77 protein-coding genes and 1 pseudogene are annotated in these 106,511 nt (G+C 61.0%); 43 read left to right on the forward strand and 35 right to left on the reverse strand.

The window, feature by feature from the left end:
• Positions 1-68: 68 nt before the first annotated feature.
• A complete protein-coding gene (locus V3W27_RS23860; protein WP_003227548.1) occupies positions 69-554 on the reverse strand; it encodes a YajQ family cyclic di-GMP-binding protein in 486 nt (161 codons plus the stop codon).
• Positions 555-694: 140 nt separating this feature from the next.
• Here V3W27_RS23860 and V3W27_RS23865 point away from each other — a divergent pair, with 140 nt between their 5' ends.
• The 3 genes from V3W27_RS23865 to V3W27_RS23875 are packed head-to-tail and all read left to right on the forward strand — an operon-like array spanning position 695 to position 4,282.
• On the forward strand, positions 695-1,612 hold the full coding sequence (locus V3W27_RS23865) for a putative 2-dehydropantoate 2-reductase (protein ID WP_330207695.1): 918 nt from the start codon (positions 695-697) through the stop codon (positions 1,610-1,612).
• Positions 1,613-1,657: 45 nt separating this feature from the next.
• A complete protein-coding gene (locus tag V3W27_RS23870; RefSeq protein ID WP_330207696.1) occupies positions 1,658-3,694 on the forward strand; it encodes a sensor histidine kinase in 2,037 nt (678 codons plus the stop codon).
• 3 nt (positions 3,695-3,697) lie between these two features.
• A complete protein-coding gene (locus V3W27_RS23875; protein ID WP_330207697.1) occupies positions 3,698-4,282 on the forward strand; it encodes a cob(I)yrinic acid a,c-diamide adenosyltransferase in 585 nt (194 codons plus the stop codon).
• 113 nt (positions 4,283-4,395) lie between these two features.
• On the opposite strand, the gene V3W27_RS23880 is transcribed toward V3W27_RS23875, so the two are convergent.
• The 4 genes from V3W27_RS23880 to secA form a co-directional block, all read right to left on the reverse strand.
• Entirely contained in the window at positions 4,396-5,343 is a 948-nt protein-coding gene (locus V3W27_RS23880; RefSeq protein WP_330207698.1) for a Nudix family hydrolase, read from the reverse strand.
• Positions 5,340-5,972 carry a glutathione S-transferase family protein gene (locus tag V3W27_RS23885; RefSeq protein ID WP_330207699.1) on the reverse strand — a complete coding sequence of 211 codons (633 nt, stop codon included), beginning with the start codon at positions 5,970-5,972 and terminating at the stop codon, positions 5,340-5,342. The genes V3W27_RS23880 and V3W27_RS23885 overlap by 4 nt, the downstream gene beginning before the upstream one ends.
• 286 nt (positions 5,973-6,258) lie before the next feature.
• Positions 6,259-7,476: a bifunctional glutamate N-acetyltransferase/amino-acid acetyltransferase ArgJ gene (gene argJ / locus V3W27_RS23890; protein WP_103367418.1), complete on the reverse strand. Its 1,218-nt coding sequence runs from the start codon at positions 7,474-7,476 to the stop codon at positions 6,259-6,261.
• A gap of 122 nt (positions 7,477-7,598) precedes the next feature.
• Positions 7,599-10,334, reverse strand: a complete 2,736-nt coding sequence (gene secA / locus V3W27_RS23895; RefSeq protein WP_027612522.1) for a preprotein translocase subunit SecA — start codon at positions 10,332-10,334, stop codon at positions 7,599-7,601.
• Between the two features lie 307 nt (positions 10,335-10,641).
• Between secA and V3W27_RS23900 the strand changes: the two genes are divergently transcribed.
• Positions 10,642-11,097 (forward strand): DUF721 domain-containing protein, encoded by a 456-nt coding sequence (locus V3W27_RS23900; protein ID WP_096795098.1) that lies wholly within the window; start codon positions 10,642-10,644, stop codon positions 11,095-11,097.
• A 127-nt stretch (positions 11,098-11,224) separates the two neighbouring features.
• On the opposite strand, the gene V3W27_RS23905 is transcribed toward V3W27_RS23900, so the two are convergent.
• Positions 11,225-12,712: a helicase HerA-like domain-containing protein gene (locus tag V3W27_RS23905; RefSeq protein WP_330207700.1), complete on the reverse strand. Its 1,488-nt coding sequence runs from the start codon at positions 12,710-12,712 to the stop codon at positions 11,225-11,227.
• 185 nt (positions 12,713-12,897) lie between these two features.
• Here V3W27_RS23905 and V3W27_RS28295 point away from each other — a divergent pair.
• From V3W27_RS28295 to V3W27_RS23925, 5 genes and pseudogenes are all read left to right on the forward strand, one after another.
• Positions 12,898-13,929, forward strand: a pseudogene (locus V3W27_RS28295) (HAMP domain-containing protein); the annotation flags it as partial.
• Positions 13,930-14,022: 93 nt separating this feature from the next.
• The gene (locus V3W27_RS28300; RefSeq protein ID WP_371917795.1) at positions 14,023-14,787 is read left to right on the forward strand and encodes a methyl-accepting chemotaxis protein; all 765 of its coding nucleotides are present in this window, start codon (positions 14,023-14,025) and stop codon (positions 14,785-14,787) included.
• Between the two features lie 360 nt (positions 14,788-15,147).
• On the forward strand, positions 15,148-16,239 hold the full coding sequence (locus tag V3W27_RS23915) for a glycosyltransferase family 4 protein (RefSeq protein ID WP_330207734.1): 1,092 nt from the start codon (positions 15,148-15,150) through the stop codon (positions 16,237-16,239).
• Positions 16,232-17,008, forward strand: coding sequence for a DUF2334 domain-containing protein (locus tag V3W27_RS23920; RefSeq protein ID WP_027612517.1), 777 nt, complete (start codon positions 16,232-16,234; stop codon positions 17,006-17,008). The genes V3W27_RS23915 and V3W27_RS23920 overlap by 8 nt, the downstream gene beginning before the upstream one ends.
• Entirely contained in the window at positions 17,005-18,024 is a 1,020-nt protein-coding gene (locus V3W27_RS23925; RefSeq protein WP_330207701.1) for a lysylphosphatidylglycerol synthase transmembrane domain-containing protein, read from the forward strand. The genes V3W27_RS23920 and V3W27_RS23925 overlap by 4 nt, the downstream gene beginning before the upstream one ends.
• On the opposite strand, the gene V3W27_RS23930 is transcribed toward V3W27_RS23925, so the two are convergent.
• Positions 17,987-18,163, reverse strand: a complete 177-nt coding sequence (locus V3W27_RS23930) for a hypothetical protein (protein WP_330207702.1) — start codon at positions 18,161-18,163, stop codon at positions 17,987-17,989. The two genes, V3W27_RS23925 and V3W27_RS23930, sit on opposite strands and share 38 nt — an antisense overlap.
• An 88-nt stretch (positions 18,164-18,251) precedes the next feature.
• Positions 18,252-19,100 (reverse strand): formyltetrahydrofolate deformylase, encoded by an 849-nt coding sequence (gene purU, locus V3W27_RS23935; RefSeq protein WP_003227580.1) that lies wholly within the window; start codon positions 19,098-19,100, stop codon positions 18,252-18,254.
• 338 nt (positions 19,101-19,438) lie between these two features.
• Here purU and mvaT point away from each other — a divergent pair, with 338 nt between their 5' ends.
• A complete protein-coding gene (gene mvaT, locus V3W27_RS23940; RefSeq protein WP_003227581.1) occupies positions 19,439-19,816 on the forward strand; it encodes a histone-like nucleoid-structuring protein MvaT in 378 nt (125 codons plus the stop codon).
• A 103-nt stretch (positions 19,817-19,919) separates the two neighbouring features.
• Here the strand turns inward: mvaT and sbcB are convergent, their stop codons facing one another.
• A complete protein-coding gene (gene sbcB, locus V3W27_RS23945) occupies positions 19,920-21,350 on the reverse strand; it encodes an exodeoxyribonuclease I (protein ID WP_139054318.1) in 1,431 nt (476 codons plus the stop codon).
• A gap of 181 nt (positions 21,351-21,531) precedes the next feature.
• On the opposite strand from sbcB, the gene V3W27_RS23950 reads away from it, so the two are divergent.
• The 6 genes from V3W27_RS23950 to V3W27_RS23975 are packed head-to-tail and all read left to right on the forward strand — an operon-like array spanning position 21,532 to position 28,248.
• Entirely contained in the window at positions 21,532-22,257 is a 726-nt protein-coding gene (locus V3W27_RS23950) for an RDD family protein (RefSeq protein WP_330207703.1), read from the forward strand.
• On the forward strand, positions 22,254-23,231 hold the full coding sequence (locus tag V3W27_RS23955; protein WP_330207704.1) for a stage II sporulation protein M: 978 nt from the start codon (positions 22,254-22,256) through the stop codon (positions 23,229-23,231). The genes V3W27_RS23950 and V3W27_RS23955 overlap by 4 nt, the downstream gene beginning before the upstream one ends.
• Entirely contained in the window at positions 23,218-24,762 is a 1,545-nt protein-coding gene (locus tag V3W27_RS23960) for a DUF4129 domain-containing protein (RefSeq protein WP_330207705.1), read from the forward strand. The genes V3W27_RS23955 and V3W27_RS23960 overlap by 14 nt, the downstream gene beginning before the upstream one ends.
• A complete protein-coding gene (locus V3W27_RS23965) occupies positions 24,759-25,922 on the forward strand; it encodes a DUF4350 domain-containing protein (RefSeq protein ID WP_330207706.1) in 1,164 nt (387 codons plus the stop codon). Before V3W27_RS23960 ends, V3W27_RS23965 begins: the two co-directional genes overlap by 4 nt.
• Positions 25,919-26,920 carry an AAA family ATPase gene (locus tag V3W27_RS23970; RefSeq protein ID WP_007965902.1) on the forward strand — a complete coding sequence of 334 codons (1,002 nt, stop codon included), beginning with the start codon at positions 25,919-25,921 and terminating at the stop codon, positions 26,918-26,920. Before V3W27_RS23965 ends, V3W27_RS23970 begins: the two co-directional genes overlap by 4 nt.
• Entirely contained in the window at positions 26,917-28,248 is a 1,332-nt protein-coding gene (locus V3W27_RS23975; RefSeq protein WP_330207707.1) for a DUF58 domain-containing protein, read from the forward strand. Before V3W27_RS23970 ends, V3W27_RS23975 begins: the two co-directional genes overlap by 4 nt.
• Positions 28,249-28,274: 26 nt before the next feature.
• Here the strand turns inward: V3W27_RS23975 and V3W27_RS23980 are convergent, their stop codons facing one another.
• From V3W27_RS23980 to V3W27_RS23995, 4 genes are read right to left on the reverse strand one after another with little or no spacing between them, the layout of a single operon-like run.
• Positions 28,275-32,549: a hypothetical protein gene (locus tag V3W27_RS23980; RefSeq protein WP_330207708.1), complete on the reverse strand. Its 4,275-nt coding sequence runs from the start codon at positions 32,547-32,549 to the stop codon at positions 28,275-28,277.
• Complete coding sequence (locus V3W27_RS23985) at positions 32,542-36,612, reverse strand: neuraminidase-like domain-containing protein (protein WP_330207709.1); 4,071 nt, start codon at positions 36,610-36,612, stop codon at positions 32,542-32,544. Before V3W27_RS23985 ends, V3W27_RS23980 begins: the two co-directional genes overlap by 8 nt.
• 46 nt (positions 36,613-36,658) lie before the next feature.
• Positions 36,659-40,291 carry a Tc toxin subunit A gene (locus V3W27_RS23990; protein ID WP_330207710.1) on the reverse strand — a complete coding sequence of 1,211 codons (3,633 nt, stop codon included), beginning with the start codon at positions 40,289-40,291 and terminating at the stop codon, positions 36,659-36,661.
• Positions 40,288-43,815, reverse strand: coding sequence for a hypothetical protein (locus V3W27_RS23995; protein ID WP_330207711.1), 3,528 nt, complete (start codon positions 43,813-43,815; stop codon positions 40,288-40,290). Before V3W27_RS23995 ends, V3W27_RS23990 begins: the two co-directional genes overlap by 4 nt.
• 492 nt (positions 43,816-44,307) lie before the next feature.
• Here V3W27_RS23995 and V3W27_RS24000 point away from each other — a divergent pair, with 492 nt between their 5' ends.
• Positions 44,308-44,682, forward strand: coding sequence for a DUF6124 family protein (locus tag V3W27_RS24000; protein WP_330207712.1), 375 nt, complete (start codon positions 44,308-44,310; stop codon positions 44,680-44,682).
• 147 nt (positions 44,683-44,829) lie between these two features.
• Here V3W27_RS24000 and V3W27_RS24005 read toward each other — a convergent pair whose 3' ends face one another.
• The 3 genes from V3W27_RS24005 to V3W27_RS24015 form a co-directional block, all read right to left on the reverse strand.
• Positions 44,830-45,189 carry a PilZ domain-containing protein gene (locus V3W27_RS24005; protein ID WP_095137007.1) on the reverse strand — a complete coding sequence of 120 codons (360 nt, stop codon included), beginning with the start codon at positions 45,187-45,189 and terminating at the stop codon, positions 44,830-44,832.
• A 228-nt stretch (positions 45,190-45,417) separates the two neighbouring features.
• Entirely contained in the window at positions 45,418-45,804 is a 387-nt protein-coding gene (locus V3W27_RS24010; protein WP_115989022.1) for a tetratricopeptide repeat protein, read from the reverse strand.
• A gap of 76 nt (positions 45,805-45,880) precedes the next feature.
• Entirely contained in the window at positions 45,881-46,231 is a 351-nt protein-coding gene (locus tag V3W27_RS24015) for a hypothetical protein (RefSeq protein ID WP_330207713.1), read from the reverse strand.
• Positions 46,232-46,465: 234 nt separating this feature from the next.
• On the opposite strand from V3W27_RS24015, the gene pyk reads away from it, so the two are divergent.
• Complete coding sequence (gene pyk, locus V3W27_RS24020; protein ID WP_003227610.1) at positions 46,466-47,917, forward strand: pyruvate kinase; 1,452 nt, start codon at positions 46,466-46,468, stop codon at positions 47,915-47,917.
• Between the two features lie 179 nt (positions 47,918-48,096).
• Here pyk and V3W27_RS24025 read toward each other — a convergent pair whose 3' ends face one another.
• The 3 genes from V3W27_RS24025 to V3W27_RS24035 all read right to left on the reverse strand — a co-directional run bounded on the left by V3W27_RS24025 (position 48,097) and on the right by V3W27_RS24035 (position 51,061).
• Positions 48,097-48,846: an enoyl-CoA hydratase-related protein gene (locus V3W27_RS24025; protein WP_330207714.1), complete on the reverse strand. Its 750-nt coding sequence runs from the start codon at positions 48,844-48,846 to the stop codon at positions 48,097-48,099.
• Positions 48,847-49,026: 180 nt separating this feature from the next.
• Positions 49,027-49,962: an iron-sulfur-binding ferredoxin reductase gene (locus tag V3W27_RS24030; protein ID WP_330207715.1), complete on the reverse strand. Its 936-nt coding sequence runs from the start codon at positions 49,960-49,962 to the stop codon at positions 49,027-49,029.
• Entirely contained in the window at positions 49,955-51,061 is a 1,107-nt protein-coding gene (locus tag V3W27_RS24035; RefSeq protein ID WP_330207716.1) for a GGDEF domain-containing protein, read from the reverse strand. The genes V3W27_RS24030 and V3W27_RS24035 overlap by 8 nt, the downstream gene beginning before the upstream one ends.
• Before the next feature lie 449 nt (positions 51,062-51,510).
• Between V3W27_RS24035 and V3W27_RS24040 the strand changes: the two genes are divergently transcribed.
• The 7 genes from V3W27_RS24040 to V3W27_RS24070 all read left to right on the forward strand — a co-directional run bounded on the left by V3W27_RS24040 (position 51,511) and on the right by V3W27_RS24070 (position 68,166).
• A complete protein-coding gene (locus V3W27_RS24040) occupies positions 51,511-53,034 on the forward strand; it encodes a fumarate hydratase (RefSeq protein WP_027612504.1) in 1,524 nt (507 codons plus the stop codon).
• 319 nt (positions 53,035-53,353) lie between these two features.
• A complete protein-coding gene (locus V3W27_RS24045; RefSeq protein WP_330207717.1) occupies positions 53,354-57,781 on the forward strand; it encodes a SpvB/TcaC N-terminal domain-containing protein in 4,428 nt (1,475 codons plus the stop codon).
• Positions 57,781-60,504 carry an RHS repeat-associated core domain-containing protein gene (locus tag V3W27_RS24050; protein ID WP_330207718.1) on the forward strand — a complete coding sequence of 908 codons (2,724 nt, stop codon included), beginning with the start codon at positions 57,781-57,783 and terminating at the stop codon, positions 60,502-60,504. Before V3W27_RS24045 ends, V3W27_RS24050 begins: the two co-directional genes overlap by 1 nt.
• Before the next feature lie 74 nt (positions 60,505-60,578).
• Positions 60,579-63,356: an RHS repeat domain-containing protein gene (locus V3W27_RS24055; protein ID WP_330207719.1), complete on the forward strand. Its 2,778-nt coding sequence runs from the start codon at positions 60,579-60,581 to the stop codon at positions 63,354-63,356.
• A gap of 77 nt (positions 63,357-63,433) precedes the next feature.
• Positions 63,434-65,194, forward strand: coding sequence for an ATP-binding protein (locus V3W27_RS24060; RefSeq protein ID WP_330207720.1), 1,761 nt, complete (start codon positions 63,434-63,436; stop codon positions 65,192-65,194).
• Positions 65,194-66,525, forward strand: coding sequence for a sigma-54-dependent transcriptional regulator (locus tag V3W27_RS24065; RefSeq protein ID WP_330207721.1), 1,332 nt, complete (start codon positions 65,194-65,196; stop codon positions 66,523-66,525). Before V3W27_RS24060 ends, V3W27_RS24065 begins: the two co-directional genes overlap by 1 nt.
• A 321-nt stretch (positions 66,526-66,846) precedes the next feature.
• On the forward strand, positions 66,847-68,166 hold the full coding sequence (locus V3W27_RS24070; protein ID WP_007965880.1) for an MFS transporter: 1,320 nt from the start codon (positions 66,847-66,849) through the stop codon (positions 68,164-68,166).
• Positions 68,167-68,296: 130 nt separating this feature from the next.
• Here the strand turns inward: V3W27_RS24070 and V3W27_RS24075 are convergent, their stop codons facing one another.
• Positions 68,297-69,052 (reverse strand): COG4705 family protein, encoded by a 756-nt coding sequence (locus V3W27_RS24075; RefSeq protein ID WP_247267996.1) that lies wholly within the window; start codon positions 69,050-69,052, stop codon positions 68,297-68,299.
• Positions 69,053-69,395: 343 nt separating this feature from the next.
• On the opposite strand from V3W27_RS24075, the gene V3W27_RS24080 reads away from it, so the two are divergent.
• Positions 69,396-69,629 carry a hypothetical protein gene (locus V3W27_RS24080; protein WP_247267997.1) on the forward strand — a complete coding sequence of 78 codons (234 nt, stop codon included), beginning with the start codon at positions 69,396-69,398 and terminating at the stop codon, positions 69,627-69,629.
• Positions 69,630-69,873: 244 nt separating this feature from the next.
• Positions 69,874-70,503 (forward strand): flavin reductase family protein, encoded by a 630-nt coding sequence (locus V3W27_RS24085; protein WP_330207722.1) that lies wholly within the window; start codon positions 69,874-69,876, stop codon positions 70,501-70,503.
• Between the two features lie 6 nt (positions 70,504-70,509).
• Here the strand turns inward: V3W27_RS24085 and V3W27_RS24090 are convergent, their stop codons facing one another.
• Positions 70,510-70,752, reverse strand: a complete 243-nt coding sequence (locus V3W27_RS24090; RefSeq protein ID WP_007965872.1) for a hypothetical protein — start codon at positions 70,750-70,752, stop codon at positions 70,510-70,512.
• A gap of 43 nt (positions 70,753-70,795) precedes the next feature.
• Complete coding sequence (locus V3W27_RS24095) at positions 70,796-71,149, reverse strand: antibiotic biosynthesis monooxygenase family protein (protein ID WP_095136993.1); 354 nt, start codon at positions 71,147-71,149, stop codon at positions 70,796-70,798.
• 338 nt (positions 71,150-71,487) lie between these two features.
• Between V3W27_RS24095 and V3W27_RS24100 the strand changes: the two genes are divergently transcribed.
• The gene (locus V3W27_RS24100; protein ID WP_027612494.1) at positions 71,488-72,417 is read left to right on the forward strand and encodes an AraC family transcriptional regulator; all 930 of its coding nucleotides are present in this window, start codon (positions 71,488-71,490) and stop codon (positions 72,415-72,417) included.
• 125 nt (positions 72,418-72,542) lie between these two features.
• Here V3W27_RS24100 and V3W27_RS24105 read toward each other — a convergent pair whose 3' ends face one another.
• From V3W27_RS24105 to V3W27_RS24130, 6 genes are all read right to left on the reverse strand, one after another.
• Complete coding sequence (locus V3W27_RS24105) at positions 72,543-73,598, reverse strand: ABC transporter ATP-binding protein (protein ID WP_330207723.1); 1,056 nt, start codon at positions 73,596-73,598, stop codon at positions 72,543-72,545.
• 13 nt (positions 73,599-73,611) lie between these two features.
• The gene (locus tag V3W27_RS24110; protein ID WP_095668437.1) at positions 73,612-74,460 is read right to left on the reverse strand and encodes an ABC transporter permease; all 849 of its coding nucleotides are present in this window, start codon (positions 74,458-74,460) and stop codon (positions 73,612-73,614) included.
• Positions 74,457-75,365, reverse strand: coding sequence for an ABC transporter permease (locus V3W27_RS24115; protein WP_025111659.1), 909 nt, complete (start codon positions 75,363-75,365; stop codon positions 74,457-74,459). Before V3W27_RS24115 ends, V3W27_RS24110 begins: the two co-directional genes overlap by 4 nt.
• A gap of 181 nt (positions 75,366-75,546) precedes the next feature.
• A complete protein-coding gene (locus V3W27_RS24120; protein ID WP_027612490.1) occupies positions 75,547-76,650 on the reverse strand; it encodes an ABC transporter substrate-binding protein in 1,104 nt (367 codons plus the stop codon).
• A gap of 217 nt (positions 76,651-76,867) precedes the next feature.
• Positions 76,868-78,319 (reverse strand): aldehyde dehydrogenase family protein, encoded by a 1,452-nt coding sequence (locus tag V3W27_RS24125; RefSeq protein WP_097086001.1) that lies wholly within the window; start codon positions 78,317-78,319, stop codon positions 76,868-76,870.
• Positions 78,316-79,953, reverse strand: a complete 1,638-nt coding sequence (locus V3W27_RS24130; RefSeq protein WP_330207724.1) for a 5-guanidino-2-oxopentanoate decarboxylase — start codon at positions 79,951-79,953, stop codon at positions 78,316-78,318. Before V3W27_RS24130 ends, V3W27_RS24125 begins: the two co-directional genes overlap by 4 nt.
• Before the next feature lie 228 nt (positions 79,954-80,181).
• Between V3W27_RS24130 and V3W27_RS24135 the strand changes: the two genes are divergently transcribed.
• The gene (locus V3W27_RS24135; protein ID WP_027612487.1) at positions 80,182-81,063 is read left to right on the forward strand and encodes a LysR substrate-binding domain-containing protein; all 882 of its coding nucleotides are present in this window, start codon (positions 80,182-80,184) and stop codon (positions 81,061-81,063) included.
• A gap of 123 nt (positions 81,064-81,186) precedes the next feature.
• On the opposite strand, the gene V3W27_RS24140 is transcribed toward V3W27_RS24135, so the two are convergent.
• Positions 81,187-81,801, reverse strand: a complete 615-nt coding sequence (locus V3W27_RS24140) for an NAD(P)-dependent oxidoreductase (protein ID WP_330207725.1) — start codon at positions 81,799-81,801, stop codon at positions 81,187-81,189.
• Positions 81,802-81,846: 45 nt separating this feature from the next.
• A complete protein-coding gene (locus tag V3W27_RS24145) occupies positions 81,847-82,725 on the reverse strand; it encodes an MBL fold metallo-hydrolase (protein ID WP_330207726.1) in 879 nt (292 codons plus the stop codon).
• A gap of 114 nt (positions 82,726-82,839) precedes the next feature.
• On the opposite strand from V3W27_RS24145, the gene V3W27_RS24150 reads away from it, so the two are divergent.
• A complete protein-coding gene (locus V3W27_RS24150; RefSeq protein ID WP_330207727.1) occupies positions 82,840-83,745 on the forward strand; it encodes a LysR family transcriptional regulator in 906 nt (301 codons plus the stop codon).
• Between the two features lie 201 nt (positions 83,746-83,946).
• Positions 83,947-84,123 carry a hypothetical protein gene (locus tag V3W27_RS24155; RefSeq protein WP_007964044.1) on the forward strand — a complete coding sequence of 59 codons (177 nt, stop codon included), beginning with the start codon at positions 83,947-83,949 and terminating at the stop codon, positions 84,121-84,123.
• 136 nt (positions 84,124-84,259) lie between these two features.
• On the opposite strand, the gene V3W27_RS24160 is transcribed toward V3W27_RS24155, so the two are convergent.
• Complete coding sequence (locus tag V3W27_RS24160; protein ID WP_247268006.1) at positions 84,260-85,144, reverse strand: helix-turn-helix domain-containing protein; 885 nt, start codon at positions 85,142-85,144, stop codon at positions 84,260-84,262.
• Positions 85,145-85,321: 177 nt separating this feature from the next.
• Between V3W27_RS24160 and pobA the strand changes: the two genes are divergently transcribed.
• Both pobA and V3W27_RS24170 read left to right on the forward strand, forming a co-directional pair.
• Positions 85,322-86,515, forward strand: coding sequence for a 4-hydroxybenzoate 3-monooxygenase (gene pobA / locus V3W27_RS24165; RefSeq protein ID WP_330207728.1), 1,194 nt, complete (start codon positions 85,322-85,324; stop codon positions 86,513-86,515).
• 79 nt (positions 86,516-86,594) lie between these two features.
• Positions 86,595-88,112: an MDR family MFS transporter gene (locus tag V3W27_RS24170; protein WP_330207729.1), complete on the forward strand. Its 1,518-nt coding sequence runs from the start codon at positions 86,595-86,597 to the stop codon at positions 88,110-88,112.
• Between the two features lie 125 nt (positions 88,113-88,237).
• Here V3W27_RS24170 and V3W27_RS24175 read toward each other — a convergent pair whose 3' ends face one another.
• The 4 genes from V3W27_RS24175 to V3W27_RS24190 form a co-directional block, all read right to left on the reverse strand.
• Positions 88,238-89,086: a cache domain-containing protein gene (locus V3W27_RS24175; protein WP_007964035.1), complete on the reverse strand. Its 849-nt coding sequence runs from the start codon at positions 89,084-89,086 to the stop codon at positions 88,238-88,240.
• A 234-nt stretch (positions 89,087-89,320) separates the two neighbouring features.
• Positions 89,321-90,175 carry an ATPase gene (locus V3W27_RS24180; RefSeq protein ID WP_330207730.1) on the reverse strand — a complete coding sequence of 285 codons (855 nt, stop codon included), beginning with the start codon at positions 90,173-90,175 and terminating at the stop codon, positions 89,321-89,323.
• A gap of 116 nt (positions 90,176-90,291) precedes the next feature.
• A complete protein-coding gene (locus V3W27_RS24185) occupies positions 90,292-91,284 on the reverse strand; it encodes an NAD-dependent epimerase/dehydratase family protein (protein WP_027612479.1) in 993 nt (330 codons plus the stop codon).
• Between the two features lie 53 nt (positions 91,285-91,337).
• On the reverse strand, positions 91,338-92,231 hold the full coding sequence (locus V3W27_RS24190; protein ID WP_095136979.1) for a LysR family transcriptional regulator ArgP: 894 nt from the start codon (positions 92,229-92,231) through the stop codon (positions 91,338-91,340).
• Positions 92,232-92,327: 96 nt separating this feature from the next.
• Between V3W27_RS24190 and V3W27_RS24195 the strand changes: the two genes are divergently transcribed.
• The 10 genes from V3W27_RS24195 (at position 92,328) to V3W27_RS24240 (ending at position 106,331) form a co-directional block, all read left to right on the forward strand.
• Complete coding sequence (locus V3W27_RS24195) at positions 92,328-92,729, forward strand: ACT domain-containing protein (protein WP_027612477.1); 402 nt, start codon at positions 92,328-92,330, stop codon at positions 92,727-92,729.
• A 5-nt stretch (positions 92,730-92,734) separates the two neighbouring features.
• Positions 92,735-93,337 (forward strand): LysE/ArgO family amino acid transporter, encoded by a 603-nt coding sequence (locus V3W27_RS24200; RefSeq protein WP_027612476.1) that lies wholly within the window; start codon positions 92,735-92,737, stop codon positions 93,335-93,337.
• A 176-nt stretch (positions 93,338-93,513) separates the two neighbouring features.
• Positions 93,514-94,110, forward strand: coding sequence for a superoxide dismutase (locus V3W27_RS24205; protein WP_003227660.1), 597 nt, complete (start codon positions 93,514-93,516; stop codon positions 94,108-94,110).
• A gap of 322 nt (positions 94,111-94,432) precedes the next feature.
• Positions 94,433-96,484 (forward strand): putative bifunctional diguanylate cyclase/phosphodiesterase, encoded by a 2,052-nt coding sequence (locus V3W27_RS24210; RefSeq protein ID WP_096795124.1) that lies wholly within the window; start codon positions 94,433-94,435, stop codon positions 96,482-96,484.
• A gap of 139 nt (positions 96,485-96,623) precedes the next feature.
• Positions 96,624-97,967, forward strand: coding sequence for an imelysin family protein (locus V3W27_RS24215; protein WP_134787216.1), 1,344 nt, complete (start codon positions 96,624-96,626; stop codon positions 97,965-97,967).
• 316 nt (positions 97,968-98,283) lie between these two features.
• Positions 98,284-99,711, forward strand: a complete 1,428-nt coding sequence (locus V3W27_RS24220; protein ID WP_330207731.1) for a di-heme oxidoreductase family protein — start codon at positions 98,284-98,286, stop codon at positions 99,709-99,711.
• A gap of 26 nt (positions 99,712-99,737) precedes the next feature.
• Positions 99,738-100,802 carry an imelysin family protein gene (locus V3W27_RS24225; RefSeq protein WP_096795126.1) on the forward strand — a complete coding sequence of 355 codons (1,065 nt, stop codon included), beginning with the start codon at positions 99,738-99,740 and terminating at the stop codon, positions 100,800-100,802.
• Positions 100,803-100,816: 14 nt separating this feature from the next.
• The gene (locus V3W27_RS24230) at positions 100,817-101,917 is read left to right on the forward strand and encodes a DUF1513 domain-containing protein (RefSeq protein ID WP_330207732.1); all 1,101 of its coding nucleotides are present in this window, start codon (positions 100,817-100,819) and stop codon (positions 101,915-101,917) included.
• 225 nt (positions 101,918-102,142) lie between these two features.
• On the forward strand, positions 102,143-103,291 hold the full coding sequence (locus V3W27_RS24235; protein WP_330207733.1) for an efflux RND transporter periplasmic adaptor subunit: 1,149 nt from the start codon (positions 102,143-102,145) through the stop codon (positions 103,289-103,291).
• Between the two features lie 13 nt (positions 103,292-103,304).
• On the forward strand, positions 103,305-106,331 hold the full coding sequence (locus V3W27_RS24240; RefSeq protein ID WP_135296456.1) for a multidrug efflux RND transporter permease subunit: 3,027 nt from the start codon (positions 103,305-103,307) through the stop codon (positions 106,329-106,331).
• Positions 106,332-106,511: the final 180 nt, after the last annotated feature.

The following is a 106,511-nucleotide window of genomic DNA, read 5'->3' on the forward strand; positions in this document are numbered from 1 at the left end:
TTCAACAATGAGTTGCCTGACACAGCGCTTTCGCGAGCAAGCCCGCTCCCACAGCCATCTGACCGGACTTAGTCGCGGAAGTTGTTGAACTGCAGTGGCATGCCGAATTCCTTGGCGCGCAGAGCCGCGATGGCTTCCTGCAGGTCATCGCGCTTCTTGCCGGTCACCCGCACCTGCTCGCCCTGAATGGCGGCCTGCACCTTGAGCTTGGCGTCCTTGATGTGCGCGACGATTTTCTTCGCCAACTCCTTGTCGATGCCTTCCTTGAGGATCGCGTCCTGCTTCATCAGCTTGCCCGAGGCGTAAGCGTCTTTTACTTCTAGGCACTGCACATCGATCTTGCGCTTGGTCAGGGCCAGCTTGAGGATCTCGATCATCGCTTCCAGCTGGAACCCGGCTTCAGCGGTCAGGTTGACGGTCAGGTCCTTTTCCTTGAACTCGAAGCTGCCTTTGCCTTTCAGGTCATAGCGACGATCAAGTTCCTTCACGGCGTTCTCGACCGCGTTGGTCAGCTCGTGTTTGTCCAGTTCGGATACCACGTCGAACGACGGCATGTAATCTCTCCAATAAAAAGGCGCGCTCGATCAGGAGGGAGCGCGCTTGGCTTGCGGTTAAAATCCGGCTCATTATAACGGGTCTTTTCCCACCGATACGGCGAGCCTTCCATGCCAGTACCTTACCGAGTGAAAAACTGATGTCCACCCCCTGGCACGTTCTTGGCGCCGGCAGCCTCGGCACCCTGTGGGCCACGCGCCTGGCGCGGGCCGGTCTGCCGGTGCGGCTGATCGTGCGGGATGCCGAGCGCTTGCGCAGCTATCAGGCGGCCGGTGGTCTGACGCTGGTCGAACACGGCGCAGCCACGACCTATGCCGTCCCTGCGCAAACGGCGGACGACCCGGAGCCGATCCGCCGCCTGCTGGTCGCCTGCAAAGCCTATGACGCCGAAAACGCCGTCGCCCGCCTCGCCCCGCGCCTGAGCGCAGATGCCGAGCTGATCCTGCTGCAAAACGGCCTCGGCAGTCAGGACGCGGTCGCAGCGGTGGTTCCGCAGGCACGCTGCATCAGCGCCTCCAGCACCGAAGGCGCGTTCCGCGACGGCGACTGGCGCGTGGTGTTTGCCGGCCACGGTTTCACCTGGCTGGGCGATGCCAGCCATCCGGTGGCGCCGATCTGGCTGGACGATCTTGATGCGGCGAAAATCCCCCACGAGTGGAGCACCGACATCCTCACCCGGCTGTGGCGCAAACTGGCGCTCAATTGCGCGATCAATCCGCTGACCGTGCTCCATGATTGCCGTAACGGCGGGCTGGAGCAGCATCAATGCGAAGTCGCCACGCTGTGCAGCGAGCTGGCCGAATTGCTGGAGCGTTGCGGTCAACCGGCCGCAGCGGTCAATCTGAAACAGGAAGTCGAACGGGTGATTCACGCCACGGCGGCCAATTACTCGTCGATGTATCAGGACGTGGCCAACCGCCGCCGCACCGAAATCAGCTACCTGCTGGGCCACGCCTGCAAAGTCGCCACCCGCCATCAACTGAACCTGCCGCACCTCACTCAGTTGCAGCAACGTCTGGTCGGCCATCTGCGCAGCCTTGGATTGCCCAGCGACTGAGCAGCGGCTACGCTGCCCACTTGTTCCTTTGCTGCGATAAACCTGATGCCATTGCGCCAGCGCCTTGAAAACCTGCCGGTCGGCCAGAAACTGCTGGCCGCCCTGCTGGTGTTGTTGACCACCGTCCTGCTGGTCGCCAACCTGACCTTTATCAGCGCCGCCTATTACATCTCTCAGGAAAGCATGGCGCCGCAAGCTTTGCAGACCATCGGCCGGCTGATCTCCAACCCGAGCCTGGTCGCACAAGCCCTCGAGTCGCCGCAGAGCGCCGAACGCCTGCTCAAGGAACTCGACAGCTATTCGCCACTGCGCGCCGCCGCGTTGTATGACGGTAAGGGTGACCGTCTCGCTCAGGTACAGCGTGGCGACAAGCTCAATCTGCCAGAACGCTATCGACACGTCGAAGCCTGGCAACTCACCGAGTTTCGCAGCAACCAGTTGATCACCCTGCCCCGCCCCGGCACCGCGCCCGGGCACTTGCTGCTGGTCGCCAGCAGTGAACTGCCGATGGCGTTCTACACCGGCACCCTGACTGCCAGTCTCGGCATCCTGATTTTCAGTGTGCTGCTGTGGCTGGTGATTGCGCGGCAGATCAAACGCCTGATCACTCGGCCGATCCATGAACTGGAAGAGCTCTCGCGTCAGGTCACCCGTGAAGAGAACTATGCCCTGCGCGCCTCACGCGGCAACCACGATGAAATCGGCAGCCTCGCCGAGGCGTTCAACACCATGCTCTCGCGCATCGAAGCCCGCGAGCAGCAACTCAAGCGCGCCCGCGATGACTCGCAGGCCGCCTACGATCAGGCCCAGGGCCTGGCCGAAGAAACCCGCCACACCAACCGAAAACTGGAGCTGGAAGTCCAGGTTCGGAGCAAGATCGAGAAGAAGCTCACCGGCTTCCAGAACTACCTCAACAGCATCATCGACTCCATGCCCTCGGCGCTGATCGCTCTCGACGAACAGCTCTACGTGACCCAGTGGAACCAGGAGGCCAGCGCCCTCTCCGGCACGCGCCTGGATGAAGCGCTGAACCAGCCGATCTTCCTCGCCTTCGAACCGCTCAAGCCGTTTCTGCCGCAACTCAAGCAGACCGTGGAAGAACACACCGTGGCGAAGATCGAGCGGGTGACCTGGTTCAAGGACGACGAGCCCAAGCACTACGCCCTGACCTTCTACCCACTGATGGGCGGTGCCGGGCGCGGTGTGGTGATCCGTATCGACGACATCACCCAGCGCCTGTCGCTGGAAGAAATGATGGTGCAGTCGGAAAAAATGCTTTCGGTCGGTGGTCTCGCCGCCGGCATGGCCCATGAGATCAACAACCCGCTGGGCGCGATCCTGCACAACGTGCAGAACATTCGCCGGCGGCTGTCGGTGGATCTGCCGAAGAACCTCGAAACCGCCGAACAGCTCGGCATCGAACTGGACACGGTCAACCGTTACCTGCAAAGCCGCGAAGTACCGAAATTGCTCGACGGCATCCAGCAGGCCGGCGCCCGCGCGGCAAAAATCGTCACGCACATGCTCAGTTTCAGCCGGCGCAGCACCCGGCAAATGGCCCCGTGCGATCTGCCCGCGCTGATCGATCAGGCTGTAGAAATTGCTGGCAACGACTTCGATCTGGCGATCGGTTTCGACTTCAAGGGCCAGGCAATCATCCGCCAGTTCGACCCGGCGCTCGGCCCGGTTCCGGGCACCGCCAACGAACTGGAACAAGTGTTGCTCAACCTGCTGAAAAACGCCGCGCAAGCCATTCACCAGCGCGAAGACGACAGCGAGCCGGGGCGGATCATCCTGCGCACCAAACTCAATCCGCCATGGGCCGAGATTCAGGTCGAGGACAATGGCATCGGCATGAGCGAAAACGTGCGCAAACGCACCTTCGAGCCGTTCTTCACCACCAAGGAAATCGGCCAGGGCACAGGGCTGGGGCTGTCGGTGTCGTACTTCATCATCACCAACAACCACAAAGGGCAGATGGAAGTGCAATCGGCGCCGGGCCAGGGCACCTGCTTCACGTTGCGCCTGCCACTGACCCAACCGGCGGCCATCGCCGCCGAAACCAATCAACTACCGAGGTAACCCATGGGCTTTCGCTTGTCGAAGATCTACACCCGCACCGGCGACACCGGCGAAACCGGCCTGGGCGATGGCCGCCGCGTCCCCAAGGATCACCCGCGGATCGAAGCGATTGGCGAAGTCGATACGCTGAACAGTCAGGTCGGCGTGCTGCTGGCCGGGCTGATCGCCGAGCGCGAGGCGTTCCCGGGGCTGAATGAGCTGATCGACGTGCTCGCGCCTTGCCAGCATCGTCTGTTTGACCTCGGCGGAGAGCTGGCGATGCCGGAATATCAGGCGCTGAACACGGCAGAAATCGAGCGCCTGGAAGCGGCGATTGATGTATGGAACGAGGAATTGGGGCCGCTGGAGAATTTCATTCTGCCCGGTGGGTCGATGCTGATTGCCCAGGCCCATGTGTGCCGCAGTCTGGCGCGCAGTACCGAGCGCCGTTGTCAGCATTTGAATGCAATTGAGCCATTGGCCGGCGTTGGTTTGGCGTATATCAATCGGTTGTCGGATCTGTTGTTCGTCGCCGCAAGGTTGATTGCGCGGCGGCAGGGGATTGCGGAGATTTTGTGGCAACCGGCGGCGAAACCTTCAGATATCTAGCGCCTGTAAGGACGCCTTCGCGAGCAAGCCCGCTCCCACAGTTGATTGCATTTCAACTGAGGGAACTCGATCAACTGTGGGAGCGGGCTTGCTCGCGAAGAGGCCAGCAGCCTCTACAGAGAATCGGGCCAGAATGCGCGAATCCCCGCCACACCTTGAGCGCCGACACCCCAAGCCTTTTCACGTTCCGCCGGGCCAACCCCGCCGAGCAAGAACACCGGTTTGCTGAAGCCCTCGATCAACGTCGAAGCCTGCTCCCAGCCCAACGGCTGCGCATCCGGGTGAGTCAGCGTCGGCTGCACCGGCGACAGAGTGACGAAATCCACGCCCATCTGCTCGGCCAGTGCCAGTTCTTCAGCGTTGTGGCACGAAGCCGCCAACCAGCGCTCTGCCGGCAGCGGCCGCCCTGCTGCGGCGTATTTGCGCAGTTGCGCGGACGTGATGTGCCAACCGGCCGACGGGAAATCGCCGAGCCATTCGAACGGCCCCTTGATCATCAACTGCGCCTTGCCGGCACACAGACCGGCTGCATCCACCGCCAGATCGCGGTATTTGGGGTCATAGCCGTTCGGCGCGCGCAGCTGGATCAGTTTGATCCCGCCGGCAATCGCCTTCTGAATGCCGCGCAGCAAGGCCGGAGCTTCCAGATCTTCCGGGGTGATCAGGTAGTCGCCGGGCAGGCGCGCCGCGGCCACGATCGGCTGATTGGCCGCCGGGAATTCGTAGTTCAGCAGATCCTTGGCGGTCACCCAGGCCAGTGGCTGACCTTCGGCACCGTGCGGCTCACCGCTGAAGCTCGACACTTCCCAGACATCCAGCAGTACCTGCTTGTCCGGGTAATCGTGGCGCACCTTGATCAGTGGACGAGCGGCGCCAACGACAATGCCAAGCTCTTCCTGCAGCTCGCGAGCCAAGGCGCTTTCGACCGATTCGTCAGCCTCGACCTTGCCGCCGGGAAATTCCCACAGGCCGCCCTGATGCTGAGTGTCGGCACGACGGGCGATGAGGATTTTGCCGCTGTCGTCACGAATGACGGCAGCCGCGACATGTACGCGTTTCACGGATTTAACTCCTCCAGTCCAGCCTTTTGCCACGCCTTGAAGGCGGGCCATTGGTAGACGGTTTCAACATAGGCTTCATCAACCGTCGGCAACTGCACCTGGTAAGTCCGCAGGCGCACGGCAATCGGGGCGAAGAACGCGTCAGCCAGGCTCACCCGGCCAAACAGATACGGCCCAGGCTCCGTGGCGGCAGCACGGCATTCAGCCCACAGCGCGAGCATGCGTTCGATATCGACCTTCACCTCTGGCGGCACCGGGTTGAGCGGTGCGTCGTGGCTCAGGTTGAACGGCATGTGATTGCGCATGGCGAAAAAGCCACTGTGCATCTGCGCGCAGGCGGATCGCGCCTGGGCACGGGCGAACAGGTCGGTTGGCCAGAGCTGTTCGGACGGGAACTGCTCGGCCAGGTATTCGGCGATCGCCAGAGAGTCGGCGATGGTGCCGCGAGAAGTTTGCAGCAGCGGCACCTTGGCGGTCGGCGAATGCTTGAGCAGCCGCTCGCGGGTGTCGGGCTTGCCGAGTTTGATCAGTTCTTCGCTGTAGGGAGCGCCGGTCAGCTCCAGCGCCAGAGCGGCGCGCAGGGACCAGGAGGAAAGCAGTTTGTCGCCGATGATCAGGTGCAGGGACATGGTGTGGCGCCTTTTCGTCAGTGGAAAGCTTCAAGACTTAGAGTGACTGGGCCGACGCTTTCGCGGGCAAGCCCGCTCCCACAGTAGTTTCGGTCGTGCACAAATCTCGTGTACACCACAGAACCCTGTGGGAGCGGGCTTGCCCGCGAAGAGGCCGGCACATTCAACATTGATGTTGCCTGACACAACGCCATCGCGAGCAGGCTCGCTCCCACATTGGATCGTGTTGTCACAAATCCCCCTGTGGGAGCGAGCCTGCTCGCGAAAGAAGCGACCCGGTCTTGGATCAGGTGCGGTACTCGGCGTTGATCTTCACGTATTCATGCGACAGGTCGGTGGTCCAGATGGTTTCGCTGCAGTCACCGCGACCCAGTTCGATACGGATGGTGATCTCTTCCTGCTGCATCACCGCCGAACCCTGCGCCTCAGTGTAGGTCGCTGCGCGTGCGCCACGGCTGGCGATGCACACGTCGCCGAGGAACACATCGATCTTGCTCACATCCAGATTCGGCACGCCGGCACGGCCGACAGCGGCCAGAATACGGCCCCAGTTCGGGTCGGAAGCAAACAGCGCGGTCTTGATCAGCGGCGAGTGGGCCACGGTGTAACCGACGTCGAGGCATTCCTGATGATTGCCGCCGCCATTGACTTCAACAGTGACGAACTTGGTCGCGCCTTCGCCGTCACGCACGATGGCCTGGGCCACATCCATGCACACTTCGAACACAGCCTGTTTCAGCTTGTTGAACAGCTCGCCTTCGGCGCGAGTGATTTCCGGCAGTGCAGCCTTGCCGGTGGCAATCAGCATGCAGCAGTCGTTGGTCGAAGTGTCGCCGTCGATGGTGATGCGGTTGAACGACTTGTTCGCGCCGTCGAGCATCAGGTTGTGCAGTACGTCGCGGGAAACTTTGGCATCGGTGGCGATGTAGCCGAGCATGGTCGCCATGTTCGGGCGAATCATGCCTGCACCTTTGCTGATGCCGGTGACGGTAATGGTCACGCCATCATGCTCGAACTGGCGGCTGGCACCCTTGGGCAGGGTGTCGGTGGTCATGATGCCAGTGGCGGCAGCTTCCCAGTTGTTTTCCGACAGATCATCCAGTGCGGCCTGCAGCGCGCCTTCGATTTTCTCGACCGGCAGCGGCTCACCGATCACGCCGGTGGAGTACGGCAGGATCTGGCTGGCATCGACACCGGTCAGCTCGGCCAGTTTGGCGGTGGTGCGCTCGGCAGCCGCCAGGCCCGGCTCACCGGTACCGGCGTTGGCATTGCCGGTGTTGGTCAGCAGGTAACGCACGTCGTTGTGCACACGTTTTTTCGCCAGGATCACCGGCGCGGCGCAAAAGGCGTTCAACGTGAACACACCGGCCACGGTCGAACCTTCGGCGCAGCGCATCACTACCACATCCTTGCGCCCGGGGCGCTTGATGCCGGCCGAGGCAATACCGAGTTCAAAACCGGCAACCGGGTGCAACGTTGGCAAAGGACCAAGACCAACAGCCATGAATGCGCTCCTTACTCAATGATGTCAGCACCGCTCACAGGGATGGCGGTGGTGTAAATGGCAAAACGCCGCGACGGCAGGAGCCGGTCGCGGCGCGGGTATTTCAGCGATTGAAACGGGGGTTACTGGATCTGCCCGTGGCAATGCTTGAATTTCTTGCCCGAACCGCAGTAGCACAGTTCGTTGCGACCCAGCTTCTGCTCGTTGCGCACCGGCGCGGTGGCGAGGGCGACATCGACCTCTTCACCCAATACTTCCGGCTGCTCCAGACCAGGGGCCTCGGCGTGTTCGAACTGCATGCGCGCGGCCAGTGCTTCGGCTTCCTCACGCAGGCGTTGCTCTTCGGCTTCCGGATCTTCGCGGCGCACCTGAACGTGCGACAGCACACGGATCGAGTCGCGTTTGATCGAATCCAGCAGCTCGGAGAACAGCGTGAACGACTCGCGCTTGTATTCCTGCTTCGGGTTCTTCTGGGCGTAGCCACGCAGGTGGATGCCGTGACGCAGGTGATCCATGGTCGAAAGGTGGTCTTTCCACAGGTCGTCGAGCACGCGCAGAACGATTTGTTTCTCGAACGAGCGCAGTGCTTCCGCACCGGCCTGATCTTCTTTCTCGTTGTACGCCGCCATCAGCTCGACCATCAGCTTCTCGCGCAGGGTCTCTTCGTACAGGTGATCGTCTTCGTCGAGCCATTGCTGGATCGGCAGTTTCACCCCGAAGTCGCTGGCAATCGACGCTTCCAGACCGGCCACGTCCCACTGCTCTGGCAGCGATTGCGGCGGAATGTGCGCGCTGACGGTGGCGTTGAGCACGTCCTGACGGAAATCGGCGATGGTTTCACCGATGTTGTCGGCGGCCAGCAACGTGTTACGCATGTGATAGATCACTTTACGCTGTTCGTTGTTGACGTCGTCGAACTCGAGCAGTTGTTTACGGATGTCGAAGTTGCGACCTTCCACCTTGCGCTGCGCCTTCTCGATCGCGTTGGTCACCATGCGGTGCTCGATCGCTTCGCCCGGCTGCATGCCCAGGGCTTTCATGAAGTTCTTCACCCGGTCAGAGGCGAAGATGCGCATCAGGCTGTCTTCCAGCGACAGGTAGAAGCGGCTGGAACCGGCATCGCCCTGACGGCCGGCACGGCCACGCAGCTGGTTGTCGATACGACGGGATTCGTGACGCTCGGAGGCAATCACCTGCAGACCGCCGGACTCCAGCACTTGCTGGTGACGCTTCTGCCAGTCAGCCTTGATCTGGGCGATCTGCTCGGGGCTCGGGTTTTCCAGCGCCGCGACTTCCACTTCCCAGTTACCGCCCAACAGGATGTCGGTACCACGACCGGCCATGTTGGTGGCGATGGTCAGGGCGCCCGGACGACCGGCTTGCGCGATGATCTCGGCTTCTTTTTCGTGGAACTTGGCGTTCAGCACCTTGTGTTCGATGCCTTCCTTGTTGAGCAGGTTGGACACATGCTCGGAAGTTTCGATGGTCGCGGTGCCCACCAGGATCGGACGGCCCTGGGCCATGCCTTCCTTGATGTCATTGATGATCGCCGCGTATTTCTCTTCGGCGGTCAGGAACACCAGGTCGTTGAAATCTTTACGCGCCAACGGCTTGTTCGGCGGAATCACCATGACCTGCAAGCCATAGATCTGGTGGAATTCGAACGCTTCGGTGTCGGCGGTACCGGTCATGCCGGACAGCTTGGTGTACAGACGGAAGTAGTTCTGGAACGTGGTCGAAGCCAGAGTCTGGCTCTCGGCCTGAATGTTCAGACCTTCCTTGGCTTCGATGGCCTGGTGCAGGCCTTCGGACAGACGACGACCCGGCATGGTACGACCGGTGTGTTCGTCGACCAGTACGACCTGACCGTCCTGCACGATGTATTCGACGTTGCGGTGGAACAGCTTGTGCGCACGCAGACCCGAATAGACGTGGGTCAGCAGGCCCAGGTTATGCGCCGAGTACAGGCTCTCGCCTTCAGCCAGCAGGCCGACGCCGGTGAGCATTTCTTCGATGTACTGGTGACCGGCTTCGTTGAGTTCGACCTGACGGGTCTTCTCGTCGATGGTGTAGTGACCGGCCTTGGTGACCTGGCCTTCGACTTCTTCGACGTGCAGTTCCAGCTGCGGGATCAGTTTGTTGATCTCCATGTACAGCTTGGAACTGTCCTCGGCCTGACCGGAAATGATCAGCGGGGTACGGGCTTCGTCGATGAGGATGGAGTCGACTTCGTCGATCACGGCAAAATTGAGTTCGCGCTGGAATTTCTCTTCCATGCTGAACGCCATGTTGTCGCGCAGGTAGTCGAACCCGAATTCGTTGTTGGTACCGTAGGTGATGTCGGCAGCGTAGGCGGCGCGCTTTTCTTCCGGCGGCTGGAACGGCGTCACGACGCCGACGGTCAGGCCGAGGAATTCATACAGCGGGCGCATCCAGTTGGCGTCACGGCGGGCCAGGTAGTCGTTCACGGTTACAACGTGCACGCCCTTGCCGGACAGCGCGTTGAGGTAAACGCCCAGGGTCGCTACGAGGGTTTTACCCTCACCGGTACGCATTTCGGCAATCATGCCTTCATGCAGGGTCATGCCGCCGATCAACTGGACGTCGAAGTGGCGCATGCCCATGACGCGCTTGCCGGCTTCACGGGCGACCGCGAAGGCTTCAGGCAACAGCTTGTCGAGGGATTCCCCTTTGGCGATACGGGCCTTGAACTCATTGGTCTTGGCGCGCAATTGATCGTCCGAAAGGGCCACCATTTGCTCTTCGAAGGCATTGACGAGCTGCACCGTCTTGAGCATGCGTTTGACTTCACGCTCGTTCTTGCTTCCAAAAAGTTTCTTTAACAAAGGCGCAAACATATCGGCAGGATCTTCCACACTAAAGGGATGGAGGGCGGCCCCGTGAGTCGCCCGTGCAGCCCTCATGGCCGCATGCGAACGAGCATTCTACCCGGAAACGGTGGTGAGGAAAGTGGCGATATTCCACGATGCTGGCACTGCGCTTTGACGGGGCTCACTTAAAATAAGGGCGTTTTGCTCAACTTCAACCCATCAAGGCAAGAAGTTAGTTGTTGATTTAATGGGTAAAGCAGGGACAAAAGCAATGGGCGAGTGGTTCCGTTGCTTTCTGCTAACATGGCGCTTCTGTTACTTCAGGTGTTCGATCATGGCATTTCGCCCCCTTACAGCCAGAGCGCCCGCCGTTCTGCTACGCGAAGCCAAGCCGCTCAAAGCCATTCTTGGTCATGCCCAACGCCTCGCTCATCTGCAACGCCTGCTTGAAAGCCAGCTGCAACCTGCCGCCCGCGCACATTGTCATGTGGCCAAGTGGCGTGAAGGCGAACTGTCGCTGGTGGTCACCGACGGCCATTGGGCGACACGCCTGCGCTACCAGCAAAAACGCCTGCAACGGCAATTGCAGCTGTTCGAAGAGTTCGCCAACCTGACGCGAATCAAATTCAGCGTGCGACCACCGATCGTCCAGCCTGGGGCTGTCGGGCACACGATGGACCTGTCGAGCAATGCGGCGGCGACCATTCAGTCCACGGCCGACGGGATCAGCGATCCCGCTCTGCGTGCGGCACTTGAGCGCCTGGCGGCACACGCCAAAGACAAATCCTGATCTCAATCCAGAAAACTGCCACTTATCTAATGTGGGAGCGGGCTTGCTCGCGAAGGCGTCCTTTCAGGCAACATTATTGTTGACTGGCAGACCGCTTTCGCGAGCAAGCCCGCTCCCACAGTTTGGATCAACGCCGTTTGCTGCCACCGAGCAACGACCCCATCAAGCCGCGCACCAGTTGTTTACCCAGATTGTTGGCCGCCTGACGCATGGCTGACTTCAACGCCTGCCCCGCCGCCGTGCCCAGAAACTCTCCGGCACGATCAGCCAGGCTCGGCTCTTCGGCTGCCGGCTTACCCGCTGGCGCATCCGCCTCCGGCGCCAGATCCTTGCGGCCCATCAGGATTTCATATGCCGACTCACGATCAATCGGCTTGTCATATCGGCCCTTGAACGGCGACCCGGCGATCAGCATCGTGCGTTCGGTTTCGCTCAACGGCCCGATCCGCGACTGTGGCGGCGCCACCAGCACCCGCTGGACCATCTCCGGCGTGCCTTTTTCCTGCAGCGTCCCGACCAGTGCTTCGCCGATGCCCAGCTCGGTCAGTACCGACAAGGTGTCGAATGCCGGATTTGGCCGGAAGCCATCGGCTACCGCCCGCAGAGATTTCTGTTCCTTGGCGGTGAACGCACGCAAGCCGTGCTGAATCCGCAGGCCAAGTTGCGCCAGCACGTCATCCGGCAGGTCGCCCGGCGACTGGGTGACGAAATACACGCCGACACCTTTCGAGCGGATCAGCCGCACCACCTGTTCCAGACGCTCCTGCAACGCCTTGGGCGTATCGCCGAACAGCAAATGCGCTTCATCAAAAAACAACGCCAGCAGCGGTTTGTCGGCATCCCCGCGCTCCGGCAATTGCTCGAACAGCTCGGCCAGCAGCCACAGCAGGAACGTCGCGTAGACCTTCGGTGCCTCATGCACCAGACGGCTGGCATCGAGCAAATGAATCCGCCCATGACCATCGGCGGCCGGTTGCAGAATGTCTTCGAGTTGCAGCGCCGGTTCGCCGAACAACGCTTCAGCGCCCTGCTGCTCCAGGGTCGCCAGCCGGCGCAACAGTGCCTGGCTGGAACCGGTGGTCATCAGCGCGGCGTCTTCGCCGAGCAACTGCGGGTTGTCCTTGAGGTGATTGAGCAGCGCCTTGAGGTCTTTCAGATCCAGCAGCAACAGACCTTCGCGGTCGGCCACTTTAAAGGCTGCGTACAGCGCCGACTGCTGGCTGTCGGTCAGCTCCAGCAGGCTGCCGATGAGCAGCGGGCCCATTTCACTCAAAGTCGTGCGCAACGGATGACCGGATTCACCGTGAATGTCCCACAGCGTCACCGGATAAGCCTGCGGCTTGTGGTCGAGCCAGGGCATCCCGGCGATGCGCTCGGCGACCTTGCCCTGCGGATTGCCGGCGGCACCGAGGCCGCACAGGTCGCCCTTGATGTCGGCGGCGAACACCGCGACCCCGGCGTCACTGAATGCTTCGGCAAGGCGTTGCAAAGTCACGGTCTTGCCGGTGCCGGTCGCACCGGCGATCAGCCCGTGGCGGTTAGCCAGGCGCATGGCCTGAGCAATCGGTTGCCCCGCCAGATCGGCGCCGATAACGAGTTGCGATGTGTCAGGCATTTTGTCACCTATGGTTAATCTTTAATCCGTTGTGGCCGATAGCTAAGGGCGAGAACCTGACTGAAAAGTCGGTCGGACATTTCCCTAAGGAGAGTCGGAAATATCAGTTGTTTCACCCTTGCCCATTTTGCGCGTCTTTATAAAAGCACGCCCAGGACATTAAGACCTTAGCGGAACCCCAAGCCATGAACAAAAACCTGCGCTTCAGCCATAAAATTTTGCTTGCCGCCGCCCTCATCGTCATCGCCGCTTTCGCCTCGTTTACGCTGTACAACGATTGGCTGCAACGCAACGCGATCCGCGATGACCTGAACAACTATCTCAACGAGATGGGCGAAGTCACCGCCGATAACATCCAGACCTGGCTCAACGGGCGCATTCTGCTGGTCGAGAACGCCGCGCAGAACATCGCCATCAACCCGGACCCGGCCAACGTCGCCAGCCTGCTGGAACAGAAATCCCTGACCTCGACGTTCATGGCCACTTACCTGGGCGATGCCACCGGTCACTTCACCATCCGTCCGGACGTGAAGATGCCGGACGGTTTCGATCCTCGGGTGCGCCCTTGGTATAAAGGGGCCGAGAGCAGCAGCGCGTCGACCCTGACCGAACCGTACATCGACGCCGCCACCGGCCAGTTGATCATCTCCATCGCCACCGCCTCGAAAAAGGCCGGTCAGAGCGTCGGCGTGGTGGGCGGCGACCTGAGCCTGCAAACTCTGGTCGACACCCTGACTGCGCGAGACTTCTCCGGCATGGGCTACGCCTTCCTGGTCAGCGCCGACGGCAAGATCCTGGTGCACCCGGACAAGGCACTGGTGATGAAATCACTGAAAGAAGCCTATCCGCAGGACACCCCGCGCATCAGCAGCGATTTCAGTGAAATCACCGTCGATGGCAAGACTCGCATCGTCAGCTTCGCGCCGATCAAAGGCCTGCCGTCGGTCAACTGGTACATCGGGCTGTCGGTGGACAAGGACAAAGCCTTCTCGATGCTCAGCGAGTTCCGCACCTCGGCGGTGATTGCCACGGTGATTGCGGTGGTGATCATCATCGCGTTGCTGGGCATGCTGATTCGCCTGCTGATCCAGCCGCTGCACGTCATGACCCGCGCCATGGAAGACATCGCCGACGGTGAGGGCGACCTGACCAAGCGCCTGACCATCGTCAATAACGATGAGTTTGGCGTGCTGGGTACCGCATTCAACCGTTTCGTCGAGCGTATTCACGGTTCGATCCGCGAAGTCTCGTCGGCCACCGGGCAAGTCAACGAGGTCGCGCTGCGCGTGGTCGCGGCGTCCAACTCGTCGATGTACAACTCCGACCAGCAAGCCTCGCGCACCAGCAGCGTCGCCGCCGCGATCAATCAACTGGGCGCCGCCGCTCAGGAAATCGCCCGCAACGCCGCGCAAGCCTCGAACCAGGCCAGTGACGCCCGTGGCCTCGCCGAAGACGGCCAGCAAGTGGTGGATCGCAGCATCAAGGCGATGAATCAACTGTCGAGCATGCTCAGCGCCTCCAGCAGCAACATCGAGTCGCTGAACAGCAAAACCGTGAACATCGGGCAGATCCTCGAAGTGATCACCAGCATCTCCCAGCAGACCAACCTGCTGGCGCTCAATGCCGCCATCGAAGCGGCGCGTGCCGGTGAAGCCGGACGCGGTTTTGCCGTGGTCGCCGACGAAGTGCGCAACCTGGCGCACCGCACTCAGGAATCGGCGCAACAGGTGCAGACCATGATCGAGGAGCTGCAGGTCGGCGCCCGTGAATCGGTGAGCACCATGAGCGACAGCCAGCGCCACAGCCAGGACAGCGTGGAAATCGCCAACCTCGCCGGCGAACGCCTCAACAGCGTGACCCAGCGTATCGGCGAAATCGACGGGATGAACCAGTCGGTGGCGACCGCGACCGAGGAACAGACGGCGGTGGTCGAGTCGATCAACGTCGACATCACCGAGATCAACACGTTGAACCAGGAAGGCGTCGAGAACCTGCAAGCGACCTTGCGCGCCTGTTCGGATCTGGAACAGCAGGCTGCGCGTCTGAAGCAGCTGGTCGGCAGTTTCCGCATCTAAGGCGCTGCCACGGGCCTCTTCGCGAGCAGGCTCGCTCCCACATGGGATCTGTGTCGTTTGCAGATCCCATGTGGGAGCGGGCTTGCTCGCGAAGGCGTCCTGTCAAACACCAAACACCTCCCTGACACTCCCACCGCGCAGATCGCCGACATCCCCCCCTGTGCTCCCACATTGGATCTGTGTCGTTCACAGATCCCTGTGGGAGCGGGCTTGCTCGCGAAGGCATCCTGACAAACACCACAACACCTCCCTGACACTCCCACCGCGCAATCCCGACCGAACATCTATTCTGGATAAAGGTCAACCAAGGGAGTGCAACGCAGCGGAGGGTTGATCACCGTGCATATCGCCGACATCACCATGTTCTACGCCCCGGCCAGCGGCGGCGTACGCACCTATCTGGATGCCAAGCATCGCCGGTTGGGGGGCAAAACGGGCATTCGTCATAGTCTGCTGATTCCCGGCGCACATTTCGGTGAAAACGACGGTATCTACACCGTGCCCGCACCCGCCCTACCCTTCGGCAAAGGCTATCGCTTCCCGCTGCGCCTCGCGCCGTGGCGCAATGTCCTGCAGGGTTTGCAGCCGGATCTGATCGAAGTCGGCGACCCGTACCTCACCGCGTGGGCGGCGCTGGACGCGCGACGGCAACTGGACGTGCCGGTGATCGGCTTTTATCACTCGGACCTGCCGCTGCTGGTCGGCAATCGCATGGGCCATTGGGTCACGCCGAACGTCGAGGCGTACGTCACCAAGCTCTATGGCAACTTCGATCGAGTGCTTGCGCCCAGCCAGGTGATGGCCGACAAGCTCACCGGTTTGGGGGTGCGCAATGTATTCGTGCAGCCATTGGGCGTGGATCTGCAAACCTTTCACCCTGACGCCCGCGACAACGGCCTGCGCGCCGAACTGGGAATTGCCGAAGACACGCGCCTGCTGATCTTTGCCGGGCGCGGTTCCAAAGAGAAGAACCTGCCGGTGCTGCTCAAATGCATGCAGCGCCTCGGCCCACGCTATCACCTGCTGCTGGTTGGCTCGTCGATGCCGGCCGTGGTCCCGGACAATGTCAGCGTGATCGACGGGTTCTGCCCGGCGCCCACCGTGGCCCGGTTGATGGCCAGCGCCGATGCCCTGATCCATGCCGGTGACCAGGAAACCTTTGGCCTGGTGATCCTCGAAGCCATGGCCTGCGGGATTCCGGTGGTCGCCGTGGCGGCCGGAGCGTTTGAAGAAATCGTCGCCGAAGACTGTGGCTTGCTCTGTGCGCCGAACAATCCGCAAGCCATGGCCAATGCCGTGCGCGAGCTGTTCAGTCGCGGCTGTGTGAAACTCGGCCAACAGGCGCGGCAACATGTCGAACGGCGTTATTCCTGGGACAGCGTGGTCGACAGCCTGCTCGGCCATTACCACGCGGTGCTCGGTCACTCGCTGCCAAGGGTGGCCAATGGCTGATTCCTTGAATGACCGCGCAGTGCTGCTGGTGCTGCACGACGTGGCACCGTCGACGTGGGCGGATTATCGGCCATTTGTCGAGGCGGTCGACGCAATGGGCGGCGTGCCGATGACCTGGCTGGTCGTTCCGGATTTCCATGGCCACGACGCGCTTGAGGATCATCCCGCGTTTTGCCGAATGCTCGGCGAGCGGCTGGCCCGTGGCGATGAACTGGCCTTGCACGGCTATTACCATGACGACCGCGAGCCAGCGCCAGCCACACCCCGCGACTGGTTCATGCGCCGAATCTACACCCACGAAGGGGAGTTTTATCGCCTATCCCGCGAAGCCGCCCTGGCGCGACTGCGCGACGGCATCGAACTGTTCCGGCGCAATGACTGGCCGTTGCACGGCTTCGTCGCCCCGGCCTGGTTGATGAGCGAGGGCACGCGCCAGGCCCTTCGCGAAACGCCATTGAGCTACACCAGCGACCCGCAACATCTTTATCAATTACCGGATTTCACCGCCATCAACGCCCCGGGTCTGGTGTGGAGTGCGCGCAGCGCCTGGCGCCGGGGTCTGTCAAAACTTGTCAGCGAGCAACGCGAACAGCAGTGGCGCGACGCCGCGGTGATTCGTCTAGGCTTGCACCCGGTAGACATGCGCCACGCTTTCGCGCGTGATTACTGGCTACGAACCCTTGAACGGCTGCTGGCAGAAGGACGCACGCCCATGACCAAAATCGACTGGCTCACCGAGCAACGCGAGCGAATGGAGCGCGCTGCATGAGTCGCGGCATTGTGTTGTTGATCGGCCTGCTCGCTGCTGTACTGATCCCGGTGTTGCTCGGCGGCGGCGAGATCGGTGCGCGCCTGCAAAATTTCCCCCTGCAATGGCTGCTGATCATGTTCGGCATGATTCTGCTCTGCTGGGGCATCAACACCCTGCGTCTGCGCCTGCTGCTAGGTGATCAGCGCGATCAGGTAACGCCGCTGAAAAGTCTCGGCGTGGTCATGGCCGCCGAGTTCGCCTACTGCGCCACTCCCGGCGGCAGTGGCGGACCGCTGACGATCATGGCGTTGCTGGCGCGCTCCGGCGTACGCCCGGCCCGTGGCAGCGCAGTGTTTGCCATGGATCAGTTGAGCGATCTGCTGTTCTTTCTCTGCGCCCTGAGCGGCATCCTGATTTACGCCTTGTTTCAGCATCTCAGTGACCGCCTGGAGTGGTTGCTGATGGTCAGCGCCGTGTCGCTGTTCGGTGGGCTGTTCAGTTGCGTGCTGCTGGCGCGCTACCACCGCCGCCTGATCCTTCTGAGTGGACGCCTGCTTGCCCGCCTCAACGTGCAACCGGCCACGCGTCGGCGCTGGGCGCGCAAGCTGCTGCATTTTCTCGACGCGTTTATCGACACCCTCAAGTTGCCGTGGCAAACCCTGGTCAAGGTGTTCGCCCTGACCTGCATGCACTGGCTGCTACGCTACAGCGTGCTGTACTTGGCCTTGCGCGGACTGGGCGCGGATCTGCAGTGGGCCTGGAGTTTTCTGGTGCAGATGCTATCGCTGGGGGCTGGTCAAATGAGCCTGTTGCCCGGTGGTGCGGGCGCCGCAGAGCTGACCTCGGCGGCGCTGCTGGCGCCGATGGTCGGCAAATCCACTGCGGCGGCAGCGATTCTGATCTGGCGGGTGGTGACGTTCTATTTCTATCTGGTGGTGGGCGGCCCGGTGTTTCTATTGATGCTCGGGCGGCCGCTGCTCAAGAAGCTGTTGAAGATCAGGCAGGCTTCTCAGATTCGTCCGCCTGCTCCTTGAGCTGCTGCCACAGCTCGGCGGCGCCGGGAAACTCGGTGCCGTCTTCCGGGCTCAGGTCATCCGGGTCGTAGCGGCTCAAACAGCCCTCCCCCAGGGTGGCCGGCGCTTTCGAAGTGGCTTTGTCCAATGGGTCGCTCACGGGCAGTTCCTCAAGGGCTGAAACGAAAAAAGGGCCTGGGACGATTGAACGCCCAGGCCCTTCTTTATTCAAGTACGCGCAGGTTCGATCAGAACACCACGGTCTTGTTGCCGTGCACCAGCACACGGTCTTCGAGGTGATAACGCAAGCCTCGGGCCAACACCATCTTCTCGACGTCACGGCCGAAACGCACCATGTCTTCGATGCTGTCGCTGTGGCTGACACGCACCACGTCCTGCTCGATGATCGGGCCGGCGTCCAGCTCTTCGGTCACGTAGTGGCAAGTCGCGCCGATCAGCTTCACGCCGCGCAGCGACGCCTGATGGTACGGCTTGGCGCCGACGAACGACGGCAGGAAGCTGTGGTGAATGTTGATCACCTTGTGCGCGTATTCGCGGCACAGGGCCGGCGGCAGGATCTGCATGTAGCGCGCCAGCACCACCACTTCGGCATCGTGCTGTTTGACCAGACGCGAGACTTCGGCGAACGCCGGCTCCTTGTCCTGCGGATTGACCGGGACATGGTAATAAGGAATGCCGTGCCACTCGACCATGCTGCGCAGGTCATTGTGGTTGGAAATCACGCAGGAGATTTCGCAATCGAGCTCGTCGCTGTGCCAGCGGTGCAGCAAGTCGGCCAGGCAGTGGGATTCGCGGCTGGCCATCAGCACCACGCGTTTCTTCTGCTCGGTGTCGGTGATGCGCCAGTCCATCGAGAACTCTTCGGCGATCGGCGCAAACTTCTCGCGCAGCACTTCAATACCGAACGGCAGCGAATCGGCGCGGATCTCGTGACGCATGAAGAACCAGCCGTTCTGATTATCCGAGTGGTGGCTCGCTTCGGTGATCCAGCCGTTGTGGGATGCCAGAAAGTTACTGACTTTGGCAACGATGCCAACGCGGTCAGGGCAGGAAATCACCAACCGAAAGGTGCGCATGGGGGGAAAACTCCAGAACTTCGCAAAGGCGGCCATTCTAGCGACTGTGCGCGGAAACTGCAGTATTGATGACCACATGTCCGCAGGCAGGCCCGATTAGCGACGCCTGACGCCACGCGCGGCGAAACGCTAGTCCTGCAGTGAAGCTGTTCGGCCAGATAATTGTGAATATTCGTGATGACTGCATCACATTATTTAAATGACCATTCAATTTACCGGTTATTCCTTGCAACTAATTCAAATAAAAAAACCGGTTAAATGTTTACTTGATGAAACAGCCTGACTATTATTGCGGCACTGTCCCCTGCCATTCAACACATCTGCATAAGGTAGTTACCATGTCCTTGATCAACGAATATCGCGCCACCGAAGAAGCAATCAAAGAGCTGCAAGCGCGTTTGAAGAACCTGTCGCAAGACGACAAACTGCAAGCCGAGCTGGAATTCGAAGGCAAACTGCGCACCCTCATGGGCGAATACTCCAAGTCCCTGCGCGACATCATCGCCCTGCTGGATCCGGAATCGAAAACCAAAGGCACCCGTGGCGCCGCAGTAAAAACTACCGGCACCAAGCGCGCGCGCAAAGTTAAACAATACAAAAACCCGCATAACGGCGAAGTCATCGAAACCAAAGGTGGCAACCACAAGACTCTGAAAGAGTGGAAAGCCAAGTGGGGCGGTGACGTGGTTGAAGGCTGGGCTACCCTGCTGGGCTAAGCCGCAACGCCTGTCGCAGACTGATTCTGCGGCCCATGAAAAACGCCAGCTTACGCTGGCGTTTTTTTATGCCCGGCATTTCATGGGCACACTATGTTCGATTTCAAAGATTCAAACGTTTGCGCAATGCCTGGACATAATTCTGCCACTCATTGAGCACTTGATTCTGTATCGGCGTAGCACTAAGCGCCCATTGCTGCGCGGCCTCGGCAAAAGATTGCAGGGTATTAGGCGCGCCCATTTGCGGCTCGGACAAACGCTGCTGACAGAATATTCTCCAGCGTTCTTGCTCCTCGAAATTCAACGTGTCGGGAAAGTTGCGTGCGCGATATCGAAAGAGTAATTCCGGCAGACGTTCATCATCGAACGGCCAGTGCTCTTGCGCTAATTGCGCCGGATCCGCCGTTCTCACTTGCTCGCATAGACGCCGATCGCGATCACCGATAAATCCATCGTACAACTGCTGTTCCGGATCTTCGCTGGGCGTGAAGTCTTCGCTGGCGTAAATCGCCGCGACTTTATCTTTCCAAACTTGTTGTGCGTCACTTAGCCGCAGTGCACGTGCCTGATACAGCGCCATGTCCAGGCCCAGACGCTGCTGATCGTCGGCACGCAACACCGACAACGGCGCCACCACCGGGCAGCGATTGATGTGAATCAGTTTCAGCGGCACCGGCAGTTCACCCTCGGCGAGGTCGTCGCGGCGGGTGTACAGGCGCCGGCGCAGGGTTTCGGCGTCCAGGTCCAGCAAGCCTTGCGGATCAAGGTGCAGGTCACAGACGATCAGCGCATTGCGATTGCGCGGATGCCAGGCCAATGGCAGCACCACACCGACATAGTGCCGCGCCGCCGAGAAGCGTCCGGAGATATGCACCAGCGGTTGCAGCAGGCGAATCTGATCCATGACCTTCTGTTTGCTGCGCAATTGAAACAGCCAGTCATACAACTTCGGCTGTTTCTCGCGGATCAACCGCGCCAGCGCAATGGTGGCGCGCACGTCCGAGAGCGCTTCGTGCGCATGCCCATGGTCGATGTGGTTGGCCGCCGTCAGGCGTTCGAGCTTGAGGGTGACCTTGCCTTCGTCGTCGGTCGGCCAGACCAAGCCATCCGGGCGCAACGCATACGCGGCGCGCACCACATCGATCAGGTCCCAGCGACTGTTGCCGCCTTGCCATTCACGGGCGTACGGGTCGAAAAAATTGCGGTACAGGCTGTAGCGGGTCATCTCGTCGTCGAAACGCAAGGTGTTGTAACCCGCACCGCAAGTGCCGGGCGCCGCCAGTTGCGCGTGCACGCGGGTCATGAAGTCGGCTTCGCTCAAACCCTGTTCGGCGAGACAACTCGGGGTGATACCGGTAATGGCGCACGCCGCCGGGTGCGGCAGGATGTCTTCGCTGGGCTGGCAGTAGAGGTTGACCGGTTCGTCGATTTCATTGAGGTCGTGGTCGGTGCGAATCCCGGCGACCTGCAGCGGACGGTCGTTGCGCGGATTGATGCCGGTGGTCTCGTAGTCGTACCAGAAGATTGAAGTCACGGGCGGTTCCTGAACTGAAGATCGGCAAAGTCTAGGCGTTGAACCGCCATCGCGGCCAGCGCTGTGTCATTCAACCCGCGTGCGCCACACGCGGTGCAATACATAGTTATGTCGTTTTCCCCCAAGAGGCTGCTAGCATCGAACGAACTTCGCATCCCGATCCGGCCCCATCAGGTAGCCCATGCTCGAGAACACAGCACTGCCACGGAAAGCACCGCTGACCCCGCCACTCGATACCCGCTATCAAGTGGAAACCCCTGAGGGCATCGACCTGCCTCTGCGCCCGGCCGGTCTGATGGTACGCAGCCTCGCTTTCGGCATCGACCTGGGCATTCGCGGGGCCATCCTCGGCGTGCTGTTTCTGGTGCTGGCGTTTCTCGGTCAGCTCGGTATGGGCCTGGGCTCGTTGCTGCTGTTTGCCGTCAGCTGGTGGTACATGGTGCTGTTCGAAGTGTTGCGTCAGGGCCGTTCGCCGGGCAAGCAATGGATGGGCCTGCGGGTGATCCACGATGACGGCACACCGATCGGCTGGTCGGCCTCGCTGCTGCGTAACCTGCTGCGTTTTGTCGATCTGCTGCCGTTCGGCTATTTCCTCGGCGCCATCAGTTGCCTGCAACACCCGACCTTCAAACGCCTGGGCGACATCGCAGCCGGCACGCTGGTGGTCTACAGCGAACGCGCCCTGCTCCGCCCGCAGTTACCTGACGCCCAGCCACGCAGCTCGCCCGTGCCGCTCAACCTCGGCGAACAACGCGCCTTGCTCGCCTTCGCCGAACGTCAGGCTGAACTGTCGCCGGCGCGGGTCAATGAGCTGGCCGCGCTGCTCGCCCAACCGCTGCACATCTCGGCGCCCAAAGCGGTCAGCGAACTCAATGGCATCGCCCGCGGCTTGTTGGGTCCGACATGAAGCAGAGTCTTTTCGAAGCTCGTCACAAGGCCGAATGGGAGCGCTTCACCCTGGCCCTCGAACGCCTCGAACATGGCAAGGACACCTCGCAGGCAGCCAGTTTCCCCAAGGCTTATCGACGCCTCTGCCAGCATCTGGCGCTGGCGCAGGAGCGCGGTTACAGCAGTTTTCTGATCGACTCGCTGCAACAACTGGTGTTGCGCGGCCACCAGCAGCTGTATCGGCACCGCAGTCGTTTCGGCGCCAACCTGCTGGGTTTCATCCTCGCTGACTTCCCGCGACTGGTGCGCGCCGAATGGCCGTTTGTGCTGGCCGCTGGTCTGATGTTTTTCGGCAGCCTGATCGGCTTTGCCTTGCTGGTGTATGCCCTTCCCGAACTGATCTACAACCTGATCCCCGCCGAACAGGTGCGCGACATGCAGAGCATGTACGACCCGGTGGCCGGGCACCTCGGGCGCTCGGCCGAACGGGCGGCCAGCGAAGACTGGGTGATGTTCGGCTATTACGTGATGCACAACATTGGCATCGCCTTTCAGACTTTCGCCAGCGGTTTGCTGATGGGCGTCGGTAGCGCGTTCTTCCTGTTCTATAACGGCTTGATCATCGGCGCGGTGGCCGGGCACCTGACCGAAATCGGTTTTGGCCAGACGTTCTGGTCGTTCGTGATCGGCCACGGCGCCTTCGAGCTGAGCGCCATTGCCCTGGCGGGCGCGGCGGGGCTAAAGCTCGGCTGGGCAGTGATTGCACCGGGGCGGCTGACCCGTGGTGAAGCACTGGTGGAGGCGGCGCGCAAAAGCGTGCTGCTGGTGTGTGGGGTCATGCTGTTCCTGCTGATCGCAGCGTTCATCGAAGCGTATTGGTCGTCGAAGACCGGGGTCACACCGCCGATCAAATATGCGGTCGGTGCCGCATTGTGGCTCGCAGTAGCGGCCTATCTGCTGTTCGCCGGAAGGACACGCCATGCGCCTGAGTGATGCCACCGTGGCGATCCGTCCGCGCAGCACCTGGGAAGCCATGGACCTTGGCGTGCTCATGAGCCAGCAGCATCGACGCCTGCTGATGACCAGTTGGGCCATCGTCACCCTGCCGCTGTTCGCGGTGCTGACGTTGTTGCTATGGGATTCGCCGTCGCTGGCGGTATTCATTTTCTGGTGGCTGAAACCGGCGTACGAACGCCTGCCGCTGTACATCCTGTCCAAAGCCCTGTTCGGCGAAACACCGACACTGAAACAGGCTCTGCGCGAATTTCCTCGACTGCTCAAACCACAATGGCTGGCCAGCCTGACCTGGCGCCGGCTGAGCCTGAGTCGCAGCTTCCTGCTGCCGGTGGTGCAACTCGAAGGTCTCGACGGCACCGCTCGCCAGCAACGCTTGCAGGTGTTGCTGCAACGCAATGCCGGCGCCGCGCAATGGCTGACGATCATCGGCATGCATCTGGAGACCGCACTGTGGATCGGCCTGATGGTGCTGTTCTATATGCTGCTGCCACAGCAGATCGAAACCGACTGGGACTGGCAATCGCTGATCCTCGACGCCGATCACCACTGGCGTTGGCTGGAGCACCTGACCAACGCCTTCTACGCCTTGGTGCTGGTGGTCTGGGAACCGATTTATGTCGCCTGCGGTTTCAGCCTGTATTTGAACCGGCGCACCGCACTGGAGGCGTGGGACATCGAGCTGGTGTTCCGCCGTTTGCGCCAGCGCCTGAACAGCAGCGCTCTGGGTTTGCTGTTGGCGGTCTGTCTGTGGCTGCCGGCGGTGCCACCCGTATGGGCGGATGCCCCAGCCAACGCCCCGGAGGCGCCCCGCCTGCTGCACCAACCGCTGACCAGTCAGGCTTCGCACGACAGCATCAAGGCGCTGCTCGAACAACCGCCATTCAAGAACAAGGAAAGCGTGACCCGCTACCGCTTTGGCGACGACCCTGCCACCCCGGCCGAGGGCAAACCCGGCGAGGCACCGCAATGGCTGAAAACCCTGCTCGGCTGGCTGGACAGTCAGCGCTTCAATGCGCTGGCCGGCCTGATTGAAGTGTTGTTGTGGGGAGCGTTGATCGCCGCTGTGGGCTGGCTGGTCTGGCGCTACCGGGAATTCCTGAGCACCTTCGTCAGTCGCCGGCCGAAGCTGCCCGCCCGCATCAGGCCACCTGCACCGCAGCAAGCATTTGGCCTGGACCTGAGCCCGCAAACCCTGCCTGACGACATCGCCGCCAGCGCCGAACAACTCTGGCAGACCCAGCCGCGCGCGGCGCTGGGCTTGCTCTATCGCGGGTTGCTCAGCCGTCTGCTGCACGATTTTGCCCTGACCTTGAAACCCGCCGACACCGAGCATCAAGTGCTATTGCGGGTCGAGCAACTGCAGCGCCCTGAACTGCTGGCGTTCAGTCGCAGCCTGACACAGCACTGGCAGAACATGGCCTACGGGCACCGCGTACCGGCGGCACATCTGCAACAGGAACTGTGTGACGGCTGGCGCGCCCTGTTCGGCTCGGGAGCGCGCGCTTGAACCGGCGCAACGCGTGGCTGCTCGGCGGGCTGATCGTCGCCCTGCTCGCGGCGTTGAGCGTTTATCTGTACCTCAAGGCGCGGCCCTATCAGGAAGTAATCGATCACGGCCCTTCGCCCCAGGCGCAGGCCAATCCTTATCTGGCGGCAGAACTGTTTTTGCGCGAGCGCGGCCTCAACGTCAGCCACGCCGAAACGCTGGCGATGCTGCCCGAGATCGATCCGCGTCGGCACACTCTGCTGTTGTTCGGCGAGCGCTCGCGCATGACCCCGCGGCAGGTCGATCAGGTGTTGAACTGGGCCCGCGCCGGTGGGCGCCTGGTGTTCGTGGCCGAAGCGCTGTGGGACAAGCAGGCCAGACAAAGCGATGATCTGTTGCTGGATCGGGTGCAGTTGCACCAGTCACTGAGCAAGGACCTCAAGGAGCCGCCGGCGGAGCTGGCGGATGATCCGTACCCGAATCTGACCAAGCTCTACCTGGAAGACGAGGACGCGCCGGCCTACGCCGGTTTCGACACCGCGTTTCATCTGGAAGACCCGAAAAATCTCGCCCAGGCCTGGGCCAACAGCGCCAAGGCCACGCACATGATGCAACTGCCGTACGGCCTCGGTTCGATCACCGTGGTCACCGATGCCGAACTGTGGAAGACCCCGGCCATCAGCAAGCATGACAACGCCTGGCTGCTCTGGTACCTGAGCGCCGACACCGACGTCACGCTGATTTTCAACACGGCGCACGATGGTCTGCTGACCTTGCTCTGGCGTTACTTCCCCCATGCCATCATCGCCTTGCTGGCGCTGATCGGCGTCGGCCTGTGGCACGTTGCTGTGCGCCATGGGCCACTGCAGGCTCCCGCCCCGAGTGGCCGCCGGCAGTTGCAAGAGCACCTGCGCGCCAGTGCCGATTTCATCCTGCGCCACAACGGTCAGCACACGCTGTTGCAAGCCCTGCAGCAGGACGTGCTGCGCCGCGCCCGAAGACGCCACCCCGGCTTCGACCAATTGAACGTGGCCGAACAATGGCTGGTGCTGTCGCGCCTGACCCGCCAGCCGACCCGCGCCATCAGCCAGGCCCTGAGCCCGGTGCCAAAACAGCGCATGAGCAGCGCTGATTTCAGTCGCCAGGTGGCCCACCTGCAAACCTTGAGGAACACGCTATGAGTGAACAGATCGAGCCCGGCAGCGCCAGCCACGCCGCCCAGCAACGCCAGCGTGCCAGCCAGTTGGCGCAAGCGCTGCGCGGCGAATTGCAGAAGGCCCTGATCGGCCAGAACAGCGTGATCGACGATGTGCTGACCGCGCTGATCGCCGGCGGTCACGTGCTGCTTGAGGGCGTTCCGGGGCTGGGCAAGACCTTGCTGGTGCGGGCGCTGGCGCGCTGCTTCGGCGGCGAGTTCGCGCGCATCCAGTTCACCCCGGACCTGATGCCCAGCGACGTCACCGGCCACGCGGTGTACGACCTGCACACCGAGCAGTTCAAGCTGCGCAAGGGGCCGCTGTTCACCAACCTGCTGCTGGCCGACGAGATCAACCGCGCACCGGCGAAAACCCAGGCGGCGTTGCTCGAAGCGATGCAGGAGCGCCAGGTCACCCTCGAAGGTCGGGCGCTGCCGATCGCCCAGCCGTTCATGGTGCTCGCCACCCAGAATCCGATCGAGCAGGAAGGCACTTATCCACTGCCGGAGGCCGAACTTGACCGCTTCATGCTCAAAGTGCGCATGGACTACCCGGAGGCCGAGCAAGAGCTGAACATGGTGCGTCAGGTCAGCCGCTCGACCCGCGCCGACATGCTCGACGTGCAGCCGTTGCGCACGGTCCTGCAAGCCAAGGACGTGCAGGCCTTGCAACGCATCGCCAGTGACCTGCCGATCGACGATCAGGTGCTCGATTACGCGGTGCGACTGGCGCGCAGCACCCGCTCCTGGCCCGGCCTGACCCTCGGCGCCGGGCCGCGTGCCTCGATTGCGCTGGTGCGCTGCGCCCGCGCCCGTGCCTTGCTGCGCGGCGGCGAGTTCGTGATTCCCGATGACATCAAGGGTTGCGCGCTCTCGGTGCTGCGCCATCGGGTGCGAGTGGCGCCGGAGCTGGACATCGAAGGTCTGCAGGTCGATCAGGTGCTGCAACAATTGCTCGACCAAGTGCCGGCGCCGCGCCTGTGAAACCGTCACGCCTGCTGCTGATCTGGCTCGCGATTCTGCTGGCCGTCGGCACGCTGCTGGGCACGCTGCAAGCCCTCGACATCGACGTGCCCGCCACGCTGTTGTCGATCAACTGGGGCTTGCTCCTGGCCCTGCTGGTGCTGGCGATCATCGATGCACTGCGCCTGAACAACCTGCCCTCGCCGCGCATCCAGCGGCAGATGCCCGGCAGCCTGGCACTCGGCCGTTGGAGCGAGGTGCGGCTGCAGCTCAGCCATGACTTCAATGAGCCGGTCGCGGTGGAGCTTTTCGACCACGTGCCACAGGGCCTGAGCTTCGAAAACCTGCCGCTGGCGATTGAACTGCAACCCGGGCAATTCAGCGCGGTCGGCTATCGCCTGCGCCCGCTCAAGCGCGGGCACTTCAGCTTCGAGCATTGCGAAATCAACCTGCCCAGCCCGTTCGGTCTGTGGACAGGCAAACGCCTGCTCGCCGTGAGCGGCGAGATCCGCGTCTACCCGGACTTCGCAAAGCTCTACGGTGGGCAGTTGCTGGCGGTGGACAACTGGCTCAGCCAGCTCGGCGTGCGCCAGCGCCAGCGTCGCGGGCAGGGTCAGGAGTTTCATCAGTTGCGCGAATTTCGCGAAGGCGACAGCCTGCGCCAGATCGACTGGAAAGCCACCGCCCGTCAGCGCACGCCGATTGTCCGCGAGTATGAAGACGAGCGTGATCAACAGATCATGTTCATGCTCGATTGCGGGCGGCAAATGCGCAGCCAGGATGGCGAGCTGTCGCATTTCGACCATGCGCTTAATGCGTGTCTGCTGCTGAGCCATGTCGCGCTGCGTCAGGGCGATGCCGTGGGGCTGAGCACATTCGCCGTCGCGCAACCGCGTTTTCTCGCGCCGATCAAGGGTGCCAGTCAGCTCAAGGTCCTGCTCAACGCCGTTTATGATCTGGACAGCAGTCAGCGTCCTGCCGACTATTCGACCGCGACCAATCAGCTGTTGGCCCGGCAGAAGCGCCGGGCGCTGATCGTGCTGCTGACCAACTTGCGTGACGAGGACAGCGAAGACCTGCTCGCCAGCGTCAAACGTCTGAGCCAGCAACATCAAGTACTGGTGGTCAGCCTGCGCGAGGAAGCCCTCGACCGCGTGCGCAATGCCCCGGTACAAACACTGCCCGAAGCACTGACCTATTGCGGTACGGTGGATTACCTCAATGCCCGGGCCGAGCTGCATGAGCAGTTGAATGCTCATGCAGTTCAGGTGCTGGATGTGCGCCCTGACGAATTGAGCACAGGGCTGGTTAACCGCTACCTCAACTGGAAGCGCGCTGGGGTCATGTAACAATCCGTACATCGCACTCTGTCGGCTTAGAGGTCGATGCCCCTTTCGTAAAGTCGACTGCTCATACCAATTTCGATCCCCACATAAACTCTGCGACCGCTGACAAAATTGAACACTTTTATGGTTTTGCCATCCGGCCCGGTGATTGTCGGTTCGTATGCAGTATCGTCGAGGCGCCAGAAAACGGTTTTTCGCTCAAGCGGCACCTGCCGGCCATCAGTGATGAACACTTCAAAAAGATCTGGCCGGGGTCTCACGAAATTGCTGATTCGCGGTGCTTCTGGCCCTACGACTTCGATATTGACCGAGCTTGATGGCGGATAACCGGCGACCGAGCACGTTACAGGGAATAATCCCGATTCATGCACACGTATGTTATTCAAAGTGGCCACACCCGCAGGGCTGGTAACAGTCGATCTGATTTCGCCGTTGACATTCCAATCGACGGTCAACCCGCCCCAACCTTGACCGTCGCTCGAACTGACAATTGTCACTTGGCCTGAAACATATTCATTGGGATAAACCACTGCCGGGCCAACTGCAAATCTGTCAATGACCGGCCCGATCTCGACATCCAACGCGAGCAACGCGCTGTCCCATCCACCCAAGCCACCGCGTACCACAGCGGACAAAATCAGCTCGCCTGACCTGGCGAGGTCGAACCGCACAGTCGCCTTGCCCATTGCATCGGTAACCGCCGATGGAAGTGCCACAGCATCAAGGTCCCACATGACTTCGACGCCGCCAAGCGGGTGCCGGTCAATTGCCGACACGACCGTCACTTGGGCTTCCACTTCTGCGCCCGGATAATTGGCAGAGCGAATCATGATCAGTTCAATAATTTCCCGAGGCTCTTGCAAGGTAAACGGCAACTCGACTGACTCCAGATACGCGGCGCCCTCCAACGTAGCCGTGACCACCGCCGCACCCGGGGTCTGGGGTTTGAACCGTACACGGGCCACACCATAAAAGTCGGTCTGGCTGGTAACTGTACCCAAGTCGTTGTTGCGCCAAGTGACGACCACCCCCGAGATGCCCTTACCGGTGATGGACGAAACCACGGTGACCTGCTCGACCAGTTCCTGCCCCCACTCCAGCACATGCTGGAGGCTGCTATTGGCAGCAAATTTCAATACCTGCACACCCTCCCCCAGCGACATCGCGTTGGCCGGTGACAAGCTGGCAAGGCGCTCGGCTCCCAGGCGCAACGCGAAGCCACCGTCTGTCAGGTCGGCGCAACGCAGGAAATAACGCAAACCGATTGCCGAGGGCCGGCGCGATGCGCCGAGCGCAGGTTCGAAACTCAGCCCCAGTTCCGCAGGGCCGGTGCCGGTCAAGCCCAGGGTCAGTTCCTGGTCGAGCAACGGGCTGCCCTCCGGGAGCAGCACTTCGATGGCATGTGAGCCATTGCGTCGCGGAAAGTAGGTGTGACGGCCCCATGGATGTTCATCATGCCCATCGAAACGCACCCGCACCTCTTCCCAAGGGTCACGGGCAAGCGCCGTAAAGGACAGGGCACGCTGCTCTTCGTATCCATCGAACGGGCTGTGCACAATGGCCACGACGTTCTGCTGACCGGGACTGCTCGGCACCAGGCCAAACCCGGACCAGCCCAGTTCGTCGCTGACGACGCTGTCTGAACTGTCAGCGGATTTCCACTGCACCGTCACCTGCGCCACCGCTTGCCCGGTGAATGCCGAAACCACCCTGACCCAGCTCCAGGCTTTATCCTTGCCGATGACGGGGTCAACCGCTGACTCACGCCAGTCTGCGATTCGCAGCTTGTTGTGAGCGAGCTGCATCGGATGGGTGCTCATGGAGCGATCCAGGGCAGACAAGAAAAGCCCGACACTAAAGGCACCGGAGACTTCGCTGGCGGTGAAATCCAGCCACCAGCCAACACCACCGTCACTGATTATTTGAGCTTGATCGAGGGGCGGTTCAATGCTCGCTTCCAGATCATCAGCCGGGGTGCCTTGCCACACCAGCGTTGCCTGCAAACCCACCAGCGGGCTCAAGGCATTGGGCAGATAGCGCAAGGTGTGCCTGGCGCCAATGCACGGGAACAGAGTCTGACTCGCAGCAGTGGCGGTCACTTGATCCAGCATCAGCGTCAATTCATCCGTCAGTTGCGTGGAAATCAACCGACCAAACAATTCCCGGGGCGAAGCAAGCACCGGAGTGCTCAAGGCCAGACTGAACAGGCTGCTGGTGCTCGACGCGATCTGCGAACTGAAGCGCCATTCCAGCCCCAATGGCCCAAGCCTCAACGGCGTGTCGATATCCGAGACGGTCAAGCCGATCCCCGGCGGCTCGCCACGCCATTGCAGCGTGACCATCTCTCCATTCAGCGGACTGCCGGGCGTGATTTCTATCCGCAAGGTGTGCGGCTCACCGCGCCAGCACAGCAAGCCCAATTCGGCCAGGTCAACCTCATTGCCGTCGAACAGAATCTTGATCTTGCCTTTCCAGGGACTGCTCTGCAGCGCCCTTACTGCAAACGGGCGCTCCACCGGCACCGCTTCGTCATGCGCCCGCACGCGGGCGGTCACCACCAGCTCACCGGCGCGGCTCGGTTGATACAACACGCTGGCCCAGCCACCGATCCCCGATCGGGTGGCGATCGTACCTTCGGGCGTCTGCCAGTCAACCCGTGCATTGTTGACCGGATCGCCGTCACCGCTGGCGACCATATGCACCACTTGCACACGCAACAGCACGCTCTCGCCTTCGTCCACCACGGGAAACTTGTTGGCCTCCTGAACATCGCCAATGCGCACCAGATTGCGTGCCAGTGACATCGGTTTTCTGCTGGAGGGCAACAGCAGCTTCGAACACAGCAACTGCAAGTGGAAGCGACCGTCGAGTTTGTCCTGGCAGATCAACTCCCAGTTCAGGTCTGTTGTGCCTACAGGTATCGAGGCTTCCAGCTCCGGGCGCAGTTGCACGCCCAACTGTGCGGCGCTGTCGCCGTCCCAATGCAGTGCCATCGTGGAGCCGCGTAACACGTCAGGCACCCGCGCGCTCAGTTGATAGGTCGAGCCACGATTGGGATAACCGGTCTTCTGCGCCCAGGGCAAGGCGTTGCTTTCTACCACCGCCAGAACGTCCTTCCATGGATCGGTCGCCAGCACACGAACGTCCAGCGTCGTGGTCTCGACCCCGCTGGCGTAGTAAGGGCTCGCCACCGAGGCCTGGATAACCCTGTCGCCTGCAGCATTGGGCAAGTAATCGAAATATGCCCAGCCCTCGGCGTCGGTCGGTGTCGTGCTCAGCAGCCCCAGCCCTTCGGTGGTCCAGGTTACCGTGCGCCCGGCCAGAAACTGACCGGTGTACCAGGAGGCCACTCGCACCCCCAGACGCACCGATTGCGTCAACTCCAGCACCGGGAAATACGCGGCCTCCAGCACCTCACGGAACACCAGCCGGTGATGCCCCAGCGAGACCTGCATCGAATACGGCTCGGCGGTGTACTGGTTCACCAGTTGCACCGTGAACAGGTAAGGATCCTGAGCACCGATCAGCGGGCACTGCAACATCCACGGTGAGTCCAGCGGTTGATCGACGCCCCAGTCAGGCGTTGCGATAACCGCGCCTTGTGGATTGTCATCGCTCACCAATGCAGCTTTGGTGTGCAGCCAGGGGCTGTCGGGGTCGGGTACAAACGCAAGCTGGTGCTGGAAGCTCCCGTCCGCGCCCAGGCAGAGGTGAACCAGCTTGCCGGATGACGATTGCTCCGCGTCTACCTTCACCGTCTGCATTCGCGCGGGCTCAAGTTGCAAGTCCAGGCGAATCCGAGTGATCAAAACCTGAGAGTTATAGTCCTCGGGATCATTACCCGGAGCGACCACTGTGACGCGAATCTTGTCCTGGCGCTGCAACGGTAGATCGAGCTCGGCGTTGTACTTGAGCGGTCTGAATTCCAGCGGCTGCCGACGAGTGACCCGTACCTGGTTCTTTGCAAGGTTACGAGGGCTGCCGGGCGGCAACGGGATTTCTCTAAGGGTGGCTCCACTTTCATCAGTGAATATCATGCGGCCCGCTTCGGTATGCCGCGTTTCATACAGGAAACTCAGCACATACCTGGCTCCGGCGCTCGGCGTTACAGGTACGGTCATGTCCTGAAAGGCAGAGGCAAGGTTTGCTACTGAAAGCATCCTGATCTGTATGCCTTCGTACGGCTCGCCCACGACCGTAACCCAGCGGCTGTTAACCGGCCCCTTTTCCCAATGGCTCAAGGCCTCACGGAAATCACCATTGAGCACCAGACTGTCATTAGCCTGAATGACGGGTTCAACCATGATGGCCTGCTCCTTTGATATTGCCTGACTGGCGGGACGTGATCGCCCGGGTGACCAGGTCTTTGACGGCGAGGGTAAACGTCGGCTCACCGGCCTTGGCCGTGTACCGGACGCGCAGAATGATGTCGGTGAGTGATTTGAGCATCGGCGCCTGCCGCTCGCTCTGGGGCCAGGGAAAGTGCAATTGCCAGCGCGAGATCGCGCCGGTGTTCTCGAACGGGTTGAGCAAGCCTTCATCCGGTTTGCCGGCGTTCATGCCGGTGTCGGCGATCCCCACGGATAAACCGATCTGCTGGCCACTGCGCAGATTGAACAGCACCTCGACCGGCGCCACCTTGCCCGCCGGCTGATGCAGGTACTCGACCGAGCGCGCCGAGGCCTGGGTAGCGGTCATGCTGCCGACCTGCAGCAGCGTCGCCTGTACATCCTGATAAGGTCCGAGCAGTACGGGCAGGTCGACCTCGACCAGATTGAGCAGCCGGCAATACTCGCCCGGGTGATCGCGATCGAATGACAACTGCGTCAGCTGGAACTCCAGCACGCCCTTGTCGATCAATTCGTCCCGAGCCTGGGTCCAGTCGGAGAATCCCGTCTGCGGATCAATCTGGTCATCGAACAGCCGTCGCAACGAGACGGTCTTGACCCGCTCCAGACGGCGCTCATGGCTTTGCAGGTACAGGCGATCCATGCGCAGCAGGTACTCGCGCAAGTGTTCACCGGCGGTCAGCCCGTGACGGTTGTCCAGCCAGACCTGCGGCAAGGCCTCAGCGGTTTCGTAATCACCGGTTTCAGCACTCAACGACGACCGGGCACTCAGGCACAGACTGACCACCGCATCGTAAGCCTGATAGTGCAGGGCCTTGAGCTGGCCCAGCAGCCAGCCGAACAATTCTGCATTGGTCGCGCGTTTTTTCAGGTAGTTGTAGAGCGCCAGCGCCTGACTGTTGGCCCGCAGGGTTTGCTCCAGACTCGTCCTGGCCGCCTCGAGGGCAAATGTCTGCGCGGTGATCTGCTCGGCGATCGCCCCGACTTCGGCCAGTGCCTGATCGCGTTGCAACTCCCACTCTCTGCGGCGCAGGCGGTAGCTTTCGGTGATGGCTTGTTTATCGGCGTCGATCTGCAACAGCATCGCGCCGATTTCCAGACCGAAAACCACGGCATCCGAAATTTTTTCCAAACGATGTCCACCGACGGCCGTGCCGGCAATGTTCGGCGCAGCTGCCACTCCAGCGCCTACAGTCTTGATCGCGTGCAGCCCGGTGTTGATCCCTTTGACCATCGCCAGTTTGTCCATGATCTGGTATTCGGCATCGCTGATGTGTTCGTCGTACCAGGCTTTGTATCGATCGGCCCGTTGCTGGGCCATGGCCTGACTCTGGCCGAGGGCCGTGAGGCTGGCTTCAAGCTGGGCAATGGATTGCTCTTGAACCGTGCGGGCGTAGTCGCCCAGCTCCTTGAGGTGCTCTTGCTGCAGTTCTTCCTGTTCCGCCCGGTCGCGCTGTTCCAGCAGACGCAATACCTGGCTGCCGTACTCCTGCAGTGTCTGCACGGCGCGCAACGCCGCCTCGTAGGTGACGCGCCAGCGAAAGGCGCCCACCACCAGACGCCCGCCCATCGGCCGCGGCAGACCAACCCCACCAGCGGCCAGATCGCGCAACAACTGGTTGGGATCGGTGGGCGGGCTGAACAGCGGAACGTCCAGTGGTTTGCCGTCCAGGGTCAGGTTGTTGCGCAAGTTGTTCAGGCGCTGCCCCGGCCAGTCGAACAGCTCAAGCAACTGCTCATTGATCGGCGGCTTGAACGGTTCATTCGCCAGCAGGCCCATCAACGGTGCCGCTTCGGCGGCCGGAGGAATGTCCGCCAGGGAAAACCGCAGCTCCTGCTCGAAACGCTCGAGCGCCGGGCGGCTCGCGCTCTGGCTCAACAGGGCACCTACCGTCTGCGCTTGCCAGCGGGTGACTGCCCGGGCGGAAGGCGGCTTGCCCATCAGAAACTGCGCCTGCACGTAACACAGTTTTGCCGCCACCAGCGCATCGCGGGTGAGCTGGCGGTAGTACCAGTCGCCCCACGCGACCAGGTTCTTCACGTACTCGGTGAACACCAGAATCTGGTAGTGCTGGGGTGCGGCATAGGCAATCGCATCCGGATCGGTGGGCAGCAAGGCTTCGACGCCCACATTCCCCACACCGGCCAAAGGCCGGCAACGCCAGTATTCAGGCCTCGGTGGCGCATTCCCTGGTTTTTCCGGGTCTCGCGAATCTTGCGGATCGAACACGTAATGCATCCAGTTCTGCGCTTCCAGGTAGCGATCCTCGGCCCGCAGACGGGCCGCCACCAGATGTGGCAGATGGAAAAACAGCTCCCAGAAATACAGACCGTTGGCCCCGTCGAACGCCCCGTTCGGCTCGGCGATCGGGCCCGCGGCTGGAGGCGGTTCCGTCAGGAACTGGGTCTCCCAGTCGAGTACGGCATCCACGGAAATATTGCTCAGTTGCACCAGCACCGGACCGAACAGCGAGTTCAAGCGCGCGCGCTGCAACATGTCGGGCTGCCTGAAACCGATGAATTGCGCCGCATCCAGCGCGTTTTTTTCCAGCGTCGGCGGTACAAAACGGGGGATATTGAGCAGCGAGACTGTAAAGGTCTTGCTGCCTTGGCCCGTGCCGCTCAAGGTAAATTCGGCCAGCCCGGTAAATCCGCCTTTCACGCGTTGCAGTTTCATCCAGTCAGTAGCCCAACCACCCGCGACGAACTGCGGGCTCTTGGTTTCTTTTGGGTCATCTCCGGCCGGATTGTTCAGCTTCAAGGTAAAATCGACCTTCGCACCTCCAACCGGAGACCGCGCCCGGCACAGGCCTCTAACCCACAGAAAGTCGTCTGTTCCTACCTCCGAAAACACCGCCTGCAGCCCGTAATAAGCCGTCAAGTCTCCCGAGGTCTCACTCTTGATCGCGACCACCGGTTGATTTTTCGGCGTCAGTGGATGTTGCAAGGTCAGGATATCGGTGAAGCGATGAGTGGCCAGGTGATCGAGCCAGCTGCCGTCGTCCTCGGCCAACGGACGGAAGAACACATCACGGGTGGTGCTCACCCTCAGACCCGCCGGGCTGATAAGCAATACACCCAGCCGTCCCTTGGGGTGAATGAGGTCATCGGCCAACGTCGTCGCGAGCAACCGGGCACCCGCGCTGTTGTCGCTGTCCTGATCAGCGCTATACAAGCTCAGCGGTGCCGACCATTCTGCGTTCTGGCTCATGAACGCCAGATTGATATCCAGTCTGGGGGCCAAATAGCCCTCGCTCCCCTTGATACCCACCGGGTCGCGCCACTCAGCCCACACCAGACACAAACGCCCGCCCCAAAACAGCGGCCGCATATCCAGAACCCTATTCCCCACCGGAATGTCGACAGGTTGCCATTCACTCCATGCCGCCGGGTTGACCGGATTGCCGGAAGCGGTGAGCTCGATATCGGCCTTGCGCCAGAAATACTGAAACGGCTGCACCCGCTGCCGGCCGACAAAATAGTAAGTGGCTCGGCTTGCCGAATCGCCGTCCAGACAGGCGCTGATGACATCCAGGTTGCAGGTCTGCTCGAATGCCTTGAGGTATTGCTGCAACGCACGCTGCACCGAGTCGCCATTCAGCCGCGTTTGATTCAAGTCATTTTCCAGTGCCTTGAACAGACGGGTCTTGCGCTGCCGCACAAAGGGGTTGATGAAGTTTTCTGGATAGACCGCGATCAACGCCAGCGCCGCCCAGTCGGGGTAATTGCTGTAGAGCTCCCAGAGTTTCAGATGCTCTGTCGGGAAAACAGTGTTTTTGTAACCCGGCTCAAGCTTGCGATAGGCCGCATGAATGAATTGCTGCGCGCAACTGGTCGCCTCGGCGACCCACGAACTTTGCACCGGATAGTTGTCCAGCGGGTCCATGCGCAACAGCTCGAACAGATCCTGCGGCGTTTTCACGAAGGAGTAGTGGGTCCTGGCAGCCTGACCGATGCAGTAATCGACCAGTGCTGCGCGGCGTTTTTCCAACAATGGAGCCAGATTGCGTTGAGTCATGGTCTTGTCCTGCATCCTGAGGTGAACGCTGCGTCAACCAACACGGTCATTGGTGAGTCAGTGCTTCGGTGAAGGTGATAGGGTCAAAAAATGTTTCGCTGTCATTGGCATCGCAACGCACGCTGAAAATGAACTCGCCGCCCGACGGAATCGAAACGTACACCCGTGTAACCCCCTCGAAGTCGGCATGATTCTGCTCGGGACGAATCACCGGCGAGCCGCTGCTGCCACTCACGGGTTCGGCAAACCAGCGCACTAGTCGGTTGCGCCCGGGGTTTTGATAGACGTCGCGCAGCGTGGCGTACAGCTCGACTTCCTGCCCCGCCGGAACCGGCTGCAGCGGCACTTGGGCAGTTAATGGTCCAGGGAAGGACAGCGTCACCGCGTCATCGGAGATATGGATGGTCGGGGCCTGTTGCGCGTCGATCAGGTCAAGCCAGAACAATGGCGTTTCCTGCCCCATGACCTTGCCCGGCAGATACTCGACCGTCACCGTTCCATCGAATTCAGTGGCCTTGGCCACAATCGTACCGAGGCTCACTTGCCAGTACACATTGACGCCACTTAATGGCTGGTCGTCGGCGTCCTTGAGGGTCACGGTCAACAGGACTTTCTCGCCGGTTTTGCCGGCCACCACCTCGGTCTTGTCCACAACACAGGTCATGGTGACCAGCGGTTGCGTCACCTCATCAGCGAAGGTAACCACCGCCTCGCGGGTATCTGAAAGGCTGAGCAGCGCGCGCTCGGCGGCGGTTCGATAAGCGGCCTTGTCAACGTCCTCCGGCAGATTTCCCACGAGAAAAATCGTCAGGGCGTCCATGCCGCTGTGCCGGGCCAACACGCGGATGCGCATCAGCAAATCGAGCTGGGGCAGAGTCTTGAGGATCTTCAGCGCAGGGTCGATGCGGCTGACGCACTCGCGTACCTCCTGCACACTCCAGTCGAAAAACGCCGCCAGCCGCAACGCTGCCGCGTCCTGTGCCAGCCGCAGCGCATGGGATGACAGGGGCGTGGGCAATGCGTTGACCTGACGCAGGTAGTCGAGCAGTTTGCCGGCCGGTTGCTCGCTCAACGCGAAGGCCCGTCCCAGCGCGCTCAGGTAATACAGGGTGCGGATCGACAGCAGGTGCCGATCGTCCTGAGCCATCCAGGCCTTGTGGCCATATCGCAGAAAGTCTTCGAGCAACACCGCAGACAGTTCCAGCTTGCTCGCCACTGCACTGCGACGTCGCACATCAGCCAGCAAGTTCAGCAGCGGGTCGGCTTGCTCTGCGGCGCGTGCAGCGGGACTGGGTGTCTCAGTTGCATCACGATCGGCACGCGCGCTGACCTGCGACAACAACTGATAAACCGTGGACTGCGCCCAGGTCAGCATGAGCAACCCGCGTTCGGTATCAAGGCCGGTGTACACCGCCAGACACTCCCGGGCGACCGAGACCTGCGCCTCCCGCGCCTGCAACAGCACGCCGAGCATGCGCTCGACAAGAACGCCCCGCACACTGGCGTCGTTCTCGCCCAGCCCTTCCCTGATTGCCTGGTCGAACCTTACCCGGGCACGGCTCAGGTAGTCGGTCTCGGGTAACTGCAGGTCGATGACCAGACCCGTCGGGTCGACCAGTTCGGTCAACAATCGCAGCCAGTCCAGCCCTTCCAGTGAGGGAACGCCAGCCATTGACAGCCCTGCATTGTTGAACAGCGCGGCAGGCAGCAGGTTGCGGATCTGCTCGAACAATTGCTGCTCAGCCTGCGTGGCAACCGCCAGGGCCTGCAGCGGTGCCACTTGCTGTAGCATCCACAGCACGGGAATCTCGCGATCCTTGCACCAGGACACGCAGGAGTGCAGTGCATAAACCAGATTGAGCACGTCCGGTGTGGTTTCGCTATTGAGCCGTGCATGTACCTGCGGCAAGCCTGCCAGGCCGTCAACCCAGCTCTCGCCGCCCAACAGCGTCAGCATCAGCACGCCTTCGACCGGGGTAATCCCCAGCAGCCGTGGCAACTTCACCAACCGGTAGAAACTCGATATGACTGCCGTGGTGCGCTCAAGCGTGCCGCTGAACCCGTGCGCCCGTTCGATTGCGACCGCAAGGTAAGCATAAGTCTGCAGATCGATGCCCAATCCGCTGCACAACTGGCTGATCGTCAGCTCCGCGACACCCTGCACCGGCAGCGTCGCAAACGTTGCGCCGTCCAGCAGCAGGGGCTGGCGATAATTGCCCTGGCTGTTGAAAGTGCGATCGAACAGTGACAACACATTGGCACGACCGTAAATCGAGATTTCATCGATAAATGCCGCGAAATCCTCTGCCGAACAGCCATAGCGTTCACGCAGTGACTGAAACAGGCCCAGCGCATGCACCTGATGGGTGGAAATCCACCACGGATTTGCCGGTATCGCATGACGGGCCTCTGCCCTGATCGCCGCCGTCAACAACGCATCCACCTGCTCGCTCGGTAACTCCAGCCATCGATCCAGGCGCAACTTGCGATTCATTCGTTCGTAGCGGTCAATAATTTCCGGGGCTTGCGTAAAACGGTGCAGGAACTCTTTGCCAACCTCCCTGTAATCAATGCTCAGGGCCGGGATGGTCGCGGCGTTTAGATAGACCGAGCCGGATCGCTGGCTCTCGTCAGCGCCCGGTTGCTCGCTGTCATACACGCTGACGTTGGCCGAACGCGTCGGGGCAAATTCGCGAATCGACAGCAACGCCTCGATCTCCCGGGTGTCCAGCCCCGTTCGCTCGCCAAAGAATTTCACCTGATTGAGATTTAGCCAATCGGTCCCAGGCGTTCCAAAGTTGCGTTCGTAGTAGGCATCCCTTGCGTCTGTATCGTCAGGTTCTATCGGAACCTCCGTCAGCAATTCACGCTGATAAGGCCCCAGCCGCGACGCATGGGTAAAGGCGCGCCCGGCATCGTTGTCCCATGCCTCGGGCTGCAGGAAATAGGGATAGGCCAGATCCACCATGTGAGCGATATTGCCCACCGACAGGCCATGTTCACGGGCGACAAAATCAAGCGTGACCCAATGCTGGTAGTACGGCAGGCCGTTGGGGTAACGGGTCTGGATCAATGCCTCTTCGAGGTCTTGCTCACTATCGTTTTCTTCGATAAACGTTTCGAGCACCGGGACGATGATGTCCAGCGCCGACACTGCCTGATGCACGGCATTGAAGTCGACCAACAGCCTTTTCAGGTCCTGACGGCGCACATGCAAATCGAGTTTTTCCTCGCCGCCAATGACGTGGATTTTCTCCTCGATCCAGCGCAATAACTCGATCAGGTAAGCCACCGGAGATGCGATTGACTCCAGGGCCTGCGGTGGGCACAACCCATCGAAATTGGTCGAGAACAAACTCTCGTAGCTCGGCCCCGCGACCATCGACAACAGACCGCTGTCGGGGCGCGTGACCCGGGTCTGCGAACCGCGCAACGAATGTTCAATGAACTGGCGCCGGACAAACACCGCCAGGCTGTTGGCCCTGCGTAAAAAGGCCCGCGCGTCGTCGGGTTTCATCCGGTAATGGCTGACCAGCCCCTGAACGCCTTGCTCGACCAGCGGAAAAATCGAACCGCCGTTTTCGAGGTAATTGCAAAAATCGGTATAGGTTTCGCGCTGTTCATCGCTGAACACTTGCCTCAGCAACTGCTGCACTGGACGGATCACAGGCTCGGTCATGGTCTTGCTCCCGGTGGAATCGAAGTCACCTCGGAACGCTCGCTTTCAACCCAGTCGGAAAGGGTCGAGCCATCCGCAGCGTCGGTGATGGTCTGCTGGAATCGGCACCAGTGGCCGCCAGGGTGCAAGGGGTGCGTCGCCTGGGCGCTCCAAAATCCGGAGCTGACGGCAATGTTTGCGCTCAGAGATATTTCAGGGTTGAACCAGAGCACCACGCGCCCCACGCCCGTGCGGCCCTTACCGACGAAGCGCAGCGGATTTTCGACCCAGCGTCCCGGCGCCGGCTCATCAATCTCGGGCAGGTAAGTGCCGAGTTCCACTGGATGTGCAGCCGAGGGGGCAGACTCGAAGCCATCACACGAGGACACCGCCACCAGCTGCGCAGTGCCACCCGACTGCCCCGTTTCAAGCGTCAGCGACCAGGTACGATCCTCGAGCACCGGAGTGCTTGCGCGCACCGCCCCCTTGCTGCCCGTCAGCGTCACCTGAACCAGGTCGCCCCAAACGCCGAAGCCGGACACAACAACCCGACGACCGACGTGCACACCTCGCCCGGGGCTTTCGATAACCGGCGCGGCAGGCACCACCTTGAAACTGCGCACAAGGCTTTCCTTCGACTCATGATTGTCAAAGAATTGCCGGGCCTTCACCTTGTAGTTGCCGACCGGCAACGTTACGTCGGCAAACCAATCACCCTTGGCGTCTATCGAGACTTTCTCGCGCAGGATTTCGCTCGGACTTTCACGCCAGATCGTCACCTGCCCAAGAGGTTCGCCAGTGCCACGAAGCGTCGAGGTGCGCGCCAGCGATTGATGCTCCTCCGGCACCGTGATGACCGGCGGCACCAGCACCACATAAAAACTGCGCACAGCGCTGGGCAGAGAGGGTCTGCCGGCGATGGTTTGCACGGCATCGATCTGGTATTTGCGGAACTCGAGTTTTTTCAGCTCGATGAACCAGTCGCCATGAGCGGTCAGCCGTTTCGGCTCACCCAGACTCCAGCCGAATTGCGCGTCCCGCAGTTCCAATGTGGCACCGCTATAGCCGTTGATACCACGCACGGTCATGTCGTAGTGGGTGTCTGCGTTTTCCTCCGGGGCGGTGATATCCGGTTTCTCCGGGCTGACCGAGAACGTTTGCGAGGCTGGCGGCGACGGACGCCCGGCGACGGTCTGGATCACCGTCACGGTGTGCTGCTCGTCCGGAGCAAACCCGGCGTCGCGCTTGAAGGTCCATGTGCCACTGCTTCCATCAGGTTTGTGCTCGGTCGCACTGTCGCTGTACTTCAGGCTCAGTGTCGCGCCGGGCCAGCAGGTGCCGGAGATTTGCGGCGAGAGTCCATCGTCTTCAATGGCGGTGATGACAGGAGCCAGCAGCGGCACGGTGATGGTCATTTCCACCGGATCGGAGGCGAAAGCGTCTTTGGACTGCACCACCAAGACGATTCTGGTGGTATTCGGCTCCCAAAGTGTCGCTGCCTCTGCCGTCCAGCCCTGGCCCGTCACGGGCGCGGGTGGTGCAATGGCGGCACCGGTCTGCTTGTCCGTCACTTGCACTGTGGCACCGGCTATCCCTCTGCCAGTGATACGCGGCTTGTAGTCGACCACGGTATAAGTCAGCTCGGTCGGCGGTGGGAACCGGTCAATATTGATGACCAGCTCAACAGCGTCCGACACCGCCGCACCAAGCTTCTGCACCACACGCACGGTGCGGGTCGAACCCGGTGCCCACGCCTCGAAGGCACGGGTCGACCAGCCCTGATTCGTGACCTGCGTCGATGGAGCGAGCGCAGCGCCGGTCGCCTTGTCGGTGACCTCGACAGTTGCCTCTGCAATACCTTCGCCGATGAAGGTCGGAGTGTAGAGGTCGTTGGTGTATCTCACTGCAGAGGGCGGTGGAAGCTTTGATGAGGCCTTGAACAGGTATTCCTGCGAGGGAATCCAGCCGCCGGCGTTATCGGAAACCTTCTGCACGACCTTCAGATCGTAGTCGCCGATGGGCCAGTTCTGTGAAGTCGTTCTCCAACTGCCTGCGGTCACGACAACGGCAGGTGGCGGCGTAGCTCCTGCCGGCCCTCGGACGATCGTGATCTCGACCGTGGCGCCGGTAAAACCTGCGCCGGAAAACTCGACGGTAGTGAGGGTTGGATAGGTGACGCTGACTGCGGTCAGAGTTGGAGGGCGGACTTTGAACGACCGGGCCACACTCACTTCCGAAGTGCCGCCAGATACCGTTTGCCGCGCCACAATCGTAAAGCTGCCCGGCGGCATGTCGCGCGTGAACGTTGTAACTCTCCATCCTCCGTTGGCATCAGCAATGCCCTGGCCGACCTTGAATGAATGTTCGAAATCCTTGAGGACTTCGACGGTCGCACCTGAAACAGCTCTCCTCCCTTCTATCGGACCTCTCGGATCGGTCACCGCTGATTCGGATGGCGTCGTGATTGTCGGCTGCAGAAGCAAGGTGAAGAATTGCGGAGTGGTCCAATCATTCATGTCTCTGTGGCCAGCCGTGATATCGACGCGACCGCCGTCAGGGTAGTTGGACTGGTTGAATGATGCTTCCCACGTATCGTCGGGCTTGACGGTTGTCGTGGCGTGTAACACAGCCCCCCCAGGGGTCATCACGTCGATGACTTTGCCTGGCGTGCCCCGGCCTTTGATCAGCAATCCGCTGGCAGACTTGAACACCGTGCCGTTTGCCGGAGAGTCGATACGTGGTGCCACGTACCTTGGCTTGAGAGTAACGGTATTGGACTTACCGGAGTTCTGGTTGCCAATGATTTGTACGGCGTAGAAATCCAAAACGCCGGGCGGCAACACGATGGAGGTATTCCACCCCCCGTTGTTCCGGACAGTCGCAGTCCCCAATGTAATTTCAGCGTTGTTAGACTGCCGCCTCAAATGAATTGTGCCGGGGACAAGCCCGTTGCTACCGGATACAGTGAACGGCTTCTCGACATCGATCTCGGTTCCGGAAGTGGGAACCTCGATAATCGGTTTCTGTGCTGGATAGATATCAAGGCCCCACCCTTCGTGGGGCTGAACATCGTTGTTGGTTCCGTCGTAGTTAACCCGGATTGCCAGCGACACGCCGAAATCAGGAGGACCGAGCGGGGAGTCGAGAAAAATTTCGTAATCGTGCCATTGGGTGTCCTGAAGCATGGAGTCAGGGGAGTCCTTGCGAACCCAGTTACGAGCTTGAAGACCCACATCTATATTGGCGCGATTCCAGTTCCCGGAGCGCGTGGTCATCTTGTAACGCAAGGTCTTCACATAGATGCGGCCTGATTCGAACTTGTACCGGCACACCATTTGAGTTTGCAGCTGCGGCACTCTGGGGTGTGTCTGGTAAAGCGATGTTTCGACCGCATCCGCCCAGAACACCTCGGAAAACTGCGCTCCGTCGCCCAGTTCCTTGAGTGATCCGTCTGCCAGTTTCGTGACCTGAGCGACAGTGGTCTGAACCTTTTCGGTATCAAGCCAGGCTCGTCCTTTCTCGTCGTCCTCGACGGTTTCGTTCATGTCGGCAATGCTCCGGGCAATGGGTCGCTCACGTTGTGGGATCAACATACGTGTGCTCATTGCACGCGACCACTGTCAGAAATGACAGTCCAAAAGATCCAATTCATCTAAAAAAACATTGCTTGATTACCAGAACAGCTAAGTCGTTCCATGCCCTACTTCGACACGCGCAGCAAACTACAACGCCTTGCGCCTTTGCCTACAGATCCGCCAGAATCCGCCGGCTTGTGCGCTTTGCCGATGCTCCGTAACGTGGTCCGTGCCGCTGCCAATCAGTGGTCGGGTTTAGTCGTCCGGGGGTTTCACCAATGTGCATAAGCGTCATCAAGTCGGGTATTCCCTATCCCCGCACTCGATGGTGGCTGTTCGCAGGGCGCCTTCGGGCGCGCCGGTTTTTGGTGATGGTTTCCCCCGGTCGACTAACCTGCGTTCAGCCGCCACCCTCTCGTTTAGTCGCGAGATCGTGCTGGCATCACTTAAGGGAAAATCACCATGTTCAAACCAACTCCGAATCCACCCGAAACAAATCCTGCCGATACCTCGCCCTACGAATCCCCTGATTCACGAAAGCTCCACGAAGCCGCCGAGCGTGCCCTCGACCACTACCTCAAACCCGATGCGCCCTCGCGCAATTCCGTGGATCGTGGCATGCAGATGTTCCGGGTCGCGCCCGACATCAACCCCGAAGCGATCGCTATCCAGACCTACGAAACCTTTTCGTCGGTGAGCATTCTGCTGCTGGATCTGGCGGACAGCCTGGAAGACAAACCACGGCATCTGGCGATGGCGATTTATCAGTTGAGCGAGATGGGATTATTGCTGGCGGAGAAGACGCTGGACAGTGAGCGGGCGATTGCTGTGGGTTAGCCTTTGGAGAAGCGTTGTCCGGGCTGATGCCTTCGCGGGCAAGCCCGCTCCCACAGGGATTTGTGGTGTGCACAAATGCTTTGATCAACTCCGGACACTGTGGGAGCGGGCTTGCCCGCGATAGCAATCATGCGAGCGCCGCCGAAGTCAGGCAGAGGCCGGCAATGGCTGGAAGCTGAAGTACTGACGCAACGCCTCGACCAGTTGCGCATACTCCGGGGGCGGGCGCTGCAGGCTGAACCCGGCGTCGTAATGCAGGGGCGTCGCGTCTTCGTGGCACCACAGGCAGCACGCCGTGAGGTCGATGACCTGCTGACAGCCGTCGCTGAATGGCAGTTTGAGACGCAGACTGAAATCGACGCCGATCATCATCGGCAACTGGCTGATGAGCATCAGCCCGTCCTCGGACACGTTGCCCAGAAAACCGATGGGTTTGTCGGTGACGCTGTTGTACACCCGCAGGAAGTACGGCAACTGGTGCCGTTCAATTCGACGATCGGTAAACATGCGCAGTACGCCATGCAAGGCTCCATCACAGAGCCGCACCTTTGCTTCGGAACGTGCCTGCCCTGCAGACGCGCTCTCCCCGCTTCCGGTGTGACGGTCGCCAATACGCCATCACCTCAACCTCTACCAGTCGCAGGTGTTGCCCCGGCCCAAAATCAGGCTCTGAACCGGATCACTGGACTATAGCTCAGCTTGTACAGTCGGCCAGCGTTTGTATGACAACCAGCATCAGAAACGTTGCGGACTTGGTGCTGCCGCTGCGCTGCGAGTCGGGTAATGTCCCAGGCTCTGCAGGGTTTCCAGGCGGGCGCGCGCACGGAAGGCGTATTCGCTGTTGGGGTACGAGGCGATGATGAACTGGTAGGTCTGCGCCGCGTCGATGTACATTTTTTGCCGTTCCAGGCACTGGCCACGCATCATCGACACTTCCGGCCACACATACGGACGGGCCCGGCTGGCGCGTTCGACCTTGGACAGTTCGAGCATCACCTGCTCGCAATTGCCCCGGTCGTAGGCGCTGTAGGCGTTGTTCAAATGATGGTTCATCGACCAACGGGTGCAGCCCGTGACGGCGAGGACGCTGAGGGCAAGGGCGGCAATGGGCAACAATCGCATGGTGAGGTTCTCCTGTCTTGAGCTCTGTATCGACCTTGCGCGAAAAATCTTCAATGCCGCCCTCGTCAGCGTGGTATCAGTGCGGGGCGTCCTCGGGCGGGTTGGCATCGCCCTTCGGTGCAGATGGGGTTGACTCCAGATGGATCGTCACTACTGGTGACCTTGGCGAAACCGCGCCGTCCGGGGTTCTTTCAACGACATAAAAACCGAATTTGCTCAGATCCAGGAACGTATTCCATCTCCCGTTGCTACTGATCAATTGGCCAAACAGCGGATTCAATGAATCCCTGGTGCTGTAGGCGATCGAGAAATTTCCGGGTGTTCCTGTTCCCTCCACTCGAAAACGGACACCTGGCTTGTCGCCATCTTTTGGGCTTTCAATCACTGGCGGTTCCAGCGCCTGGTGTGTTTCTTTTTCAGCTGTCATGTTGTAAGCCTCGCAGCCCCGCCACCATTGGCGGGATTCAATCTGTATATCGATCGAAAAACCGCGTGCCACCTGTAAGAAATACCAGTACCGACCAGCGGTAGCGGTTACCGGTCACAGTCGTTGAAAAAAAAACACGTTCAATAAAGAAAACAATAAGTAGTGCAAACGAACAATGACTACACCCCAAGAGCATAGTAGCCTCTGCTAGCGCTTGAACTCAGGAGTCTTTGCATGTCCGTCCGTCGTACCAAAATCGTCGCTACCCTTGGCCCGGCCAGTAACTCGCCGGAAGTTCTCGAACAGCTGATTCTGGCTGGTCTGGACGTCGCCCGTCTGAACTTCTCCCACGGCACCCCCGACGAGCACAAGGCTCGCGCGAAGCTGGTGCGTGACCTCGCCGCCAAGCACGGCCGTTTCGTCGCCCTGCTGGGTGACCTGCAAGGCCCGAAAATCCGTATCGCCAAATTCGCCAACAAGCGCATTGAGCTGAAGATCGGTGACAAGTTCACCTTTTCCACCAGCCATCCGCTGACCGAAGGCAACCAGCAAGTGGTCGGCATCGACTACCCGGATCTGGTGAAAGACTGCGGCGTAGGCGACGAGCTGCTGCTCGACGACGGCCGCGTAGTGATGCGCGTCGAAACCGCCACCGCTACCGAGCTGCACTGCGTCGTGACCATCGGCGGCCCGCTGTCCGACCACAAAGGCATCAACCGTCGCGGTGGCGGCCTGACCGCACCAGCCCTGACCGAAAAAGACAAGGCCGACATCAAGCTCGCCGCCGAAATGGAAGTCGACTACCTCGCGGTGTCCTTCCCGCGTGACGCGGCTGACATGAACTACGCCCGTCAACTGCGCGACGAAGCCGGCGGCACTGCCTGGCTGGTGGCGAAAATCGAACGCGCCGAAGCCGTGGCCGACGACGAAACCCTCGACGGTCTGATCAAGGCGTCTGACGCAGTGATGGTTGCCCGTGGCGACCTCGGTGTGGAAATCGGCGACGCCGAGCTGGTGGGCATTCAGAAGAAGATCATTCTGCACGCACGCCGCCACAACAAAGCGGTGATCGTTGCGACCCAGATGATGGAGTCGATGATCCAGAACCCGATGCCCACCCGCGCCGAAGTGTCCGACGTGGCCAACGCCGTGCTCGACTACACCGACGCCGTGATGCTCTCGGCCGAATCCGCTGCCGGTCTGTACCCGCTGGAAGCCGTGCAGGCGATGGCGCGCATCTGCGTCGGCGCTGAAAAGCACCCGACCAGCAAGACGTCCAGCCACCGTATCGGCAAGGAATTCGAGCGCTGCGACGAAAGCATCGCCCTGGCAACCATGTACACCGCCAACCACTTCCCGGGCGTGAAAGCGATCATCGCTCTGACCGAGAGTGGCTACACCCCGCTGATCATGTCGCGTATCCGTTCCTCGGTGCCGATCTACGCCTTCACCCCGCACCGCGAAGCCCAGGCCCGCGCGGCGATGTTCCGTGGCGTGTACACCGTTCCGTTCGACCCGGCTTCGCTGGCCCCGAACGAAGTCAGCCAGAAAGCGATCGACGAGCTGGTCAAGCGCGGCGTTGTGGAAAAAGGCGACTGGGTCATCCTGACCAAGGGCGACAGCTACCACACCACCGGTGGCACCAACGGCATGAAGATCCTGCACGTGGGTGACCCGCAGGTCTGAGTGATTCGCTGAAAAAACAAAGCCCCGGCATGTGAGTGCCGGGGCTTTTTGTATTCTGATCCTGAAGATGTGTTGGCTGATCCAATGCTATCGCGAGCAGGCTCACTCCTACATTTGAAGTGCGTTCCCCTGTAGGAGTGAGCCTGCTCGCGATGAGGGCAGTACAGCCACCCGAAGACTCAATGCCGTTTGATAAACCCGGTCAACGCCGTCAACGCCTCCGGCGAGCGCAGTCGCTGAGTGAACAACGCGCCCTCCTCCTCGATTACTTTACGGATCAGCTCGCGATCCGGCGCCTTCATCAATTGCTTGCTGATGCGCACTGCATCTACTGGCAGTTCATCGAAACGCAACGCCATCTCCCGCGCCTTGTTCAGCGCCGCTTCGCCACTGCCCAACGCCTCAGTGGCAATGCCCCACTGCGCCGCCTGCTCACCGCTGAATCCTTCGCCGAGCAGCAACAGCTCCGCCGCTTTCGCGTGTCCGAGCAAACGCGGCAGGATCAGGCTGGAACCGAACTCCGGGCACAGCCCGAGGTTGACGAACGGCATGCGCAACCGGGCATCGCGGCTGACGTAGACCAGATCGCAATGCAGCAACAACGTGGTACCGATGCCCACCGCTGCGCCGGCCACAGCGGCGATCACCGGTTTGCGGCATTCGAGCAGGTTGAGCATGAAGTGGAACACCGGGCTGTCGAGGTCGCTCGGCGGTTGCTGGATGAAGTCGGCGATGTCGTTGCCGGCGGTGAAGCACTCGGCGCTGCCGGTGATCAGCACAGCATTGATCTCAGGATCGTTGTCGGCCTGCTTCAGGGCCTCGGCGAGGCGGCTGTACATCGCGCGGGTCAGGGCGTTTTTCTTGTCCGGACGGTTGAGCCGCAGGGTGAGCAAACCGCGTTCGCGTTCGAGCAGGATGGCTTCGGTCATCAGCGTTACTCAACATTTAAAAGGGCTGACAAAGTTCTTTTGGTGAGGCAAAACTTCTGTGGTGAGGGGATTTATCCCCGATTGAGTGCGCAGCACTCACAAAATCCCGGGGCCGCTGCGCAGCCCATCGGGGATAAATCCCCTCGCCACAGGAGTTCACCTTCACACGAGATTCAGCGCTTAACTGCGGGACAGAAACACATCGGCCAGCAGTTGATTGCGCGGCAGTCCGGCCAGGTACAGACGCTTGGCAAACGCATCGACGCTGGCGCTTGAGCCGCAGACTAAGGCCAGGGTTTGCCGGGAAACAAGGCGCAGTTGCGCCAAAGCGGCGGCTGACTCGGCCGCCGTCCACAGCTCGACGCTGAGGTTTTCGCGTTGTGCGGCAAGCGCCGCCAGGGGTTTGGCCAGATAGTGCTCGCGCGCGTCATGGGCCAGGTGAATGACGCGGATGGCGCCCTGATGATCCTGGCGCAAGGCTTCGCGCAGCACGCCGAACAATGGGCCCTGCCCGGTGCCGGACGCCAGCAGCCACAGCGGGCGCGAGTGCCAGTCCGGATCGTAATGCAGCGCGCCGCCACGCAGTTCGCCGAGGCGGATCGGGTCGCCGATCTGCAGGCGCCGCGCCGCATCGCTGAATTCGCCGGGCTGGCGACAATCGAGGTGAAATTCGAGAAAACGGTCTTCCTGCGGCAGGCTCGCCAGCGAATACGGCCGGGCGATATGGTTGATCCACAGCACCAGATGCTGCCCGGCGCTGTAGCGCAGCGGTCGCTGCGGGGTCAGGCGCAAACGCAGGACGTTATCGCTGAGCCAGTCCAGCGCCTCGACCACCGCCGGGCGCCCGTCGGTGACGGGGTCGAAGGTGTGTACCTGCAAATCTTCGATCACCTGACACTGACAAGCCAGCCGCCAGCCTTGCTGGCGCTGTTCGGCGCTCAAGGCATCCGGGCGACTGTCTACGGGCGAACCCTGAACACACTGCACCAGACAGGCATGGCAACTGCCGGCGCGGCAGCTGTAAGGCACCGCGACGCCGTGCTGATTCAGCGCGTCGAGCAAATTGCTGCCCGCCGCCACCGACCATTGCCGATCACCGACGCGAAGTTCAGGCATCCACATTCTCCCATGCCGCTGCACAACGATTGCGCCCGTCGCGCTTGGCCCGGTACAGCGCCTGATCGGCACGCTGCAAGGCGTCGTCGAGATCATCACCCAGTTCCAGCAGGGTCATGCCTGCCGACAGGCTCAGGCTGCGCACATTCAGGCCCACCAGTTCGACGTCGGTGAACGCGATGCGCAGACGTTCACAACAGGCGGTCAGGCGTTCGGCATCGCAGTCGGGCAGCAACACTACGAATTCCTCGCCACCGTATCGCGCCAGCACGTCGCCGTCACGCAGGCAGGCACCCGCCACGCCGGCGAACGCCTGCAACACTTGATCGCCGGCGGCATGGCCATGCAGGTCGTTGATGCGCTTGAAGTGGTCGAGGTCGATCAGCGCCAGACCATGCACCACGCCCGGCTCCATCTCCGCCAGTTCCCGTGAGGCCAGGCGCAGAAAATGCCGGCGATTGAACAGTCCGGTCAGTTCATCGGTGGCCACCAGATCTTCGAGTTGGCGCATCATCCCGCGCAGGGTGTCCTGATGCGCCTGCAAGGCAAACCGGCGCTGGCGCATGCGCTGCCGTGAAACCTGGACGAAGCGTGCGTAAATCACCAGCCACGCCAGCACCATCGCCAGAATGCACACCTGCAACGCCGCCAGCGCCGGATCCGGCAGACGGAAGTGGTAGCCGTCCCAGAGGGTGATCGCACAGAAACTGAAGAACACCAGCAGCGCGCAACGAATGAACGCACGCCGGGTTAAATGAAACAGGCCGAACAGCAGGATCAGCACGTAGAACACCAGAAACGCGCCACGTGCTTCATCCAGATGAGCGATCAGCCAGGTCTGCCAGCCGAGCCCGAGCAGCACTTGCGCTTCGGTCAGGCTGGGGTCGGCAAAGCGCTGGTTGCGCCCGGACCAGAACAGCGTAAACAACGTGGCCTGGCAGATCACCACCAGCGCGCTGCCGATGGCCACGCCGTTCAATGATTGCGGGTAATGCCCGGTGAAAAACGCCAGCCACAGCAGCAGCAAAGCCAATCCATAGGTGGCTGCGGCGAGGGCAAAGCGCTTGAGCAAAAGACGTTGAATGGCGTTATGGGTCAATCGTTGACTCACCGTGCGATAGGAGGCTGACCGAGTGTCCTACTCTACAGACCGGATGCCACTTTAGAGGGGCGGTCGATAAATGACCACCGATTTTCGGCGCCAAAAATTGACGTCAAATGCATGACCCATCAATGCCCCATGAAGACCTGTGGTGAGGGGATTTATCCCCGATGGGGCGCGAAGCGGCGCCCTGCAATCCTTCAGACAAACCGGGTGCACGGGCTTTACGGCTGCTGCGCAGCCGATCGGGGATAAATCCCCTCGCCACAATGTTTATCCGACCAAAAGCCAATGTGTGCCCACCACCGAGGCGCGGTATACTGCCGCGCCTTTTTAGCGTCGCGCCAGCAGCCCCGGCGTGCCTTGAAAGGTGCTTGCGACCGACCGATGCACCCAAGCCGCAGGCACCTTATTGAATGTTCCCGTCTTTTAGAGGAGCGCGACTCATGACCGTGATCAAGCAAGACGACCTGATTCAGAGCGTTGCCGACGCCCTGCAGTTCATTTCCTATTACCACCCCGTGGATTTCATCCAGGCGATGCACGAAGCCTACCTGCGCGAAGAATCGCCAGCGGCCCGTGATTCGATCGCGCAGATCCTGATCAACTCGCGCATGTGCGCCACTGGCCACCGGCCGATCTGCCAGGACACCGGCATCGTCACCGTGTTCGTGCGTGTGGGCATGGACGTACGTTGGGATGGCGCGACCATGAGCCTGGACGACATGATCAACGAAGGCGTGCGCCGCGCCTACAACCTGCCGGAAAACGTCCTGCGTGCCTCGATCCTCGCCGACCCGGCGGGCGCTCGTAAAAACACCAAGGACAACACCCCGGCAGTCATCCACTACTCCATCGTTCCGGGTAACACCGTGGAAGTGGACGTAGCGGCCAAGGGCGGCGGTTCCGAGAACAAGTCGAAAATGGCCATGCTCAACCCGTCCGACTCGATCGTTGACTGGGTGCTCAAGACCGTTCCGACCATGGGCGCCGGCTGGTGCCCACCGGGCATGCTGGGCATCGGCATCGGCGGCACCGCCGAGAAAGCCGCGGTCATGGCCAAGGAAGTGTTGATGGAATCCATCGACATCCATGAGCTGAAAGCCCGTGGCCCACAGAACCGTATCGAAGAGATCCGTCTGGAGCTGTTCGAGAAGGTCAACCAACTGGGCATCGGCGCCCAGGGCCTCGGTGGCCTGACCACCGTGCTCGACGTGAAGATCATGGACTACCCGACCCACGCCGCCTCGCTGCCGGTGTGCATGATCCCGAACTGCGCCGCCACCCGTCACGCGCACTTCGTGCTCGACGGTTCTGGCCCGGCCTCGCTGGAAGCGCCATCGCTGGATGCCTACCCGGAAATCGTCTGGGAAGCCGGCCCGTCGGCCCGTCGCGTCAACCTCGACACCCTGACCCCGGAAGAAGTGCAGAGCTGGAAGCCGGGCGAAACCGTCCTGCTCAACGGCAAGATGCTCACCGGTCGCGACGCGGCGCACAAGCGCATGGTCGAGATGCTGAACAAGGGTGAAACCCTGCCGGTGGATCTGAAAGGCCGCTTTATCTACTACGTCGGCCCGGTTGATCCGGTCGGTGACGAAGTGGTTGGCCCGGCTGGCCCGACCACCGCGACGCGGATGGACAAGTTCACCCGTCAGATCCTTGAGCAGACCGGCCTGCTGGGCATGATCGGCAAGTCCGAACGTGGCCCGACCGCGATCGAAGCGATCAAGGACAACAAGGCCGTGTACCTGATGGCCGTGGGCGGCGCCGCTTACCTGGTGGCCCAGGCCATCAAGAAGTCCAAGGTGCTGGCCTTTGCCGAGCTGGGCATGGAAGCGATCTACGAGTTCGAGGTCAAGGACATGCCGGTCACCGTCGCGGTGGACAGCAACGGTGAGTCGGTACACATCACCGGCCCGGCGATCTGGCAACAGAAGATCGCCGAAAGCCTGGCGGTAGAAGTGCAGTAAGCGTTTCGCCTGCTGAAAAAGGCCGGGCCATCGCAAGATGACCCGGCCTTTTTTTGTCTGCTCATTTGCTCTTCGCAATAAAAACCATCGTCAGCAATCTTTTTTGATCTAAAAAATCGAGCATACCTGTCAGATCTGACAGGTCATCTGCGGCCCGCTACTTGGTAGCGTTACTCAACCCTCACCTGTGCGGAACGGATGGACCGATGGCCGATAAAGAACTGAATGTTCCCACCCCCTCTATTGCCACGCACTCTTCGTTCACGATGACTGGCCAGGGTTCAACAACGTGGGGCCCACGGGTGGAGCATCGTTTCAATTGCCAATCCCCGTTTCCGGCGGCCGCGGTGCCGATCCGAAGTTGGCACTGACTTACAACAGCCAGTCGGGCAACGGTCCGCTCGGTCTGGGCTGGAGCATGGGCCACGGCCAAATCAGCCGTCGAACCAACAAAGGCACGCCGCGCTACGACGACGATGACGAAATCATCGGTCACGACCAACAGATCTGTACCAAGGAGCGCAATGTCGATGGCTCGTTGAAAAGCCGAATCGAAACGACGTTCAACGGCAAGGAAATCGGCCGACACACCGTGGTGCGCTACACGCCCGAGGTCGAAAGCGATTTCAGCCTCAGAGAACGCTGGGAGCCGATGCACCCGACAGATCCGACAATAAAACTGCCGACCTTCTGGTTGGTCTCTGGCCCCGATGGCTCTTTGCACATGTACGGCAAAACCGCTGATTCACGCGTGGCGGACCCGCAAAACCCGCTTCGCGTGGCGACGTGGTTGCTCTGTGAAACCATGACTGCCCATGGCGAACACATCTATTACCAATACAAACTCGACGACAAAGATCCGGACAACTTCCGCGATTACCGGTCACAGCGCTATTTGCACCGGTTGCTTTACGGCAATTTCAGCGCCAGTCAGGATCTGTACTGCTGGACCCTGGAAAACCCCGGCGAGCTGGACTGGCACTTTCATCTGCTGTTTGACTATGGCGAACGCAGCACATCATTGAGCGTGAAACCGGACTATGAGGTCCCAGGCACGCAGCCTTGGCCGGTTCGCCCCGATGCCAGCTCGGCGTTTGGCCACGGCTTCGAAATCGCCACACGCAGACGCTGCGAACAAGTGTTGATGTTTCACTATTTCCCCACCGAAACGGGTGACGACCCGGTGCTGGTCCGGCGCTTGCTGCTCAAGTACAACGAGCACATAGCCGATTGGAGCTACAGCCTGCTCACCTCGGCTTACTACCAGGCCTGGGGGCCCGGTGGCGATGACGATGTGGAACTCTCCCCCCCCGTACAGTTCGAGTACGCGCCGCTGGAACTCGATCAAACGCCAACGTCCTTGTTTGTCGAGGAGAACATGCCGGGCATTGATGGGGGCCAGCATTATCACTGCGTTGATCTGTATGGCGAGGGCGTACCGGGTTTTCTCTGCCGCTATGACCAGGCCTGGTATTACCGCGAGCCGGTTCGTGGAAAATCGGGGCCCGATGACATCGCCTACGGACCATGGTCGGTGCTGGACAACCTCCCGGTAATCAACAGTAAAAAACCGGTGATGCAGATACTCACCACCCTGTCGGGCAGCGGACGCTTTGACTGGCTCACGGCGCAACCCGGATTTGCGGGGATACGCTCAATGAACCCGGATCGAACCTGGTCCGAATTCAAGGAATTCGATCAAACCCCCACAGAACTGTTCGGCGCATTCGCACAGTTCGGCGACCTGGCCAACGAAGGCCTGATGTCGGTCGCCTTGATCGGGCCTCGCTCCGTGCGTTTTTATCGCAGCAATGTTGAGGAGGGCTTTGCGCAAGCGGAAGAAGTCCTGCATGACCCCGACGATGATCGCCTGCCGTTGTTCAGCGATGTCCGCAGCGAGCTGGTGCTGTTCGGCAATCTGCTTGCCAGCGATACCACCGAGCTGTGTCGCATCCGCCACGACGAAATCAAATGCTGGCCGAATCTGGGCTTGGGCAAGTTCGGCAAGGGTCGCGTGCTCAGCGGTCCGGTCTTCGACTACCACACCTTTGACGCCTCGCGAATACGCATTGCCGACCTTGGCGGTTCCGGTGCGCCGGCGCTGATTTACCTGAATGCCAAAACCTTCGATATCTACCTCAATCATGGCGGCAGCAGTCTGGCAACCGTTCCGATCCGCGTACCGTGGCCTGAGGGTGTGCAGTTTGAACGAACCTGCGAGGTGACATTTGCCGACTTGCAAGGCTTGGGCTGTTCCAGCCTGATCCTGAGCGTGCCGCACATGAAACCGTGCCACTGGCGTTACGATTTTGTTGCGGCCAAACCCTACCTGATGAGGTCGAGCAACAACAACACGGGCTGCAGCGCCAGCATCGTCTATCGCAGTTCCGCGCAGGAATGGCTGGACGAAAAGCAGCAATGGCTTGCCGCCAATCCCGAGGGTGTACCGTCATGCTATTTGCCGCTCAATGTTCAGGTGGTGAAGCAACAGTTCCAGCTGGACGAAATCACCGGCAATTGCCTGAGCCAGAGTTTCAGCTACCGCGAGGGTTACTACGACCCCTTGGCTCGCGAATACCGGGGTTTCGGTTACCTGGAACAAACCGACAGCGAGAGCCTGTCGGGGACCGAGGACACCAGCTTCACCGCGCCGATTCGTGCCTGCAGTTGGTACATCATCGGCCAGTACATGAACCGGCCCCGGGACGGTTATTTCGCCAGCGACCGCGAAGCCGTGCCGCTGGGCGCGACCGTCATCACGCGATATGACGCGGAGCTGGAGCGCGATATTCCTTTCACCCCGAAGCCGGACAGCGCTCTACCGTATGAAATCGCACGGGGCATGTCCGGCACGCTCATGCGCACCGAAATCTACAACGCCGAAGATCCTCCACTGACGGCAAAACCTTACACTGTCGAGGAATATCGCTACCTGGTGCGCGAGGTTCGGCCCAAGGGGGATTACTATCCCGACGCAATTATCCTGCCCCTGTCACTGGAAAAAATCAGCTACCAATATGAGCAGTTCATCGACGATCCCTTGTGCAGGCATGAACTCAATCTGCGCTGGAGCGCATACGGCGCGCCCACCCATTCGCTGCTCGTCAGCTACGCACGCCGCCGGACCGCTGCGGACACCCCGCCCTTCGAGGACGAGGATGAACAGCGCTGGTGGATCGACGCTCACGACGAAGCTCAGAAGCCGTATCACATAAGCGAGAGTCGGGCGCGATTCATCGACCTGGATAGCGATGCACAACATCGCCAACTGGGGCTGGCGTGGCAGGCGCGCAGCGATGCCCTGGTCTTGCCCAAAGGCACTCTTCCGAACGGGCTCAACCCTGGCGAGGTGTCTTTCGAGCAATTGACCCCGCACCTGGATTCAACTCAATGGAATGCGCTGCGCGTGCTGACGCAACAGTCTGAACAGCGCTATCTGAAAACCCTGGATCAGTCCTTGCTGGACAGTGGCAAGGCCGAATACGAAGCGCTGGCCGGCCCCATGGAAATCGCGCAGATTGACAAGACCGCCCTGCAAGCTTACGACGTGCTGCCACCACCCTTTGACATTCGTGCAACGTTGCGCGAAATCGGTTATTTGCCGATGAAGTTCTTTTTCGAAACATCGCTGCCCAGCGAAGAAGAAAACCTGTGGTCAAGCACCTACAACTTCGCCAGATACGCCGACCTCGCCGGTTTTTTCAAAGTGCGGGAGTACAACGAAACGCCCAGCCACGGCGTGACAAAAACCCAGTACGACGATTACCGACTCAGGGTCCGGAGTGTCGAATTGCCGGACGGCTGCACGACCTCGGTCACGTACGACTACCACACGCTATTGCCCTCCAGCATCCTCGATGCTAACGAAAATATCCAAGAGGTCATGTATGACGCTGCAGGCCAGCCGCTTGCGCTGAGCTTTCACGGCACCGAAAACGGTGTTGCCGCCGGTTTCCATGCGCTGAGCGATTTCGTACGGCCCGACAATCTTCTGCCAGGGCCCGCCATTGAAGATCCGGTCGGGGCTGTGCAAGGTGCCGCCAGCACCCTGCGCAAGGATCTGTTCAGCTGGATGGGGTCGTTACCTGCGGACATCAGCGCCGAATTGCTCGCCACCTGGATTGCCAGCGGCGATGTACTGCCCAGCGGCCACATCTGCGCCAGTGCCCGTCAACGCCTGCGGCAACGAGGGGCGCTGACTGCTGCGGATCAAGCCCTGAGCGAAGTGATTGCCAGTGTCCCGAGAGAGCCACCGCACAGCGTTGTCCTCAGCGCTGACCGCTACCCCGGCGACAAGATTGCAGCGCAGATACATATCAGCAAAACCTGCGTCGATGGTTTTGGCCGCACGCTGCAAACGCAGCAATTGGTCGAACCCGGCATCGCCTATGCGGTGGGTGATGACGGCGCACTGATCGTCGATCGCGGACAGCTGCGCGAGGAGCATGCCGAGTCGCGCTGGCGGGTCAGTGCACGGGTCGAGTACAACAACAAAGGGCTGGCGGTGCGGCAGTTCCGGCCGTTTTTTGCCGACACCCATGGCTACGTCGATGATCAATCCCTGCGGCGGTACGGCTATTTCGATCAACTGTTCTATGACCCGCTCGGGCGTCCGGTCAAGCTGATCAACGCCAAGGGCTATTTTTCCCGCGAGACCTATCATCCGTGGTATCAGGCCAGCGAAGACTTCAACGACACCGATGAATCCGCTGAGCAGGAATCGACATCACCACGGACGCTGCACTGATGAGCGCCAACCTTCATCGGCGCACACCGTCGCTCGTCGTGACCGACAGTCGCGGCCTGCCGCTGCGTCAGGTCGCCTATCTGCGCGTGCTGGCCAATGAGGCTGCCGAGGCCTTGGTGACTCGCCAACAGCACGACATTGCCGGGCGTCTGGTGGCGCAGTTCGATCCGCGCCTGAGCGCTCCGAGCGTTATCAGCATTCATGACCTCAATGGCCAGCCACTCAAGGTCAGCAGCGTCGATGCCGGCTGGCGCCTGAGCCTGCCGGGGCTGGCCGGGCAAACCTTGCAGCGCTGGGACGCGCGCGGCGTGCACTGGAGCAGCCGCTACGATGAGCTGCTGCGCCTGGTGGCGATCAGCAACAGCGTCGACCCGCTCAGCGACACCTTCACCTATGCCGATGCCAGTGCCCCGCCCGATCACAACCAGCGCGGTCAATTACTGGAACAGTTCGACCCGTCCGGCAGCCTGCACCTGGACAGCTACAGCCTGGCCGGGCAGCCACTGCGCGAAAGCCGCACCTTCGCCGACGCCCGGGTGTTTGTCAGCCAGCGCATTTTCAGCCCGTTGGGCGCGATGCTGGAGCAGACCGACGCCGGCGGCCACCGCCAGCAATCGCGCTACGACGTCGCCGGTCAGCTCAAGCAGTTGCAACTGCTGCTGGCCGGCGACCACGACTGGCAGGACGTGTTGCTCGACACGCACTTCAACGCCGTCGGACAAATCATCGAACAACAGACCGGCAATGGCATTGCCAGCTACTGGGACTACGAACCAACCACTGGGCGCCTGCAGCGGCAGTGGGCGCAAAAAGGTGCGCAGCCGCCCCTGCAGGACATCAGCTATGAATACGATCCGGTCGGCAACCCGACACGCATCCTCGACAACACGTTCACGCCCAGCCACTTCGCCAACCAGCGGGTCGACGGCGAACGTGCGTTTCGTTACGACTCGCTGTATCGGCTGATCAGCGCCAGCGGTTACGACGACGCGGCCCCCAGCGACCTCCCCGGACGACCGCAGCCGAGCGACCCCAACGACCGACGCAATTACCTGCAGACCTACCGCTACGATCACGGCGGCAACCTGACGCAACTGTGCCATGTGCGCGACGGCGCCTGTCAGACCCGCCAGATGCGTATCGACCCTGCAAGCAATCGCGGTGTGCGCTGGAAACAAGGTGATCCCGCACCGGATTTCGATCAGCTATTCGACCGCCACGGCAACCTGATGGCCCTGCAACCGGGACAGGCACTGCGCTGGGACGCCCGCGATCAACTGGCCTCGGTGACTCTGGTTCAACGCGAAAACGGCCTGGATGACGCCGAGTGCTATCACTACAGCCAGGGCGCGCGCGTCTACAAACGCCATGACACCTACAGCGGTTCCAACCGGCATTTCCACGAGGTGCGCTACCTGCCCGGACTGGAGATCCGCAGCAAGGACAACGGTGAGGAGCTGCACGTCATCAGCCTCGCCGCCGGCGCAGGCCATGTCAGTTGCCTGCATTGGCTCAGCGGCAAACCGGCGGGCATTGCCGACAACCAGTTGCGTTACACCCTCGATGACCACCTGGGTTCATGCGTGATGGAACTGGACCAGCAGGCACGCCTGATCAGTCACGAAGGCTATTACCCGTTCGGCGCGACCGCGTGGATGAGCGCCGACTCGGCTGTCGAGGTTGACTACAAGACGCTGCGTTATTCAGGCAAGGAAATGGATGTCAGCGGTTTGTATTACTACGGTGCTCGGTATTACGCGCCATGGTTGCAACGCTGGGTCAGTGCGGATCCGGCGTGGGATGTGGACGGGCTGAATCTGTATGGGTTTGTGGGAAACAGCCCACTGAGCTATTTCGATGACAGCGGAGAACAACGAACACCTGCCGAATTGAGAGCGGTCATCCATGAGTACTCAAACCTGCTGAATAGCGTCGATGCCGTAATGAACAAGCAGATGTACCAGTTCTACAACATGACCCGTACAAGGGACATCAACAAAGTAGGCTTTAAAAAGCTCCTGTTCACAATTACCAAGGTTTCTGCCTCAGCGACCATGGCGGCGGCGGCAGGTATGGGTGGGGCGCTTGTCGGCTCCGTGGCCGGGCCCGCCGGCGCGGCAATACTCGGGCCTGTAGCAGGAATCGTAGCGGCAGATATCACAGGAAACGAGATGGACAAGATCGCGAAGAAGTCTTCTTTCGGGTATGCGTTCGTACCAGAGACCGACGATCTCGATCTGGCCAGCATCATTGACGACGCGAACCCCAAACCTTTTAGCGTACGCAAGGAAATGAAAAACCTTGCAGCCAAATACGACCCGAGAACCGACGCGGGTATGAAAGAATCGGCGTTGGCGACAGGAGTCGCCTTTGCCGATAGTGCCACGTTGTACGGTTCCCATCTGGAGAAAGTCGTCGAATTCTATCGTTTGGGCAAAGTGTGGCTCGATGCATTGAGTGGCAGCTTTGGGCAGGAAGACCTGGACTGGATAGACGAACAATTCGAAGTTCTGAGTGACTACCTGAATACTCAGAAAGATCGGACTGATGAAGCCTTGAAGGAACTTGAGAACTCTGCGCCCGCCCCCGGGTTTAAAGGAGAAGTCGCGGGAACACGCGTGCGCCTAGGTAAAGCGGAAAGGGTCGTGAAAGCAAAAATGGAACATACGATGGACCTGAAATACCGTGTATCTCAATACTATCGGGAAAAAAATGCGGCCTGAAACCACCGCTCAATCCTATGAACAGCTCTATTTCTCGCCGAACGCCAGATCTTTCTGTCAACGACAATCGGGGCTTGCCTGTCAGGCAGGTGGCGTACTGGCGCAAGAAAGCTGGCGATGAGGCCCAAGCGCTGATTACCCGTCAGAACCATGACTCTGCCGGACGTCTCATCGAACAGTGGGATCCTCAATTGTTCGGTACTGCGCCCATACCCAATCTTGCTACGGTCTACACCCTGAGCGGCAAACCACTGAAAATCGACAGCGTCGATTCCGGCTGGCGCGTAAACCTGCCCGGTCTGGCCGGTGAGGTGTTGCAACGCCACGACCAACGCGGCAAGCAATGGCGCAATCGCTACGATCCGATGATGCGGTTGATCGCGGTCACTGAAAATGCGCAAGTCGATGTCGAGCGTTATCTCTATGCCGACCACAATGCCGACCCCGGGCATAACCTGCGCGGTGAGCTGAGCGAAAGCGCCGACCCGGGCGCCACGGTGGTGGTCGACGGCTACAGCCTGCAGGGCAAGGCAGTGAGTGAAGCCCTTACGCTGTCTGGCGAGACGGCGGCTTTCATCACTCGTACGGATTTCGACGCGCACGGCAATGTGGTGCAAGTCACCGACGCCGGTGGTCACCGGCGACGGTCTAGCTACGATGTCGCCGGCCAGTTACGTCAGGTATCGCTGTGGATAGCCGGGGCTGACGCGGCACAACCGGTGGTCGACGCTGCCACGTACAACGCCTCCGGCCAATTGCTCGAACAACGGGCCGGCAATGGTGTGCGCAGCCGCCGCGTGTACGATCCCGCTGACGGTCGCCTGCTGAATCTGCTGGCCTGCAAGGATCAGGAAAAACCGCTACAGGATTTGCACTACACCTACGACCCGGTCGGCAATGTTCTACGTATCGAGGACCGCACTCTGGCCACGGTGTATTTCGCCAATCAGCGCGTCGATGGTGATCGTCACTTTGTCTACGACTCGCTGTATCGGCTGAGCGAAAGTCGCGGCTTCGAGGGCCAGATCCCGCAGCAGTCACCAGGTTTGCCGCAACCGATCGAACCCATCGACCCGGGGCGGCGTTTCAACTACAGCGAGCAATATCACTACGACGCGGGAAATAACCTCGTCGAACTGGTGCATGTGCGCAAGGGCCATAACTTCACGCAACAGATGAAAATTGCCCCTGACAGCAATCGGGGGCTGCGCTGCCAACCCGCTGACCCCGAACCGGTGTTCGGCGACTACTTTGACCGCCACGGCAACCAGCTGAAACTGCAGCACGGCGGCCTGCCACTGGAGTGGGACAGTTACGATCAACTGGCCCGCGTCACCCTGCTGCAACACAGCAACGGCCTGCCCGACGACGATGAGATCTATCGCTACAGCCAGGGTCAGCGCGTGTACAAATGCACGCTGAGGCATACGCCGTCGATCACCCATCGCCGCGAGGTGCGTTACCTGCCAGGTCTGGAAATCCACAGCCGCAGCGATGGCCAGCAACTGCATGTCATCGTGCTGCCCGGCGCCCGTTGCCTGCATTGGCTCAGTGGCCGACCGCCCGGCATCGAAGCCGACCAACTGCGCTACAGCCTTGATGACCATCTCGGATCTTGCGCACTGGAGCTGGATCGGCATGCTGGCGTGATCAGCCTGGAGCATTACTACGCGTTCGGTGGAACAGCCTGGCTGGCGACTCGTTCGGCGCTGGAAGTCAGCTACAAAACCATCCGCTACTCAGGCCGGGAAATGGACAGCAGCGGCCTTTATTACTACGGCGCACGCTATTACGCAGCGTGGTTGCAGCGCTGGATCTGCGCTGACCCGGCAATGGATATCGACGGGTTGAATCTGTACGCGTTTGTCGCCAACAATCCGATTGGCCACATCGACACTGACGGCCAGAGCTGGGACAGCTTTCTCGAAACACCCGCTCAGCGCGATCAGAGAAAGGCACAGAGCGCAGAGAAAGAGCGACGTTACCGGGCTCGGGATAACCTGTCACAACAGGTCGGACGTCACCTGAACATTCTGGCGCTGTCGCTGCGCCGTGGTCTGGATGCCCAGCAACAGGTACTCAATCAGCGCTCGCCAGCGCAATTGACAGGTGCCGCCCTGCGCCGCACCGGTGTGCATGTGACAGGACAAATTGTGGCCTACGGTGGCGGCATTCTGGTCGGCATGGGCGCTCAGGCGCTGGGCGCCGTCGCTCCCGGCGCAGGCAACGTCGTTGGGGTCGCGATGGGTATTGGCGCGAAGAAACTGATCAGTGGATTGTGGGATTACGCCGCCGAGCGCACCGGCGCCAGTGCCTCTATCAAATTCAAGGCCAGCCGCCTGTCCAAGGAAAAAATTGTCGGGAAAGCCGAATATAAAACCATGGCACCGATCGATTACCTGCAGCAAAAGTACGCAAAGATGATCCCCGATACGCAGAAGGGAGCGCTCAAGGCCTCCAAGGAAGCGACGTCCACCCTGATCAGTGTCGGTGCCAAGGAAATACTGCCGCAAGCCGCCGCCGAAATCAGCGCCACGGCAAGTGCACTTTTGGGTGCAGTTGAAATAGCCCATGAATTCGCCGGAGCCAGCCAAGAGCTAAGTGCTGAAAAAACTGCCAAGGGCATCGCCAATGTGAGTGGGTTGATCGATTATTTGTCCGCCAACATGCTCGACATTGAAAACGCCTTCGAAGCCGGTGGCTTCACGGCAATAAATACCTATGGGCTATTGGGCCGAAACGAAGGCGATACACCGCAAAATCTATGGCATGCCACGGCGGCCGTGATCAACGAGCTGGAATACACGCGAACCATGCTGCGTTCCAGATCCAGTCAGTTCACTGCAGTCTGATCCTGAGGCGTGAAGCGAACAGCATCGCCGGCCTCCATGCTATCGTGCCCGCCCGTCCCCTTATCCATTAGCCCAGCATGCTGCCGACTTCCCGTAACCTGCGTTTGTCGTTGTACACCCTGCTGATCATTGCCGGTGCCGCCATCGCCGCGACCCTTGCCATCCGCCACGCCGAACGTCAGGCGCTGGAGGAAGACGCCACTCGCGCCAGCCAGCAATTGGCGCTGTATGCCAACTCGTTGCACACCCTGATCGACCGCTATCGCGCCCTGCCCGCCGTGCTGGCGCTGGACCCGCAATTGCGCAGCGCGCTGGCCGGGCCGGTGGGCGCGGAACAACAGAACGCGCTGAATCTGAAGCTGGAGCAGATCAACGGTGCGGCGCAGTCCTCGACCCTTGAACTGCTCGATCACACTGGCCTCGCGGTGGCCGCCAGCAACTGGCGCCTGCCGAGCAGTTACGTCGGCCACAACTACGGATTCCGGCCGTACTTCAGCCAGACCCGCACGCAGGGCAGCGGACGCTTTTATGCGGTGGGCGTGACCAGCGGCATTCCCGGTTATTTTCTGTCCAGCGCAGTGCTGGGTGACAACGCCGAGTTTCTTGGGGCGATGGTGGTGAAGCTGGAGTTTCCCGAACTTGAGCGCGAATGGAGCCAGGGCAGCGACACGCTGCTGGTCAGCGATGCACGCGGGATCATCTTCATCGCCAACCAAGCAGGCTGGCGCTATCGCTCGTTGCGGCCACTGGACAGCCGCGACATGGACGAGATCAAGCGCACGCGCCAGTACGACAAACAATCGCTGATCCCGCTGACGCATTTGTCCCTGCGTCACTTCGACGACAACAGCGACCTGCGCCGGGTCGAAGGCCCGGACGGAACGGCGGACTACTTGTGGGAATCGCTGCCGCTGGCCACCGAAGGCTGGACCCTGCACCTGCTGCGCCGCCCGCAAGTAGCCTTCGAAGACTTGCGCAACGCCGGGCTGGCCGCTGCGGGTGTATGGCTGGCGTTGGTGTTTTTGCTGCTGTTCCTCAATCAGCGCTGGCGCCTGTCGAAAGTCCGTCAGCGCAACCGCGAAGAACTCGAACAACTGGTCGAAGAACGCACCCGCGATCTGCGCACCGCGCAGGACGGTCTGGTGCAATCGGCCAAGCTCGCGGCGCTGGGGCAGATGTCCGCCGCACTGGCCCACGAGATCAATCAGCCGCTGACCGCGCAACGCATGCAGTTGGCGACGCTGCGCCTGCTGCTCGAACATGGCCGCGTCGATGATGCGTACAAGGCGCTCAAACCGGTGGACGACATGCTCACGCGCATGGCATCGCTCACCGGTCACCTGAAAACCTTCGCCCGCAAAAGCCCCAGCGGCCTGCGCGAACGGCTGGACCTGGCGACCGTGGTCGATCAGTCGCTGCAACTGCTCGATGCGCGCCTACGCGACGAACAGGTCAGTCTGGTGCTGCACCTGACGCGTCCGGCCTGGGTGCGTGGTGATGCAATACGCCTCGAACAGGTGCTGATCAATCTGCTGCGCAATGCCCTCGATGCAATGCAAGGCAAACCGTGCAAGCGCCTGGAAATTCGCCTGGAAGTGGACGAACAACTGTGGCGCCTGAGCGTGATCGACAATGGCGGCGGGATTGCCGAACAGCACTTGAACCAGGTGTTTGACCCGTTCTTCACCACCAAACCGGTGGGCGACGGTCTGGGCCTGGGGCTGGCGGTATCCTTTGCCATCGTGCATGAATCCGGCGGGCGTCTGAGCGTGGAAAATGGCGAGGCCGGCGCGGTGTTCAGCCTGACCCTGCCGATCGATCTGGAGGCACACATCTGATGCTCAACTCGGTGATGGTGGTCGATGACGAAAGCAGCATTCGCAGCGCTGTGGAGCAATGGCTGAGCCTGTCGGGGTTCGAGGTGCAGCTGTTCAGCCGCGCCGAGGATTGCCTGGCTGCACTGCCCGCGCACTTCCCCGGGGTGATCCTCAGCGATGTGCGCATGCCCGGGCTCAGTGGTTTGCAGTTGTTGGCCGAAGTGCAGCGCCGTGACAGCGATTTGCCGGTGATACTGCTGACCGGTCACGGCGATGTGCCGATGGCGGTCGAAGCCATGCGTGACGGCGCCTACGACTTTCTGGAAAAGCCGTTCAGCCCGGAAACCCTGCTCGGCAGCCTGCGCCGGGCACTCGACAAGCGGCGACTGGTATTGGAAAACCGTGCCCTGCACGAGCAAGCCGACCACCGCGCCAGACTCGATGCGACGCTGCTCGGCGTGTCCCGTGGCATTCAGACCTTGCGTCGACAGGTGCTGGATCTGGCGGCGCTGCCGGTCAACGTGTTGATCCGTGGCGAAACCGGCAGCGGCAAGGAACTGATCGCCCGCTGCCTGCATGATTTCGGCCCGCGCGCCGCCAAGCCCTTCGTGGCGCTGAACTGCGCGGCGATCCCCGAGCAGTTGTTCGAAGCCGAGCTGTTCGGTCATGAAAGTGGCGCGTTCACCGGCGCTTCCGGCAAGCGCATCGGCAAACTGGAATATGCCGATGGCGGCACGTTGTTCCTCGATGAAATCGAAAGTATGCCGCTGGCGCAGCAAGTGAAATTGCTGCGGGTGTTGCAGGAGCAGAAGCTGGAGCGGCTGGGATCGAACCAGAGCATTCGCGTCGATCTGCGGATCGTCGCCGCGACCAAGCCTGATCTGCTGGATGAGGCCCGGGCCGGACGTTTTCGCGAAGACCTGGCGTATCGCCTGAACGTCGCCGAGCTGCGCCTGCCGCCGCTGCGCGATCGCCGCGAAGACATTCCGCTGCTGTTCGAATCGTTCGTCTTCAGCGCCGCCCAGCGTCTGGGCCGCACTTTCCCGCCGTTGAGCGGAGCGCAATTGAGTCACCTGCTCAGCCACGACTGGCCGGGCAACGTGCGGGAACTGGCGAACGTCGCCGAGCGGCAGGTACTGGGGCTGGATGAGCCGGTGCAGGGCATCGATCCGGGCCAGTCCCTCGCGGCGCAGCAGGAAGCCTTTGAGGCGCAGTGCCTGCGCGCGGCGCTGACCCGGCACAAGGGCGATGTGAAAGCGGTGCTGGAAGAGTTGCAACTGCCGCGCCGGACCTTCAATGAAAAGCTGCAGCGGCATGGGTTGAGTCGGGAGATGTTTGTTCCGGGCAGCTGAGTTTTGCAGTGTTTGATCGGGCCTCTTCGCGAGCAAGCCCGCTCCCACAGGGTTTTGTGCTGAACACAGAATGTGTGAACACCACCGACCACTGTGGGAGCGGGCTTGCCCGCGAAGAGGCCCGCAAAGGCAACATTTATCCATCAGCCTGAATGAGCAATTTTCCGCTCACCACAATCCAGCCATAAGCGGATTTCCGCTCATTCAATCTTTCCGCCCCCTCTAAACCGGCCCTCCCCCCGTTGGCACAGCTCCTGCTATAGCCCCAGCAGGCTGCGTTCCAACGCGCTCCACAAAAACAATTAAACGAAGGATCCTTCAATGGATAACTCCAACGCCCTGCCCCTTGGGTCGGCTGCCGCGCCCGCCAAAGAAAGAACCACCGCCAGCCGGATCAAATCGATCTTCAGCGGCTCGGTCGGCAACATGGTCGAGTGGTACGACTGGTACGTCTACGCCGCTTTCTCGCTGTACTTCGCCAAGACCTTCTTCCCCGCCGGTTCCACCACCGCGCAACTGATGAACACCGCCGCGATCTTCGCCGTGGGCTTCCTGATGCGTCCGATCGGTGGCTGGCTGATGGGCCTGTACGCCGACAAGGTCGGTCGCAAGAAAGCCCTGATGGCCTCGGTCTACCTGATGTGTTTCGGCTCCTTGCTGATCGCTCTCAGCCCCAACTACGAAACCATCGGCATCGGCGCGCCGATCCTGCTGGTCTTCGCGCGCTTGCTGCAAGGCCTGTCAGTCGGCGGCGAGTACGGCACCTCGGCCACCTACCTGTCGGAGATGGCGACCAGGGAGCGTCGCGGCTTCTTCTCCAGCTTCCAGTACGTGACCCTGATCTCCGGCCAGCTGATCGCGCTGGGCGTGCTGATCGTGCTGCAGAACATGCTGACCACCGAACAGCTGTACGCGTGGGGCTGGCGTATTCCGTTCGCCATCGGCGCACTGTGCGCGATCGTTGCCTTGTACCTGCGTCGCGGCATGGAAGAAACCGAATCGTTCACCAAGAAAGAGAAGTCCAAGGAAAGCGCGATGCGCACCTTGATGCGCCACCCGAAAGAACTGCTGACCGTGGTCGGCCTGACCATGGGCGGTACGCTGGCGTTCTACACCTACACCACCTACATGCAGAAATACCTGGTGAATACCGTCGGCATGAGCATCTCCGACTCGACCACCATTTCTGCCGCCACGCTGTTCCTGTTCATGTGCCTGCAACCGATCATCGGTGGTTTGTCCGATAAAATCGGTCGTCGTCCGATCCTGATCGCTTTCGGCGTACTCGGGACGATCTTCACCGTGCCGATCCTGATGACCCTGCACACCATCCAGACCTGGTGGGGCGCGTTCTTCCTGATCATGGCGGCACTGATCATCGTCAGCGGCTACACCTCGATCAACGCCGTGGTGAAAGCCGAACTGTTCCCGACCGAAATCCGCGCGCTGGGCGTCGGCCTGCCGTACGCCTTGACCGTGTCGATCTTCGGCGGTACCGCCGAATACATCGCACTGTGGTTCAAGAGCATCGGCATGGAAACCGGTTACTACTGGTACGTGACCGCGTGCATCGCGGTGTCGCTGCTGGTGTACATCACCATGAAAGACACGCAGAAACACTCGCGGATCGTGACTGACTGAGGAATGAGACAGTTCAGCCATTGTGATGGTGGCTGTTATGGCCTCATCGCGAGCAGGCTCACTCCTACATTGATTGGTGTACGCCGCCCTTTGTAGGAGTGAGCCTGCTCGCGATTGGGGCGACTCGGTATCAGCTCAACTCGGCAACCGGCGGCTTGCCATAACGCTTCTGCGCATACGACGCGCCGACAATCATCACCAGCAGAATCCCCGCCAGCACCGCCGACGAGCCGATGGTGCCGAAGTCCAGACCGCCCTTTTCATGGGGCTTGGTCATCAAATCGCCCAGGGTCGCACCGAACGGCCGGGTCAGCACGAACGCCACCCAGAACAACAGCACCGACGAAATCTTCGTGAAGTATTTGAGCGCCACGACCACGGCAATGGTCGAGCCGATCAGCAGCGCGCCACCGGCAAAACCCAGGCCCGAATCATCGGCCAGGTAGTCACCGAGCGCCGTGCCCAGGGTGTTGGAAAACAGAATCGCCATCCAGTAGAACATCTCGCCACGGAAGGTCTGCACCTTGCTGACGTTCAACGAGTCGCCGCTCAGGCGCCAGGCGGTAAAGATCGCCAACAGAATCGCAATCAGGATCATCGACCCGGTGGCGTAGCCCAGTTCAAGGGTGCGGTCCATGAAGTCGGACATGGTGGTGCCGGCGGTGCTGGTCGACAGAATCACGATCCAGTACAGCAGCGGCTTGTAGGTCTTGGCCATCAGTTGGCTGATCAGGGTCAGCACGAATACGCTGATCAGGATCAGCGAGCTGAGGGCGTACCCGACGTTGAGGGTCATCGACAGCAAGTCCCCCGCGGTTTCCCCCAGGGTCGTCGCGCAGATTTTCATGACCCAGAACGCCAGGGTGATTTGAGGCAGTTTGTTCATCGCAAGCAAAGCTCCAGTGTGGGACGGCCGGTTCTTGGTTTTCTGGCCGTGGGCAGACTGGCGTCGCACCGGTGAAAAACCGGTCGGCAACAGATGAAAAATCCGTCATATCGCGAAAATCAGCGATTAATCCCCCATTAATGCTGCCCCGGCATCCTGCCACTACCTGATCGATGACCCGCGCGGCGTTCGCTCCCGACAGTGGAAGCCCATTCAATGCGCCGCCCTTAATATCAAGTTAATCGATTGTTTTTAGCATTTATTTGCGCTTTTTTATCAATTTAGTTGGCGTAGCATTAAACCCATGCAAGACACACCCGCCAACGAATCTGGAGTCACTCACATGAAAACCAAACTGATCCTCGCCCTGACCCTGTCCGTACTGGCCGCCAACACCTTCGCTGCCGATGGCTCGGACAAAACCAAATCGGCCGACTTCATCTCCGGCGGCACCGCTGCCATCGAAAACAGCCACTCGGGCACTTACGCCGCTGACGGTTTCGATAAAACCAACATCGGCAAAACCGTGGCCGCCGATGGTTTCGACAAGACCGGTACTGCTGCAGCCATCAGCTGATTATCAGCAGCGCTTCCACAGCCCGGCTCCGGCCGGGCTTAGTCATTTCTGAAATCCACACAATTCCCCTGTAGGAGCTGCCACAGGCTGCGATCTTTTGATCTTGATCTTGATCTTGAAAAACAGAATCAAAAGATCGCAGCCTGCGGCAGCTCCTACAGAGGAATCAGCGTCTGGCTGGAAATATGCGGGGCGTCCTTGCACTATGGCTGCAACCAAACGCAGCCTCAGGAACTCATTCACCATGTCCGACGACATCCACTTCTACGAACCCGCCCACGGCCACGGCCTGCCCCACGATCCGTTCAACGCCATCGTCGGCCCGCGTCCCATCGGCTGGATTTCTTCGCAGGATGCCGACGGCCAGCTGAATCTTGCGCCTTACAGTTTCTTCAACGCGTTCAACTACATTCCGCCGATCATTGGTTTTTCCAGCATCGGGCGCAAAGACAGCCTGAACAACATCGAGCAGACCGGCGAGTTCGCCTGGAACCTCGCCACTCGCCCGTTGGCCGAGCAGATGAACCAGAGCTGCGCGATGGTCGCGCCTGAGGTCAACGAGTTTGAATTGGCCGGGCTGACGCCGGTGGCGTCGAAGGTGATTGCGGTACCACGGGTAGCCGAAAGCCCGGTGTCCTTCGAGTGCAAGGTCACGCAGATCATCCAGTTGCAGCGCGCCGATGGCGAAACCGTGCCGAGCTGGCTAGTGCTGGGCGAAGTTGTCGCGGTGCATATCGCCAAATGGCTGTTGAAGGACGGGATCTACGACACCGCCGCGGCAGAACCGATTCTGCGCGGCGGCGGGCCGGCGGATTATTTCCAGTTGGGGCCTGAAGCCCTGTTCAAGATGTGGCGCCCGGGGGCGGGCAAGTAAGCGCAGTTACCAGATCAGCTCGGCGTCATCAGTGACGCCCTTGAGGCGGTCCAGCTCATTGATGGCAGCCTCATCGGCAGCGATGGCGCCGGGGAACACCTGATCACCCAGCAGTTTGTGGAAGCGTGGCGCACCGCCATCGACCAGGGCCTTGACCGCGATTGCCGCGTGGTAACCCTTGTTGCCGCCCAACTCGACGGGGACGACTGCAGAGACTGCTTCGAAGTGTTCAAACTCTTTACGTGCCATGGCACACATCCTGGCTCAGATGAATAAGCCGGACATTAAACCCTCAACCGGCGAGTTTGTGTATCGGTGCCGGGCATTGTCCGAGCGCCTGCGCCGCCGACACTTCTTTGAAGGTGTGGAAATCCAGGCTGTTGACCACCAGATCCTGAACCAATTCGGCAAAGATCTGCATCGACGGGCTGTTGAAATACGCGGTCATTGCCTGTTGATGGCTCCAGAAACCGGAGACCAGCCACAGGTCCGGATCGCATTGCGAATGCTGCAGGGCGAAGTTCAGGCAACCGGGGGCGTTGCGTGACGGTTCGATCAAGGCACTGAGGCGTACACCCAGTTCGGCGGAGCGTCCGGCGCGCGCTCGAACGAAGGCCATATGACTGACGGGAATCTGCTTGGACATGTTCAACCCTCCCAGGGAGTCGCGTGGCAGCCGGGGGACGGGCTGCGACAGGATCAAAGGTTAAGGGCCGGGCGCAAGGTGCCGTTAGTCGATTCCTGCCGCTGCCTTGCACAATCCTGCGAGACTGCACACAAAGCTCGTAACAACCTGCAAAACAGCGTCACACCACTGTCATACGGCGTTTCAAGCAAGTTTTCCGCCCTGCATCCTGCTATGACTGGGCACGCCGGCAATGCAATGCAGAATCAGGCAAGCATTTGACAGGATGTGTCTACCGCTGGCGCTTGCACAAACATATGCTCTGCCCCATTCCAGATTCCTTGCCGAGGATGCCGTGCATGACGTCATTCGATCGTTTCCAGTCTCCGCCCGATGCCGACATGGAAAAACAGCGTGCAGAACTCGCGGCGATCATCCGCCGCAATACCACCGACGACGGCAGTTATCAGACCGCCATCGGCTCGCTGTTCATGTCGCGCCATACCCAGTCCCATGACTTCGCCCCGGTACTTGCGCAACCGGCGCTATGCATCATGGCCCAGGGCCGCAAAGAGGTGCGCCTGGCGGATGAGTTCTTCAATTACGACCCGCTGAATTACCTGGTGGTCTCGGTCTCGATGCCGCTCAGCGGGCGGGTAGTGAATGTCTCGCCGGAGGATCCGATTCTCGCCGTGCGCCTGGACATCGACCCGGCGGAAATCACCGCACTGATCGCCGACGCGGGGCCGATGGGCGTGCCGACCCGACCGACCGGGCGCGGCCTGTATGTGGAAAAGATCGACAGCGCGATGCTCGACGCGGTGTTGCGTCTGGCGCGACTGCTGGATGCGCCGAAAGACATCGCCATGCTCGCGCCACTGATTCGCCGGGAGATTCTCTATCGCCTGCTGCGCAGTCCGCAGGGCCATCGCTTGTATGAAATCGCGATTGCCAACAGCCAGAGCCATCGCATCAGCCAGGCGATCAAATGGCTCAACGGCAACTTCGAACAGCCGCTGCGCATCGATGATCTGGCGAAAGAGGTGAACCTCAGCGTCTCGACCTTGCATCACCGTTTCAAGGCGATGACCGCGATGAGTCCGCTGCAATATCAGAAGCAATTGCGCCTGCAGGAAGCGCGGCGCCTGATGCTGGCCGAAGGGCTGGAAGCGTCGGCGGCGGGCTATCGCGTGGGCTATGAAAGCCCGTCGCAGTTCAGCCGCGAGTACAGCCGCTTGTTTGGTGCGCCGCCGTTAAGGGATCTGGCGCGGTTGCGGCAGTCGGTCTGATCCGGCATCTGCGGTGAGGCTTATGGCCCTATCGCGAGCAGGCTCACTCCTACAGTTGGAATGCGTTCACCTGTAGGAGTGAGCCTGCTCGCGATGGCATCGGCAAGATCACCATCAAATCCTGATCAAGCCCCCAACACCCGACACGCCTCACTCGGCAACGTCACCGACACCGGATGCCCGATCCCCAAACCGATCCCCTGACACGGCGTACTCAACGCGGTGAACGTCACCCCGGAACACTCCACCGTGGTCTCGATGGTCGCGCCGATATCGCGCACGAACGTCACCTTGCCGAGCAAGCGATTGCCCGCCGTGGCTTGTGGCGCGGACAGTTGGAGGTCCTCCGGGCGAATCAGCATCTTCACCTTCTGCCCCGCTTCGATGCTGCTGCAGATCGGCACTTGCAGCGCATCACCGCCCGGCAAACTGACCTTGCCGTCACCCAGCGCCGTGGCCGGAAAAATGTTGCCCGAACCGATGAAGTCGGCGACGAACTCGTTGGCCGGGTGCCGGTAGATTTCGATCGGCGTGCCCACCTGCTGCACCTTGTGCTCGCCCAGCACCACGACGATGTCGGCCATGGTCATGGCTTCGCGCTGATCGTGGGTGACCATGATCGTGGTGATGTTCAAGCGCTGTTGCAACTGGCGGATTTCCACCTGCATCGACTCGCGGAGCTTGGCGTCCAGCGCCGACAGCGGTTCGTCGAGCAGGAGGATTTTCGGCCGCGAGGCGATGGCCCGGGCAATCGCCACCCGCTGCCGTTGCCCGCCGGAGAGTTTCGCCACCGGCCGGTCGATCATCGCCTGCAACTGGATCAACTCCAGCAATTCCACCACCCGCGCCAGTTGCTCGGCCTTGCTCACGCCGCGCAGTTTCAGCGGGTAGGCGATGTTCTCGCCGACAGTCATGTGCGGGAACAGCGCCAGCGACTGGAACACCATGCCGAAGTTGCGCAGGTGCGCCGGGGTGTGGCCGATGTTCTCGCCATCCAGGCGAATCTCGCCGCCGGTGAGAGTTTCCAGCCCGGCGATCATCCGCAGCAAGGTGGTTTTGCCGCAGCCCGAGGGGCCGAGAAAACACACCAGTTTGCCTTCCGGCAAATGCAGATTGACCTCCTGTACCGCGCAAGCCGAGCCGTAGAATTTCTCGACGTTTTCCAGAATCAGACCAGTCATGTTGCACCTCAAATCAAAAGGAAACGCCGCCCTCGCCCACCAGCTTCTCCAGCGCCCAGATCAGGACGAAGTCGATCAGCACGATCAGCACGGCAAACGAGAACACGGTAGGGTCGAGCGATGACACGGTGCGGCTGTACATCCAGATCGGCACGGTCATGACGTCGATGGTGTAGAGGAAATAGGTCACGGTGAATTCGTTGAACGAGACGATGAACGCCAGCAGCATCCCCGCCAGAATCCCCGACTTCATCAGCGGCACCACCACGTCGACAATCGCCCGCAGCGGTGAGGCGCCGAGCATCCGCGCCGCCTCTTCGACTTCACTGCCGATGGAGAGCATGGCGGCGGTGCAGTTTTTCACCACGAACGGCAGCGCCAGAATCACGTGGGCAATCACTAGCCGCGAAGTGGTCAGGTGGAACGGCAGGCTGTCGAACACCAGCAGCAAGGCCAGGCCCAACACCACCATCGGGAACACCAGCGGCAGCGACATCAGTTGCAGCGCCACGGCTTTGCCACGGAACTCGCAGCGGGTCAGCGCATAGGCGGCGGGCACCGCGATCAGCGTGGCAAAAACCATGGTCAGGCACGACACCAGCAGGCTGGTGGCCATCGCCTGGCCGAGGCTCAGCACGTCGCTGGCGTCCGGCGAGACGAAGGTGTGCCAGGCCGCCTTGTACCACTGCAGGCTGTAGCTGCTCGGCGGGAAGTCGAGGTTCGACGCACCGCTGAACGACATGACGATCATGGTCAGGATCGGCAACACCGCCAGCAGCAGAATGAACCCGGAGAGGATCCCGGCGAACTTGCCGGTGTCGCCGGGCAGCAGCGCCATGCGCTTGTTGATCAGGGTACTCATTGCGATGCCTCCAGCAGACGCCGACGACGGCCGGTGATGTATTCAGACAGGGTCATGATCGCCAGCGTGGTGACGATCAGCACCACCCCGGCAGCGGACGCGGCAGGCCAGTTCATCAGCGGCGCGATCTGGTCATGCACCATCACCGCGAGCATCGGCACACGGCGGCCACCGAGCAGCAACGGCACGACAAAACTGCTGGCGTTGTAGGCGAACACCAGCGTCGCCCCGGTGATGATCCCCGGCAGACTCATCGGCAACACCACCTGACGGAACACCTGAAAACGACTGGCGCCCAGTGTCGCCGCCGCCTCTTCGTAGGTACGCGCAACACCACGCATGGCGCTGGCAATCGGCAGCACGGCCAAAGGAAACGCGGTCTGCACCAGGCCCATCAGCACGCCGTTCTGGTTGTACAGCAGCATGATCGGACGCTTGATCAGGCCCAGGCCCATCAGCGTCTGGTTGAGCATCCCGCCCGGGCCAAGAATCACCAGCCAGCCGTAGCTTTGCAGCAGGAGGTTGACCAGCAGCGGCAGCAACACTGCGGCAAGGAAGATCCGCCGCACGAACGGCGAGGTCAGCCGTGACATGGTGTACGCCACCGGGATCGCCAGCAGCACCGCGATCACTGCACTGATCAGCGCCAGACGCAGGGTCAGCAGCAGGGACTTGAGATAATAGGGTTCGAGCAATTGCGCGTAGCTGGCGAGGCTGAACCCGCTCCATTCCGCGCCCTTAGTGCCGACGCTCATGCGCAGCACCAGCAGGCTGGCGGCGATCAGCACGCCGAGAAACAGCATCGACGGCGTGAGGAAAAACCACGCCCGGGCGGTCGGCGATATACCACGCGCCGGGCGCACGTCAGCGGCGCCGACCGGTTGGGTCAGGGATTGATGTTCCATAGCAATGATCTCGTCAATGGAAAGCTAATCTCGCAAATACCTCAATCTCCTGTGGGAGCGGGCTTGCTCGCGAAAGCGGTGGTTCAGTCAGCAACAATGTCGACTGACAGATTGCATTCGCGAGCAAGCCCGCTCCCACATTTGATTTGTGGCACTCTCAGGGCCTGTGCTCGGCTCTCGGTCAGGAAGAAAAAATTTCCGTATAGCGACGAATCCATTGGTCATGCACGGTCGCCAGGAAGGCGTTGTCGTGCATGATCGCCTTCTCGGCAATCTGCTCCGGCGTAAGGATGTACGGGCTCTTGCGCGCTTCCGCGGAGATGATCGCCTTGGCGTTGACCGGGCCGTTGAAGATGTCTTCGGCCATCTTGCCCTGCACCAGCGGGTCGAGAGAGTGGTCGATGAAGGCGTAGGCCAGGTCGGTGTCGCCCGGACGGTTCTTCGGCATCACCGAGAGCATCAGGTCAGTGTAGAAACCTTCCTTCATGCCGAACGTGGCACCGAGACCGTAGTTCGGATCGCGGATCTGCTTGGGGAAGAATGCCGGGGCGTACAAGCCGCCCATGTCCAGGGAACCGGTGCGGAACAGCTCGGCGATCTGGTTCGGGTTTTCGCCGAGGGTCACCACGCGATCCTTCAGCTCGGCGAGTTTCTTGAAGCCCGGTTCGATGTTGTGTTCGTCACCGCCGGCCAGTTTCGCGGCGATGATGATCAGGTCCATGGCCTCGGTCCAGTTCGGCGGCGGTAGGAAAATGTTCGGCGCCAGATCGGCGTCCCACAGCGCGGCATAACTGTCCGGTGCCTGTTTGAGGGTGCGGGTGCTGTAGACCAGACTGTTGCACCACAGCAGGTAACCGATGCCGTGCCCGTTGGCGCCGGTGCGGTATTTTTCCGGTACGTCGATCAGGTTGGGAATCCGGTTGAGGTCGGGCTTTTCCAGCAGTCCGGCGGCGGCCAGACCTTCGGCGCCGACCCCGGCCAGGGTGATGATGTCGTACTGCGGACGGTCACCGCCGGCCTTGAGCTTGGCGACCATTTCCGAGGTGCTGCCGGTGCGGTCGGCGATGACCTTGGCGCCGGTCTTGGCCTCGAAGGTGGCGGCAATGTTGCGCAGTGCGGCGAGGCCGGTGTCATCCGACCAGGTCAGCAAACGCAGAGTCTTGCCGGCGAACCGAGTGTCGCTGGCGCTGGCCCGGATGAAGGGCATGCTCAGGGCCGCCGCCGCTACCGAAGCGACGCCCACGGTTTTAATGAATTGACGCCTGTTCAGATCATGCTCGCCCATGAAGGACTCCCTTTGTTCTTTTAAGTATGAGGTTGGTCGCAACCGTTGCATCCGCGCGGCCGGATCCGCTGCAGGCCTTGTATTAAAAGGCCTGCAGCGCTGCCGACGGGTTCATCCTGAGGTCGTGCAATACACCTGACTATCGATAAAAACTCATCGAAGCCATGACACCGACGCATGCCTCGTTGCGAGGCATGCACTCACCATTTTCGGGCGTTCAGAGCGCCCGGATCACGTGTTTGATTTCTTGAAACGCAGCCAGGCCCCACGGCCCCAATTCACGACCGATGCTGCTCTGCTTGTAGCCGCCCCACGCCGTCTGCGGGAAGATCACTTGCGGCGCGTTGAGCCATACAAGCCCCGCCTGCAGGGCGTTGGCGACGCGGTCGGCGGTCTCGGCGTTACGCGTCACCACACTGGCGACCAGCCCGAACTGGCTGTCGTTGGCCAGGGCAATCGCCTCGGCTTCGCTGCTGAAACTGCGCACGCAGAGCACCGGGCCGAAAATCTCTTCACACCACAACGCACTGTCGAGGGGCACGTCGGTGAACACCGTCGGCTGCAAAAAATAGCCGCGCGGCAGATGCGCCGGACGATTGCCGCCGCACACCAGCTTCGCCCCGGCACTCAAACCGCGGTCGATGTGGCCGAGCACGCGCTGGTATTGCGCCTGATTGACCAGCGCGCCCATCTCCACGTCCGGGTCGAACGGGTCGGCCACGCGAATCGCTTGCGCGCGTTTTTGCAAACGCTCAAGAAATTCATCGGCCAGCTCATCGGCAACCAGCACCCGACTGGTGGCCGAACACATTTGCCCGGCATTGAAGAAACCGCCGCCGCAGGCCAGTTCCACCGCCAGTTCCAAATCGGCATCTTCAAGCACCAGCAGCGAAGATTTGCCGCCCAATTCCAGGCTCACGCCCTTCACCGTTTCGGCGGCGCGCTGCATCACCTGCACGCCGACGGCATTGCTGCCGGTGAAGGAAATCTTGGCGATGCGCGGGTCCGCCGACAGCGGTGCACCGACCGCCAGACCGGTGCCGCAAACCAGGTTGAACACACCGTCGGGCAAGCCGGACTCGGCAATGATCGCCGCCAGTTCCAGCTCCGGCAGCGGCGTGACTTCCGACGGTTTGAGCACCACGCAGCAACCGGCGGCCAAGGCCGGGGCGAGCTTCCACGCGGTGGTGACCATCGGGAAATTCCACGGCACGATCAGCCCGACCACACCGCACGGTTCACGACGCAGACGCGCGCTGAAGTCATCGCTGGGCAGCGCCACGTTGCTGTCGAGTTGTGCGTCGAGGCCTTCGGCCAATTCGGCGTAATACTCGAAAGTGGCGATCACATCATCGACATCGATCGCCGCTTCGAATTGCGGTTTGCCGTTGTTGCTCGACTGCAACTTCATCAAGTGGTCACGACCGTTGCGCACGCCGTTGGCGATGTTGCGCAGAATCGCGCCACGCTCGGCCCCAGTGGTTTTCGACCAGCGCTTGAACGCTTCAGTGGCGGCGCTGACGGCCAGATCAACCGCGCGTTCATCGCCGCCATTGACCGTGGTCAGCAGCGCTTCGGTGGCCGGGTTGATCACCCGCAGATGCTCACGTCCGGCCGACCATTGACCGTTGATGTACAGACCATCGAGTGTGGTTGGGAAATTGATCATTGGGCCACCGCCTGCATCCACTGGGTCTGGTCGATTTCGATCAGGGTCGGGCCCTGACGATCGGTGGCGGCACGCAGCGCGCCGCGCAGCTGTTCAACCGAACTGATCGCTTCGGCGGCGCAGCCCAGGGCCTTGGCGACGCCGATGAAATCCGGGGTGTAGATATCGACGCCGACCGGTTCGATGGCGCGGTTGACCATGTATTTTTTGATCTCTTCGTAGCCCTGGTTATTCCACAGCAGGATGATCACCAGCGTACGCGCTTCAACCGCGCTGGCCAGTTCCGGCAGGGTGAACTGCAAGCCACCGTCGCCGATCAGGCACACCACTGGCGGACGAGCACCGTCCTCGACGCTACCGCCGAGCCACGCGCCAATCGCCGCCGGCAGGGCGTAACCGAGGGTGCCGTAACCGGTGGACGAGTTGAACCAGCGCCGTGGACGTTCCGGGTTGAACGTGAGGTTGCCGGTGTACACCGGTTGCGTGGAGTCGCCGACGAATACTGCGTCCGGCAACTCGTGCAGCACGGTTTCCAGAAAACGGGTCTGGGCCAGGGTTGGCGCATCCCAGATCGCGGCCAGCTCATCGCGCAGACGTGCTGCCCGCACCTGACCCCAATCATTGCGCCGCTCGGCCAGCGCCTGCTGCGACAGTGCGCCGAGCAGCCCTTGTGCGGCGTTGCGCGAGTCGGCGACCAAGGCCACGTGCGGCGGATAGTTGCGCACGGTCTGATCGGCGTCGATGTCGATGCGCAGCAACTTGCCGGGGATTTCAAAGCCGCCGGCGAAGGTCACGTCGTAATCGGTTTCGGCCAGTTCGGTACCGATCGCCAGCACCACGTCGGCATCGGCCACCAGTGCGCGAGTGGCGACCAGGCTTTGCGTCGAGCCGATCAGCAGCGGATGGCTGGAGGGCAACATGCCTTTGGCGTTGATGGTCAGCGCCACCGGGGCGTCGAGCAGCTCGGCCAGCTCAGTCAGTTCGGCGGCGGCATCAATGGCACCGCCACCGGCGAGAATCAGCGGACGCCGAGCGCCGGCCAGCAACTCAGCCATGCGCCGTACTGCAGCCGGTGCAGCCCCGGCGCGGTCGATGTGCACCGGAACGCTGGCGAGCAGCTCATCAGCCTCTTCTACCAAAACATCCAGCGGAATCTCGATGTGCACCGGACGCGGACGCCCGGCCTGAAACAGTGCGAAAGCACGGGCCAGCACGCCGGGCAATTCCGCCGCCGACATCAGGGTGTGGGAGAACGCAGCGACGCCACCGACCAGCGCGCTCTGGTTCGGCAACTCATGGAGTTTGCCGCGACCGCCACCCAACTGGCTGCGGGTCTGCACGCTGGAGATCACCAGCATCGGGATCGAGTCGGCGTAGGCCTGGCCCATCGCGGTGGTGATGTTGGTCATGCCTGGGCCGGTAATAATGAAGCACACACCCGGTTTGCCGCTGGTGCGCGCATAGCCGTCAGCCATGAATCCGGCGCCCTGCTCGTGCCGTGGAGTGACGTGGTTGATGCTCGAACGGGCCAGCCCGCGATACAGTTCCACGGTGTGCACCCCGGGAATGCCGAACACCTGCTCGACCCCGTAATCCTCGAGTAACTTGACCAGTACTTCGCCACACGTCGCCATGTCGATTGCCCTTCTTGTTCGTTTGAGACACCGAGCTCCTGGTGGGAGCGGGCTTGCTCGCGAAGGCGGTGTGTCAGCCAACATCAATGGGGATGACACACCGCATTCGCGAGCAAGCCCGCTCCCACAAGAGACCGTGGAATGGGCTCATTGAACGGGCGGCAGGTAGCGGCAACAATCGATTAAAAGTCATACTAGCCATGTCCTCACGTCATACCTTGGATCCACATGAAACGACTGCCTCCCCTGCCCGCCCTGCACACGTTTCTGATTACTGCGCAGTGCTGCAACTTCACCCGGGCGGCCGAGCAGTTGCACATCACTCAGGGCGCGGTGAGCCGGCAGATTGCCGGGCTGGAAGCTCATCTGGGGTATGAGTTGTTCATCCGTCTGGCCCGAGGCCTGGAGCTGACCGCCGAAGGACGTGAATGGCTGCCACGGGTGGAAAAGATCTTCGGCCTGATCAGCGAGGCCACCGAGCAGATCGGTCGCAAGCGGCAAACCCTGCAACTCAAGGCGCCCAGCTGCGTGATGCGCTGGCTGGTGCCGCGCCTGCTGCAATGGCAAAAGGAACGCCCGGACGTGCCGGTCAAACTGACCACTACACTGGCCCATGGCGTCGACTTTCAGCGCGAGCAATTCGATGCGGCGGTGATCTACGGCACGCCGCCGGACAACTCCTCGACCGCGCTGCATCTGTTTGATGAACAGCTGACACCGGTCTGCTCGCCAGCTTTATTGAAAGGCCCACCGGCGCTGAGCGAACCGGCCGACCTGCAACAGCATCTGCTGCTGCACCCGACCCGCGATACCCAGGACTGGACGGTGTGGCTGACCGCCGCCGAATTGCAGTTGAGCAACGTCAACATGGGGCAGCATTTCGAGACGCTGGATCAGGCGATGTCGATGGCGTCGCATGGGACGGGGGTGGCGATTGGCGACTGGTCGCTGATCGGCGATGACCTGCGCGCGGGGCGGCTGGTGATGCCGTTTGATCTGAAGGTGAAGACGGGGCTGGGCTACTACGTGGTGATGCCGCAGGGCGGGGAAGCGTCGCCGCAGCTGGAGGAGTTGATGATCTGGCTGGTGGAGCAGGCGCATACCCGCTGAAGTACACAGATCCCCCTGTGGGAGCGGGCTTGCTCGCGAAAGCGGAGTGTCAGCGACATTTTAAGTGACTGACACACTGCATTCGCGAGCAAGCCCGCTCCCACATTGGGTCTGCGTCGTTGCTTAATACCCGACGGTAAACCGCTGACGCGAATGCTTCGGCGTTTCCACTTCGTCAATCAGCGCAATTGCGTAATCGGCGAAGGTGATCCAGCTGCGACCTTCAGCACTGAACAGCAAATGATCCTTGCCAACGCGGAAGGTGCCGGTGCGCTCACCTTCGACGAACTCTGCCGATGGCGAGAGGAAAGTCCAGTCCAGATCCTTCTCCTGACGCAAGGCATCAAGAAACGCCGCGCCAGCGCTGGCCTCGGTTTTGTACTCAGCGGGGAAACCGGCGCTGTCGATCACTCGGGTTTCGTCCGGCAGCAACAGCGAACCGGCACCGCCAACCACCAGCAGACGCTTCACACCCGCCTGCTTCACCGGGCCGACCACGGCACTGGCCGGTACCGTGGCGAAATGCGCAGCGCTGATCACCACGTCGTGACCGGCCACTGCGGCTTGCAGCGCCGCCGAATCCAGCACATCGACATTCTTGCTGACCACACCGGCACGCGCGCCGATCTTCGAGGTATCACGGGCGATGGCAGTGACGCTATGCCCGCGACGCAGGGCTTCTTCCAGCAGTTGGCTACCGGCACGGCCGGTGGCACCAATGATTGCGATCTTGCTCATGACATTCTCCAGTTGGCTTGAGAGTGCTGCGTTTTCAGAATCGGGTTACCACTTTATCTCGCCCTTGGCGACTTTGGCGCTCAGTTCCAGCGAGCTTTCTTCGCCGAGTTTCGGGTAGCGCTTGTGCATGGCCTTGATCAGTGCGGCGGAATCCTTGGCCTTGGCGGTTTCTTCGTCGAAAGCCTTAATGTAGTCGGCGGTGAATTTCACGCTGGCCAGCGAGCGGCTGCTCTCGCCCAGGTAGTGACCCGGCACCACGGTTTTCGGCTTCAGGGTTTCGATCGAGTGCAGGGTTTGCAGCCAGTCGGCGTGGGATTGCGCGGTCTGGGTATCGGCCATCCACACATGAATATTCTCGGCGACCACAACGCCACCGACCACGGCCTTGAGCGACGGAATCCACACGAAGCTGCGATCCGGTTGTTTGCCTTCAAGACCGACCACCTGCAATTTCTGTCCTTCGAGCATCAGGCTGTCGCCCTTGAGCACGCCCGGCACGATGGTTTTGGCCGGTACGTCGGCGCCCATTTTCGGACCCCAGAAGGCGAGTTTGCCGGCGACGGTTTTGTTGATGTGATCCACGGTCGGCTGCGAGGCCAGCACTTCGGCGTCGGGGAAAGCCTGGGTCAGGGTGTCGAGGCCGAAGTAGTAATCCGGGTCACCGTGGCTGATGTAAATGGTGGTCAGGTGCTTGCCGCTGGCGCGGATCTTCTCCACCACCTGCTCGGCCTGAGCCTTGCCGAATTGTGCATCGACCAGAATCGCGTCTTTCTCGCCGCTGACCAGCACCGAAGTCACCGGGAAAATCGCGTGGGTGCCCGGGTTGTAGACATCCAGGGACAGGTTGGCGGCAGCGGCGTGGGCCGCGAAACCGAGGGTGGCGGTGGCCAGCAAAACGCGCTTGAGGGTAGTGAAGCCGATCATCTGTTGCTCCGTGATCCGAATGCCGTGTTTGGCGATGGGACAGAGCTTAGTTGCCTGACTCGGTACAAAAAATGCGATGCTTGGACATAGTTTGTTTCTGAAAGCGGGCAAATCATGGATCGTCTTCAAGCAATGCGCGTGTTTGTCACAGTGGTCGATCTGGGCAGCCAGTCGGCGGCGGCCGATCATCTGGACCTGTCACGGCCAGTGGTGTCGCGTTATCTGGCGGAGCTGGAAGACTGGGTCGGCGCGCGACTGATGCACCGCACCACACGCAAATTGAGCCTGACTGCCGCCGGCAGCGAAATCCTGCCGCGCTGTCGGCAGATGCTCGAACTCTCGACCGACATGCAGGCGGCAGTCAGTGAACCACACGATGCACCGCGAGGATTGCTGCGTATCAGCGTCAGTACCTCGTTCGGCCAGGCGCAACTGGCCGATGCGATGGCGGCGTACGTCAAACGTTACCCCGGGGTCAGCATCGATCTGCAGATGCTCGACCGCACGGTGAATCTGGTGGATGAGCGCATCGATCTGGCGATCCGCACCAGCAATGACCTCGATCCGAACCTGATCGCCCGGCGCCTGACCGTGTGCCGCTCGGTGGTCTGCGCCGCACCGACTTATTTGCGCGACAACCCGCCACCGCAACGGGTCGAGGACCTGAGCCGACACAACTGCCTGACCCACTCCTACTTCGGCAAGAGCCTGTGGCATTTCGAGGAGGACGGCGAGCCCGTGTCGGTGCCGGTGCAGGGCAACATCAGCGCCAACGAGGCCAGCACGTTGTTGCGCGCGACGCTGGCCGGTGCGGGCGTGGCGATGCTGCCGACCTATCAGGCCGGGGTGCATGTGCATGCCGGTGAACTGGTGCGCCTGCTGCCGGATGCCGAGCCGCGGCAGATGAACATCTACGCGGTGTACGCCTCACGCAAGCACATGCCGGCGGCGTTGCGCAGCATGCTGGATTTTCTCGTCGAACGATTCCCGGAAAATCCCGAATGGGATATGGGCCTGTAAATCCGATGCCCCTGTGGGAGCGGGCTTGCTCGCGAAGGCGGTGTATCAGTCTGGATCGTCATCGACTGACACCACGCCTTCGCGAGCAAGCCCGCTCCCACAGGGGGGATGTCACATAGGCCGGGTTTGTGGCTGGCAACTCTATGCCGCTGACCTATGCTGAAAGTAATACCGCAGGGTATGCGTTCAGAGGTCTACGCCATGAACATCAGAACAAGAAGGTACTTCGCGATTTTCATCACCTGCGCCGCCACGCTGGCGCTGTACGGCACCGCGGCCTGGCGGGTCGAGCAACTGCGACAACTGCCGCGCGAATACGCCAGCTGCAATTTCGAGCGCTGTATTCCGCACAATGCGACGCTTAATGCGCTGCGCTGAATGATCTGAGCTGGCCTGCAATCCTGTGGGAGGGGGCTTGCTCCCGAAAGCGGTGTCTCAGTGTGCATCAATGCTGAATGGCACACCGCATTCGGGAGCAAGCCCCCTCCCACAGGATATCGCCAGGTTTACAGGATCACTGATCGGCCTTCAGCCGGTCACGAAACGCCTTTGGCGAAATGCCCACCCGGCGCCGGAACAGGCGCGTGAAGTTGGTCGGATCGGAAAACCCCAACAACTCCGACATCTCGTAAATGGTCATGCTGGTGTAGGTCAGCAAACGTTTGGCTTCCAGCAACTGGCGTTCGTGCATGATCTGCAGCGCCGGCTGCCCAGCCAGTTCGCGGCAGGTGCCGTTGAGGTGTGATACCGAAATCCCCAGGCGATGGGCGAGGTCTTCGACCTTCACATGCTGGCGGTACGTCTCCTCCACCAATTGAATGAACCCGTTGAGGTATTCGCGCTGGCGTTGCGGCCGCTGGCTGGCGTTATGGCGCACGAGCGCCTGACGGCTGACCCAGACCATGATCACGCTGACCAGCGAATGCATGAGCATTTCCCGCGCGGGTTGATGGCCGTTGTACTCGGCCTGCAACGCTGAAAACAGACTGTTCAGGTACTCCGCATCCTTGCCCGCCGGGTAGTGCTCGGCCTGGGCCAGTGCGTGCACCGAACTGCCCAGTTGCGCCTGCAGGTGATTGATCAGCGGATTGGCGAGGGTGACGACGAATCCTTCGACGTCCTCGGAAAAGCGAAAGCCATGCACCGACAACGGTGGCAGGACTTGAATCGCGGGTTGGTTGAGTTGCGTGCGTTGACCTTCGATTTCAAGCTCTGCCTGACCTTTGAAGACGAAGAGCAACTGGCACAAATCGGCGTGGCGGTGGGGTTTGATTTCCCATTGATGTTCGCGGCTGCGTTTGGAAATGGTTTCACAGTGCAGCAAGTCAGGGGTCGGCCAGTCCAGGCTTTCACCGTAGAGCTTGAACACCGGAATCGAAGGCAGGGCAGGCTTGTTCATCACTTCAATCCAGGCCTCGAAGTTGCGGGCGATAATCGCACCGATTGGCAGAATGTACAGGTATCGGCTCAGTTTTCACCTTCAATTGACAGACCCGCAAGGGAAAAATGCAAGCACTCGATCCATAAAAATCATTCACCGCCTTCTGTCGCGTGAAGCTTGCGAGTCATAAAAACAATGAAAACCCTGAAAACCCAAGTCGCCATCATTGGCGCCGGTCCGTCCGGATTGCTCCTCGGTCAGTTGCTGCACAACGCCGGCATCGACACCCTGATTCTCGAACGCCAGACACCCGGCTATGTCCTCGGACGAATTCGCGCCGGCGTGCTTGAACAAGGCATGGTAGAGCTGTTGCGCCAGGCCGGCGTAGGCGCGCGCATGGATGCCGAAGGGCTGGTGCACGCCGGCTTCGATCTGGCACTGGATGGGCGTCTGGCCCACATCGATCTGCAGGGTTTGACCGGCGGCAAAACCGTCATGGTCTACGGTCAGACCGAAGTCACGCGCGACCTGATGGCCGCTCGTCGGGAGGCTGGCGCACTGTCGTTTTATGAAGTGAGCGATGTCGTTCCTCACGGCATGAAAAGCGACGAGGCGTTTGTCACCTTCGAAAAGGACGGCGAAACCTGGCGCGTCGATTGCGATTACATCGCCGGTTGCGACGGCTTTCATGGCGTGGCCCGGCAGTCGATTCCCGAGGACTGCCTGAAGATCTTCGAACGGGTCTATCCGTTCGGCTGGCTGGGGATTCTCGCCGACACCCCGCCGGTGCACGAAGAGCTGGTCTATGCCCGCCATGAACGTGGCTTCGCCCTGTGTAGCATGCGTTCGGCCACCCGCACCCGTTATTACCTGCAAGTGCCGGCCGAGGAAAACGTCGCCGACTGGTCCGACGAGCGCTTTTGGGCTGAGCTGAAAACCCGTCTGCCCGCCGCGCTTGCCGAGAAACTGGTGACTGGCCCGTCGATTGAAAAAAGCATCGCGCCGCTGCGCAGTTTTGTCGTCGAGCCGATGCAGTACGGACGGATGTTTCTGCTCGGCGATGCCGCGCACATTGTGCCGCCCACCGGCGCAAAGGGCTTGAATCTGGCCGCCAGCGATGTCAGTACGCTGTTCAACATTCTGCTGAAGGTTTATCGCGAAGGGCGCACAGATCTGCTGGAGAAATACTCGGAAATCTGCCTGCGCCGGGTATGGAAAGCCGAACGTTTCTCCTGGTGGATGACCTCGATGCTGCATCGCTTCGACGAGCATGATGATTTCAGCCAGCGCATAAGCGCCTCGGAACTGGACTACTTTGTCAGTTCAGAAGCCGGTCGAAAAACCATTGCAGAAAATTACGTCGGACTTCCGTACGAGGCTATCGAATAGCCTGCTATCGACTTACACTGGCGAGCATCCACCCGCGCGCAATGGCCGTGCGGGTCCATCACTGCCCGCAGGCTCGCCCGTGACCAATCTCAATCACCCTGAAACGCCCAAACCGGCCATTCGCAGCGTGCTGGTCGCGTTGATGATGGCGATTTTTCTCGGCGCGCTGGACCAGACCATCGTCGCCGTCTCGATGCCCGCCATCTCCGCACAGTTCAAGGACGTCAGCCTGCTGGCCTGGGTGATTTCCGGGTACATGGTGGCAATGACCGTGGCCGTGCCGATCTACGGCAAACTCGGCGATTTGTACGGGCGACGCAAACTGATGCTGTTCGGCATGGGCCTGTTCACCCTCGCCTCGCTGTTCTGCGGCATGGCGCAAAGCATGGAACAACTGGTGCTGGCGCGGATTCTCCAGGGCATCGGTGCCGGCGGGATGATTTCGGTCAGTCAGGCAATCATCGGCGACATCGTCCCGCCGCGCGAACGCGGGCGTTATCAGGGTTACTTCAGCAGCATGTACGCGGTGGCCAGCGTCGCCGGGCCAGTGCTCGGCGGCTACATGACCGAATACCTGTCGTGGCGCTGGGTGTTCCTGATCAATCTGCCACTGGGACTGGGCGCCTGGTGGGTTGCCAATCGCAATCTGCGCGGGCTGCCGATTCCGCAGCGCAAACCGATCATCGACTACCTCGGCACGCTGTTGATGATCATCGGTTTGACCGCCCTGCTGCTGGCCATCACCCAAGTCGGTCAGGGTCATTCGTGGCGCAGCAGTGAAGTGCTCGGTTTGTTCGCCTGCGCGGTGCTGGTGCTGGCGGTGTTCGTGTGGCATGAACGCCGGGCGCGTGAGCCGCTGCTGCCGATGCACTTGTTCACCAACCGCAACGCGTTGCTGTGCTGGTGCACGATTTTCTTCACCAGTTTTCAGGCAATCTCGCTGATCGTGTTGATGCCGCTGCGCTTCCAGAGCGTTACCGGCGCCGGGGCCGACGCGGCGGCGTTGCACTTGCTGCCGCTGGCGATGGGCCTGCCGATTGGCGCTTATTTCGCCGGACGCCGTACTTCGGTGACCGGTCGCTACAAACCACAGATTCTGACCGGCGCGCTGCTGATGCCGATCTCGATTCTCGGCATGGCGTTCAGCCCACCCGATGCGACGCTGGTCAGCAGCCTGTTCATGCTGCTCAGCGGGATTGCCGGCGGCATGCACTTCCCGACTTCACTGGTGGGTACGCAGAACTCGGTGGAGCAACGCGACATCGGCGTCGCCACCAGCACCACCAATCTGTTCCGTTCGCTGGGCGGCGCAGTGGGTGTGGCGTTGATGTCGGCGCTGTTGCTGGCGTTGTTGCAGGATTCGAGTTTTGCCCACCTGGCGAGCAACTCGCTGATCAGCGAGGGGCATTCGGGCAATGTGCTGCTCGACGGTTTGAACGCCGCGCCGGGCGATGCGCAGAACGCCTTGCGCGCCGAGCTTTCGGTGACGTTCCGGCATCTGCTGTGGGTGAGTACCGCGGTGTCATTGCTGGGGCTGGCAGCGGCAATTGCGATGCCGAACAAGTTGCTGCGCGGGCGCGAGCACGGCGCCGAATAACAGCAACACCTTAAAACCCTGTGGGAGGGGGCTTGCTCCCGAAAGCGGTGGATCAGCCAACATCTTTGTTGAATGACATACCGCTTTCGGGAGCAAGCCCCCTCCCACAGTAGCGAATGTTTCAATCAGGGGCTGTAGTAACCCACCGCCACCAGAAAATGCCCGACCTTCTTCAGGTAGGCATGCTTGTCCTCGACCTTGCCGGTCACCGGGTTTTTCCAGCGATATTCGTATTCGCCGTCATCCTGTTTGGCGATCAGCGCCAGAATCGGCTCGCCCACCGGTTTGCCTTCCGGGTCCTTGATCTTGCTGAAATCGGTGTTGATCAAGCGCAGGTTGGTTCCGTGGGCAACGTAGCGTTGGGTGTCCAGATCGACCACGAACACATACAGGTCATCCTGCAGATAACCGCCCTTGAGCGAGTTGATGGCCGTCAGCGTGCCCTTCTCGTTTTTTCCCAGATCGGTTGCAGCCTTGTCGAGAAGTGCCTTGGCCTGCTCGGCTGAAGCACGCGGCAGGTAATAACCGACGGCCAGAATCCGCTGGCCGATGCGCTGATAGTAGACATGCTTGCGCTCGACCTTGCCGTCCGCCCAGTTCTGCCAGCGGTATTCGGCCTGTTGAATGCCGTTGCCTTCCGGCACCAGCAAGGCGTCCTTGAAGGCTTTCTGCAAATCCGGCGCAAGCACTTCGCTGACGTCACGGCCGATCAAGGCTGAGGACGGCCCGCCGCTGGCGAGCATCACGCCTTTGGTGTCGACCACGAACACGTAGCGATCCTTGTCGACGAACTCGCCCTGACGGCTGAACGCGGCGAAGGCCTTGTCGCCATTGTCGTGGTAATAGGCCAGCGCCTTTTCCAGCAAAGCGATGGCAGCCTTGCTGTCGTCCTTTTGTGTAGTGGCGGCGTTGACCTGCCCTGCCCCTACAAAAAGCATCACCCCGAGCCACGCCACTTTATGCAAAAACCCCATAACGCATCCCTCGTTCTTGTTGGTGTTTCAAGAGCGTAGACGGCTTGGGGTCGGACGGAGGTCGAAGATGAATCCAGAAGTTGCCGCATTCCCTGTGGCGAGGGAGCTTGCTCCCGCTCGGCTGCGAAGCAGTCGCAAAACCTGCAAATGCGCTCTACCTGAACGAAAGCAGGGGAGCGCTTCGCACTCCAGCGGGAGCAAGCTCCCTCGCCACAAGATATCCTGACTCAGGCCCTACGGCCGGGCATTGATCTGCTGTTGCAGGTTCTGGATCTGCGCCTGCAGGGTGTTGAGGTTGCGGGTCATCTGCCCGCGGAATGCGTCGAACTCGGCGGTATTGCCGCCACCCTGCGCAGCGGCCGGACGGTTGTCCTGTTCACTCTTGAGAACGACGATTTCCTGCTCCAGACGCTCGATCGCCGCGCTCGGATTGCCTTGCTTTTTCAGCGCGGTGATATCAGCGCCGAGGCTTTTCAGCTGCGCGTCATAACTCTTGAGCTGCGCATCGACCTTGCCGGTGTCGGCCGGGGCGCTCTTCAGGGTCGCCAGTTCGGCGCTCAAGGCTTTGACCTGAGCCTGCAACTGGGTATTGGCGTTCTGTTGTTCGGTGGTCTGCGCGGTCATCTGCGCCAGACGCTTGTCCAGATCGCTGGCCTGACCGACCACGCCTTGCTGCTGTTTGCTCTGATCCAGCAACTGAGTTTCCAGCTGTTTGATCTGCTGCTTCAGGGCTTCACTGTCGCTATTGACGTTGCTCTGACTGGCGACGACCTTGCCGGAAATGTCCTGCAGGCGCCCTGCCGCTTCCTCGCTGATGCGTGCAAAGCTTTCCTGGGTCGCGACCAATTGCTGCTCCATCAGCGAAATCTGCTGGAAGCTCCACCAGGCCAGGCCGATGAAGGCAAAGAACAACGCGCCGACCAGTGCCCACAGCGGCCCGGTACTCGCAGCCTTGACCTTGACCACCGGCGGCGTGCGCGAGTGCACCGAGGTGCGAGCGGAGGGCGGAATGTCATCGTCGTCAAAGGTGTCGGCCCGCAGGCTCGGTACATCGTCGAAATCGTCGTTGGCATCGTTACGCATGGACATTGAGGCAACCTTTGTGGAACGCGGTGATGGCTAAATGCTGCGAAGTATAACCGCCGCAGCCGCAGGGATTGACCCTCAAGCGGCAGTGCGGTTCATTGCCGGCCGACCGACTTGTATCAACGGATGTCCTGAGCTTTCCACCAGCCACAGAACTCGTCGAGAGCCGACCACAGGCTGACTTTCGGATCGTAGTCCAGATAATGCCGGGCGCGGCTGATGTCGAGGGTGAAATTTTTCTTCATGACTTGCATGCCCAATCGCGACAGGGTCGGCTCCGGGCGTCCCGGCCAGAGTTTGCACACGCCTTCGTTGAGCGCAGCAACGCTGTAGGCCAGACCGTACGAGCGGTATTTGCTGACCTGCGGCACTTCCATTTTGCGCATCACATAATTGACCACATCCCACAGCGGCACCGGCGCGCCATTGCTGATGTTGTAGGCCTTGCCCAACGCGGAACCGGCCGCCAGCAGGCTGCTGAGCAGCGCTTCGTTGAGGTTCTGCACGCTGGTGAAGTCGACCTTGTTCAGACCGTCGCCAATGATCGCCAGACGCCCCTTGCGCTGCATGTTCAGCAGGCGCGGGAAGATGCTCATGTCGCCGGCACCAGTGACGAAACGCGGGCGCAGGGCAATGGTTTCCAGACCGAATTCCTGCGCGCCAAAGACCTTTTGCTCGGCCAGGTATTTGGTCGCCGCGTAGTGATGCTTGAAGCGCTTGGGCACTTGCTCTTCGGTCAGGCCGAGGTGATCGCGGCCATCGAAATAGATCGACGGCGACGACAGATGCACCAGTCGCCGCACGCGCTGCTTGAGGCAGGCTTCGACGACGTTTTCGGTGACCTGCACGTTGCCCTGATGAAAGTCCTGATAGCGCCCCCACAAGCCGACGGCGCCGGCGCAGTGCACCACGGCTTCGACGTCGGCGCAGAGTTCGCGCACCAGATCCGCATCGGTGAGATCGCCCGGGACGAACTCGGCGCCACGGCGCACCAGATGCTCGACACTTTCGGCCCGGCGACCGTTGACCCGCACGTCCAGGCCCTGCTCCAAAGCGAAACGCGCAAAGCGTCCGCCAATGAAGCCGCTTGCGCCGGTGACCAGAATTTTCATGTAACGCTCCGATGTCTTTCGTTTACCTGATACGTCTGTCTTGACGCTGACCATCAGCCCAAGGGCACCAGCCAGCGCGGTGAAGAACGTAGCAATTGCTCTGTCAGCAAGGCCAGCAGCTGACCGCCATTGCGCCAATGATGCCAGTACAACGGCACATCGATCGGTTTATCTGGCAACAGTTCGCGCAATACGCCGCGTTGCAGTTGATCGCGCACTTGCAGTTCCGGCACCAGGCCCCAACCAAACCCGGCTTCGGTCAGACGCACAAAACCTTCGGAGGACGGGCACAAATGATGCTCGAAACCACCATCGACACCGAGCGATGCGAGGTAGCGATGCTGGAGAAAATCGTCCGGGCCGAACACCAGCGCCGGGGTGCGCGGCAGCTGCTCGGCGCGCACCCCGTCGGGGAAATGCCGCTCGATAAACGCCGGACTGGCCAGCGCCCGATAGCGCATCGCCCCGAGCAACACGCTACGCGCACCGGCCACCGGGCGCTCGCTGGCACAGACACACGCCGCCACTTCCCCGGCACGCATGCGCTTGAGGCCGACGGTCTGATCTTCCACCACCAGATCCAGCAATAAATGCTGCTCGGCGCAGAAATCGCCCACGGCCTCGGCCCACCAGGTGGCGAGGCTGTCGGCGTTGATGGCGATGCGCAAACGCTCCGGCAGGCCTTCTTCGTCGAGCGCCGGCACCAGGGTCTGCAAGTCACGTTCGAGCAGGCGCACCTGCTGCACATGGTTGAGCAGTCGCCGGCCGATCTCGGTGGGTGACGGGGGGGTGCCGCGTACCAACACCGGTTGGCCGACCCGCGCTTCCAGCAGTTTGATCCGCTGGGAAATCGCCGATTGCGACAAGCCCAGCACCTGCGCAGCGCGCTCGAATCCAGCCTGCTCGACCACGGCGGCCAGAGCGGAAAGCAATTTGTAGTCGAACATCAGTTTTCCTAATGAGCGATCAGCACTATTGGTTTTTCTTATACCGCTTTCGACCGGAGAATAGCCAGCAAGCACTCTTTATCAAGGAACACGGCAATGGCTGGCGAAACCTCACTCACAACTCTGCTGCGCAGCATGAGCCCGCAGCTCAATGCCGGCGAGTACGTATTCTGCACCCTGCGTGACGGCCAGTTGCCGAGCGGTGTGGAGATTGTCGGCAGCTTCCGCGAGCAGGAAGGCCTGACCGTGATTCTGGAGCGCTCCCAGGCTGAACGTGCCGGGTTCGCTTTTGATTATGTGGCGGCGTGGATCACCCTCAATGTGCATTCGGCGCTCGAAGCCGTTGGCCTCACGGCCGCGTTCGCCAGCGCGCTGGGCAAGGCCGGAATCAGTTGCAACGTGATCGCCGGTTATTACCACGACCATTTGTTTGTCGGTCAGGCCGACGCCGAGCGTGCCATGCACGTGCTGCGCGATCTGGCAGCCAACGCGGAGTAAATCTTATGTGGCAAAGCTATGTGAACGGCCTGCTGGTGGCCTTGGGGCTGATCATGGCGATCGGCACCCAGAACGCTTTTGTGCTGGCGCAGAGTCTGCGCCGCGAACATCACCTGCCGGTGGCGGCGCTGTGTGTAGCGTGCGATGCGCTGCTGGTGGCGGCCGGGGTGTTTGGCTTGGCCACCGTGTTGGCGCAGAACCCGACATTGCTCGCGGTGGCACGCTGGGGCGGCGCGGTCTTTCTGATCTGGTATGGCAGCCAGGCGCTGCGAAGGGCGTTCTCGAAACAGAGTCTGGATCAGGGTGAAAACCACACCGTACGCTCGTTGCGCGCGGTGATGCTCAGCGCGCTGGCGGTGACGCTGCTCAATCCTCACGTTTATCTGGACACGGTGTTGCTGATCGGCTCGCTGGGGGCGCAGCAGTCGGTGCCGGGCGCTTATGTCGTGGGCGCCGCGAGTGCGTCGCTGCTGTGGTTTTTCACCTTGGCGCTAGGTGCCGCGTGGCTTGCACCATGGCTGGCTCGACCGAGTACCTGGCGGATTCTTGATCTTCTGGTGGCAGTGATGATGTTCACGGTGGCGGGCCAATTGATTATCGCCAACTGATTTATTCCAAAAGGCTCTGGAACCTCTATCCCACACAGTTGTTGCGTGGTTAAGCCTTGACCCCGGTGCTATGATCCGAACCCTGCGCCGCAAAGAGTAAAAACTCGTCGGTGCATTTCTGGCCGCCCGTGATCGGCCTTGCGCTCACCGCAACAGACCTGATTAGGAGAATCATCATGGCTTTCGAATTGCCGCCGCTGCCTTACGCACACGATGCCCTGCAGCCGCACATTTCCAAGGAAACCCTGGAATTTCACCACGACAAGCACCACAACACCTATGTCGTGAACCTGAACAACCTGGTGCCAGGCACCGAGTTCGAAGGCAAGACCCTGGAAGAGATCGTCAAGACTTCCTCGGGCGGCATCTTCAACAACGCCGCTCAGGTCTGGAACCACACTTTCTACTGGAACTGCCTGGCGCCAAACGCCGGCGGTCAACCAACCGGCGCACTGGCTGAAGCGATCAACGCAGCCTTCGGTTCGTTCGACAAGTTCAAGGAAGAGTTCAGCAAAACCTCGATCGGCACCTTCGGTTCCGGCTGGGGCTGGCTGGTGAAAAAGGCTGACGGTTCCCTGGCTCTGGCCAGCACCATCGGCGCCGGCAACCCGCTGACCAGCGGCGACACCCCGCTACTGACCTGCGACGTCTGGGAACACGCTTACTACATCGACTACCGCAACCTGCGTCCGAAGTACGTTGAAGCGTTCTGGAACCTGGTCAACTGGAAGTTCGTCGCTGAGCAGTTCGAAGGCAAAACCTTCACCGCTTAAGCTACGCGCCAGATAAAAAACCCGGCTACGGCCGGGTTTTTTTATGCCTGCTTTTTTTTTCACGATGAACGATGGCTCCGGCCGCTTGCCGGTGCAGCACAGCGGGCTACCATCAAATCAGCGAAAATTTGTTCCAGACTGCTCAAGTTGAGGGCCGAAACTACCGACACAGTACAAATAGAGCTGAGGCTCCAGACAGCAGTATTTCGGTCAAGGCAACGGGCAAATGTTCCGAGGCTTGATTGTCCCTTTGACTGCCAACACGGGATTGCCAATACTCATGGCAACTTGACGCTACCCGCACGGAACAAGGAATAACCCTTTGAAGCTGGAACTCAAGAACAGCTTGTCGGTGAAGTTGCTCCGGGTCGTGCTCCTTTCGGCATTGATCGTCGGCGTGGTCTTGAGCTGTGCCCAGATTGTTTTCGATGCCTATAAAACCCGCCAGGCGGTGGCCGGCGACGCTCAGCGTATCCTCGACATGTTCCGCGACCCATCCACTCAGGCGGTCTACAGCCTGGACCGGGAAATGGGCATGCAGGTGATCGAAGGCCTGTTCCAGGACGACGCCGTGCGCCAGGCCTCCATCGGCCATCCCAACGAAGCGATGCTCGCGCAGAAGTCCCGTGAGTTGCAGCACTCCAACAGTCGCTGGCTGACTGACCTGATTCTCGGTCAGGAACGCACCTTCACCACTCAATTGGTCGGTCGCGGTCCCTACAGCGAGTATTACGGCGACCTGAGCATCACCCTCGACACCGCCACCTATGGCGAGAGTTTCATCGTCAGTTCGGTGATCATTTTCATTTCCGGCGTCTTGCGCGCCCTGGCCATGGGCCTGGTGTTGTATCTGGTTTATCACTGGCTGCTGACCAAGCCGCTGTCGCGGATCATCGAGCACCTGACCGAAATCAATCCCGATCGCCCCAGCGAGCACAAGATTCCACAGCTCAAGGGTCACGAAAAGAATGAACTCGGCATCTGGATCAACACCGCCAACCAGTTGCTCGAATCGATAGAACGCAACACCCACCTGCGCCACGAAGCGGAAAACAGCCTGCTGCGCATGGCCCAGTACGACTTCCTCACCGGCCTGCCGAACCGCCAGCAATTGCAGCAGCAACTGGACAAGATTCTGGTCGACGCCGGCAAGCTGCAACGCCGGGTCGCGGTGTTGTGCGTAGGGCTGGATGATTTCAAAGGGATCAACGAGCAGTTCAGCTACCAGACCGGCGACCAGTTGCTGCTGGCGCTGGCCGACCGCCTGCGCGCCCACAGCGGTCGCCTCGGCGCCCTCGCCCGTCTGGGTGGCGACCAGTTCGCGCTGGTGCAGGCCGATATTGAGCAACCTTACGAAGCGGCGGAGCTGGCGCAAAGCATCCTCGATGATCTGGAAGCGGCGTTCGCCCTCGACCATCAGGAAATCCGCCTGCGCGCGACCATCGGCATCACCCTGTTCCCCGAGGACGGCGACAGCACCGAGAAGCTGTTGCAGAAGGCCGAGCAGACCATGACGCTGGCCAAGACCCGCTCGCGCAACCGCTATCAGTTCTACATCGCCAGCGTCGACAGCGAGATGCGCCGCCGTCGCGAACTGGAAAAAGACCTGCGCGACGCACTGATTCGCGACCAGTTCTACCTCGTCTATCAGCCGCAGATCAGCTACCGCGATCACCGCGTGGTCGGGGTCGAAGCGCTGATTCGCTGGCAGCATCCGGAACACGGTCTGGTGCCGCCGGACCTGTTCATTCCGCTGGCCGAACAGAACGGCACGATCATCGCCATCGGCGAATGGGTGCTGGATCAGGCCTGCAAGCAATTGCGCGAATGGCACGATCAGGGCTTCGTCGATCTGCGCATGGCGGTCAACCTGTCCACCGTGCAACTGCACCACGCCGAGTTGCCGCGGGTGGTCAACAACCTGCTGCAGATCTACCGCCTGCCGCCGCGCAGCCTCGAACTGGAAGTCACCGAAACCGGCCTGATGGAAGACATCAGCACCGCCGCCCAGCATCTGCTGAGCCTGCGTCGTTCCGGGGCGCTGATCGCCATCGACGACTTCGGCACCGGCTACTCATCGCTGAGTTACCTGAAAAGTCTGCCGCTGGACAAGATCAAGATCGACAAGAGCTTCGTCCAGGATCTGCTGGATGACGACGATGATGCGACCATCGTTCGCGCGATCATCCAGTTGGGCAAGAGCCTGGGCATGCAGGTGATCGCCGAAGGTGTGGAAACCGCCGAGCAAGAGTCCTACATCATCTCCGAAGGCTGCCACGAAGGTCAGGGTTACCACTACAGCAAGCCGCTGCCTGCCCGGGAGCTGACGGCGTACCTCAAGCAGGCGCAGCGTAGCAACGCGGCGATCCTTTGATGCCGCGCATAACAACCGGCTAAACAAGAAATATTTCCAGCCACAGCCCTTTACACATAATGCGAAAGATTTGCATTATGTCGCAGCTTTGCGCACCCCCGCGCCCTGTCCATTCCATTACCGAAGCAGGATGTTCGCCATGATTCGTATGCCTCTGGCTACCGCCAGTCTGCTGGCCATCGCTATTTCCCTCGCCGGTTGCGGCGAAGGCAAAGACAAGGCTGCCGCCCCGGCCGCGCCGACGCCGGCCGCCAGCACCGCCGCCGCTCCAGCACCTGCCGCTGCCGGTAAAGTCGATGAAGCCGCCGCCAAGGCTGTGGTCGCGCATTACGCCGACATGGTCTTCGCCGTCTACAGCGATGCCGAATCCACTGCGAAAACCCTGCAAACCGCGGTCGACGCGTTCCTCGCCAAACCGAACGCCGACACCCTGAAAGCCGCCAAGGCTGCCTGGGTCGCTGCGCGCGTGCCTTACCTGCAGAGCGAAGTGTTCCGCTTCGGCAACACCATCATCGACGACTGGGAAGGTCAGGTGAACGCCTGGCCGCTGGACGAAGGCCTGATCGACTACGTCGACAAATCCTACGAGCACGCGCTGGGCAACCCGGGCGCCACCGCCAACATCATCGCCAACACCGAAGTGCAGGTCGGCGAAGACAAGGTCGATGTGAAAGACATCACCCCGGAAAAACTCGCCAGCCTCAACGAGCTGGGCGGTTCCGAAGCCAACGTTGCCACCGGCTACCACGCCATCGAATTCCTGCTCTGGGGCCAGGACCTGAACGGTACCGGCCCGGGCGCCGGCAACCGTCCGGCGTCGGACTACCTGGAAGGCGCAGGCGCCACCGGTGGTCACAACGATCGTCGCCGTGCGTACCTCAAAGCCGTGACCCAACTGCTGGTCAGCGACCTGGAAGAAATGGTCGGCAACTGGAAGCCGAACGTGGCTGACAACTACCGCGCCACTCTGGAAGCCGAGCCTGCCGAATCCGGTCTGCGCAAAATGCTGTTCGGCATGGGCAGCCTGTCCCTGGGTGAACTGGCGGGCGAGCGCATGAAGGTTTCGCTGGAAGCCAACTCGCCGGAAGACGAACAGGATTGCTTCAGCGACAACACTCACAACTCGCACTTCTACGATGCCAAAGGCATTCGTAACGTGTACCTGGGCGAATACACCCGCACCGACGGCACCAAGATGACCGGCGCCAGCCTGTCGTCGCTGGTGGCCAAGGCCGACCCGGCTGCCGACACCGCGCTGAAAGCCGATCTGGCCGCTACCGAAGCGAAAATCCAGGTCATGGTCGATCACGCCAACAAGGGTGAGCACTACGACCAGTTGATCGCTGCGGGCAACACCGCCGGCAACCAGATCGTGCGTGACGCCATCGCCGCACTGGTCAAGCAGACCGGCTCGATCGAAGCCGCCGCCGGCAAGCTGGGCATCAGCGACCTGAACCCGGACAACGCTGATCACGAGTTCTGATCAACGCTGACTGCACAAGAAGGCGACCTCCGGGTCGCCTTTTTCATGCCTGCCGTACACAAAACCCTGCTCCATGGTGTGTTCGATATCAGGTACACCACCAAATCCTGTGGGAGCGAGCCTGCTCGCGAAGGCGTCATCTGGCGCAACATCGTCAGCGCGGCGGACACCGCTTTCGCGAGCAGGCTCGCTCCCACAGGGTTTGCATGAGTTTCAAGGCTTGCGCCATATCAAGCAAACGATAATTCCTCTTATTCAAACTCACTCGCCCTGTTAGACTTTGCGCCTTTGTTTTCGCCCGTCCGCAGGATGTCTGATGCCCTCGCTGCCGCTTCGCTTGTCCGCACTGTTTCTGGCCCTGGGCCTGAGTGCCTGCGATGACGCCCCGCGTTTTACCAAGGCTGAGCCCGGTGAAGCGCGTTCGGGCGGGGCGGCGACTGTGCGCAAGACCGATCAGAATGCGTTCTCGTTGCCTTCGGCCAATCTGCCGCCGTCGCGCCGGGTCGACTTCAGTGTCGGCAACAGCTTCTTCCGCAGTCCGTGGGTGATCGCCCCGTCAACCACCACCGCCCGCGATGGCCTCGGCCCGCTGTTCAACACCAACGCCTGCCAGAACTGCCACATAAAGGACGGTCGCGGACACCCGCCAGCGCCGGATGCGACGAACGCGGTGTCGATGCTGGTGCGTCTGTCGATCCCTGATTCACCGGCCTATGCCAAAGTCATCGAGCAACTCGGCGTGGTGCCCGAGCCGGTCTACGGCGGCCAGTTCCAGGACATGGCCGTGCCCGGGGTCACGCCCGAAGGCAAGGTGCGCGTCGAGTACACCCCGGTGCCGATCCGTTTCAAGGACGGCACCGAAGTCGAGCTGCGCAAACCGGTTCTGCAATTCACTCAGTTGGGCTACGGCCCGATGCACCCGGACACGCGTTTCTCGGCCCGCGTCGCACCGCCGATGATCGGCCTCGGCCTGCTCGAAGCTATTCCCGAAGAAGCGATCCTCGCCAACGCCGCCGCGCAGGCCAAAGAGAACAACGGCATTAACGGCCGACCGAATCAGGTCTGGGATGACGCGCAGCAAAAAACTGTCATGGGTCGATTCGGCTGGAAAGCCGGACAACCGAATCTCAATCAGCAGAATGTCCACGCGTTTTCCGGAGACATGGGCCTGACCACCAGCCTGAGACCCTTCGATGACTGCACCGACGCGCAAACCGCGTGCAAGCAGGCGCCGAACGGCAATGGCCCGGACGGCGAGCCGGAAGTCAGCGACAACATCCTGCGTCTGGTGCTGTTCTACACACGCAACCTCGCAGTGCCGGCACGTCGTGGCGTCAACGACCAACAAGTGCTGGCCGGCAAGAACCTGTTCTTCCAGGCTGGCTGCCAGTCCTGCCACACACCGAAATACACCACCGCCGCCAACGCCGCCGAACCTGAACTGGCCAATCAAGTGATTCGCCCGTACAGCGATCTGCTGCTGCACGACATGGGCGACGGTCTGGCCGACAACCGCACTGAATTCCAGGCCTCCGGCCGCGACTGGCGCACCCCGCCGTTGTGGGGCATTGGCCTGACGCAGGCAGTCAGTGGTCACACCCAGTTTCTGCATGACGGCCGCGCCCGCAACTTGCTCGAAGCCGTGCTCTGGCATGGCGGCGAAGCGGAGAAGGCGCAGCAACAGGTTTTGTCTTTCAACGCCGAGCAGCGTGCCGCGCTGCTGGCGTTCTTGAACTCACTTTAAACACTTAAAAGAATCGGGAGCCCGACATGTTCCGTCCCAAGTTGTTGTTCACCAGCCTTGCCGCACTCGCCCTCGGCGCCTGCTCGCCGCAGGACCCGCAAGCGGTCACGTCGGCGGCCATCGCCAAATCGGTGATCCTGCCGACCTACACCCGTTGGGTCGAAGCCGACAAGCAACTGGCGGTCAGCGCCCTCGCCTACTGCCAAGGCAAGGAAACCCTGGAAACCGCCCGCGCCGACTTCCTGCACGCGCAGAAAGCCTGGGCCGAGCTGCAACCGTTGCTGATCGGGCCGTTGGCCGAGGGCAACCGTTCGTGGCAGGTGCAGTTCTGGCCGGACAAGAAGAACCTCGTTGGCCGTCAGGTCGAGCAACTGGTGGTCGCGCAACCGCAGATCGACGCCGCCGCACTGGCCAAATCCAGCGTGGTGGTGCAGGGCCTGTCGGCTTACGAATACATCCTGTTCGATGAAAAACCGGACGTCGCCAACGCCGAGCAGAAAGCCAAATACTGCCCACTGTTGATCGCCATCGGCGAGCGCCAGAAGCAACTGGCCGAAGAGATTCTGCAGAGCTGGAACAACACCGACGGCATGCTCGCGCAAATGAGCAAATTCCCTAACCAACGCTACGCTGACTCCCACGAAGCAATCGCCGATCTGCTGCGTGTGCAAGTCACCGCCCTCGACACCTTGAAGAAAAAACTCGGCACGCCGATGGGCCGTCAGAGCAAAGGCGTGCCGCAACCGTTCCAGGCCGATGCGTGGCGCAGCCAGTCGTCGCTGACCGCGCTGGAAGCCAGCCTCGCTGCAGCCAAAACCGTCTGGGAAGGCGTCGACAACAAAGGCCTGCGCGGTCTGCTGCCGGCCGAGCAGAAACCGTTGGCGGACAAGATCGACGCCGCTTACGCCGCGTCGCTGAAACTGTTCGACAGCAGCCAGCGCTCGCTGACCGAAATGCTCCAGGACGACGCCGGTCGTCAACAACTCAACGATCTTTACGACAGCCTCAACGTCGTCCATCGCCTGCACGAAGGCGAACTGGCCAAGGCGCTGGGCATCCAACTGGGCTTCAACGCCAACGACGGTGACTGATGAGGGCAAGTGCCATGCTGCGACGCCAGGCTCTGACTTTAGGTAGTTTGCTGCTGGGAGCAGTGACACTGGGCGGCTGGACGCTGTTCAAGCGCAAGGATCAGAGCCCGTTGTTGCTCTCGGCGCGCGACGACACCGACGGCAAGCATTACGCCGTCGGTTATCGGCTGGACGGTACGCGGGTGTTCGCCACCGAGGTCGGCCAGCGCTGCCACGACATCATCAACCACCCGACGCTGCCGATCGCGCTGTTCGTCGCCCGCCGCCCGGGCACCGAGAGCTACCTGATCGATCTGCGCGACGGGACGTTGCTGCAAACCGTGACGTCGCAGCCGAACCGGCATTTCTACGGCCACGCCGTGGTGCACAAGGACGGCGAATACCTGTACGCCACCGAGAACGACACCACGGATCCGGGGCGTGGCCTGCTCGGGGTGTACAAGTTCGAAGGCGAGCGGCTGGTGCACAGCGGCGAGATTTCCACCCATGGCCTCGGCCCGCATCAGGTGTCGTGGATGCCCGATGGCGAAACCCTGGTGGTGGCCAACGGCGGGATCCGCACCGAGGCCGAAAGCCGCGTCGACATGAACCTCAACGCTATGGAACCGAGCCTGGTGCTGATGCAGCGCGACGGCACCCTGCTGAGCAAGGAAACCCTTTCCCAGCAGATGAACAGCGTGCGTCACCTGGGCATTGCCAGCGACGGCACCATCGTCGCCGGCCAGCAGTTCATGGGCGCCTCGCATGAGCGCTCCGAGCTGTTGGCGATCAAGCGTCCGGGCCAGCCCTTCGTGGCATTCCCGGTGCCAGAGCATCAGTTGCAGTCGATGGGGCATTACACCGCCAGCGTCGCAGTGCACAGCGAACTGCGGCTGGTGGCGCTGACCGCGCCGCGCGGCAACCGCTTCTTCATCTGGGACCTGGACAGCGGCGAAGTGCGCCTCGACGCGCCGCTGCCCGATTGCGCCGGTGTTGGTGCGGTGCAGGACGGATTCGTCGTGACCTCGGGTCAGGGCCGTTGCCGCTACTACGATTGCCGCCAGGATGAGCTGCTGGCCAAGCCGCTGGAATTGCCAGCGGGGCTCTGGGATAACCATCTGCACCTGATGGCCTGAATCAACGCTGTAACTGTGGCGAGGGAGCTTGCTCCCGCTGGGGCGCGAAGCGGACCCGCTTTTTCACTCAAAAGCATGGGACTGCTGCGCAGTCCAGCGGGAGCAAGCTCCCTCGCCACAGGGGTTTTATTCGTCCTCACTGTAATAACTGCCAGTTGGAATCCCCACCTGACTCGGAGTAATGTGCCCGCCTGTCTCACCTGATTTATCCAAGGAACTGGAAATATGCTGCGTCGCCGCATGCTGATCATGTTGGGTGTTGTCTTGCTGGTCGTCCTGGTATTGGGCGGGTACAAAGCCTTTTCGATCTACACCATGATCCAGGGCTTCTCCAAACCGAAACCGCCGATCAGTGTCGCCGTGGCCCGCGCCAGCGAACAGCCGTGGCAGATGCGTTTGCCCACCGTCGGCTCGCTGAAGGCCTTGCAAGGCGTCGAGCTGAGTCTGGAAGTCGCCGGCACCGTCACCGAACTCAAATTCGAATCCGGACAGAAGGTCAAGGCCGGGCAACCGCTGCTGCAACTCGACAGCGCGGTCGAGACCGCCCTGCTGGAAACCGCCAAGGCTGACCTGGGACTGGCGCAACTGGATTTCGGTCGTGGCAGTCAACTGGTCGATAGCCGCGCGATCTCCAAAGGCGAGTACGACCGTCTCTCCGCCGTGTTGCAAAAGAACAAGGCCACGGTCAATCAGCTCAACGCTTCGCTGGCGAAAAAACGCATCCTTGCGCCGTTCAGCGGCACCATCGGCATCCGTCAGGTGGATGTCGGCGACTACCTCGCCAGCGGCACTAAAATCGCCACCCTGCAGGATCTGAGCAGCCTCTACGCCGACTTCTATGTGCCGGAGCAATCGGTGCCGAAACTGGCCATCGGTCAACCGGTGCAGATCGGCGTCGCGGCCTATCCCGGGCAGAACTTCCCCGGCGCCATCAGCGCGATCAACCCGATTGTCGAAAGCACCACGCGCAATATTCTGGTGCGCGCAACCCTGGCCAACCCCGACGGCAAATTGCTGCCGGGCATGTTCGCCAGCCTTGAGGTGTTGCTGCCCGATCCGCAGAAACACATCGTGGTCCCGGAAAGCGCGATCACCTACACCCTGTACGGCAACTCGCTGTACGTGGTCGGGCAGAAAAAGGCCGAGGACGGCAGCGTCGAAAAAGATGACAAGGGCCAGCCAGTGCTGATCGCCGAACGCCGCTTCATCGAGACCGGTGAGCGCCGCGATGGCCTGGTGATGATCAACAAGGGCGTGCAGAGCGGCGAACAAGTGGTGACTGCCGGCCAGATCAAACTGGACAACGGCGCACACATTGCCATCAGCGACGACAAGACCCTCGGCGAGCAGAACAGTCCGCCTCGCGCCGACTGATCAAGGAATCCCCATGGCTTTTACCGATCCGTTCATCCGCCGCCCGGTGCTCGCCACCGTGGTCAGCCTGCTGATTGTGCTGCTGGGTTTCCAGGCCTGGAGCAAACTGCCGCTGCGCCAGTACCCGCAAATGGAAAACGCCCTGATCACGGTGACCACCGCCTACCCCGGGGCCAACGCCGAGACCATTCAGGGCTACATCACCCAGCCGATGCAGCAAAGCCTGGCCAGCGCCGAGGGCATCGACTACATGACCTCGGTCAGCCGCCAGAACTTCTCGGTGATCTCGATCTACGCGCGCATCGGTTCCAACACCGACCGTCTGTTCACCGAACTGCTGGCCAAGGCCAACGAGGTCAAGAACAAGCTGCCACAGGACGCCGAAGACCCGGTGCTGAGCAAGGAATCGGCCGACGCCTCGGCGCTGATGTACATCAGTTTCTTCAGCAAGGACTTGAGCAACCCGCAGATCACCGACTACCTGTCGCGGGTGATCCAGCCGAAACTGGCGACCCTGCCGGGTATGGCCGAAGCGGAGATTCTCGGTAATCAGGTATTCGCCATGCGCCTGTGGCTCGACCCGGTGAAGCTCGCCGGTTTCGGCCTCAGCGCCAGCGACGTGACCAACGCGGTGCGCCAGTACAACTTCCTCTCCGCCGCCGGCGAGGTGAAGGGCGAGTACGTGGTCACCAGCATCAACGCAAACACCGAACTGAAATCCGCCGAAGCCTTCGCGGCGATTCCGCTCAAGGTCAGTGGCGACAGCCGCGTGCTGCTCAGCGATGTCGCGCGGGTCGAGATGGGCGCGGAAAACTACGATTCGATCAGCTCGTTCGGTGGCACGCCGTCGGTGTACATCGGCATCAAGGCCACGCCCGGGGCCAACCCGCTGGACGTGATCCGCGAAGTACGCAAGCTGATGCCGGAGCTGGAAGCGCAATTGCCGCCCAACCTCAAAAGCGAGATTGCCTACGACGCCACCCAGTTCATCCAGGCCTCGATCGACGAAGTGGTGAAAACCCTGTTCGAAGCGGTGCTGATCGTGATCGTGGTGGTGTTCCTGTTCCTCGGCGCGTTGCGCTCGGTGGTGATCCCGGTGGTGACCATCCCGCTGTCGATGATCGGCGTGATGTTCTTCATGCAGATGATGGGCTACTCGATCAACCTCCTGACCCTGCTGGCGATGGTGCTGGCCATCGGTCTGGTGGTAGATGACGCGATTGTGGTGGTGGAGAACATTCACCGACACATCGAGGAAGGCAAGACGCCGCTGGAGGCCGCACTGGAAGGTGCGCGGGAAATCGCCATGCCGGTGGTGTCGATGACCATCACCCTGGCGGCGGTGTATGCGCCGATCGGCTTCCTTACCGGGCTGACCGGGGCCTTGTTCAAGGAGTTCGCCCTGACCCTGGCCGGCGCCGTGGTGATCTCCGGGATCGTCGCCCTGACCCTGTCGCCGATGATGTGCGCCCTGCTGTTGCGCCACGAAGAAAACCCCAGTGGCCTGGCGCACCGCCTCGACCGCATTTTCGACGGTCTCAAGCGCCGCTACCAGAGCATGCTCCACGGCACATTGAACACGCGGCCGGTGGTGCTGGTGTTCGCGGTGATCGTGTTGTGCCTGATCCCGGTGTTTCTCAAGTTCACCAAGTCGGAACTGGCGCCGGACGAGGATCAGGGCATCATCTTCATGATGGCCACGGCCCCCCAGCCGACCAACCTCGATTACCTGAGCACTTACACCGACGAATTCATCAAGATCTTCAAGGAGTTTCCGGAGTACTACTCCTCGTTCCAGATCAACGGCTACAACGGCGTGCAGGCGGGCATCGGTGGCTTCCTGCTCAAGCCGTGGAACGAGCGCAGCCGCACGCAGATGCAGATCCTGCCCGAGGTGCAAGGCAAACTGGCGAGTATCCCCGGCCTGCAGATTTTCGGTTTCAACCTGCCCTCCTTGCCCGGCACCGGTGAAGGTTTGCCGTTCGAATTCGTGGTCAATACCGCCAACGACTACGAATTGCTGCTGCAAGTGGCCGACCGGATCAAGAAACGTGCGATGGAGTCGGGCAAGTTCGCCTTCGTCGACCTCGACCTGGCGTTCGACAAGCCGGAAGTGGTGGTCGATATCGACCGTGCCAAAGCCGCGCAGATGGGCGTGTCGATGCAGGATCTGGGCGGCACCCTGGCGACGCTGCTGGGTGAGGCGGAAATCAACCGTTTCACCATCGAAGGCCGCAGCTACAAGGTGATTGCCCAGGTCGAGCGACCGTACCGCGAAAACCCCGGCTGGCTGAACAACTACTACGTGAAGAACACCCAAGGCGAGCTGCTGCCGCTGTCGACCCTGATCAAGGTCAGCGACCGGGCGCGACCGCGCCAGCTTAACCAGTTCCAGCAACTCAACGCGGCGAAGATTTCCGGATTCCCGTTAGTCAGCATGGGCGAGGCCATCGACACCGTGCTGCAGATCGCCCGGGAAGAAGCGCCAGCCGGGTTTGCCTTCGACTATGGCGGCGCCTCGCGCCAGTACGTGCAGGAAGGCAGCGCACTGTGGGTAACCTTCGCCCTGGCGCTGGCGATCATTTTCCTGGTGCTGGCGGCGCAGTTCGAGAGCTTCCGTGATCCGCTGGTGATTCTGGTGACGGTGCCGCTGTCGATCTGTGGTGCGTTGATTCCGCTGTTCCTTGGCTGGTCGAGCATGAACATCTACACCCAGGTCGGACTGGTGACCCTGATCGGGCTGATCAGCAAGCACGGGATCCTGATCGTCGAGTTCGCCAACCAGCTGCGCAAGGACAAGGGCCTGACCGCGCGCGAAGCGGTCGAGGAAGCGGCGGCAATCCGCTTGCGCCCGGTGTTGATGACCACGGCGGCGATGGTGTTCGGCATGGTGCCGTTGATTCTGGCGACCGGTGCGGGCGCCGTGAGCCGGTTTGATATCGGCACCGTGATTGCAACGGGGATGTCGATCGGCACCCTGTTTACGCTGTTTGTGCTGCCGTGCATCTACACCCTATTGGCGAAACCCGATCCGAAATAACAGCGATTTACCCTTGTGGGAGCGGGCTTGCTCGCGAAAGCGTCAGGTCAGTCAACAGCAATGCTGAATGTGCCGGCCCCTTCGTGAGCAAGCCCACTCCCACCCTTGATCGCGGCAAGCCCCCCAATCCTTCATCCACCACAGTCCCCTGTGGGAGCGGGCATGCTCGCGAAAGCGTCA

Source organism: Pseudomonas sp. AM14(2022) (genome assembly GCF_036346455.1).
In the GTDB taxonomy this organism is placed as follows: domain Bacteria; phylum Pseudomonadota; class Gammaproteobacteria; order Pseudomonadales; family Pseudomonadaceae; genus Aquipseudomonas; species Aquipseudomonas putida_A.

What these genes read in the sequence shown, in the direction of transcription:
- V3W27_RS24025 (WP_330207714.1), bottom strand. Translation starts at nt 48,846, where the DNA reads ATGACCGAAGCCATCCTGCTCGAACGCGAACGCGGTTTGCTCACCCTG.
- V3W27_RS24130 (WP_330207724.1), bottom strand. Translation starts at nt 79,953, where the DNA reads ATGGCGACGTGTGGCGAAGTACTGGTCAAGTTACTCGAGGATTACGGG.
- V3W27_RS24235 (WP_330207733.1), top strand. Translation starts at nt 102,143, where the DNA reads ATGCTGCGTCGCCGCATGCTGATCATGTTGGGTGTTGTCTTGCTGGTC.
- V3W27_RS24230 (WP_330207732.1), top strand. Translation starts at nt 100,817, where the DNA reads ATGCTGCGACGCCAGGCTCTGACTTTAGGTAGTTTGCTGCTGGGAGCA.
- V3W27_RS24225 (WP_096795126.1), top strand. Translation starts at nt 99,738, where the DNA reads ATGTTCCGTCCCAAGTTGTTGTTCACCAGCCTTGCCGCACTCGCCCTC.
- V3W27_RS23905 (WP_330207700.1), bottom strand. Translation starts at nt 12,712, where the DNA reads ATGCCTGACACATCGCAACTCGTTATCGGCGCCGATCTGGCGGGGCAA.
- purU (WP_003227580.1), bottom strand. Translation starts at nt 19,100, where the DNA reads ATGCGCACCTTTCGGTTGGTGATTTCCTGCCCTGACCGCGTTGGCATC.
- V3W27_RS24150 (WP_330207727.1), top strand. Translation starts at nt 82,840, where the DNA reads ATGGATCGTCTTCAAGCAATGCGCGTGTTTGTCACAGTGGTCGATCTG.
- V3W27_RS23920 (WP_027612517.1), top strand. Translation starts at nt 16,232, where the DNA reads ATGGCTGATTCCTTGAATGACCGCGCAGTGCTGCTGGTGCTGCACGAC.
- argJ (WP_103367418.1), bottom strand. Translation starts at nt 7,476, where the DNA reads ATGGCTGTTGGTCTTGGTCCTTTGCCAACGTTGCACCCGGTTGCCGGT.
- V3W27_RS23860 (WP_003227548.1), bottom strand. Translation starts at nt 554, where the DNA reads ATGCCGTCGTTCGACGTGGTATCCGAACTGGACAAACACGAGCTGACC.
- V3W27_RS24160 (WP_247268006.1), bottom strand. Translation starts at nt 85,144, where the DNA reads ATGAACAAGCCTGCCCTGCCTTCGATTCCGGTGTTCAAGCTCTACGGT.
- V3W27_RS23980 (WP_330207708.1), bottom strand. Translation starts at nt 32,549, where the DNA reads ATGGTTGAACCCGTCATTCAGGCTAATGACAGTCTGGTGCTCAATGGT.
- V3W27_RS24050 (WP_330207718.1), top strand. Translation starts at nt 57,781, where the DNA reads ATGAGCGCCAACCTTCATCGGCGCACACCGTCGCTCGTCGTGACCGAC.
- V3W27_RS23955 (WP_330207704.1), top strand. Translation starts at nt 22,254, where the DNA reads ATGAAGCAGAGTCTTTTCGAAGCTCGTCACAAGGCCGAATGGGAGCGC.
- V3W27_RS23985 (WP_330207709.1), bottom strand. Translation starts at nt 36,612, where the DNA reads ATGACTCAACGCAATCTGGCTCCATTGTTGGAAAAACGCCGCGCAGCA.
- V3W27_RS24220 (WP_330207731.1), top strand. Translation starts at nt 98,284, where the DNA reads ATGCCCTCGCTGCCGCTTCGCTTGTCCGCACTGTTTCTGGCCCTGGGC.
- V3W27_RS23915 (WP_330207734.1), top strand. Translation starts at nt 15,148, where the DNA reads ATGTTCTACGCCCCGGCCAGCGGCGGCGTACGCACCTATCTGGATGCC.
- V3W27_RS24095 (WP_095136993.1), bottom strand. Translation starts at nt 71,149, where the DNA reads ATGTCCAAGCAGATTCCCGTCAGTCATATGGCCTTCGTTCGAGCGCGC.
- V3W27_RS23970 (WP_007965902.1), top strand. Translation starts at nt 25,919, where the DNA reads ATGAGTGAACAGATCGAGCCCGGCAGCGCCAGCCACGCCGCCCAGCAA.
- V3W27_RS24120 (WP_027612490.1), bottom strand. Translation starts at nt 76,650, where the DNA reads ATGGGCGAGCATGATCTGAACAGGCGTCAATTCATTAAAACCGTGGGC.
- secA (WP_027612522.1), bottom strand. Translation starts at nt 10,334, where the DNA reads ATGTTTGCGCCTTTGTTAAAGAAACTTTTTGGAAGCAAGAACGAGCGT.
- V3W27_RS24105 (WP_330207723.1), bottom strand. Translation starts at nt 73,598, where the DNA reads ATGACTGGTCTGATTCTGGAAAACGTCGAGAAATTCTACGGCTCGGCT.
- V3W27_RS23990 (WP_330207710.1), bottom strand. Translation starts at nt 40,291, where the DNA reads ATGACCGAGCCTGTGATCCGTCCAGTGCAGCAGTTGCTGAGGCAAGTG.
- V3W27_RS24110 (WP_095668437.1), bottom strand. Translation starts at nt 74,460, where the DNA reads ATGAGTACCCTGATCAACAAGCGCATGGCGCTGCTGCCCGGCGACACC.
- V3W27_RS23900 (WP_096795098.1), top strand. Translation starts at nt 10,642, where the DNA reads ATGGCATTTCGCCCCCTTACAGCCAGAGCGCCCGCCGTTCTGCTACGC.
- V3W27_RS24195 (WP_027612477.1), top strand. Translation starts at nt 92,328, where the DNA reads ATGGCTGGCGAAACCTCACTCACAACTCTGCTGCGCAGCATGAGCCCG.
- V3W27_RS24205 (WP_003227660.1), top strand. Translation starts at nt 93,514, where the DNA reads ATGGCTTTCGAATTGCCGCCGCTGCCTTACGCACACGATGCCCTGCAG.
- V3W27_RS24085 (WP_330207722.1), top strand. Translation starts at nt 69,874, where the DNA reads ATGTCCGACGACATCCACTTCTACGAACCCGCCCACGGCCACGGCCTG.
- V3W27_RS24100 (WP_027612494.1), top strand. Translation starts at nt 71,488, where the DNA reads ATGACGTCATTCGATCGTTTCCAGTCTCCGCCCGATGCCGACATGGAA.
- V3W27_RS23875 (WP_330207697.1), top strand. Translation starts at nt 3,698, where the DNA reads ATGGGCTTTCGCTTGTCGAAGATCTACACCCGCACCGGCGACACCGGC.
- pobA (WP_330207728.1), top strand. Translation starts at nt 85,322, where the DNA reads ATGAAAACCCTGAAAACCCAAGTCGCCATCATTGGCGCCGGTCCGTCC.
- V3W27_RS24185 (WP_027612479.1), bottom strand. Translation starts at nt 91,284, where the DNA reads ATGAAAATTCTGGTCACCGGCGCAAGCGGCTTCATTGGCGGACGCTTT.
- V3W27_RS28300 (WP_371917795.1), top strand. Translation starts at nt 14,023, where the DNA reads ATGTACAACTCCGACCAGCAAGCCTCGCGCACCAGCAGCGTCGCCGCC.
- V3W27_RS24010 (WP_115989022.1), bottom strand. Translation starts at nt 45,804, where the DNA reads ATGCGATTGTTGCCCATTGCCGCCCTTGCCCTCAGCGTCCTCGCCGTC.
- V3W27_RS24240 (WP_135296456.1), top strand. Translation starts at nt 103,305, where the DNA reads ATGGCTTTTACCGATCCGTTCATCCGCCGCCCGGTGCTCGCCACCGTG.
- V3W27_RS24215 (WP_134787216.1), top strand. Translation starts at nt 96,624, where the DNA reads ATGATTCGTATGCCTCTGGCTACCGCCAGTCTGCTGGCCATCGCTATT.
- V3W27_RS24015 (WP_330207713.1), bottom strand. Translation starts at nt 46,231, where the DNA reads ATGACAGCTGAAAAAGAAACACACCAGGCGCTGGAACCGCCAGTGATT.
- V3W27_RS24115 (WP_025111659.1), bottom strand. Translation starts at nt 75,365, where the DNA reads ATGGAACATCAATCCCTGACCCAACCGGTCGGCGCCGCTGACGTGCGC.
- V3W27_RS24145 (WP_330207726.1), bottom strand. Translation starts at nt 82,725, where the DNA reads ATGATCGGCTTCACTACCCTCAAGCGCGTTTTGCTGGCCACCGCCACC.
- V3W27_RS24060 (WP_330207720.1), top strand. Translation starts at nt 63,434, where the DNA reads ATGCTGCCGACTTCCCGTAACCTGCGTTTGTCGTTGTACACCCTGCTG.
- V3W27_RS24135 (WP_027612487.1), top strand. Translation starts at nt 80,182, where the DNA reads ATGAAACGACTGCCTCCCCTGCCCGCCCTGCACACGTTTCTGATTACT.
- V3W27_RS23995 (WP_330207711.1), bottom strand. Translation starts at nt 43,815, where the DNA reads ATGAACGAAACCGTCGAGGACGACGAGAAAGGACGAGCCTGGCTTGAT.
- V3W27_RS23870 (WP_330207696.1), top strand. Translation starts at nt 1,658, where the DNA reads ATGCCATTGCGCCAGCGCCTTGAAAACCTGCCGGTCGGCCAGAAACTG.
- V3W27_RS24040 (WP_027612504.1), top strand. Translation starts at nt 51,511, where the DNA reads ATGACCGTGATCAAGCAAGACGACCTGATTCAGAGCGTTGCCGACGCC.
- V3W27_RS24030 (WP_330207715.1), bottom strand. Translation starts at nt 49,962, where the DNA reads ATGCCTGAACTTCGCGTCGGTGATCGGCAATGGTCGGTGGCGGCGGGC.
- V3W27_RS23960 (WP_330207705.1), top strand. Translation starts at nt 23,218, where the DNA reads ATGCGCCTGAGTGATGCCACCGTGGCGATCCGTCCGCGCAGCACCTGG.
- V3W27_RS23925 (WP_330207701.1), top strand. Translation starts at nt 17,005, where the DNA reads ATGAGTCGCGGCATTGTGTTGTTGATCGGCCTGCTCGCTGCTGTACTG.
- V3W27_RS23865 (WP_330207695.1), top strand. Translation starts at nt 695, where the DNA reads ATGTCCACCCCCTGGCACGTTCTTGGCGCCGGCAGCCTCGGCACCCTG.
- pyk (WP_003227610.1), top strand. Translation starts at nt 46,466, where the DNA reads ATGTCCGTCCGTCGTACCAAAATCGTCGCTACCCTTGGCCCGGCCAGT.
- V3W27_RS24075 (WP_247267996.1), bottom strand. Translation starts at nt 69,052, where the DNA reads ATGAACAAACTGCCTCAAATCACCCTGGCGTTCTGGGTCATGAAAATC.
- V3W27_RS24070 (WP_007965880.1), top strand. Translation starts at nt 66,847, where the DNA reads ATGGATAACTCCAACGCCCTGCCCCTTGGGTCGGCTGCCGCGCCCGCC.
- V3W27_RS24065 (WP_330207721.1), top strand. Translation starts at nt 65,194, where the DNA reads ATGCTCAACTCGGTGATGGTGGTCGATGACGAAAGCAGCATTCGCAGC.
- V3W27_RS24140 (WP_330207725.1), bottom strand. Translation starts at nt 81,801, where the DNA reads ATGAGCAAGATCGCAATCATTGGTGCCACCGGCCGTGCCGGTAGCCAA.
- V3W27_RS24080 (WP_247267997.1), top strand. Translation starts at nt 69,396, where the DNA reads ATGAAAACCAAACTGATCCTCGCCCTGACCCTGTCCGTACTGGCCGCC.
- V3W27_RS24175 (WP_007964035.1), bottom strand. Translation starts at nt 89,086, where the DNA reads ATGGGGTTTTTGCATAAAGTGGCGTGGCTCGGGGTGATGCTTTTTGTA.
- V3W27_RS24090 (WP_007965872.1), bottom strand. Translation starts at nt 70,752, where the DNA reads ATGGCACGTAAAGAGTTTGAACACTTCGAAGCAGTCTCTGCAGTCGTC.
- V3W27_RS24190 (WP_095136979.1), bottom strand. Translation starts at nt 92,231, where the DNA reads ATGTTCGACTACAAATTGCTTTCCGCTCTGGCCGCCGTGGTCGAGCAG.
- V3W27_RS24155 (WP_007964044.1), top strand. Translation starts at nt 83,947, where the DNA reads ATGAACATCAGAACAAGAAGGTACTTCGCGATTTTCATCACCTGCGCC.
- V3W27_RS24005 (WP_095137007.1), bottom strand. Translation starts at nt 45,189, where the DNA reads ATGTTTACCGATCGTCGAATTGAACGGCACCAGTTGCCGTACTTCCTG.
- V3W27_RS24000 (WP_330207712.1), top strand. Translation starts at nt 44,308, where the DNA reads ATGTTCAAACCAACTCCGAATCCACCCGAAACAAATCCTGCCGATACC.
- mvaT (WP_003227581.1), top strand. Translation starts at nt 19,439, where the DNA reads ATGTCCTTGATCAACGAATATCGCGCCACCGAAGAAGCAATCAAAGAG.
- V3W27_RS23950 (WP_330207703.1), top strand. Translation starts at nt 21,532, where the DNA reads ATGCTCGAGAACACAGCACTGCCACGGAAAGCACCGCTGACCCCGCCA.
- V3W27_RS24200 (WP_027612476.1), top strand. Translation starts at nt 92,735, where the DNA reads ATGTGGCAAAGCTATGTGAACGGCCTGCTGGTGGCCTTGGGGCTGATC.
- V3W27_RS23885 (WP_330207699.1), bottom strand. Translation starts at nt 5,972, where the DNA reads ATGTCCCTGCACCTGATCATCGGCGACAAACTGCTTTCCTCCTGGTCC.
- V3W27_RS24125 (WP_097086001.1), bottom strand. Translation starts at nt 78,319, where the DNA reads ATGATCAATTTCCCAACCACACTCGATGGTCTGTACATCAACGGTCAA.
- V3W27_RS24180 (WP_330207730.1), bottom strand. Translation starts at nt 90,175, where the DNA reads ATGTCCATGCGTAACGATGCCAACGACGATTTCGACGATGTACCGAGC.